The organism is Aestuariimicrobium soli (assembly GCF_051192575.1).
GTDB classification, from domain to species: Bacteria; Actinomycetota; Actinomycetes; order Propionibacteriales; family Propionibacteriaceae; genus Aestuariimicrobium; species Aestuariimicrobium soli.
This window is the reverse complement of record NZ_JBPJSQ010000006.1, coordinates 511,570-596,071: the sequence shown is the minus strand read 5'-3', so window position 1 is coordinate 596,071 and position 84,502 is coordinate 511,570. Positions and strand designations below refer to the sequence as shown.

Here is an 84,502-nt window from a genome sequence, read left to right as displayed (position 1 = left end):
TCCTGGGTGGTCTCAATCGGTCAGTGCAACGGTGAGTAGTTGTTGCAGTTTCTCACGTGGGGTGAGGGCGTTGAGAGTTTCGCGGGGTCGGTCGTTGAGGAGGTTCTGGACGTGGAGGATCTCGGCGTCGGTGATCTGGGCGAAGTCGGTGGGTTTTGGCCAGAAGTCGCGGATCAGGCCGTTGGTGTTCTCGTTGCTGCCTCGTTGCCACGGGCTGTGGGGGTCGCAGAAGTAGACCTGGGTGTGGGTGGCGAGGCTGAACGTGGGGTGCTCGGCCATCTCGGATCCTTGGTCCCAGGTGAGTGACTTCATCTGCATCTGCGCTGGCAGGGTGGCGGCCATGGCGATCAACGCGTCGACAACGGTGGTGCTGTCGTGTTGGTCGGGCAGCCGATGGAGCAGGACGAACCGTGAGGCGCGTTCGACCAAGGTGATGATGGCGGTCTGGTTGCGTGCTCCGAGGACCAAGTCACCCTCCCAGTGGCCCGGGATCGCTCGATCGGCTGCCTCGGCCGGTCGTGTGGAGATGTGATGACCCTGCAGCCATGGTCGTCCCGTCCGGGGCGGTAGCTTCGAGTGGGGGATGCGGTGGGTCCGTCCGGATCGCAGTGCCTTGTCGATCCTCAGTTCCTCGCGCAGGGAACCCCTGCCCTGGACGTAGAGGGCCTGGTAGATCGTCTCGTGGCTCACGGAACCATCTTTGCCATGCTGCGCCGCCAGACGGATCGACACCTGCCGGGGCGACCAGTGAGAGTTCAACCCCTCGACGACCCGTTGCCGCAGCACGGGATCGTCCAACCTTGACCGTTTCGGACGTCCCCGACGGCCCGCGGCCGCGGTCTCGGCAGCCTCAGCCCGATACCCGGTCGGTGTCGAGTTGCGGGCGATCTCTCGGCTGACCGTCGACGCCGACACCCCCAGCTGGCCGGCGATGCGCCGTAACGACCACCGCTGGACCAACCCGACATGGATCAACGTCCGATCCGCCAACGACAACCGGGCCCCGTGTGACGGCGCCGGGTGCGGCAGCACCGGCCGTACAACCTCGACCTCAACAACCAGACCGCCATGACGACCACGCTTCAGATCCATGCCAGCAGCATGCAACCAACCAGCAGCCGTCCCCGCGCTCACACCCACCTGATCCGCGGCCCTCTGCGCCGAGTACCCCGACGCCGCCAACCACAGCACCCACTCCCGCATCCACCCCGGGTAACCCGGATTCCCACGACGCATGCAACACCTCCGAACAACGTGTTGCACTGACACCCTGACTCCACCCTGGGGGTCGCACTCTTTGGTGAGAGTTTGCGGGTGTGGTGGACGATCCTCAGCCGGGCTCGGGGGCCACGAAGGCATTGAGCACCGCCGTGATCACCGCGGCCAAACCCTCGGCGGAGGGCTCTCGTCCCTCACTCATCTGGTCGAGCATGTGGGCATTGGCGGCCCCCTCGAGCACCTGCGTCACCGTGCCGGCGTCGACCGTGAGCCGCAGCTGGTGACCCGCCAGGGCGGCGGTGATCATCTCGGCCTTCGCGACCTGTCCGGCGCGGCGGGCGCGGGTGAAGGCCTCGCGCACGCCCGGCTCCCGCACGGCATAGGCCTGCAGTTCGGCCATCAACATCACCAGCCAGGGCGTGATCACGCCCGAGGCCACGAACTCGACGATCGCCTGCCGGATCACTTCGGTGACGTCGCACGAGGTGTTGGCCTCGGCCTGGTCGATCACCTGCCGGGCGATGGCGTTGATGCGCTCGGTGTGGTGGTCGAGCAGGGCGATCAGCAGATCGTCCTTGGAGTCGAAGTTGGAGTAGAACGCCCCGCGGGTGAAGCCGGCCTCGTCGCAGATGTCCTCGACCGTGGCCGCGCCGACTCCCTTGCGCACGATCACGTCACCGGCCCCCTCGAGCAGTCGAGAGCGCGTGGCGGCGCGGCGTGCGGTGATGGTCATGGGCGGTGACTCTACCCCAGCGGCCTCCGGTTTGGATACGCGCGTGTATTGAATACACTTCTGCATCGGGGCGGCGTCGCGTCGCCCCTGATCTGCACCGGTCGACCACGACCGCACACCCTCAGGAGGCCCCGTGTCGACCGTGCTCTACGACCTCGCACGCTGGTGCTTCCGTCATCGCCGGCGGGTGCTGGTGCTCTGGCTGGCGGCCCTGGTGCTGCTCGGCGGGCTCGCCGCCCTGGTCGCCAAGCCCTACAACGACGACTTCAACATTCCGGGCGCCCCTTCGCAGGAGGCCCTCACCCAGCTGAAGGCCACCTTCCCCCAGGCCGCCTCGCTCACCGCCACCGCCATCGTGGTCGTGCCCGTGGGCTCGTCCGTCAACGACCCCGAGATCAAGGCCGCCGTCGAGAAGATCGCGAAGGGCTACGAGGCCAACCCCAAGATCGACTCGGTGACCACGCCCTACAACGAGCTGGTCACCGGGCTGATCAGCAAGGACGAGCGCGCCGGTCTGCTGCAGCTGAACCTCAAGGGGTCGATCGACGAGGTCACCGACGCGGAGCGCGCCGACCTGCAGAACCTCACCACCAAGCTGCAGGCCGACCTGCCCGCCGGGTCGCAACTGAGTCTGGGTGGTGAGGCCTTCTCGATCGAGGTGCCCGCGCTCAGCGTCGTCGAGGCCGTCGGTGTGGTGGTGGCCATGGTGGTGCTGCTGGTCACGCTCGGGTCGCTCGTGGCCGCCGGGTTGCCGCTGCTCACCGCGCTGCTCGGGGTCGGCTTCGGCATGCTGATGATCACGCTGGCGACGGCGCTGGCATCGATCAACTCGACCACCCCGATGCTGGCCGTGATGCTCGGGCTGGCGGTCGGCATCGACTACGCGCTGTTCATCGTCAGTCGTCACCGCGACCAGTTGCGGGGGGCGCCGGCGCACGAGGGGGACGATCCCCGGCCGGGCATGGACGTGGAGGAGTCGGTGGCCCGCTCGGTGGCGACCGCCGGCTCGGCCGTGGTGTTCGCCGGCCTGACTGTGGTGATCGCGCTGGTCGGGCTGGCCATCGCCAACATTCCCTTCCTCACCGTGATGGGTGCCTTCGCCGCCGTGACCGTGGTGTTCGGGGTGTTGATCGCGCTCACCCTGCTGCCGGCCCTGCTCGGCTTCGCCGGGGAACGGCTTCGTCCGAAGGCGGCCAAGCCTCGCAAGAACGCCAAGGCGGCGGCGAAGCCCGGCCGCGAGGGTGGCATCTTCGGCTGGTGGGTGCGCGTCGTCACCAAGGTTCCGGTGCTCACGGTCGTGCTCGTCGTGGTCGGCCTCGGAGCCCTCAGCTACCCCGCCACGAACCTGTGGCACGCGCTGCCCAACCCCGGTCAGCACGCCCCGAGCCAGCCCGACCGGGTCACCTACGACCTGATCAGCGACCACTTCGGCCCCGGTGCCAACGGCCCGCTGATCATCACCGTCGACCTGCTGCCCACCACCGATCCGCTGAAGGTGATGGCCGACATCAAGGCCGACGTCGAGGCGATGCCCGGGGTGTCGTCCGTGCCGATCGCCACCCCCAACCAGAACGCCGACACCGGGTTCGTCCAAGTGGTGCCCACCACCGGGCCGGACGACCCCCGCACCGGCGACCTGGTGAACGCGATCCGGGCGCACCACGACGAGTGGAAGGCCGACCAGGGGGTCGAGACCAATGTGACCGGCTCCACCGCCATCCAGCTCGACATCGCCGACCGCCTCGGCAAGGCGCTGCTGCCGTTCGGGGTGTTCGTGGTCGGGCTGTCGTTGGTGCTGTTGACCATGGTCTTCCGGTCGATCGCGGTGCCGCTGAAGGCCACCATCGGGTACGCCCTGTCGGTCGGGGCCGCGTTCGGCGCCACCACCCTGGTGTTCAACGAGGGCATCGGACGACAGCTGATCAACCTCGACAAGCCGGGGCCCGTGATCAGCTTCCTGCCGATCATCGTGATGGGCATCCTGTTCGGGTTGGCGATGGACTACGAGGTCTTCCTCGTCAGCCGCATGCGTGAGGACCACGTGCACGGCACCCCCGCCCGCGAGGCCGTGCACAGCGGCTTCATCGCCTCGGGCAAGGTGGTCTCGGCCGCCGCCGTGATCATGTTCGCCGTGTTCGCGTTCTTCGTGCCCGAGGGCATGGGGCCGATCAAGCAGATCGGGTTCGCGCTGGCGGTCGGCGTGGCCGTGGACGCCTTCCTGGTGCGCATGACGCTCGTGCCCGCCGTGTTGGCACTGCTCGGTGAGAAGGCCTGGTGGTTGCCGGGTTGGCTCGACCGGCTGCTGCCCAGCTTCGACGTCGAGGGCGAGGCGCTGAGCCGACAGGTGGCCCTCACGGACTGGCCGACCCCGCCGCGCGCCGACGGCACCCGCGACGAGGTGCTGCACGTCGAGGGCTTCGGTGTCGACCAGTTGGTCGACCCGGTCGACGCCCGGCTGCTGCCCGGTCAGGTGGGGATCGTGGTGGGCCCGCCGCGCTCGCGGTCGGCGCTGTTGCTGGCCCTGGCCGGTCGACTGCCCGCAGATGTCGGACGAGGCCGGGTCGCCGGTGAGCTGCTGCCCGATCAGGCGGGCAAGGTGCGCCGCAGCGTGCGCTGGATCGACGCCCTGAACGGCGAGGTGCGGCCGGCGCTGGAACGCGTCGAGGAGCGCCTGGTCGTGATCGACGGCGTCGACTCCCTGACCAAGGATGCCGACCTGGCGGCCGTCCGGGACCTGATGGCGCGGGCCCGCGAGACCGGTGAGTTCGGGGTGGTGCTGGGGGTCGCCGACTCCGAGCAGGCCCGGCACTGGCCGGCCGACGGGGTGGTGGAGGTCACCGTTCCGCACCCCCGCGACGACCAACCGGACGATGACGAGCCCTTCAGCGACGAGCCCTTCATTGACGAGCCCTTCATTGACGAGCCCATCAGCGACGAGCGACCCAGCGACCAGCACCTTCAGCAAGGAGAACTGCGATGACCAACCGATCCGCGCTGGCAAGCCAGCAGTGGTGGAAGATCGCGGCCGCGGCGCTCGTGCCGCTGCTGGTGGCCGCCGCCTTCCTGGCCGGCTCGTGGCACTCCGGGTCGCGCACCGGCAACGTGCACGCCGCCATCGTCAACAACGACCAGGCCGTCACCCTGGACGGGCAGATCGTCCCTCTCGGACGACAACTGGCCGCCGCCATGGCCGACCGCAAGGGCGACAACGTCACCTGGACGCTGACCGACACCGCCGGCGCCGAGAAGGGACTGGCCTCAGGCGAGTTCGCCGCCGTGGTGACCATTCCGAAGAACTTCTCGGCGGCCGCCACGGGGTTCTCGAAGAACGGTGACTCGGGCGAGCAGGCCACCATCGACGTGCGGACGAGCCCCTCGGCCGGAGTCACCGACGCCGCCGTGGCCCAGCAGATCGCCGGCATCGCCGCCGACACCCTGAACAAGCAGCTGACCAGCACCTACCTCGACAAGGTCTATGTCGGCTTCAACCAGATGGGCACCCAGTTCGTGACCCTGGCCGAGGGTGCGGAGCAACTGCACACCGGCGCATCGTCGCTGGCCGGCGGCACCAAGCAGGCCTCCGACGGAGTGGTGAAGCTCGACCAGGGGGTGCAGCAGCTCAACACCGGCGCGCAGCAGTTGGCCGCCGGGGTGGCTCCCCTCAAGCAGGGCGGCGCGCAGGTCGTGCAGGGTGGCGGGCAGCTGACCACCGGTGGATCACAGCTCGCGGCCGGGGGGCCCCAGCTGGCCACGGGTGCGTCCGACCTTGCCACGGGCGCCTCGCAGCTGTCTGCGGGCGTCGCCAAGCTCGATGAGGGCGCGCAGTCGCTGGCCACCGGCGTGCAGCAGTACACCGACGGCACCGGCAAGCTCGTCGACGGCGTCAGCCAGCTCTCGGGCGGGTTGACGCAGCTGCAGCAGGGACTGGCGGCAGGCGGGTCGTCCGATCTGACCGCGCAACTGACCCCGCTGAAGACCGGCGCCGACGAGCTGGCGACCGGGGCGCAGCAGCTGTCGCAGGGGGTGCAGGCCTACCAGGGGGCGCTCGGCGGGCTGAAGGAGCAGCCGGCCCCGGTGCCGGCGACGATTCCCGGCAGCGACCAGGTGCTCGCCCAGTGCCAGGCACAGGGTGGCACGGCCGAGAGCTGCGCGCCGGTGGTGGCTGCCTACGAACAGGGGTTCGCCGCGGGCATGACCGGCGGCTGGCAGGCGGGACTCACCGCCGCCGAGCAGGGACTGACGGGCGGGGGAGACCCGTCGCAGTCGCTCGTCGCGGGGGCGGCGGGCGTGGCCCAGGGGGCGGGCGAACTGTCGTCCGGGGTCGACCAACTGACGACGCAGCTGCCGGCCGAGCTGGCCGCGCAGCAGTCGGAACTCACCACCGCCGTCGACCAGCTGGCCGGGGGTGCGCAGCGGATGGCTGCGCAGGGGAGCCAGCTGAAGACGGGCGGAACCGAGCTGGCCGGAGGGGCCAGCCAGCTCGCCTCGGGGACGAAGCAGACGGCTTCGGGGGCGGCGCAGCTGTCGTCGGGTGCCGGGCAGCTGGCGACCGGGGTGAAGCAGTACACCGACGGCGTCAGCCAGTACACGGGCGGGGTCGGGCAGTACGTCACCGGGGTGAACACCTACGTGGCCGGCGTCGACCAGTTCGCGGACGGCACGGGTCAGGTGGCCGGCGGCATCGACCAGCTGGCCGACAACACCCCCGAGCTGGCCTCGGGCATGACCAAGCTGTCGGCCGGCGCGACCCAACTCGACGACGGGCTCAAGAAGTTCTCCGACGGGCTGGCGCAGGGGCAGTCGAAGGTGCCCAGTTACTCCGAGCAGCAGCGCGAGAACCTGTCCACGGTCGCCACGCGTCCGGTGCAGAACCCCGCGGACGAACCCGTCGGTGCGGCCGTGGTGCCGCTCACCATCGCGGTGACGGCGATCGGGCTGTGGCTCGGCGCGCTGGTGCTGAACTGGGTGCGTGCGGCGGTGCCGACCGGGGTGCTGGGATCGACCCGGTCGAACGCCTCCCTTCTCGCCCGGACGCTCGCTCCCGGGCTGGCGTTCGTGGCGGTCGAGGCGCTGGTGCTCGGGGTTGTCGGGGCGTCGGTGATGAAGCTGTCGTTCGGTGGCGGGCTGCGCTGGACGGCGCTCGTGGCCCTGGTGGCCCTGGCGTTCGTGCTGGTCAACCACGCCCTGGCGGCCTGGCTGGGCACGCTCGGACGGGTGCTGTCGATCGTGGCGGTGACCGCAGCGGCGGCGGTGTCGGTGACCGCGGCGGTGCCGGGGGTGTTCACGTGGGTGCACCAGGTGACCCCGCTCGCACCTGCGCTGACAGGGCTGCGGAACGTGGTCGCCGGGGAGTCGCCGGTGGGTTCCGTCGGGGCCCTGATCGCCCGGTCGCTGGTGGCGCTGGTGCTGGGTTACCTCGCGGTCGCGCGCAAGCGGTCGCTGTCGGTGAAGGAGTACCTCGGGCTGCATCCGGCGGCGGCCTGAGCCGCGGGGTGACCGCCCGGGGGTTCTGTGGCGCCGTCGGTGTGCGAAACGCGCACCCGAACGGGGGTTCGTGGCCCAGCTGGGGAACGAACCCCGTTTCGGGTGCGCATTTCACACACTTTTCGCGGCGCCCCCGCGCAGGTGACGCCCCGCCCCGCGCAGGTGAGGTTGATGAACCCGCTCAGGTGACGTCGATGAACCCCCGGGCACCGCGCTCGGCGTCGACGAAGGCGTGGCTCACGAAGGTGTAGCGCCCCGGTTCGGTGAAGACGCACTCCACGAACCCACCCTGGGCCGCAGCCAGGTCGAGCGCCTGCGCACCCCCGCCCCCCGAGGTCTGCGGACGCAGCAGGAACGCGCCCTCCTTGTAGACGGTGTCGAACTGGGCGCCCACCACGTGAAAACTCACCCCGCGGTTCGGCCCCGCCGCCAGCACCCAGAGCCGCACCCGCTGCCCGACCCTGGCCGTCAACGGCCGGTGCACGTACTGGTTCGCATGCCCGTTCCACAGCATCAGACTCGGTCGCTCCGCCGCGATCCGGTCGGTGTCGAGGTCGCGAATGCCCTCGGCATCGGGCCTCGTGAGATAGGTCTCGCTCGCCACCAGCAGGTACTCGCGATCGACGGCCACGAGGTCGTCCGGGGGCACGACGACCGCCCCGAACATGCCCGCGGCCAGGTGCAGACTCATCGGCATGGTCGAGCAGTGATAGAGCCAGATGCCGTGGCGCCGCAGCAGGAACCGGTAGTCCAGTTCGGCCCCCGGCGGGATGGTGCGCATCACCTGGTCGGGCGAGATGTCGCCGGCATGGAAGTCGATCGAGTGCCCCATCGTGCCGTGGTTCACCAGCCGCGCGCGGATCTCGTCACCGAGGGCTCCGACGATCGTGGGGCCCATGATTCGTCCGTCGTAGGTCATCGCGCGCACCCGCACCCCCACCTGGGTCGACGAGGGGGCGACCTCGACGACCGGCTCGGTGGCCGTGAGCGTGACCGGGTGCACGTGGCCGTTCGGACGAGCCGGTAGCCGCGGGTCGCGCGGGGTGAAGGCGGCCCCTGGCGGCAGGGTCAGGTCGAACGTCTCGTCGGAGCCGGGCGCCGTGGCTGCGGGTGAGACGGTCGAGCCCGCCACCCGCATGTGGAACACCATGCCCATCGCCTTGTGTCCGGCCACGGTGCACCACCCCTCGACGTCGCCGGCGCCCCCCAGCGTCTCGAGGGTGCCGGACTTCCCGGGAGCGAGTCGACCGGTGGTCTCGCCCGTGGCCAGCGCGAGGTCGTGCACGGTGGTGTCGTCGTGGTTGGTGAGCCGGATCACCAGCCGGTCGCCCGGACGAACGGTGGCCTCGTCCGGCTGGAAGCGCATGCCCATCGCCATCACGTCGACGGTGACGGTGTGACCGGTGGGGGTGACGGCGCCGGTGACGCGGGTGGTCAGGGCCGGGATGACCACCGTGGCGGCGACCGCACCCAGCCCGACGACCGCCTCGACGAGGTCGCGGCGGGCGAGATCTCCGGACGAGGTGCCCGTGGCCGGGTCGCGGTCGTGGGCCTCGGCGCGGGCGGGCGGGCCCTCGGCGGCGAGATGGGCGCGGGCGCGGCGGTGGGCGCGGATGGCCCCGGCCAACAGGGGCACGAACAGGGCGAGCCCGAGCACGGTGAGCGCGGCGGCCGCCAGTCGGGTGGTGCCGCCGGCCGGTGAGGTCAGCCAGACCACCAGGCCCGCGTTGGTGAGCGCCCAGCGCAGGGCGCCCAGGCGGTGGCTGGCGGCCAGGGTGGCGCGCACCACCGCCGGTCCGCCGCCCATCACGGTGGGCATCAGGTGGCTCATGGCGCCGAGCAGCAGCTGGGCTCCGAAGCCGACCACCAGTACCAGGGTGATGCGCTGCAGATCGAGGGTCGACGGCGCCCCAGCGGAGGCGATCGCGAGGGTGAGGTCGGCGGTCAGCAACCAGCAGAAGGCCGATCCCAGGGAGTATCCGGCGTAGTCGCGGGGTGGTTTGCGGAGGGCGGCCCTCGCCAGTGGGGGAGCCACGACCAGCAGGCCGGCCAGGTGCACCACCACCCCCAGGGTGGCCAGCCACGGGTGCACGAACGAGCCGCCCGCGACCAGCAGCACGCCCGCACAGATCAGCCGCAGTGACACCCGGGCTGCCCGCTCGGTGCCCTCGTCCATCGGGGTGCGGAGCACGGTCGGCCACAGCGTGACCAGCGTGGCGACCGCCGTGGTGGTCACGAAGCCGAGCACGTTCAGGGCCAGGTGGGCCAGCAGGGTGCGTCCGGCCCAGGGCTCGGGCAAGCCGAACGCCATCGTCGCTCCGGCGGCGGTGCCGAGCACCATGAACCCGCACGCGAGGGCGTACCAGCGCACCACCATCGTGAACCGGGCGGGCAGGGCCCGGCGCACCTGCCGGACGAGCCCCAAGCCGTGGTCGGCGACGGCCCCCGCGACGGCGACGGCTCCCACTGCGGTGACCAGCGGTGCGGCCGGGCCCAGCGGGGTGGCCAGCATGCCCACCATCACCACGACGATGCCCGCGTTGAGCACGGCCAGGCGCGCGAGCTGGCGCCCTCGTCCGTCGTCGGACACCCGTTGGCGCAGCAGGGCCTCGGCGAAGTGCTGGCCCCAGACGAGGATCGAGTTGGTGACCAGCCCGAGCGTGACCAGATGCACCAACAGCCAGCGCAGGTCGAGGAACCGGTCGACCACCAGCGCGATCAGCGCGACCCCCAGCCAGACGCTGACCGGACGACCCGCCCGCCGGTGCCAACTGCGGCGGTCGGTGGGGCCGTCGCGATGGTCAGACGTGAGCGGGAGAGTTGGCACTGCTCAAGTGTAGAAACACCCCGACCCCGGTGGTGATCCGGGGTCGGGGTTGGGGGGTGGGTCGAGGTTGGGTCCGGAGTGTCCGGCTCAGGCGGTGAACCCGGGCACTCCGTCGAGCACCGTGAACCGTGCCCCGTCGAACACGGGGGAGTCATGGGTGGAGACCTTGTCGACCACCCGCACCGTGTAGTCGGTGCGCTCGGGGGTCACCGTGACCAGGTCGTAGCCGCAGTGCAGGTCGGCCCACTTCAGCGTCGGGTTCATCGTCCGCCTGATCTGGCGGGCCTCGTTCGAGGCCGGGTTGAAGTCCTGCGCACTGGTGATCGACGGGCTGGTGATGTCGGTGCCGATGACGCGCGAGTCGGGGTCGAGCGAGTCGGAGATCACGTCGGAGACATAGGAGCAGTGCACGTCGCCGCCGAGGCAGCCGAAGTTGCGAATGCGGCCCTGGTCGAGCCCGGTGGTGACCGCGTCGAACATGCGCTGCTGCGAGGCCTGGTACCCGTCCCAGGTGCCCGGGCTGAACATGGTCGGTTTCTCGGGGGACGAGGCGGTGTTCAGGCGGGCGAACAGGATCTGCTGGGCGATGAAGTTCCACCGCGCCGGCTCCGCCCCGAAGCCCTGCATGAACCACTTCTCCTGCTCGTCGCCGAGCACCGTGCGCGCGGGATTGCGGCGCTCGCCCTCGTCCGTGGCGGCCGATGCCGCCAACTGTGGGTCGCGGTCCTGCCGGGTGTCGAGCACGTCGAACTGGGCCAGGCTGCCCCAGCGCAGGCGGCGGTAGAGGCGGGCGTCGGCACCGACCGGCCGCTGGGGCCAGTCCAGGGGCGAGTTCTCCCAGTAGGCGCGGTAGGCGGCGGCGCGCCGCAGCAAGTCGTCGGGCAGGTTCGACTCGTAGTCATTCGCCACTTCATGGTCGTCCCAGGTCATCACCCACGGCATCGCGTGGTGGGCGCGCTGCAGGTCGGGGTCGAGCTTGTAGAGGGCGTAGCGCAGTCGGTACTGGTCGAGGGTCTCGGTGGTGGGAATCACCTCGGCGGGCAGGTCGGTGGGCAGCGCGCGACCGACGGCCAACTGCTGCACGGGGTACTCGTAGATGTAGTCGCCCAGGAACATCATCAGGTCGGGGTCCTGATCGACGACATCGGCCATCGTCTGGAACCAGCCGGCGCGGTAGTTCATGCACGAGGCGAAGGCGAAGGTCAGGTTCGACTCGACGCCGGGGGCGGGGGCGGTTCGCGTGCGGGCGACGGGGCTGACGTGCTCGCCCGTGCGGAAGCGATACCAGTAGTGGCGACCCGGTTGCAGGCCGGTGACCCGCACGTGCGCGGAGTGGCCCACCTCGGGCCCGGTCCAGAGCTGCCCGGTGGCGATCCGTCGTTGGAACCGTTCGTCGGAGGCCACCTCCCAGAGCAGGTGGTAGCGGGCGGTCTGGTCGAGTCCGGCGTCGATGGCGAGGGGTTCGGGGGCCAGGCGCGTCCACAGCAACACCGAGTCGTGGGTGGGGTCGCCCGACGCGACGCCGAGGGTGAAGGGATCCTTGGTGATCGGCCCGGTGGCGGCGCGTGCCGCGGTGCCGGTGCCCAGCGCGAAGGCCAGGCCAGCCGCGCCACCACCGGCGGCGGCCAGGAAGCGACGGCGCGACGTGAGCGAGGCGCGGGAGAAGAGCAGGGACGAATGCTTGGTACTGGGGGGCATGGCTGGCAATCTACGTCGTTCGCGCGGACGACGAGAGGTGTTTTCCCAAATGTCAAATACTGTTGCGCACAACGCAATGTTGCGTTCGAGCTCGGACGATGGCGATTCACGGCAGCGGGTGCATAGGCTGCGCACATGCATCACCCCCAGGGCGACGATCACCCCACCGTGAACGACGGTCAGGTGCTCGCCCTGGCGCGCGGCCTGGAGATTCTCGAGATCCTGGTCAGGGCCGATCGTCCGGTGTCGGGCGCGGAACTGGCCCGACGCACCGGGCTGCATCCCAGCTCGATCACCCGTCTGGCGCGCACCCTGATCGCGATGGGTTACGTCGCCAAGGATGCCGAGGGACTGCGCCCTGACTACGGGGTTCTTGACCTCACCCAGTCGGCACGTGGGCTTCCCGGGATCGCGCGGGTGCAGCCGCTGCTCGAGCAGGTGGCGCACCGTCACCCGGGCTGGTTCGTGAACCTGTGCCTGCTGCGCAACGGCCACCTCACCTACCTGGTGCGCTGCCTGGCGGGGCACTCGACCACCGTCTCGCTGGGCTTCCCGCTGCACAAGTCGTCGGCGGCGATGAGGCTGCTGGTCGACGAGGACGAAGCGGTCGCCCTGGAATGGCTGCAGCAGTCACGCCGGCGCCATGGCTGGTCGGGTGGCGCTGGCCTGCCGGCGGACGAGGCCGCGGCGCTCGCCTGGGCCAGGCGCCAGGTGCGCGACGACGTGCTGGTGATCGACGGCTGGTCGGGTCACTCGCTCTCCGCCGCGATACCCGTGAGTGACCCGAACGGGCACGCGATGGCGCTCGCGGTGGCCTCGTCCAGGTCGGATGCCACGCCCGACCGCATGCGCGCGGCGCTCGCCGAGACCCGCCGCGAGGTGGAGGTGGCCCTGCGTCGTCCGCGTCGCTGACCCACTTTCGATGACCCAGGCTCGTTGACTCAGTTTCGCTGGCTCAGGGTCGCCGACTCAGGCGAACAGCAGTTGCACCAGCACCCCGGCCAGGACGGCGGCGACCGTGACGAGGGCCGCCTTCATGGGGGTCGATGACCGGCGGGCGGCGGCTCGTCCGACCATGAACGGCACCAGGCACAGCACCAACGCCAGCACGAGCAGCACCGCGCCGCTGGTCGGGTCGGGGTCGACGTCGCCGAACAGCAGGTCGGACGAGGCCCCCGTCACCTCCCGCGAGCGGGTGAACAGCCAGATGACGGCCGGTGACAGGGCGGCGGCGCTGGCGAGGGTGGCCAGCAGCGGGACGACGCGGACGACCGGTTCGGACGGGGCGCCGTCGAGCCCGATGGAGGTCCCGGGGAGGCCGCGGTGGTCGAGCGTCGTGGTCATGAGTCGATCCCACAGGGCGGGCCGGGTGCGGCGCCAGCGTGACGACCCCCATCGAGCCCTCGGGTGGGTGGGGTTCATCCCTGAGTCGCAGCGGACGGGGTCGGGGAGCGACCTTGGTCGGGGTGGGGGGCTGGGCTGGGTCTGGAGGGCTGGGCCGGCCGGAGTCACCGCCACAACCCGCACGCGGGCTCGCTCGACCCCCCTTGTTGGGCCTCGGACGAAGCCCGCGTGCGGTTGTGGCGCTCATCGGCGGTTGACCGGTTCGCGGGCCCGACCCCGGGCGGGGTGCGGGCTGGGTAGCGTCATGTTCATGACCTCCCCCGCGCCGTCCGCCCCCGCCGCCCCCGACGCTCACCAGCCCGGCTCCCAGCAGCTGGACTCTCGCTACCACGAGCGCTTCGCCCGCTCCCAGTGGTGGCGCGACGCCCGCTTCGGCATGTTCATCCACTGGGGCGCCTACGCCGTGCCGGCCCGCGGTGAGTGGGTGAAGTCGATCGAGCGGCTCACCGACGACGACTACGAGTCGTTCATCGACTCCTTCGTACCGCACGACGTCGACTTCGGGGCCTGGGCCGACCTCGCCAAGGAGGCCGGCATGGAGTACGCGGTGCTCACCGCCAAGCACCACGACGGCTACGCGCTGTTCGACTCCGCGGTGAGCGACTACACCACCGCCAAGCGCGGCCCGAAGCGAGACCTCGTGCGCGAGTACCTGGAGGCCTTCCGCTCCCGCGGCATCAAGGTGGGCCTCTACTTCTCGGTGATCGACTGGCACCACCCCGACTTCCCGCACTTCGGCGACCGCCAGCACCCGCAGCGCGACGACGAGGCCTACCGCGACCACCGGCCCGACCTCGAGAGCTACCGCGCGTTCATGCACGCCCAGATCCGCGAACTGTGCACCAATTACGGCCAACTCGACGTGATGTGGTTCGACTTCAGCTACCCGGGCATGGCCGGCGAGCAGTGGGGCGCCGAGGAACTGGTGGCCATGGTGCGCGAGCTGCAGCCCGGCATCATTCTCGACAACCGGCTCGAGGTCTCCGGCGAGGGCAAGGGGACGATCGTCACCGACCAGCCCTCGAGCTTCGCCGGCGACTTCGTCTCGCCCGAGCAGATCGTTCCGCCGGCCGGCATGACCTGCGACGACGGCACCCTCGTGCCCTGGGAGAGCTGCCTCACCCTCAACAACAACTGGGGCGTGCACTCCGACGACCACGACTGGAAGACCGCCACCACGGTGGTGCGCCAGCTCGTCGAGTGCACCGCCAAGAATGGCAACCTGCTGCTCAACGTCGGGCCGGACGCCGACGGGGTGATCCCGGAGGAATCACAGCGCATCCTGCGTGAGGTGGGCGCCTGGCTGGCCGTCAACGAGGCCTCGGTGAAGGGGTGCGGATCGTCCGACCTGGCGAAGCCCGACTGGGGTTGGTACACGCGCAACCTGACCGACGGACGAATCTTCGCGCATGTCTTCGAGCAGCCGGTGGGGCCGGTGGCGCTGCCCGGGATCGCGCCCGCCGAGGTGGCCGGGGTGCGGGTGCTGGCCACCGGTGACGTGCGGGCGTTGTCGCAGTCGTGGACGACCCACACCTATCCCGATGTGACCTTCGTGTCGCTCCGCGAGCCCGAGCACTTCACGTTCCCGCTGCCCGATGCGAAGGACACCGTGCTCGAGGTGACGCTGAACGACTGAGTGGTCTCGACACTGTCGAGGCCACGGCTGCGACCGCCAGCCCGCCCTACTGCCGGGCTGATCACCGTGAGCGAACACGGTCCGCGAACCGGCCGCTGACTACCCACAACGGGTGCGCGCGCCCTCTGAAAGCCCATGTATGCAAACGCTAGCCTAGCTTTCTGACAAGCGATGTTGCCGAAACTTGCCAACTTCTGGCATACTTGGTGTCAGGTTCACAGCAAGGCTGCTCGTCTCGAGCGGTCATTGCCGCACCCGGGACGAGAGAGCGGCTGATCGTCTCAAGAGGGGAACCTGACATGTTCGACGTGAACGCCGCCCACACTCTCGCTCGCTGGCAGCACCAGGAGAACCAGCTGCGCCAGCAGCACACCACCGAGCGGCCCTGGGGTATGCCCGGCCGCACTTCCACCGACCTCGAGTTCGAGGACCTTGATCGCTGGGCCCGCCAGGCCTCCGAGAAGACCAGCGGCGTCCGCCGCGGAGTCTCGGGAGCACGCGTGCGCTCGCATCGTCGAGGCCAGGGCTCGCTCCACGCGGTGATCGCGCAGCTCAAGCAGCGCGCCGCCGCCCACTGACCACCTGAAGACAGAAGGAAACTGACATGACTCCCATGTTCGCCACCACCCTTGCCAACTCCGAGGCCCGCACCGAGTCGCTGCAGCAGCGCATCCTCACCGAGGACCTCAACCTCGGCTTCGACGAGACCCAGCGCGGCATCCCGGCCGCGACCTTCCTGCCCGCCGACCAGGTCTCCGCCTTCGACTGGAGCATGATCGCCGGCCTGTTCACCCGCCGTCAGGTGCGTCACGCCTGAGTCGCAACCCGCGGCCGTCGTCGGCTCCCCAGAGGAGCTGGCGGCGGCCGTTTGCTGTTTCGGGACGAGGGCCGGTGTCGTCCCAGCCCTCATACAGTGACGAGCGTGACGACACCCGTGGCCAAAGCCGGACGAGAGCCCCTCGCCCCCGAGCTGTGGGTGCTGATCGGCTCGGCCTTCCTGATCGCGATCGGCTTCGGCATCGTCGCGCCCGTGCTGCCGCAGTTCGCGCAGTCCTTCGATGTGGGCATCGCGGCCGCCTCGGCGATCGTGAGCGTGTTCGCGTTCGTCCGCTTGGCCTTCGCCCCCGCCGGAGGGTGGCTGATCAACCGCTTCGGCGAACGCCGCACCTACCTGGCGGGGCTGATCGTGGTGGTCGTCTCGAGCCTGCTGTGCGGGTTCGCCACCACCTATCCGACGCTGCTGGTGGTGCGCGGGCTGGGCGGCATCGGCTCGGTGATGTTCACGGTCTCGTCGATGGGCCTGCTGGTGCGACTCGCGCCGCCGGCGCAGCGCGGCCGCACCTCGTCGCTGTACGGCTCGTCCTTCCTGCTCGGCAACATCGCCGGACCCATCGTCGGGTCGGCGCTGTCGGGGCTCGGGTTGCGGGCGCCCTTCTTCATCTACGGCGGACTCGTGCTGGCCGCGTTCGTGGTGGTGGTCGCGTTCATGCGGCGCGACCCCGCGGGTGTGGCCACCACCGATCAGCGACCCCGCATGACCCTGGCGGAGGCCCTCGCGACTCCCGGCTACCGGTCGCTGCTGCTCACCGGTGCCGCGAACGGCTGGGCCAACTTCGGGGTCAGGATCGCGCTGCTGCCCCTGATGGCCGCCGCCGTTCCCCGCATCGGAGTGGCCGCCGCGGGCATCGCCCTCACCCTGTTCGCCGCCGGCAACGCCGTCGCGCAGCAGGTCACCGGGCGCATGGCCGATCGGGTCGGACGAGTGCCCCTGCTCGTCTTCGGCCTGCTCTTCTCGGGGCTGGTCACGGTGTTCTTCGGGTGGGCGCCGACGCTGTGGGTGTTCCTGGCGTTGTCGGTGGTCGCGGGGGTGGGTGCGGCCTTCATCGTGCCCTCGAGTCAGGCGCTGCTGGCCGACATCATCGGCAACGAGCGCAGCGGAGGGCAGGCCCTGTCGACGTTCTCGATGGCCACCGATCTGGGGTCGATCGCGGGCACGCTGCTGGCCGGGATCATCGCCGAGCGGTTCGGCTTCGGGTGGGCCTTCGTGAGCACGGCGGCGATTCTGGTGGTGGCGGCGGTGCCGTGGTTGCTGCAGCGAGGGGGAGTCCGCTCCGCCTCGGGGGTGGTCCCCTCGACGGCGACCGACTCCTGACCCTGGCCGGTCCCGACCCTCGCCGATCCATAACGGTGTCGCCGTGCGCGAAGTGGCCACCCCTTGGCAACATCTCGCACGGTGACACCGTTATGGATCGGGTTGCCCGGTTGACCCCCACGCCCGGGTGACGCCGAAGCCCGCACGACCGGCAGTTGGAACGATCCAAATCCCCGCTCGTTCTGGGTAGCGTGGTCGGTGCCACCTATTTGGAGGAGACATCGGTGTCCACCCCTCAGCCTGCCCCCACCCCGCCGCTCGCCCCCGCCGTGCCGCTGGCGGCGCGGGGCGGGCTTCGTCCGCTCGATCTGCGCAGCGTCCGCCTCGACCCGGCCGGACTGCTCGGGGCCCGGCAGCAGCTCAACGGAAGCGCGACGATTCCGCACCTGATCGCCGAACTGGAGCGCACCGGGGCCATCGACAACTTCCGCCGCCTCGCGGGAACCAAGGACGTGCCCTATCGGGGGCTGCTGTTCAGCGACTCCGACGTGTACAAGTCGATCGAGGCCATCGCCTGGGAGATCGGACGCACCGGCGCAGGCGAGTTCGACGCCTGGCTCGACGAGGTGATCGGCCTGATGGCGGCCGTGCAGCAGCCCGATGGCTACCTCAACACCTGGATCCAGGGGCTGCACCCCGACAAGAAGCTGCAGGTGCTCGAGTGGAACCACGAGCTCTACATGCTGGGGCACTGGGTCCAGGCCGGGATCGCGCTCGACCGGGCCACCGGACGACGCGACCTGCTCACCCTGGCGGAGGCGTTCGTGGCGCTGGTCTGGCAGACCTTCGGGCCCGGCGGCGAGCGCGACGGCGTGTGCGGCCACGAGGAGATCGAGACCGCTCTGGTCGAGCTGTACCGCCACACCGGCGAGCCGCGGCACCTCACGCTGGCGCAGCATTTCATCGACCAGCGCGGCAGGGGCATCCTCGATGGCGGCGGCATGGGTCAGCGCTACTTCCAGGACCACGCCCCGGTGCGCGAGGCCCTCGACCCGACCGGCCATGCCGTCCGCCAGCTGTACCTCAACGCCGGGGTCACCGATGTGCTGCTCGAGACCGGTGAGCAGGCCCTCGCCGACGCGATGCGCGAGCAGTGGGAGCGTGCCCACGAACGCAAGATGTACATCACGGGAGCGTTCGGGTCGAGGCACCGCGACGAGGCCTTCGGCAACGACTACGAGCTGCCGTCCGACCGCGCCTACGCCGAGACCTGCGCGAGCATCGCCGACCTGCAGTGGACCTGGCGGATGATGCTCGCCAGCTCGACCACTCCCGATCCCCGTCACGCCGACGTCATCGAGCGGGAACTGCACAACGCCATGCCCGCCTCACTGGACGACTCCGGCACCCGCTTCTTCTACTCCAACCCCGTGCAGCGCCGCCCCGACCGGTTCTCCGAGGGCAGCGCGCCCGCCGAGCGCGTCAGCTGGTACGAGTGCCCGTGCTGCCCGCCCAACATCGCCCGACTGATGGCCCAGCTCTCGTCCTATGTCGCCGCCGAGGGTGACGGCACGCTCGAGCTCTTTCAGTTCGCGGCGTGCGAGATCCACGTGCCCGCGGGGCTCGGCTCGGGCGTGCTGCGCGTCGAGACCGACTACCCGCGCACGGGGATCGTCCGCCTCGTGGTTGATGGCGAGCTCACCGGCGCGGTCGGCGTCAGGGTGCCCGGGTGGGTGACGCGTGGGGTCGTCCGCAGTGGTGGCGATGAGCGCGAACTGACCGCGGACGAGCGCGCCGCCGGCCGGGTCGAACTGGCCGCCGACCAGGTGCACGGCGCCGAGATCGAGTTCGACCTGACGCCGCGTTGGACGGCCTCGCACCCGCGGGTGGACGCCACTCGCGGCTGTGTCGCCCTCGAGCGCGGACCCATCGTCTACTGCGTCGAGCAGGTCGACGTGCCCGAGGCCGAGGTGGACGACCTGCGGATCACGGTGTCGTCCCTTGTCAGCGAGGAGGACGAGGTCGCCGGGATCGCCCCCGCCCTGGTGGTGCGGGCGGCGGTGCACGCCGACCGCGGGCCCCTGCTTCGTCCGGCGTCAGATGTGGGGGAGACCGAGACTGATGAGGGCGATCGCCAGATCGACGTCAGGTTGGTCCCCTTTGCGAGCTGGGGCAACCGTGGTCCGGGGGCGATGCGCATCTGGCTGCCGCTCGCCTGAGTCAGCCGAGCTGAGTGAGGCGACTCGACGAACCAAAACTCGGTTCCAGTCGGCCTTTCGAGGGGCTTGCGGGCCCTCTCGGGGCGACTGGAACCGAGTTCTGGTTCGCTATCAGTCGGCACTCAGCGGTTGATCATGCCCTGCTGCAGTGGGGCGTAGCGCACCGAGTCGACCTGGAACTGCTTCGAGGTCTCGTCGAGGCGGGCCAGATCGTCCGAGTCGAGCTGCACGGAGGCCGCCGTGGAGTTCTCGGTGGCGCGCTCGGGCTTGCTGGTGCCGGGGATCGGGGCGGCGTAGTCCCGGGTGGTGATGATCCAGGCCAGCGCGACCTGTCCCGGGGTGCAGCCGTGCTTGTCGGCGATCGCCGACACGAGGTCGACCAGACCCTGGTGGCGGGCCATCACGTCGCCCTGGAAACGGGGGAACATGGAGCGCCGGCGCTCGTCCACCTGATCGGGGCTCTGCAGCTTGCCGGTCAGGAAACCCTTGCCGAGCGGGCTGAACGGCACGAAGCCGATGCCCAGTTCTTCGAGCGCGGGCAGGATCTCGTTCTCGGGCTCGCGCCACCACAGGGAGTACTCCGACTGCAGGGCGGTGACCGGCTGTACGGCGTGCGCGCGGCGGATGATCTCGACACCCACCTCTGACAAGCCGAAATGGGCCACCTTGCCGGCCTCGATGAGCTCCTTGACGGCACCGGCCGACTCCTCGATCGGCACCTCGGGGTCGAGGCGGTGCTGGTAGAGCAGGTCGATCTGCTCGATGCCGAGGCGCTGCAGCGATCCGTCGACGACCTGCTTGATGTGGTCGGGTTTGGAGTTGAGCCCCTCCAGACCGTTGTTGACGTTGAAGCCGTACTTGGTGGCGATCTTCACCTGGTCGCGCACCGGGGCGAGTACCTCGCCGACCAGCTTCTCGTTCTCGTGGGCGCCGTAGACCTCGGCGGTGTCGAAGAAGGTGACGCCGGCGTCGAGGGCGGCGGGAATGACGGTTCTGGCCTGGTCGAGGCTGGTCAGGCTCATGCAGCCGAAGCCGATGGCAGAGACCTCGAGGGTGGAACGGCCGAGCAGTCGCTGTTGCATGGTTCTCCCTGGTTGTCCTGGGTTGATGGGTGGTCGTGGAACCTGTCGTCCACGCTAGGCGCCCGGTGTGGGGGGTGACAGTCACTGGCGGTACCCCTCGGGTGCTGAGGGTGGTCGCGGGCCACAACCTGTTGCCACGCGACCGCGGCGGGCGCAGACTGACCCCATGGGACGACGCACGCGCGCGGGAGCCGACGACGGGGAGCGCGATTTTGCGCCAGAACCCGCACGCCGGCTGCTCGCGAGGCCCAACAAGGGGGGTGGAGCGAGCCCGCGTGCGGGTTCTGGCGGTGATGAGGCGGCCGAGGGCGAGGCGCCGCTGGCCCCGGGCACCCGTCGGCGCCTCGTGGTCGGCACCCTGGCCGCGGTCCTGGTGCTGGTGGCAGCCCTCACGCTGCCCTCGTTGGTCGGACGATCGACCCGCGACGACAGCGCCCCCGACCCCAACCGGCCGACGGCCTCGACCCTGCCCACCGTTCTGCCAACCGCCGACTGGACCCGCAGGGTCGGCACCGGCGATCCCTTCGACGCCGGCCCGCTCGTCGTGACCAGCGGCGACACTGTGGTCGTGCGGGTGCAGTTGCTCGAACAGGTCCGCGACGGGCTGGGCATCGTGGCCTGCGTGAGCCCCCGCGGTGGGCAGACGGGAACCGTCGGTGACTCCAGCTTCCCGCCGGGATGCTCGGGCTACCCGGCACCCGCGCTCACCTGGGAACAGGTCGAGGGCGCCGACGTCGCGGTGCACAGTTCGGCCACGGCAGGCGGCGTCCGCTGGACCGACGAGGTGGCCCTGGTCGCGGTGTTCGCCGACGACACCCTGCGAGTCGAGGCGGTCTTCGCTGATCCCACCGACGCGCCCTGGCCCGAGACGGGTCAGGTCGGCAACGGCCTCAACTTCGACGCCCTCTGCGTGCCCTCCCACCAGCGGGTCACCAAGGGTTCCCTGGTCGCGGCCCAGCATGCGGCCGAATCCCTGCCTGACTACCAGTTCCTGTTCGTGGCCGACTCGACGCTCAACGTGGTCGTCACTCAGGACGTCGTCCGGGCCAGGGAGGTGATCGAGCAGCAGTTCACCGGCCCGCTGTGTGTGGGTCAGGGGCAGGGGTTGCCGGCGCCGCGCCTTCAGCAGGCCGAGCGTGCGGTGACCCGGCTCGACGGGGTGGTCGACGCCATGATCGTGCCCGAGAACCAGGGGGCGGCGCTCGAGGTCACCGTGATCGCCCTCACGCCCGACCTGCACGGACGCATCGTGGCCGCGGTCGGCGCCGACGTGTCGCAGTGGCTGATCATCCGGGCCGACCTGCAGCCGGTCGGCTGAGCGCCGGCCACGTCAGTCGAGCACGAGCTCGACCCGCCCACCCCGCTCGGGTGCATGGTCGGCGAAGACCTGCAGCACCAGGTCGAAGTAGGTGGGCCCGGTGCCGGCCTCGAGCTCGGCCAGCCGTTCCTCGATGACGCCTCGGTTGAACCCCGGACGAGCCAGCTTCTCCCGGTACCAGTCACGCGTGTCCTCGAACCCCAGGGCCGCACGGCTGGTCGCGTGCTCGTGCCAGACCACCCGCAGCGTTTCGTCCGGATGGGCGGCCATCAGGCCGATGCCTCCGTGGAGCAGGTCGTTGAGGGCGTCGAGACTGGGCCCGAGCTGCCACGATTCCTCCGCCATGAACTGGGCGTTGACTTCGGCATACAGACCGGCGAGGTCGGTGATCCGGGAACCCTCGAGGGTGACGGTGATCACGCGACCGGCACGCTCACGACGTGGTCGTCGCCGTCGCGAGGTGTGCCTCGTCCGTCGGTGTTGTTGGTGAGCACCCACAGCGCTCCGTCGGGTGCCACGGCGACGTCGCGCAGGCGGCCCCGATCGGTGAGCTGCTCGGACGAGGAACCGGTTTCTGACAAGGGCACTCGCCGCAACCGCTCGCCCTTGAGGTTGGCGATCCAGATGGCGTCGCCGGCGATGGCGATGCCGCTGGGGCTGGCGTCGTCCGGGGACCACTGCTGCACCGGGTCGATGAAGCCCTCGCGACCGGCCTTGCCCTCGATGGTCGGCCAGCCGTAGTTGCCGCCGGGGCGGATGACGTTGAGTTCGTCCCAGGTGTTCTGCCCGAACTCCGCGGCATACATGGTGCCGTCGGGAGCCCAGGCGAGGCCCTGCGGGTTGCGGTGGCCGTAACTCCACACGAGCGTGCCGAACGGGTTGCCGGCGGGCACCGCGCCGTCGGGGCTCAGGCGCAGGATCTTGCCAGCGAGCGAGCCGCGGTCCTGGGCGTTCGGACGATCGCCGGCATCGCCCGTGGTGGCGTAGAGCATGCCGTCGGGCCCGAACGAGATCCGGCCGCCGTTGTGGGTGAACCCCTTCGGGATGCCCGTCAGGATGGCGGTGGGGGAGCCGAGAGCGAGCGAGCCGGGCTCGCCGGTCAGCGGCAGTCGGACGATGCGGTTGTCGCTGGCCGTCGTGAGGTAGGCGTAGAGCTGTGCATCGCGGACGGCAAGGCCCAACAGTCCTCCCTCGCCCTCGTGGACGACCCCGGCGATGGTGCCGATCGCGCGGGTGGTGCCGTCGCTGGCCAACTCGAGAATGCGCCCGGAGTCTCGCTCGCTGATGAGCGCCGTCTGGCCGTGGAAGACGATCGACCAGGGTGCCTGCAGGTTCTGGGTGACCACCGAAGGCGTGGTCGACGTGGGCTGGCTGGTGGTGGGCGTCCCGCTGCCGGTGGGGGTCGTGGGAGTGGGTCCGATGGACGTGCTCGGGGGCGGGGTGGAGATGTCGCCGGGGCGGGGGGCCGAAGTCGAGACGGGTTCCGTGGGTGCCGGCTCGTTCGTGCAGGCCGCGAGTCCGGCGGTGCTGGCGAGCAGACCGGCGAGGGCGAGGGTGCGAAGTCGGGTCACGGGGCCTCCTGTGCTTGGCACGAGCCTACGTGGCGGACCGTGCACCCAGGGACTGTGCACCCAGGGGCTGGCAGGCTAGCCGCATGCCCCCGCAGCAGCTGATCGTCCGCTCCGTCTACCCGCCGCTCCGCCGCCGGTTCCGGTTGCTGACGACCGTGCATGCCTCGATGGCGGCCATCTGCCTTGCGGCGATGCTCGCGATCCTGATGCTCGCGCCCAAGGTGGTGCACGCGGCCGCCTGGGTGTTCGTGTTGCTGCTCGTCAACTCCGTGTTCCAGCTGGCCTACTACTGCTGGTACTGGGGTGCGCGGCTGGCCATCGGACGACCCCTGGTGGTCGATGACACCGGTCTGGAGTTCCAGTCGACCGCGGGTCAGATCAGGCTGCCGTGGCCGGCGGTCGACCGCGTCGAGAGGGTCACCACGATCTTCGGGCAGCAGGTGATGAAGGTGCACATCCGTCCAGGCGCCACCCCGGGTCAGGGCGGCGTCGAGGCGGAGGCGAGGATCTGGCGGAAGCTGGTCAAGAGCGGGGTGCAACTCGGATCCGTCGGCATCGAGCCAGGCCTCGACGTGGTGCTGGCGGCCATCGCCCACCACTCCCGCGGCCAGGTGCGCCTCGGCTGACGCCCCCTCCTCGCCCACTCGAGCCCCGGCCGCCGCGGCGAAAAGTGTGGGAAATGAGCACCTGAAACGGGGTTCGTTCCCCAGCTGAGCGGCGAACCCGCGTTCGGGTGCGCGATTCACACACCCGTTGCGTCGCACCGGTCAGCGACCCGGCTCAGCCCAGGCGGACGAGCACCTTCCCCGAGGCCTCCGAATCACCGGCCACCGCGAAGGCGCGCTCCACCTCGTGCAGCCCGAAGGTGTGGGTGATCACGCCCCGGATCCCCGGGGTGCCCGCCAGCAGGGCCACCGCCGCGTCGATCTCGTCGGCGAACCGGAAGCTCGTGTGCACCGTGACCTCCTTCGAGATGAGCCGCGACAGCTCGAGCGGTTGGGGCCCGGCGGCGATCATGCCGACCTGTACCACCGTGCCGCCCCGACGCACCGCCCGCCAGGCACTGTTCACCCCGGCGGCCGCTCCCGAACACTCGAAGACCACGTCGAAAGCGCCCTCGGGCAGGTCGTCGACCCCGACCGGCACCAGACGATCGGCGCCCAGATCACCCGCCCGCCGAAGAGCCCCGCTCGCCAGGTCGGACGCCGCCACCGTCGCCACCCCACTCGCGCGCAGGGCGGCGATCTGCAGCAGCCCGATCGGTCCGCAGCCGATGACCAGGGCGTTCGCCCCTTCCACCGCAGGGCGCCCTGCCTGCCCCACCGCGTGCAGCGCCACCGCCAGCGGTTCGGCCAGGGCCGCGCGGTCGAGCGGCAGCTCGTCCGGCAGCACGCGCACCATGGCGCGTTCCACCACCAGGAACTCGGCCATCGCGCCCTGCGTGTGCGGCCGGGTCGCCGCGCTGCCGAGGTAACTGCCGCCCGGCCACAGGTGTGGTCGCCGCTCGATTCCGACAACCGGCTCGCCGAAGCGGGCGGGATGCACGGTCACCGGGGTCCCTTCCGCCAGCGCCCCGGTGGTGTCGAGGTCGACGACGCCTGCCAGCTCGTGCCCGGGAATGAGGGGTTCGCGCACCACGAAATCTCCGTTGGCACCGTGCTGGAAGTAGTGCAGGTCCGACCCGCAGATGCCGACGTGGCTGATCCGCAGGCGCAGCTGGTGCTCGTCCGGTTCGGGGGTGGGCAGGTCGTCGACGCGCAGGTCGCCGGCCCCCCAGATGCGAACGGCCTTCATGCGTGCTCCTCGACGGCGTGGGTGGCGGCCGCCGCGATGCCCGCGCGAGTGATCACCTCGACCAGCTCGGCGACCCGGCTGACGAAGGCATCGTGGTCGACCAGACCGGGCAGCACCGCGCCGACCACTCCGCGGACGCGCTCGAGCCCGCTCAGACCGCGGGTGAGTTCGACCAACCTCGCGCGGAGGGGTTCGTCCATCTGGTCGGCCACGGGCCCGGGCGCGAACCCCTCGGGCGGGGCGATGCAGCAGATCCAGGCGGCGGTGGTGAGGGCCGCCAGGTGCGGAACCTCGTCACGGGCGAGCGCGCCGAGGGCGGGTCGGGGAAGGCGTTGCGGCAGTTTGGACGACCCGTCGCTGCCCACCCGGGCGATGCGGTCGCCGAGGGTGGTGTTCTGCCAGCGGCGGTGCAGCTGCGCCACCCAGGCGTCGACGTCGAACCCGGTGGGGGCGGTGAGCACGGGCCGGCATTCGCGCTCGATGGCGGCGTGCACGGCGGCCTTGACCCAGTCGAGCGCCCACGCCTCGGGAATCGTCACCGCGCCCGCCAGCGCCCCGGTGTAGCTGATCAGGGAGTGCATGCCGTTCAGCACCAGCAGTTTGAGGTCTTCGAAGCGGTCGACCTCGGACGAGAACACCGCCCCTGCCGCCTCCCAGTGCGGACGCCCGGCGGGGAAGGAGTCCTCGAGCACCCACATCGAGAAGCGCTCGGCCGGCACCGGCACGCGATCGTCCACCCCCAGCAGCTCGGCGACTCTGGCGCGCGTGCGGTCGGTGGTGCCGGGCACGATGCGGTCGACCATCGTGTTCGGGAACGTGGTGTGCGCGACGACCTCATCGATGACGGACGACGCCACCCCCGAGCGTTCGAGCCAGCCGATCACGGCCGCGCGGGTGGTGGTGCCGTTCGACGAGACGTTGTCGCAGCTGACCACGGCCAGGGGTGCCTGGCTGGCGGCGCGGCGGGCGAGCCCCTGGGCGAGCAGTCCGATCATGCAGGTGGGATCCGACTGCGGATCGGCGAGGTAGCCCGACTCGGTGATGGTCAGGCTGACGACCCGGTGACGCGGGTCGGCGATGCGGGCGATCACGGCCTCGGGGTCGAGGGCCGCGACCAGGGCCTCGCGGTGCACGTCGACCACGTCGGCCCGCTCGTCCTCGGGGTCGAGGGTGAGCACCGAGTAGAGGTGGTCCTGCTCCGCCAGCGCCCGCGCGACGGTCGGCGATCGGTGCGCCACGCCCACGATGCCCCAGTCGTCGTCACCGGCTCCGGCGAGCGCCAGTGCGGTGGCCACGGCCTGGTGGGCGCGATGGAACTGCCCGAGCCCCAGATGGACGATCCCGGTGCCGGCCCCGGCGGAGGCGCCGAGCAGGGCCGAGCTGGGCAGGGCGGATCGTCCGAGTCGATCGGGAGCGTGCGGCTGCATGCTTCATTGTCGAGGGTGGCGGCGGCTCACTTCCACCCGCCCAGACGCGCAGCGAGGGCGTCCCCGACCGGGGTCGGCAGGGCGGCGCCGAGCGCCATCATCGCCGCCGCCTGGGCGCCGGCGGCGTAGCGGGCGCGGGGGCGACGATCGGTGAGGGCGCGCTCCACGTAGCGGGCCACCAGGTCGGGGTCGACCGCCCGCGGTGCGAGGGTGCGAATCATGCGCTGCAACCCCGCCAGATGGGGCTCGTAGAGCAGTCGGTGCTCGGGCTGCAGCTCCGCCTCCATCTGGTCGAGCTGCTGCGGAACCCCTTGCCAGGTCTCGGTGTTGGTCGGCCCGGGCTCGATCACGCTGACCTTGATCTGCCACGGACGAAGCTCCACCCGCAGCACGTCGGCCATGCCCTCGAGGGCGCATTTGGACGAGCAGTAGGCCCCCTCGAGGGCGACCGGGGTGCGCCCGCCGGTCGACGAGACGAAGACGATGCGCCCACGCGAGCGGCGCAGTCTCGGCAGCACCGCCTGGGTGACCGCCAACTGCCCGACGACGTTGACCTCGAACGAGCGCCGCAGGTCGTCGACGGTGACGCCCTCGAGCGGCCCCAGCACGCCGATGGCCGCGTTGTTGACGACGGCGTCGAGGCGTTCGGGCAGCCGGTCGTCGAGGGCGGCGAGGTGGTCGGGGTTGGTGATGTCGAGGTCGATGGGGGTGATGCGGGGGTGCTGCTCGGCCAGGTGGGCGGCCTGCGTGGCCTCACGGGCTCCGGCGTACACGTCCCACCCGGCGCGGGCCAAGCGCAGGGCGGTGGCCGCGCCGATGCCGCGTCGGGAGCCGGTGATGAGTGCGGTGGGCATGATGCTCCTTCTCGCGGGCACTGGCCGCTGACAGTGGTGACACACTACGCCCGTAGTGTTCGCCTGTCACTACTTCTATAGTGAGCGCATGCCCAGCCAGCGCGAACGAGCCCTCGACGCCGCCATCGACCTGCTGGGCACGCGCGGCCTCAAGGCGCTCACCCATCGCGGCGTCGACCGGCGTGCCGACCTGCCCCCGGGCAGCACCTCGAACTACTTCCGCACCCGCGATGCCCTGCTCGTCGGCGCCTCCGAGCGCATCGTCGAGCGCGAGGTGCAGGGGTTCGGCGCCGTGGAAGTCACCTCGGCCGAGGCCCTCATCGACCTGATCGTGCGGCTGATCGACCTGACCACCCGCACCAACCGGACGATGACCGCCGCGAGGCTCGTCCTTTTCTTGGAATCTAGCCATCACGAGGGGTTGCGGACGACCCTGTGGCGCGGCCGTGAGCAGATGGCCGCCATGCTCGAGCCGCAGGTGGCCGGGCTCGGTGCGCGTGACCCGCGGACGACCACCGTGGCGCTGATGGCCTGCGCGGAAGGGGTGATTCTGCATCGCATCGCCCGCCACGACGATGAGGAGGTGCGCCCGTTGATCGAGGCGGTCGTCCGCGGTGCCCTCGGATCGACGGTGCCTTCGCATGAACAGGGGACTGGCTAGGCTCGGCACTGACAGCCGGACCGTCGAGGGAGTCGCCATGACCGCCATCACCATCACCGTGCGGGGCGAGTTCGTCGCCCACCGCCAGCCCGAGCGCGCCACCGTGTCGGTGTCGGTCGCCCTCGAGGGTTCCGATCCGTCGTCGGTCTTCCGCGGGGTGGCCGCCTCGGGTGAACGCCTGCTGGCCAGCATCCGGGCCCTGCACAACCCCACGGCGGGGCCCGTGACCTGGTTCTCGACCGGACGAGTGCGCACCTGGGCGAACCGGCCGTGGAACAAGGACGGCAAGCAGTTGGCGCTCGTGCACCACGCGGGCCAGAAGGTCAGCGCGAAGTTCTCCGACTTCGATGCCCTGAGCGCGTGGCTCGCGCAGGCGGTCGAGATCAAGGGGGTGACCGTCGATGACATCGACTGGGCGCTCACCGAGAAGGCCAGGCTCGAGCTCGTGCGCGAGGTGCGGGCGCAGGCGGTGCGACAGGCCCGTGACAAGGCGCAGGAGTACGCCGATGCCCTCGAGCTCGGGTCGGTGAGGGTGGTGCAGATTGCTGATTCGGGCATGCTCGACCAGGGGCTGCAACCGCAGATGGCGCAGGCGATGGCGTATTCGCGGGGTGCCGCGGGCGGGGGAGGCTCGAACCTGCAGCTGGTGCCCGAGGACGTCTCGGTGGAGGCGTCGGTCGATGCGCGCTTCCAGATCGGCGACTGACTCGCTCTTTCGCGCATAACACCCGCGTGTGCTCAGAACTCCACGGTCTCCGGTGGAGTTCTGAGCACAGGCGGAGCTCCACGTGCGGACCTGTCGCCCTCGCCCACACCCGAGCTCCTTCGCTGGTCAGGTGCACCTGGATGGCCCGGCCGTCGCCGGGGCAGGTGATCCGCCTCACCAGGCCGCGGGCCTCGAGTCGTCCGATGGCCTTCGACACCCTCGGAGCCGGGGCCCGCAACGCGGACGCCAACTCTCCCCGACCGCAGCGAACGGCCCGGGGCCGTGCGCAGCATGCCGAGCAGGCCGTACTCGAAGTTTCAGGTGCACTCGGGAGCCCCAAGGAGAATTGTCACGACCATCGCGTACTGGATCGTCGCCGGAATCGCCGCCTTTGCCTTCCTCGGCGCCGGCTTCATGAAGGCCACCACCCCCAAGCAGAAGCTCGCCGAGAAGGGGATGGGCTGGACCGAGAACTTCTCGCCGCTGGCCGTGAAGCTGATCGGCATCGCCGAGATCCTGGGCGCCATCGGCCTGATCGTGCCCCGGCTGGTGAACATCGCGCCCGTGCTCGGCCCGATCGCCGCCGTGGCGCTCGCGGTGACCATGGTCGGCGCGATCGTCGTCCACGCCCGCCGCAAGGAAGCCGCGACCCCCGCCATCGTGCTGCTGGTGCTGTCGATCGCGGCCGCGGTATTGGGATTCGCCACCCTCTGAGGCCCCAGCTGTGGCGGTCATGGCCCGATCACCAGCGCGGAGCCTGCACCCCCGGCCCATTCCCCAGCAGCCCGAGCCCCGAGAGCGCCGCGCCAACCGCCGTCGCCCGGTCACCCAGAGAGGTCCGCACCAGCCGCATCGGCTCCCGCGACAATGCCTCGACCCGCACCCGAACCTCCGCCAGGAAGTCGTCCCCCAGCGCCAGGGGGTAGCCGCCGAGGGTGAGCACCTCGGGTGCCTCCAGAGTGGTGAACACGGCCACGATGCCGGCGAGATCGTCGGCCAGCCGCTCGAGCAGTGAAACGGCCCAGGGTTCACCGGCCCCGGCCGCGCGGCCGACCGCGGCGGCGATGGTGTTCATGTGATCCGGCCCAGCGGGGGCACCAAGACCCTGCTCGGTGGCGGCCCGCTCGACTACGGCGAACCCGATCATGGCGTCGATGCAGCCGCCACGACCGCAGTGGCACGGGCGACTCGGGTCACCCAGCGGCACGTGCCCGGGGCTGCCGCGGTCGGCGTCGAGGGTGTCGTCGACGTGCAATCCGCGCGTGAGCGCCATGCCGAGACCGACGCCGATCTGCAGGTGCATCAGTCGGCTGGTGCCCGCGGTTTCCGGTTGGCGCGCGTTGGCCAGCGCCGCGGACGAAGCGATGTTGTGCACCACCGCTGGCAGTTCGAGCCGCTGTTCCAGCAGGTCGGCGACGGGAACGTCATGCCAGTCGACATGGTGCGATCCGACCACGATGCGCCCCAGCCGCACCTTCGCGGGCATGGCGACCCCCACCCCGGCGATCTGGCCACCGGTGGCGGCCTGCACCTCGTGCACGGCATCGACGATCTGGGTCACGGCTTCGTCCGGGGTGGGTCGCTTCAAGGCGGCTGACAAGCGGCGATGCACGACGTTTCCGCCGCGACCGACCCCGACCACCTCGGTGCGGTCGACGCGGCAGTCGACGCCCACGCCCACCCAGGACGACCCCAGGGCTAGCATGCGGCGGGGTCGTCCGGGGCCGCGGGTGGCGGGCGCGTCGTCGCTCTCTTCGACCAGACCGCGGTCGACCAGGCCGACGACCAGCCGCGAGACTGCCATCTGACTCAGCCCGAGGCGCTGTGCCAACTCGGTGCGTGAGAGCGAACTCTCCTGCAGGGCGCGCAGCACCAGCCGCTCGTTGGCCGCGCGCATCACGGGGCCGGACAGGCCTCGGCGTCGCTCCTCGCTCACCAGCTTCCTCGCTCCCGAACGCTCACGTTCGCTCAATTCGCTCAATTCCGCAGTGTGGACCCTTGACAGGTCACGTCCCGGAACAGCGAATATCTAACACCGCGTGAAAATTATCGCACCCAGTCAGAGTTTGGAGTCACCATGACCCGCATCACCGTCTCCCGTCGTCACCTGCTGACCGGCGCCACCGCTGTCGCCGCCACCTCGGCCCTCGCCGCTTGCACCAGCCCCGCGGGCAACACCGCCGCCACCAGCGGCACCAAGAAGCTGAGCCTGCTGCTGCTCGGCCCCACCGACGCCATGGCCAGCTACTTCACCAAGACCGCCCTGCCCGCCTTCACCAAGGCCTCGGGCTACGCCGTCGAGATGCAGACCAGCGACTGGGGCTCCGCCTTCCAGAAGATCACCACCGGCGCCGCGTCGAACTCCCTGCCCGACGTCTTCGTGATCGGCGGCATCTGGACCGCACCCCTGGCCGCCAAGAACGCGCTGCTCGACATCACCGACCGCCTCAACGGTTGGGACCAGAAGGACCAGTTCTTCGAGGGCATGGTCACCGACTGCGAGTACGACGGCAAGCTCTACGCCGTGCCCGCCGGCGCCGACGTGCGCTCGGGCATCTACCGCAAGGACCTGCTCGACGCCGCCGGGGTCAGCGCCCTGCCGACCACGTGGGACGAGTTCCGTGCTGCCGCCCAGAAGATCAAGGACCATGGCGGCGTCCGTTCCCCGATCTACTGGGGCCTCGACAAGAGCATCGGCGTGCAGCAGGCCTTCGCGCAGCTCTTCCTGCAGGCTGGCGGCGAGTACTTCAACGCCGACGGCAAGGCCACCTTCAACTCCGAGGCGGGCAAGAAAGCGCTGACGTTCATGGCCAGCACCTTCGCCGACGGCCTCAGCGACATCAACATGGTTTCGTCCGGCAACGGCCCGTCGTTCCTCGCCCAGGGTGCCAGCGCCATGACCTTCTCGGGCGCGGCCACCATTCAGAACGCCCGTGACAACGCCAAGGACGTCGTCGACAAGATCGTCGTCGGCCCCGCCCTCAAGCCCGATGCGGCCGGCAATGCCACCTCGGTGTCCTGGGTCAACAAGCTCGCCATCGCCCGCACCACCAAGGACGCCGACGGCGCCTGGAAGCTGCTCACCCACCTGACCAGCAAGGACCAGCTGAACGAGATCGACAACCTGTGGGGAACCCTGCCCCCGCGCAAGGACCTCGCCGACGCCAGCTGGCTGACCGGCGAGCTGAAGACCGTGATGGCCTCGGCCGACAACACCACCTCGCAGCCGCGCAGCCCCAAGATGATGCAGCTCGGCCCCGCCGTGAAGGACCTGCTCGAGCCGGCCCTGCGCGGATCGGCCACGGTCGAGGACACTCTGAAGGCCATCGACGCGAAGCTCGACTCGCTCTCATGACGGCGACCCTTCTCGCGACCCGTCAGCGGGTGAACCACCCCGACCTCGAACGCAGCCAGCGTCGGGCGGGGCGGCTGCTGCTCGCCCCGGGCATGCTGCTGCTGCTCATCACCACGGTCATCCCGCTGGTGATGGCGGCGGTGCTGTCGTTCACCAAGTACGACCTGCTGTCGGCACCCACCTTCGTCGGGTTCGACAACTACCGCGCCCTGTTCGGTGATCCCGATTTCGTGAAGTCGATCGGCAACACGTTCTACTTCGCCGTCGGGCAGGTCGTGCTCGGCCTGGTGGTGGCGTTCATGGTCGCCATGCTGTTCAACCGGCCGCTGGTCGGCGGGGCGGTCATGCGCACGGTGATCTACCTGCCGCAGGCGATGTCGTACGTGGTGGTCGCGCTGCTGTGGTCGTTCCTCTACGACCCCTATCTCGGCCCCATCAACGCCGCGCTGCGGGGGATGGGCATCGACACGGTCAACTTCCTCACCCAGCCCGGGCTGGCGATGCCGTCGATCATGCTGATGTCGATGTGGCGCAACCTCGGCTACTTCATGATCATCCTGCTGGCCGGCCTCAAGGCCGTTCCCGAGGAACTGATCGAGGCCTCCCACGTTGACGGCGCCAGCTGGTGGTACCGCCTCAAGGACGTGATCATTCCGCAGATGCGCAACCCGCTGTTCTTCGTGGCGGTCACGTGGTTCATGGGTGGTCTGCAGATGTTCACCCAGTCGTACGTGATGACCCAGGGTGGGCCGCTGCAGCAGACCCGCACGGTGGTCTTCCACATGTACGAGGCGGCCTTCCTGAGCCTCAACATCGGCCAGGCCTCGGCCGTGGGGGTGCTGATGTTCCTCTTCGTGGTGGTCGTCGCCCTGCCCCTGCGCATCGCCCAGGAACTGCGTTCCACCAGGAGGACGAATGCCTGACATCCAGACCCCAGCCCGTCATCGCCCCGGCGTGGCCCGCAAGCACGCCGGCATGGCGTTCTCGCACGTCATCGCGTTGGTGCTGGTGGCGCTCTACCTGATGCCGATGCTCTACATCGTGATGGTCGCGCTCACCCCCACCGGTGAGTCGACCACGTCGGTGCCGAGTCGTCTCGAATTCGGCAACTTCGGACGAGCCCTGGCGTCGTCCGACTTCGGGTTGTTCTTCGTGAACTCGGCGCTGATCACGATCGTGTCGGCGCTGTCGCAGATCGTGCTGAGTTGCATGGCGGGGTATGCGCTAGCCAAGACGCCGCTGCCGGAATCGAAGACGCTGCTGATGTTCCTGGTGTCGCTGCTGGTGCTGCCGGGCGAGGTCGTGATGATCCCGCTGTTCGTGATGGTCACCCGCACCCCGCTGCTGAATGGCAACGACCTGTTCGGGCAGGGCGGCCAGGGCATGCTCGACAGCTATTTCGCGCTGATGCTGCCGCACCTGGTGTCGGCGCTGGCGATCTTCCTGATGCGGCAGTTCTACGCCGATCTGCCCGACGAGATCGGGCAGGCCGCCCGCGTCGACGGCGCCTCGGAGTTCCGCATCTTCGCCCGCATCTACACGCCCCTCACCCTGCCCGCCGTGGCCGTGGTGACCGTCCTGGCCTTCCAGTCGGCGTGGAATGACTTCCTGTGGCCGCTGATCATCGTGCGGTCGAGTCAGATGCGCACGCTGCAATTGGGGCTGACGATCTTCTACCAGGAGAACAGCACCCAGTGGAACCTGTTGATGGCCGCGATTCTGATGATGAGCATTCCGGTGGCAATCATCTTCCTGGTCGGGCAGCGCTGGTTCACGAGTGGCATCACCGCCGGTAGCGTCAAGTGATGCGCAACTTCGTCATCATCCAGACCGATGACCAGGGCCCGTGGGCCATGCCCCATCGCATGCCCGAACTGGTCATGCCCCACCTGGCGACGCTGCTCGAGGAGTCGCTCGAGCTCGAGCAGTTCCACTGCGCCTCGCCGGTGTGTTCGCCGGCGCGGGCATCGCTGCTGACCGGGCGCACGCCGTCGGCCCACGGGGTGCACGACTGGCTCGTCGGGGGCCGCAACCCGCAGGCTCGTCCGGACCACTACCTCGACGGGCAACCCACCACGCCCGAGGTGCTGGCCCGGGCGGGGTACCAGTGCGCGATGGTCGGCAAGTGGCACGTGGGCGACTCGCGCCAGCCCGCGCCGGGGTTCGAGCACTGGTGGGCCCACCGCTACGGCGGCGGGGCCTACAAGAATGCGCCGATCTGGGCGGCCGACGGCAGCGAGGCGACCGAGCCCCGGTACCTGACCGACGCCATCACCGAGGAGGCCCTGGGGTATTTGGCCGAGCGCGACCGGGAGCGTCCGTTCTACCTGCAGGTCAACTACACCGCCCCGCACACCCCGTGGGGGGCCGACCAGCACCTCGCCGACGACCTGGCGCTCTATGCCGACTGCACGTTCGACTCAGTGCCCCGCGAGGACCGCCACGAGTGGGCCAAGAACCGGGACGACTTCGACGCCGACTTCGCCGATCCGCTGCCGGCGCTGCGGGGTTACTGCGCCTCGCTCACGGCCGTGGACCGCGGTCTCGGCCGGATTCGGGCGGCGCTCGCGGAGCAGGGCGTGGCCGGCGAGACCGTGGTCGTCTACCTCTCCGACAACGGGTTCGCCTGCGGCCACGGCGGCATCTGGGGCAAGGGCAACGGCACCTGGCCGCTCAACTTCTTCGACTCGTCGGTGCGGGTGCCGTGCGTGGCGCACGTGCCCGGCGGACGAACCGGTCGTTCCGCCGCGCTGCTGTCGGCCACCGGGCTGCACCCGACGCTGTGCGAACTGGCCGGCGTCACCCCGGACGAGGACCGGTGGGCGGCCGCGGAATCGTTCGCCGACGTGCTGCTGGGGGAGCGCGAGTCGGGCGAGGAGGTCGTGGTGGTGCACTCGGAGTACGGCGGCGGGCGGATGATCACCGACGGGCGCTGGAAGTACGTGGCTCGTGCGGATGGCTCGGCCGAGCTGTACGACCGCGAGCACGACCCCGGGGAGCGGGTGAACCTGGCGGGCGTGCCGGCAAGTGCCCCGGTCGAGGAGCGATGGCGAGTGCGGCTGGAGGAGTGGTTCGCCGAGCACGAGCGTGCTGGGGCCTCGGGCTGGGACCGTCCGGTGTCGGGGTATGGGCAGGTGCACCCGGTGTGGCGGGGGCGGTCGGGTCTCGACAGCTATGTGCAGCCGTCGGAGCGGTTGGTCGGGCGGACGCCTGGCGCGTGATCACGCCCGACCGATCCAAACCGGTGCTGTCAGGGACGATCTTGTCTTTTTTGACGAGATCTTCCGTGAGGGCACCGGTTTGGATCGCTCACGCACGTCGCCTGCGCCACAGACTGGTGATTCCCCAGCGCCCGGAGACTTTCGGGGCCATGACCATGCCAGCCGACAGCAGCAGCATCACCGGGTACTGCGCGATCAGCAGGTCACCCGACCAGTAGGTGGCGAGCAGGGCGATCGAGGCGAGCGCCGCCGCCAGCGGCAGCACCCCGAGAATCAGCGCCAACCCCAGCGCGACCTCGACGGCGGGCATCGCGAAGCCCAGCGGCACCCGCAGCGGACTCATCACCGCGTGCGCCAGCCACTCGAAGTAGCCGGGAATGCGCTCGTTGGTCTCGGACCCGCTGACCAGGAAGCCGATGTCGGCGGCGCCGAAGTGGGCGCGATACTTGGTGATCCCCTCCAGCACCCACAACACCCCTAAGGTCAGGCGGGCGGCCACCGCCGCCACGCCCGCCACCCGCGCAAGGGCCGGAACCCGCGCCATCCGCGCGAGGCCCGGCGCCCGCGTCATCGGAGAGTCGCTCATGACCCGAGCGTCGCCGCGCCGAAGACCGCCTTGGCCTTGTCGCAGTGAACGACCACGTTGGTGTAGCCCGAGACGTCGACCCCCGACAGGGTGAACGACTGTTCGGCCTTGTCAAAGGCCACCTTGTCGATCCGCATGCCCTGCTCGACCGCGGCCTCGTCCGTACCCTTGGTGAGGTACAGGTGCAGGTCGGGGCCTTCGTCCGACGAGAAACCGGTGAGCTTCACCATCGACCCCTCGATGGTCACCATGCCGGCGACCTTCTTGCCGTTGAGGCCCTCGAACGATCCGGACACCATCGCGGCCGACGACTCCATCGGCATGCTCGACGTCGACTCCATCGGCATCGACGACGTCGACTCCATGGGCATGCTCGAGGAGTTCATCGGCATCGACGACGAGCCGCTCATCGAGTCGCCGCCACACGCGGCCAGCGAGAACGACAGCGCGAGGCCGGCCAGGCCCACCGAGGCCAGCTTGAGGAGTTTCGTGTTCTTCATGGGAGACACCTTTCGCAGGAGGCGGACGACCCGAGTGGCCGCCACCTGCACCATCAAACGGGGGCCGGGGTGATCGTCCGCTGGTTCTTTCAGGGCTGTAAGAACCGCGGCCCGGACGAGCGGCGGCCCGTAGCCTGAACGGCATGGAGATCAGTCCGCGGGTGATGTTCGTGGAGGACGACGCCACCGTGCGCACCGTCGTCTGCGACTACCTGCGCGCCCAGGGGTGGGCGGTCGAGCCGTACAGCGACGGCTCCGACGCGGCCCGCGCGCTGGACGAGCGGCTGCCCGATCTGCTCGTCGTCGACCGGATGCTGCCGGGGGTCTCCGGGGACGAGCTGTGCCGGCAGGTGCGGCGGTCGTCCGACATACCGGTGATCATGCTGACCGCGCTGGGGCACGTCGACCAGCGGATCGCGGGGCTGCAGCGCGGCGCCGACGACTACCTGACCAAACCGTTCTCGATGAAGGAACTGCACCTGCGCATGCAGGCCCAGCTGCGGCGGCATTCGCCGTCGAGCCCAGGTGTTCCCTTTGTGGTGGGCGACTTTCGCATCGACCCGGCGCACCGGCGGGCGTGGCGCGGGGGTGCCGAGATCGCGCTGAGTGCCCGGGAGTACGAGCTGCTGCTGCACCTGGTGCAGCATCCGGGGCGGGTGGTGTCTCGCGACGACCTGCTCGGCGAGGTCTGGGGGTGGGACTTCGGCGATCCGACCACCGTGACCGTGCACGTGCGCCGGCTGCGCGAGAAGATCGAGCCCGAGCCGCGCCACCCCATCTACCTGCGCACCCAGTGGGGGGCCGGATACCGGTTCACGCCCCACGGGAAGGAGTGAGCCGTGCTCGGACTCGCCGACATCGCCCTGATCGTCGCCACCACGGCGGCCTGCACGGCGGTCGTGATGGCGCTCGCGGTCGCCGCTCTGCGGTGGAACCGGCGGGGCCCGGTGTCGTCCCAGTTCGCCATCGTGGTGACCGCGACCGTGGCGGCCATCGTGTCGTCGGTGCTCGCGGTGATGCTCGAGATGTTCATCTCGGTGCACGACCTGACGGTGCTGGTGTGGGTGATCGGGATCGCGACGGTGATCAGTCTGGCGGTGTCCGCGGTGCTGGTGCGTCGCGCCGTGGGCCGTTCGATCGGACGACTGGTCGCCTCGGCCCGCAGCCTCGGTGACGGTGCGGTGCTCGAGGCCGCGGCGCCGCAGGAGGCGGGGTGGCGGGAGTTCGCCGACCTGCACGCCCAACTCGCCCACGCGTCGGTGCAACTGGCCAAGGCTCGGGACGAGATCGCCGCCCTCGACGCCGCCCGGCGGCAGTTCTTCGCGTGGATCTCGCACGACCTGCGCACTCCGCTGGCGGGCATCCGGGCGGTCAGCGAGGCCTTGGACGAGGGCTACGCGGCCGATCCGTCGGCCTATGTGCGCACGCTGCGCACGCGCGTGGACACGCTGACGGGCATGGTCGACGACCTGTTCGCGCTGTCGACCCTGCAGAGCGGGTCGGTGGAACTGCACCGCGAGATCGTGCCCCTGCTCGACGTGGTCAGCGATGCGGTGGCCGACCTGTCCGAGGCGGCGAGGGCGCGCGACGTCAGCATCGTGCACCGCGACGTCGAGGGACGCATGATCTGGGGTGATCCGCGCGAACTCACCCGGGCCATCGGCAACGTGCTGGCCAACGGCATCAGGTACGCGCCGGTCGGCACCGAGATCCTGGTGTCGGCGCACCACCGCGAGGCCGACGACCACCTGATCATCAGCATTCTCGACCACGGACCCGGCGTGGCCAGCGAAGACCTCGGGCACCTGTTCGACGTGGGCTGGCGCGCCGGCGACGCGCGGACGACCGACGCCCAGTCGGCGGTCGGGCCTGGTGCGGGGTTGGGGCTGGCGATCGTGCGCGGCATCGTGGAGGCGCACGGGGGAGATGTGGGGGCGCAACGGGTGGAGGAGGGTTTCGAGCTCACGATCGCGCTGCCGTCGTCGCCTGCGATCGCGTAGGTCACCCCATTTCCGTCGGTCGAGTAGGCCGCCCGCGGCTCCCGTTTCCGTCGGTCGAGTAGGCCGCCTGCGGCCGTGTCGAGACCACGGGCAGCCGCCGGTGGGTGATCTCGACACGGCGCTCGTTCCTCGCGCCTACTCGATCAGCGAGGATTGAGTTCCGTCGGTCGAGTAGGCCGCCTGCGGCCGTGCCGAGACCACGGCCGTCACCCGACGACGCAAACCCGACTGCTCGTCGCCGTTTCACCCACCTGAGGGACCCTCAACGGGGACGATCAGGCGAATCTGCGTCACACCTCAGATGCCGAAGTCGTCATGGGTGGCAACCCGCGCCAGCTCGACCCTGCCCGTGGGGAGAGTCCAGTAGTGAATGCGGCGCGCCGAGGGTGTCTTCACCTGCAGGCTCGCCCGCCACGCCACCGCCTTGTCGCTCCGCACGATGGGCGGGTCGTCGCCTCCGGTGCCGGTCCGCAGTTGATGGACTTCTCGTCCGGGCATGGAGGGGGCCATTCCGAGCAGGATCTCGACGACCACGTCGGCCACCTTCTCGGTGCTGATGCCCTCCAGACTTGCCAGCGAATCCAGGAAGTCCGCCCCGATGGCGTAGTCCGGCAACTCGCGCTCGGCCTGCTCCGACGGGTGAATGCGGGTGGCCCATCGCGTGGTGACCAGATGCCGGAAGCCCTGCTCGGGGTCGGCAAATTGCGGTCCATCGGTCGCGGCGGGTGTGGCCTTCTTGGACGATGCCTTCCGCAGTTGTGAACGCAACCCGCGGGCCGTGTGCTCGGCTGCATTGGCGCGCCGCTCCGTATGGTCAAGGAGCGCCCGCAACTGCTCGCGCTCCTGGGCGGCCCCCTGTCGTTCCTCCAGGAGCTCGTCCCGGATGGTCGTGATCGCCCGCACCTCGGCCTTCAGGGTGTCGATCGTGCGGAGCAACTCCTGCGTTCCGGCCGTGCCAGCAGTGGTCGGCGGCTTCGCCTCGTCACCCGGACCGGGCCGGGAGACCTTCCGTCCGAAGATCGCGGGGCTCGGACGAACCGCGGCCTTGGTTGAGGAGTCGACCGCTGCAGCGGCGGCGGGCGGAGTGGGCATCGGCGCCATCGGGGGTGCAGCGGCTGGGAGGGGGAGCGGGGGCTCGTCCGGTTCGAAAGGCACGGTGGTGGCGGGTTTGTCCTCGAGCCAGGGAGGTCCGCCGGGCAGCAGGGATGGTGCCTCGAGAACGGGTTCGTCGTCATCGACGTCGAGCAGGACGAGGCGCCAGTCGGGCGAGGTCGAGACCACGCGGGCGGCGATGACTTCGCCGAGGGACATCAGGGTGCGCAGGTCGTCGTGCGGGTTGGTGGTGATGTCTTCGCGGGGCACGCGGACCGCCGCGGCGGGTGTCGAGGTCTTGGGGTAGAGGACCAGCTCGGCCGTGTCGGCGTCCACGGTGGCGACTTGGGTGAGCACGATCGTTCCGGGCCTGTAGACCGACAGGGCGTCGTCGCTTGAGCGCAGGTGGGCCGACACGTCGAGGCGGCCGGTCGTGGGGTCGAGGAGGCCGGCGATCGGCTGGTCCTTATGGACGAGACGATCGATGGGGACCCCCTCGACCGTGAGCTCCTCGGCGATGCTGGCGATCGTCGACCCGATCTTGACGATCGCGCGTCCGGCGGTGGTGCCTTGGACGATGCCTTCGACCGGCCTCGCCCCGGGGTTGGCGGCGGACTCGGTGAGGCCGGCTGCCGCGGCCATCTTCAGGGCGTCGGAGGTCAGCGACTCGGTGGCACGTTTGCCATCGGTCGCGCCGAAGGCGAACCGCAGCGGTGAGATGGACAGATCGCTCGCCCAGTCGTGGCCGACGGGGTAGACGCGGCCGGCTCCGCCGTAGACCTGAGTGCCCTCCGCCATGTTCTCCGAGAAGCCCCACGTCACAGGGCCGGTCGGCAGCACGTAGATGTCGGCGAGTGCACCGGTCTCGTCGGCGATGGCCTGGGGGTCGATCCAGGGCTCGGTTCTGCCGGCCGGGGTGGTGACGACCACGATCGGACGAGTGCGGGTGTCGCCGTTGAGCAGCTCAGCGAGGGCGGCGGCGGCCTCGCGGGTGTCGACGGTGTGGATGTCCACCATGAAGCCACTCTAGGGAGTGAAGGTCAGTGGGGGTCGGGCTCGACGGCGATGCCCATTGTTGTCGACAGGCAGCAGATCATTGTGGAGGTGTCGCGGTTGCCCGTAGAGCTGCCATCTCGGCCGAGCCCGCGAAGCCCAGAGGGATGCGGTACTCGCTCGTCTTCGACTCCTCGAACCTCGCTCGCCCGCCGAAGGCCTCCTTCAGCTTGCTCGCCATCGAGTCAGTGGCTTGGGCGACGTGGGAGCACGCGAACCCCAAGTTCGCGGGATTGATGTCGTCGGCCCAGATGTCTGATTCGATCAGAACTTGCCTCCCCACATGGAAGGCCCGCGCGAAACGTCGCTCCGAGTTGATCGCGTTCAACTCCGCCAGCATCCCGGGTGAGGAATCGACGTCCGCGAGGGCCACGCTGAACACTTGGATCCACGCGTCGTCAGAGCCCACTACCCGAACGTAGAACTGGGCTCCTCCGAAAATGACAGGGAGGTCTCCATCCTCGTCATGTTCGGGTCTGGCACCCGTGACCCGCTCGAGTAGGTCACGAACATTCGAGGTGGCAACATCCGCGCGCATCTGAACTCCTGGTCCTTGGTTGCTGTGACCTCCGAAGCACGCTAGCACCAGAACCTTCGCGTTGCCGTGAGAAGAGGCGAGCGATCTGGCGGTGCTCGCAGCCCATGCCCACGCCGCAATTCGTGGGCCATATGGTTGACTGAAGGCCGCCCAGGGTTGATGCATGAGGAAGCGTCAGTGGTGATGAAGGGGGAGGGTCGGTGGCTGGAGTGCTGACGCATCTGATCGAGCTGCTGCACAAGCTGGACGCAGTCGAACCGCGTACCTTGAAGAGTGCTGCTCAGCTGCTCAGGGAGACTGCGGCCGAGCGGGGTGATTCCCGGACGAGCGATTACCTGATCACACTGGCTGAACTCTCCGACCACCTCGTGGGGCCAGAGGAGGGCGCGCCCTGGAGCTCCAACGATCCCAGTGCGGAGACAGTAGCCGCGGCCGGGCCGCCGACCCAACCCGCCGAGGATCCTGCCGAGGGCACCCACACGCCACCGGCAGTGCCCGTGAAGGCGACGAAGGGCCCGTCGGAGCCCTCGCCTGTCACCGACGGGGCAGCCGTTCCTCATACAACGGAGTCTGCGAAGCGAGGGCTTGTTTCGGGCGTGTCCGTGGGTCGATTGATTGAGAGGGAAATTCAATCGATCACTACAGATGGCGTGCTTGTCTACCATGGAGTCAGCAACAATCCCCAACTTCTGGAGCGGATCGACCGGATGTTTGATGACGTGCCCTTCTGGGTCTCAACATCGAAGAACGCCGCGCTCCACGCACCCCTCCCAGAATCGCCAGGCGTGTGGCGATGGCTCTCTGAACAGGGCTTGTGGCTGAGCACCCCGGAGGCGAGCGAGGGTTCTGCAGTCCTGGCCGTTCGAAGATTGAGAACACCTGCAGATATTGAGAAGTTCGTTGATCAGCTCCTGGGCAAGTTGGGGATAGGCAGCGCTGAGTGCCGTGTTTCACGACTGGAGTGTGCGCCGAGGGTTGTTGATGAGCGCAAACTCTTGAGATTCATCAACAGCCTTGATCACCGCAGGGAAGCGGCCATGAAGTCAACTTGCAGGAGGTGTGGAGAGCCGCTGTCTGACCCCCACAACACGCCGTCCGGGATCGGGTCAGAGTGCCGCGAGAGCCTCAGTAGCGATTTTGTGTGGCTTTGTGAGCACCCGGGCTCGCCAAGGCATGTGGGCCTAGGGGCGATGAATCCCGAGACCTGGGCAAGGACTCTGCTAGGCAGTCTCCCGTTTCCAACCCCGCCTCTCACGGAGATATCCAAGGCTCCCTTCTCTCATGCCGCGGTAGCGCAGTCGTCTGCGCCACCGCAGCCGCCGCAGCGACCGCTTGGGAACCCGCCGAAGCCTGCTCCGCCGCTTGGGCGTGAGTCGACGAAGCGGGCCGAGACGCCCGTTCGTCCCATGCCCCAGGTCAGAGTGCCGCGGCCAGCGTTGGTGAACCAGAAGGCTCTGGATGAGGCTCGCTTCACCTTCTCAAGAGACATGGAGATCACTCTCACCAACCACACCGTTGACTCCGTTGTCATCATGACGAGGACTGGCCAGAGGCTCTGTCGTCTTGACAAGGTCTATGACCAGAACCCCATTTGGATCAGTAGGTTGGTTCTGGCCCCAGAGGCCGCCACTCTCAACGGCTGGAAGATTCTTCCATCGGGAGGTCTACCCCTCGAGGTTCCCGGCGGACACACCCGGTACCCGGTGATCGCCATCCGGCCGATGGACAGCATAGTCTCGGCTTGTGTCGCGGCTTCGAAGTACCTCGCATTGCTACCCCATGATCCCGCCGAGCTGGAAATCACCACTGTTCACTGTTCCCACGATGTTGCCGAAGAGCGTCAGCTGCTTGCCAAGCGGTTCAAGCGCAGCATGCAACGCATCGGCACAGGCCCCGTGCTCGGTACCTGTGTCAAATGCGGACGTCAGCTGACCGACCCACAGAGTGCCAAAATTGGCATTGGCCCGGATTGTCTGGAGGACATGAGCTTCGAGTTCGCGTCGGCGGCAAAGATTCAGAACGCTCATCGTTCCCCCTCATTTCGGGCTCACAAGCCAGCCAAGTGGGCGAAGATGATCAGGGGGATCTATTCCACGACGGGCTGATGAGGCGACGGGCTACCGAGCCGCCACCAGGTCTTGGCCTCCTGCTCCAGTTCGAACCCGGTCTGATCGAACCGCTACATTGGGAGTCCTCCCTCGTCGAACGTGGCCAGATCAGTGGCCTCGATCTCCAACCGCACGGTCACGCTCGTCCCGCGCTGCGTGCGCAGGTGCGGGAGAATCTGGTCCGCGGTCGTCTTGCACTTCATGGCCTGGTCCGAGTTGAGTCGACAGGAGGCTCCCGACGCCGCACCCAACGGCGGGCCCAATCGACGATCGTGTAGTCACGATCGCGTCAGTGGTATCCCCGTGGATGCCCGGGGTGCTCGAGCTGACAAGTTTGTAGGGGGTCGGGAGGTTTTTCTTCGTCCACCCTCGCCACGGCAGCCGCTGTTCTACGCTGTCCACATCCGTGGAAAGCGATCAGTGATGCATGTGCCCAGCCACCCCGTTCGTGCCGATGCAGTGAACCTTCACAGCGTCGGCTGTGGTCTGAGCCCCTCCGGGAGGGTTATTTGTGGTTCACAATGGCCGACCCCACTGCTGGTCCTGTCATGACGGTGTCTGAGGCAGGTTGGGTCGACACTGGCACGTTCAAGCCCAACCGAGGGACGTTCCCCATCCAGGTCGAGCGGCATTTGAACAGCTTCGTCGCGGCACACCTTCCCGGCGTGACTACCGTCACCACGGGCACGAGATACTACGCCTTGCATGGCCTGCTGGCCCACATCGCTGAGGAGGAGAGCCTCGAACCAGAGAGCGCTCGGCATCTGTTGCGGCGTAGCGAGGCGCTGCTCGCATGCGTGACGCGGGTCCATCACCATGACGGGCGTTTCTCGCCTGCGCCACACGGTATTGACGCGATCATGGGTGGCGCCAGGACCGACAACGGGTTCGATCTCGCACGCGCCGCGGAGGTGTATTCCCGCAGCCAGTGGGCCTACGCCAACACTTATCGCGGTCCAGAGCAGGCCCTCAAGATTCTTGGGACCAAGGGGTTCGCCACGGGACCTAGCTTCGATCTTGATCGAGCCGCGAGCGTCCTGGCCCCGCTCGTCTCCGCTGCCCGGGCTACTGAAGAGGTTACGGAGGCCGATCTTCAACGCCTCTCTGCGGCTTGCCTCTGCACCACCGCAGATTCCCCAGATGGTGCCTGGCTGGCCGAGCTGCTGTCGGGGGACCGGACGGAGCACGCCAGCCGTCTGACCATGGGGCAACTCTTGTGGCAGTTCGGTCGACTGGCCACACGCGCGATGGAGGCCAACAACGTCACCGGCGCGACCGACCTGAGTGACCTCATCATGTTCGACCAGAGCGTTCGAACCGATCCTGAGCTGGCGCGCATGGTGGCGCCAGCCCGCTGGCGTGGCGGCCTGTTGCGTCGGGAGTCAGTGTTTGCCTGGCGCCTGATCTGGCGGTACGTCAACCAACTGGTGGGTGGAAGCCGGGCTGTTTCCGAGCTTGTGGACGCGTTCGCCGATGAACTGCCGTCCGTTGACGTTCAGGACTTCAAGGCGGCGCTCCCAGCACGGCTCTGGGAGGACGGCAGTCCTCGCCCAGCGGAGAGGGAGCTGGACCACCTGTCACCTTTGGAGCGGTGGATGGCGCGCCTGTTCTTGGGGGCCGATCGGCTCAGCGACCTTCACGAGGAGGAGCTACGAGGTTTCTGTGGACGACAGGAGGATCGAGGCGGCATCTGGGAGGAGCTCAGCCCGGGGTGGGTGGCGGACAGAATCGAGCGGTCTGCGAATCGGACGATGCGTGATCTGGGGCGAGACTTCGCCATGGCCTTGATCAACCGGTCCCAGCGGGTTGCTCTGTACAAGTCCGGGTTCAACTCGAAGACAGGGGTCTTCACCTTCCCGGCCCGCCTGCACGTGCGGGACGGCATCGCTGTGCAGATCTTCTCCGAGACTGCTACGGATCCAGCCACGAGGATCCCTCAGTATCTGTCCTTGGCTCGACAGGCGGGAATGTTCAGTGTGGACGCGACCGGGCGTTATGCTCCGGGACCGAATGGAGGCCTCCTTGTCTGAATACGCACTCCCTCGTGTGCCCAGTCTGCTGGCGGCCATCTTCGAGGAGATGGGGGTCAATGATCGTCAGGCCAAAGAGGCGCTCTTCCTCACCTTCAATGTTGACCTCGGGTATTTCGAAGATCGACTCCTCGGGCCGGTGCGCTCGGCCGGTGCCGCGGTGACGGTCGTCGCGGACGCCGCGAACTTCGCCCCTGACCCTCGCAGCGTCCGGTCGGCTGGGCGCAGCTACGCCCTGGGTCTGGCTGCGACGCCGCGATCGTTCCATCCGAAGCTGACAGTGTTGGTCGGCCCCGAGCGGGCACTGGTGGGTATTGGCTCGGGGAACCTGACGATCGGGGGGTGGCACGCGAACGACGAGGTGCTCACGGTGATTCGAGCGAGTCGTCAGGGCGGTGCTCCCACAATCCTCCATGGGGTCGTGAGATTCCTACGAGTCATGGCGACCAGGGTGACCATGGGGTCCGTGGCGGCTGACGGGGTAACGAGAACGGCAGACCAGCTGGCCGCACTGTTGGACGGCGCGGATCCCCTCGAGACAGGGCACGTCTTGGTCGACAGCCTCACAGGCCCTATAGCTGAGCAACTCCCGGCCGACGAACTCGATGCCCTTGAGGTGAGTGCGCCCTTCCACGACCTCGGGGCACGAGCCTTGGGGAGCCTGATCACTCGGTATCAGGTCGCCGATGTGACGGTACTCGCCCAACAGGGGTGGGCGGAGATGGATCCCGAGTCGATGCGGCAGGTTGCTGAGCAGGCATCCTGCAGCCTCTCCTTTGTCGAGCCGGCTTCGGGCACGATGCCGGAGAGTCGCTACCGCCACGGCAAGGTCGTCACAGGCCTGCGGCATGGCAGCCCTCGGTGGACCATGGTGGGTAGCCCCAACCTCTCGGCGGCTGCGCTGCTGCGCGGCTTTCCACACGGTAACGTCGAGTTGGCAGTGGTGCATCGCGAGGGGACTTCACTGCTACCTCGTCCAACATCTCCGGTGCGGGACGTTGCCGCTCTCAAGCACATGATCGTGGGCCAGAGAACGGAGGTCGACGAATCGGGGCAGACAGCGGGAACCCCAGTGTTGCTGGAGGTACGGACCATTCCCCAGGGAGTCGAGGTCACGCTGTCATCCAAGGCGGTGGTGGATCTCACGGTGGAGGTCAGCCGATACGGAAACCCCCCCGACTGGTTTGACGACCTTGGCGTCCTGCCGGCAGGTCGCTCGTCGATGGTGTTCGACGTGCAGGTCGAGCCGGGCAGCCGAGTAAGAATCGGCCAGCAATACCAGTTCGTGGCGTCGGTGAAGCAGGTCCTGACCCGGATCCGCCGCAGTGTGGGCTCAGTGCCGAACGCTGACGTTTCAGTCAGTGAGATGTTCGCCGACCCTGAGGCAGCCAAGGCGTGGTACTCGGGACTTGTGGCCCTCATTCATTCACACAGCGCTGCCGGCCTACCTGGGGTGGTTGCCTCGGGCTCGACTTCGGAAGAACGCGTGTCAGAAGCCTGGCGCTCGCTCGACGATCCGGACACGTGGAACGATTACTGCATTGACGCTCTGGAACGGCTTGGCTTGCCAATCTTCGAGTGCGCCGCGACGTCGTCGCAGACTGACAGGGCGGGTCTCCCATTGCCCAACGGCGCGCCTGCGTGGGAGGACACGTTTGAGGATGTGGACGAGGTCTTCGAGGAAGACCAGACGGCTGAGGAGGTCGACAACCTCGAGGAGGTCGAACAGACATCAGTCTCGGGCTCTGCGGGCTCGCACGCGACTGTCAATGGACTGAAGTTCCTCAAGAACCTTGTCCAGCTGATGCCTCGGTTGGGGCCGATCGAAAGGGTCGCCGCCTGTCAGGTCATGATCTCCGGCACGGCGGCGAATTGGTGGGGAGAAGGCGAAGCGACGCCCTGGTTCGACCTACTGGCAGAAGCACTGAAGTCGATGGGGGGGCAGGAGTGGCCCCACGCTATGGCGGCACGAGCCGCCTCGGTCGCTGCTGTTGCAATGTACAGGCTGCGAGAAGGAGTGGCCGACGATGAGCGAGACAAGAATGCTCTCGTCTTCCATGAGCTGGCAGACCGTGTCGAGGAACTGTTGATGAACGCGACTCCTGCATTGATCTCGGAGAACCTGGTGAGTCTCCGCGGAACGACGATCGTGACGCCAGACGCTGGCGACGTCATCCAAGAGCTGTCGCTCTTCAGGAACTCGACTCCGAGGAAGGCCTTGGAGCGAGTCCTTCGGAACGTGATGAGTGAGGCTCGAATCGAGTGGCTGGGAGATGATCGGTTGCACCTGATGGTGGCGAGGGGTAAACCGCTCCTAGCTGCGACCAGGGCGATCGGGCACGCGGGAGATCTACCGCGTGTTGCGATCCTGGTTTCCTCGCCATCGAGGGGGTGGGCGATCGTTGCGAAGGTCTCTGGCAGGCGGATCGAGGTCGAGGGGGGGATTGCTCCGACGGTCTTCCGCACCTACGACACGACGCAGCCCGGCGGGCGCAGAATCAGCACGCCGCCGTTCCGGGCGCCTAGCCAAATTGACCTTCAGGTACTGGGCGAGTGCCGGATCGATGCGAGTCACCTCACCGGAGTCGTTGGCCTCCAGGGTTTGAGTGCGGCGGGTCTGTCAGTGAGGTGACCAGGCTGGGATCCGGCGGAGTGGGTGACGGCGCTGGCCCTAGGTCAACCCTTCTCAGTCGTCGGCGAGCCTCGCGTCCTGGGGCGAGCGACGGTGGGCGGGGAGCGAGCCGCAGCACCTACGCTGATGGCGTGAGCGTTTCAGTGTTGATCGAGTTGGCGACCCTCATGGTCGCAGTGGTTGGTGTGGTCGGCGGCCTGATCGGGCTGCAGGCGGCCAATCGCCAAAGGCGCCTGGACCTGGGCAACCTCTACCTCCAGCGGTACTGGGAGATCGACGACGATCTCCTCCGGCTCACGAAGGGGAGCCCTGAGCACAACCAGGCCCGGCATCGCTACCTCAGACTCTGTGAGGACGAGTTCGAGGCGGCGGCACGTAGCTGGCTGGATCCGGGTCAGTGGCATGCATGGCACTCATGGCTGGTCACCCCAGCCTCACGCGAGCTTGTGCGCCTTGACCTCGAGCAGTGCGACCCAGAGCGCCGGAGATTTGCGTTTCTGCTCCGCTGTCTGGACTCCCATCCCGGTCACGAGTGGCGGGAGTGTGGCGGGAGGACTCCACTCGTCGCTTGAAAGACGTGGTGTGACGACGGTTGACGCGGGGATAAGAGAGGTTCGTGTGCTCGTCTTCCTTACCTTGAGCCTCGGCTAGAGTTCCCAAGGAACGTTCACCGAGAGGGCGCCATGGACATCTTCCGTGTAAGAGATGAAGTCATCGACGACTATCGCTCCTTCACGACTGCTGCCGTCGACATCAAGGATGCGCGACTCAAGGCCCACTACGACGGCGAGCTCGACGCCGAGCGCCAGTGGCCCGAACCATGGATCTCACTCAACCCTGCCTTCGCCTCGGGTGGCCGCGTCGACGAACTCGTCGCCAGTGGCCTCCTCCATCCGGAGTGTGAGCGAATCTTCAGGGTCAAGGAGCACGCCACCGATCCGGGTCGAGCGCCGATCACCCTGCATCGGCACCAGCGCGAGGCGATTGAGGTGGCGGCCAACGGTGAGAGCTACGTGCTCACCACCGGAACCGGTTCCGGCAAGTCGCTGGCCTACATCGTTCCGATCGTCGACCACGTGCTTCATCAGCCCAAGACTCCGGGTGTCAAGGCGATCATTGTCTACCCCATGAACGCCCTTGCGAACTCCCAGCGGGGCGAGCTGGAGAAGTTCCTGGTAAACGGATACGGCGAGGGTCACGAGCCGGTCACCTTCGCCCGATACACGGGTCAGGAGAGTCTGGAGGAACGGGACCGGATTCTCGCCACTCCCCCCGACATCCTCCTCACCAACTACGTGATGCTCGAGCTCGTGCTCACGCGCCCCGAGGAGCGCGCTCGACTCGTGAAGGCTGCCAAGGGCCTCCAGTTCTTGGTGTTGGACGAGCTCCACACGTATCGCGGTCGCCAGGGTGCCGATGTGGCCATGCTTGTTCGTCGCGTTCGCGAGGCGTGCTCATCCCCCGACCTCCAGTGCATTGGTACCTCCGCCACGATGGCGAGCGGCGGGACGACCGACGATCAGAAGCAGACGGTCGCCCGGGTGGCGTCGCGAATCTTTGGCGCGCCGGTCACGGCCGAGCGGGTCATCGGGGAGACCCTGACGCCAGCGACGTCGTCCATGGGCGAGCTCGATCCTGATGCCTTGCGTGCGGCGGTCAATCGAGGGTTGCCAGACGACTACTCGACCGTCGCGGCCTCACCGCTGGCTGCTTGGGTGGAGTCGACCTTCGGGCTGGTCGTCGAGCAGGCCACCGGACGCCTCATCCGCCAGGCTCCCCGGCGCCTGCGCGAGCAGGCGGCTCCCGCCCTTTCGGAACTCACAGGTCTGCCCATGCAGACGTGCGAGGCTGCGATTCGTCGGCTGCTGCTCCATGGGTCCAAGATCCGAAACCCCGAAACTGGCCGGCCTCTGTTCGCGTTCCGACTCCATCAGTTCCTGTCGAAGGGCGACACGCTGCACGTCTCGCTCGAGTCCGAGCAGGATCGCTACATCACGTCGAAGTATCAGGTGGCGGTTCCACGGTCGCCCGAGAAGCTGCTCTACCCTCTCGCCTTCTGTCGTGAATGCGGGCAGGAATACGCCGTCGTGCGGGCCGTCACGCGTCAGGGTGACACCACGTACGAACCACGAGCCTCCCGGGATCCCGAACCGACCGAGGCGACCGAGGGGTACCTCTACATCTCCTCCAGCCTGCCCTGGCCGGTCGACCCGGTCGCCGATGGGCGTCTGCCCGACTCGTGGATCGGCCCGGACAACCAGACGCTGCCCAACAAGTCTCGCCACCTGCCCCAGCGGGTACTCGTCGACACCTCGGGCCGCAAGGTCGACGTGGGCGGAACCGCGGCCGCCTTTGTGCCGGCACCGTTCACGTTCTGCTTGTCGTGCATGGTCACCTACGAACAGACCCGTGGTCGCGACTTCGCCAAGCTCACCACCCTCGACAACGAAGGTCGCAGCTCTGCCGTTTCAGTGCTCTCGACGAGCATCGTGCGCGCCCTGCGCGAGGTGCCACAGAGCGAGCTGGCTCCCGAAGCACGCAAGTTGCTCACGTTCGTCGACAATCGACAGGACGCCAGCCTGCAGGCCGGCCACCTCAACGACTTCGTCCAGGTGGCCCAGCTGCGATCGGCGCTCCATTCGGCCATGACCGCGTCCGCTGAACCCCTGACCCACGCCAGCGTGGCTGACCGCGTGGTCGAAGCGCTCGCCGTGCCCTTCCGCGACTACTCGGATGCACCCGACGCTGTGTATGCCGCCAAGAAGCGAATTGAGCGGACCTTCCGTGATCTGGTCGAGTACCGGCTGTATCTCGATCTTCAGCGCGGGTGGCGCATCACGATGCCCAATCTCGAGCAGACGGGCCTGTTGCGCATCGACTACGAGTCACTGGGCGACATTGCTGCCGACCAAGAACTCTGGTCGGGTGCAGCAGAGGCACTGCGCGATGCCAGGTCGACCCACCGCGAGGAGCTGTGCCGCATTGTCCTGGACGAGTTCCGCAAGGTGCTCGCCATCGACGTCGACTGCCTGACCGAGACGGGGTTCGGGGCGCTCAAGCGCCAGTCGGATCAGTCCTTGGCGGGAGTGTGGGCCATCGCTCGCAGCGAAGAGGCCGCGCACACGGGCGTCGTCTACCCGTTCGCGAGCCAGCCAGGCCGGGGCCGCAATGACCTGCACATGACGGGCCGCTCGGCGATGGGTCAGTACCTGCGTCGGCCCAACCAGTTCCCCGGCTACCCCGCATCTGTCAGCATTGACGTGGCTCAGTCGATGATCGTCGACATCCTGCGCATTCTCGAGAGGGCCGGGTTGCTGGTCGAGGTGTCACCCGACAATGTCAGGCGTGGCTACCGACTGCGTGCGTCGGCCATCCTGTGGTCCGCGGGTGACGGGAGGAGCGCCGCTCCTGACCCACTGCGCAAGACCGTCGATGCGGACTCGGGCGGACGAGTCAACACGTTCTTCCGCGACCTCTATCAGGACGTCGCCCAGGAGCTCCACGGCTTGCGGGCGCGCGAACACACGGCGCAGGTGAGTCCGGCCGATCGCGAACTCAGGGAGCGTGACTTCCGCCGGGGGACCCTCCCCCTGCTCTACTGCTCTCCCACGATGGAGTTGGGCGTCGACATCTCGAGCCTCAATGCCGTGGGGTTGCGCAACGTGCCTCCGACACCGGCCAACTACGCTCAGCGCTCGGGTCGCGCCGGTCGCTCGGGTCAGCCAGCCCTGGTGCTGACCTACTGCGCCACCGGCAACTCTCACGACCAGTACTACTTCCGCCGCTCCGAGGCCATGGTGGCTGGCTCAGTCGCTGCCCCTCGACTTGACCTCGCGAACGAGGCGCTCCTGCGCAGCCATGTTCAGGCCGTCTGGTTGGCCGAGACGGGTGAGAAGCTCGGTTCACGCATGGACGAGTTGCTCGACGTGGCCGGCGACCATCCCACGCTGGCCATGCACCCCGACAAGAAGCGAGCCTTCGGCGACCCTGATGCGGTTCGCCGGGCCATCCGTCACGCCAAGGTCATCGTGGCACCCATGCTCGACGAGCTTCGAGCCACCGCGTGGTGGCACGAGAACTGGATCGAAGATGTGATCGGGGCCGCACCCCGCACCCTCGACGAGGCCTGTGGACGCTGGCGGAATCTGTATCGCGCGGCCCTTCAAGACCGCGAGACACAGCACCGCATCGCTGGCGAGAGCAAGCTGTCGTCGTCCGCCGTCAGCGCAGCCGCCGCACGTCGAAGGGAAGCAGAGAACCAGCTGAGGCTCTTGCGCAACCAAGACGACTCCAGTGGTCACTCGGACTTCTATCCCTATCGCTATTTTGCCTCCGAGGGTTTCCTGCCTGGGTACAGCTTCCCCAGACTTCCCTTGGCGGCCTACATTCCCGCAGTTCGCGGTGGCTATGCCGACCGTGATGGTGGCGACTACATTCAGCGCCCGCGATTCCTTGCCATTGCCGAATTTGGGCCGGGGGCGCTCATCTATCACGAGGGCGCACGCTATGAAGTCACGCGTGTGCAGGTTCCGCTGACCCAGTCGGGTCAGCCCGGTGTCGACACCGCGGAGGCGCGACGTTGCGAGTCGTGCGGCTACCACCACGACCGCCACCCCGGGCTCGATGTGTGCGAGAACTGTGGCGAAGAGTTGGGAGCGACGACCTACGGTCTCATGCAACTCACCACTGTTTACACCCGTCGCCGGGAGCGCATCTCGTCCGACGAGGAGGAACGTCGCCGTGCCGGCTTCGAACTGCAGACTTCGTACCGGTTCAGCCAGCACGGGTCGCGTTCCGGGAAGCTCACCGCCGACGTCCTCGACGGAACGACCGCCCTGGCAGACCTGGCCTATGGTGACTCGGCCGAGGTGCGGGTCACCAACCGAGGCAGGCGTCGCCGCAAGGATCCCAATGAGTTGGGGTTCAACCTCGATCCCACCAGGGGTCAGTGGGTGACGAGCTCGGCCCAGGAGGCTGAGGGGGTCGGTGCCGACCCCGACGCGGCAGGCGCGATCCGGGTCATTCCTTATGTACGCGACAATCGCAACATCTTGGTGGTGCGTCTCGCCGACATTGTTTCGAAGGAAGTGTCAGTCACACTGCGCTACGCCTTGGAGCGTGGCATCGAGGCCGCCTTCCAGTTGGAGGACTCCGAACTGGCCAGTGAGGCTCTGCCGGACGACCAGAACCGCGGCCGCATGCTCTTCACCGAGTCGGCGGAGGGGGGCGCGGGCGTGCTTCGCCGCCTTCAGGCCGAGCCGGATGCCGTCGCGATCGCGGCCCGCACCGCGCTCGAGATCGCGCACTTCGACCCCGACACGGGTGCCGACACCAGTCGTCCCGAGGATGGGCAGGAGCGTTGCGAGCGAGGCTGCTACGACTGCCTGCTCTCCTACGGGAACCAGACCGAGCACGCCTTCATCGACCGACACCTTGTGCGCGACCTGCTGCTTCGGCTCGCTCGCAGCAACACGAGTTGCTCGTCGTCCGAGCTGCCGCGTGGCGACCATGCGCAGCGCCTGCTGGAGGCCTGCGACAGCGACCTTGAGCGAGACTGGCTTCGATTGATCCTGCAGCAGGACTTCCGCTTGCCCGACGAGGCCCAGTCGATGGTTGAGTCGGCCCGCTGTCGCCCCGATTTCCTCTACCGTGAGGCGGGGGTCGCTGTCTTCATCGACGGGCCCACTCACGACAGGCACGACATCGACGACGATGACCGAATGGTCGAGGAGCGCCTGCTGGATGCCGGGTACACCTATGTGCGGTTCCGGCACGACGACGACTGGGTGGCCCTCCTGCGGGAGCGTTCCGACATCTTCGGGGAAGGACGACGCGCGTGACGACGTATGCCGTGGGGAGCCTGGTGGCCGCCCGGGGGCGCGAGTGGGTCGTGCTCCCTGACAGTTCGGACGAGTTCCTCGTCCTGCGACCGCTAGGAGGTTCGGACGACGACATCGCCGGTGTTCTGCCGGCCATCGAGCAGGTTCGGCCCGCCTCGTTCCCGCCGCCCACGGCGAACGATCTGGGCGATCACCAGAGCGCGGCCCTGCTGCGTAGCGCTCTGCGGATCGGCTTCCGTTCGAGTGCTGGACCCATCCGATCGTTGGCGTCCATCGCCGTCGAGCCACGCATCTACCAGCTCGTACCCCTGCTGATGGCGCTTCGCCAAGAGACGGTTCGCCTGCTGATTGCCGACGACGTCGGTATCGGCAAGACGGTCGAGGCGTCGCTCATCGCCACGGAACTACTCACCATCGGTGAGGCCCGAGGGCTGGCTGTGCTCTGCAGCCCGGCGCTCGCAGAGCAATGGGCCACTGAGCTCCGCACCAAATTCGGGCTGGAGGCCGAGCTGGTGCTCTCGAGCACCGTGAAACGACTCGAGCGTCAGCGCGTGGGTTCTGAGTCGATCTTCGAGCGTTTCCCGATCACGGTGGTCTCCACCGACTTCATCAAGTCAGATCGTCGTCGCAGTGAGTTCCTGCGCACCTGCCCCGACCTCGTGATCGTGGACGAAGCGCACACCTGTGTCGCCGACGGCTCAATGGGCGGTCGCTCTCGCACCCAGCGATACGACCTTGTCAGGGCACTGGCCGAGGACGCCTCCCGTCACCTTCTGCTGGTCACCGCGACACCCCACTCCGGCAATGACGAGGCCTTCCGCAACCTCATTGGTCTGCTCGACCCGGCCCTTCATGACCTCGACCTTGACGAACCCAAGGGGCGAGAGCTGCTCGCGCGGCACTTCGTGCAGCGTCGCCGGGCCGACATTCGCGTCTATCTCGACGAGGAGACACCCTTCCCTTCCGACCGTGAGTCGAAGGAGGTGCCCTACACGCTTTCCCCTGCCTACCGAGACCTGATTGATGATGTGATCTCGTACGCTCGCGACACCGTGGGAAACGCCACCGGGTCGCGCGAGCAGCGGATCAGCTGGTGGTCGGCCCTGGCCTTGCTGCGCGCTCTGGCATCGTCTCCGCGCGCAGCGGCCCAGACCCTGGCGACCCGGTCGGCAGCAGTCGGCGCCGAGACCGCCGCCGAAGCAGACGCCCTCGGTCGCTCGGCGGTGCTCGACCGGGCGGACGACGAAACCTTGGAGTCCGTCGACATCGCTCCTGGGGCGGACAGCTCCGAAGGCGAGAGTGGCTCGACGCGCAGGCGTTTGCGTGACTTCCTGAAGCGGGCGCAGGAGCTCGAGAACAAGGGCGACAAGAAGCTCGATGCGATCACCGCTCAGGTGAAGGGCCTGTTGGCCGACTCGTACGCTCCCATCATCTTCTGTCGCTTCATTGACACGGCCGAATACGTGGCCGAACACCTGGCGAAAAAGCTCGGGAAGGGCACCACCGTGACGTGCGTCACGGGCAACCTCCCACCATCCGAGCGGGTCGCCCGGATCGCCGAGTTGGCCGAGGCCGACGGCCCGGTCGTCCTGGTGGCCACGGACTGTCTCTCCGAGGGCGTCAACTTGCAGGACCAGTTTCAGGCAGTGGTGCACTACGACCTCGCGTGGAACCCCACCAGGCACGAGCAGCGAGAAGGCCGTGTCGATCGCTTTGGCCAAATGCGCGACGTCGTGCGGGCAGTGACGCTGTACGGCCAGGACAACCGGATTGACGGGATCGTGCTGGACGTGTTGCTGCGCAAACATGTGGCGATCCGCCAGGCCACGGGTGTCTCCGTCGCGGTGCCCGACAACAGCGAGGCCGTCCTTGAGGCGCTGATGGAAGGTCTGATCCTGCGGGGGGGTGACGCCCGTCAGGACATGCTCGATCTGGAGTACTCCACGAAGGCTGGCGACCTCGAGAAGGAGTGGACGTCTGCAGCCGAGCGCGAGAAGGCTTCTCGCACCAAGTTCGCGCAACGCGCCATTCACCCCGACGAGGTGGCGACGGAGGTCGAGGCCATTCGTGCCAACCTGGGCACGCACGCCGAGGTGCGCGCGTTCGCCGAGCAGTCGCTGCGAGCCTTGAAGTCTCCCATCACGTCGCACTCGCGAGGGTTCTCCGCGAACACCAGCGGGCTCCCGCTCGGCCTGGTCGATGCCTTGCCGCCCGTCGGGAGTCGGCTCACCTTCGTGGACGACTTCCCGGTCGCCCCGGGCGAGAGCGTGCTGCAGCGTACGGACAGCGCCGTCGAGGCCCTGGCCACGTACGTCTTGGAGTCTGCGCTCGACTCGCAGCTTCCGAGCGAGGGACGACCGGCTCGTCGGTGTGCCGTGGTGCGCAGCTCGAGCGTTGACACCCGGACGACGCTGCTGGTGGTTCGCTTCCGTTTCCATGTGGTCATGCCCTCGCGTAGTGGCGAGCGGACAGCCGTGGTGGAGGATGCTGCCACGTTGGCGTTCACGGCGGCGAACGGCGAACTCCAGTGGCTCGACGCCGACAGCGTCGATGATCTGTTGCGAGCCAAGCCGTCGGGCAACGTGTCGTCGCCCGAGCAGTACCTGTCGTCGGCCCTGGCACAACTTCACCGCGTCAGCACTCATCTCGATGAGCGTGGGCGCGCCCTGGCCGACGAGATCGAGGCGGCGCATCGTCGGGTGCGATCCGCGTCTGGAGCGCCGCTGAGGGGTCTGAGCGTGCGCGCCGAATCACCGGCAGACGTGCTCGGTGTCTATGTCTTCGTCCCCGTCCCGAAGGGCTGAGTGGTCATGGCAAGCGAGGCATTTGTGGGTGTGCGCGTCGCCGGGGGACTGTTCCCGGCCGATGCCCTGTCGAAGGTTGCCGGCGGGGTCATGCCCGGGCAGGGTTCCGCCGACTACCATCTGGCGCCCGGTGAGACCGTGCGTGAGGCCGCGAACCGGGCCTGGGCCTACCTGACCGGCGTCTGGGCCACCTATCGCCAGGCGGCCTCGGCGCTCGCCGAGTCTGACCGCGGCACCACCCTGACCCGCGAACGGTGGCTGCTCATCGTGCTGCGCGAGCTGGGCTATGGGCGAGTGCCCGGCAGTCCCGCGGGCGGTCTGGGTGCCGGCGACAAGCCCGCCCCGGTCAGTCACCTGTGGGAGCAGGTGCCCGTGCACCTGCTTGGTCACCGCATCGAGCTCGACCGACGCAGCCAAGGCGTGGCCGGAGCCGCGTCGTCATCGCCCCAGTCGATGGTTCAGGAGTTGCTGAACAGATCGGACGACTACCTGTGGGCCGTACTGTCCAACGGGCTGACCTTGCGTCTGCTCCGTGACTCGACCTCGCTGGTCGGGGCCGCATACCTCGAGTTCGACCTCGAGGCGATCTTCGACGGAGACCTCTTCGCCGACTTCCTGGTGATGTTCAGTGCCTGCCACCAGTCCCGACTCGAGGTGCGCGACCCCGAGAAGGGCATGGCGAGTTGTTGGCTCGAGGAATGGCGCACGACGTCGCTGGAGTCGGGGTCGCGTGCCCTGAACCAACTTCGCGACGGGGTCGTCGAAGCCATCACGACGCTGGGAACCGGCTTCCTGGCTCATCCCCAGAATGCGCACCTACGAGATCAGCTCGCCGAGGGCGGCCTCGCCATCGAAGACGTCAACCACGGACTGCTCCGGGTCGTCTACCGTCTGCTGTTCACCTTTGTGGCCGAGGATCGCGGCCTCTTGCTCGATCCGAGTGCCGACCCGGTGGCGGTCGGACGCTTTCACGAGTACTTCTCCACCGAGAGGCTGCGCCGCACGGCTCGTCGTCGACGGGGCACGCGCCACGCTGACCAGTGGCGCGCCCTGACTCTCGTCTGGGAGGGTCTGGGGTCAGTCGACGGGCGCCCCGAGCTGGGCCTCGTGGGTATTGGCGGCCTCTTCGAGCCGAGTGCCTTCGATCTGTTCAATGACCAGGCCTTGACCAACGAGTCGCTGCTGCGAGCCGTCCGTCACCTCAGCCTGATCGAGGAGCCCGAGTCCAAGCAGAAACGCCTTGTCGACTACCGCAACCTGGGGGCCGAGGAGTTGGGTTCCATCTATGAGGCCCTGCTCGAGTACGTGCCGTCGTGGGATGCGGGGCGCCGGCAGTTCGCACTGCTGTCCGCGGCGGGCAACGACCGCAAGTCATCGGGCTCGTACTACACGCCCACCTCGCTCATCGACTGCCTGCTCGACTCGGCTCTCGACCCGGTGCTCGACCGGGCCGAGTCCCAGGCCGACCCCGTGGAGGCCTTGCTATCGGTCACTGTCTGTGACCCCGCGTGTGGGTCGGGTCACTTCTTGGTGGCCGCCGCCAGACGGATCGCCAAGCGAGTGGCCGCCCACCGCACCGGTGATCCCGAGCCCCCACCCGAGCGAGTGCGCGAGGCGCTCGCCGACGTTGTGAGTCGCTGCATCTACGGCGTCGACCTCAACCCCCTGGCGGCCGAGTTGGCCAAGGTGTCGCTCTGGCTCGAGACGCTCGACCCCGGTCGTCCGCTCGCCTTCCTCGATGCCCAGATCAAGGTGGGCAACTCGCTCATGGGTGCCACTCCCGCGCTGGTCGCGCAGGGTGTTCCGGATGAAGCCTTCGCCGCCCTCGAGGGTGACGACAAGCGGGTGGTGACCGCGATCAAGAAGCAGAACAAGAGGGAACGGTCGGGGCAGGACGAGCTGTTTGAGGGGTCGCCGACTCCCGCCGGCGACGCACAGTATGGCCGTGAGTTCGATGAGTTCGTGCGCGCCGGACGAGCCACGTCGCTGCGGGAGGCCCAGTCTCGGGCCGAGCAACTGAAGCGGTTGACGGACGACCCCCGACTCACGCAGGAGCGCTTCATCGCTGACGCGTGGTGTGCGGCGTTCGTCTGGCCGAAGGGACAGGGGGATGCGCCGGCCGTGACGGATGCCCGACTTCGCGGCCTTCGGCAACGCGATCCACTTCCGCAGGAGACCGTCGCGACGGTGCAGTCGCTGGCCTCGGAGTACCAGTTCTTCCACTGGCACCTGGAGTTCCCGCACCTGTTCCACCCGAACGGTGAGATTGACGGCCGCAGCTGGTCGGGCGGGTTCGACGTCGTGCTCGGGAATCCGCCATGGGAGCAGACGGAGATCGAGACCGCAGAGTACGTGTCAGCGCTCCTTCCGCAACAGGCAGTGCACGGTGACCCCCGAGTTCGTGATCGACTCTACATGCAACTGGTTGGCCAGGATGCCACGCTCGAAGCGCGCGTGAATCGTGCCCGTCGAGAAATGCAGGGGATAAATCACTTTGCCAGAGCCTCTGGTAGATTCCCACTTACGGCCAGAGGTCGGGTAAATCTTTACCACCTGTTTGCTGAACTCTTCGACCACCTTCTTTTTGGTGGACTTGCCGGTGTCATCCTCCCGTCGGGAATCTTGACGGATCTCAATTCTGCTCCGCTGTGTTCGGCGTGGATTGAGTCGGAGCGACTTGGGACGGCGTTTGACTTCGTCAACTCGGACAAACTTTTCAAGTCCGTGGAGAAGCCCGTGCGGTTTGCGCTCCTGACGATTGCTGGTACGAATGGAGTCTTTCCGGTTATTGAGACGACTGTGCTTGCCGTTCGTCCTTCGGAGATTCGGAGCCGCACGGTGATGACTCCATCCTGGCTGCCCAGGCTAGTGAATCCCGAGACGGGATCCTTGCCCCTACTCAGGCATTCAATGGACATCGAGATAATTGAACGAGTCTATTCCGCCTGCACCGTATTCGGAGACTTGCCCTTGGAAACAAGGCAAGGTTTCATCAATCTCACTGCAGACAAGTCAAAGCTGGTCAGAATGGAAGACTTGATGCAGATGTTCGACGGCCACTGGGATGGGCGCAGGTTCGTGGTCGAGGGGGGTGAAGCCTTCTCTCCGGTCCTCGAAGCGAAGTTGTTCACATCCTTCGACGTCCGCAGTCGCTCCTTCCGTGAGATTCCGAGTAGTGTTCGGTTCAATCGTCGTGCAAGTCCCAACATGTCCGCTCTGGATGCGAGAAGAGATCCAGGCGATGGCATTCCACGCTACTGGATCAATGAGACTGTGACTGCTTCCGAGTGGACACCCAGGAGGGGCTGGTGCCTAGTTGGCAAGGAAATTACCGATAGTAAAACTAGTAGTAGGGCCAGCGTCTTCACAGTAGCTCCAAGAATGGGAATCGCCTATACTTGTCAAATGGTGTTCTCGGAGACTATGACCGATCGAGACCTCCTAGCGACTCTATCTTTGCTGAATTCTCTGGCCTTCGACTATTTTGCGCGGCAGAAGATCAGCGGAACACACCTCACGGCTAGCATCCTGCGTCAGCTCCCATTGCCAAGCGAGGCGGTTCTGACGCTAGCTCCGAATGGTCTCGATGGTGCAACCTGGTCCGAATGGCTAGCCTCCTGTGCTTGGGGGTTGTCGAACACTAGCACGGAGTTGGATAATGCCGTAGGGGGCTCGCTGGGTCGCGTACAACCTGTCATTGACCCCGAGCGAAGGTGGGAAATATCCCGTGAGATCGACGCCGCAGCAATGGTATTGTATGGCTTCGGTCGAGATGAGGTCGAATGGGTGCTTGACTCGTTCGATCTTCTTCGGGCGCAAGAGGTCCGCGCTTGCGGGCAATTTCGCACCAAGAATCGAGTCATGGAACTGTTCGATGCAATTCATTGCGAGGAATTCGTGCCAACCATTCGTTGCTTGAAATGAGCCACTGCGTATGTTGTGGCCGCACACACAACTGATCGTGCTGTCATATTTCGGAATCTGCACCTGATAAACTCTGGAGAAGAAGATGGCTGATGGGATACAGGCATGGGTCGTCCGAGCGGGTCGTGACGGCGAGGCTGAGGCCTCTAACCTTGCCCTTGGCCGCGCCACCATCGCCTGGTCCGACGTGCCCGACCTGTCGTCCCTGACCTCACGTGATCAGGTTCGCCTGCTGGTCGACCGGCTCTACCCCGATGGCTCTGCCCAGAGCCACGCCAACAGCGCGGGGCAACTGTGGGCGTTCCGGTCGTCCATTGCTGAGGGCGACCTAGTGATCATGCCGCTCAAGACCCAGCGGGGCCTGCTGGCCATCGGTCGGGTGGTCGGTTCCTACGGCTACGACCCGGCGGCGCCGGAGCACGCCAGACACTTCATTCCGGTGCAGTGGAACCTCGACCGAGTCGAGCGCAGTGCGCTCCGAAGCGATCTCGAGGCCATGGTTAATGGCGCCATGACGGTGTTCTCCGTCACCCGGAACGACGCCGTAGCCCGTTTGCTCCGGGTCGCGGAGGGCGGCGTCGACCCTGGTTGGGGATCGTCCGATGATGGCACCGAGCCCGTCCGCCGCTGGTTGCTCGATCACGCTCTGCTACAGGTGCTCGATGAGACGGGACCCCTGCTTCGGTCCGCGGCTCTGGAGCGAGTGGCCGAGCGTCTCGATGGTCAACTGACCCCCTACGAGCTCGCCACCATCAAAGAAGGCGACGAGACGCCGAGGTGGGCGACCACCCTGACCTGGAGCACCACCGACCTCGCAGCCGCTGGCTGGATCATCAAGAGCCGCGAGGGATGGCAGATCACCGACAGCGGCCGGGAAGCCCTGCTCTCCCATCCGGGTGGCGTGGGACTCGATGCCGATGCGTCGAAGGCTTACCGCGACCGGAAGAAGCAAGGCAAGGCCGGTCAGGGATCCCGCTATCTCGCGATACTCGAGGCCTCCCTCGAACTGCTCGAGGCAGGCCAATGGACGACCTACGGGGAGCTCGCAAGCGTGGCCGGGACCAACGCCCAGACCGTCGGGAATGTCATGCGGCAGGCAGGGATCGAGGGCGCGCATCGCGTGCTGTCCGCCAATGGGCGTCCATCCCCTTCGTTCTCGTGGCTTGATGGCCGCACGGATGACCTCCGGGACGTCCTCGAGTCGGAAGGCCTGCGCTTCGAGTCCGACGGCACGGCGAGCGAGGCCCAGCACCTTCGCACCGAAGACTTCCGGGCCTTCTTGGAAGACAAGGGAGTGCTCGCGGGCGCGGCCAAACGCGCGTGGCTGGTGCGGGGCTCGTCCGTTGACGGGCACGACCTTGTGCCCCAGTGGCGTGCGGAAGGATTCTGCTCCCTGCGGGCTGCGAAGCTGCGGGCGGTCGAAGCCGGCATTGAGCGCAGCGACCTCAAGGCGATCGTCGACGAGGACTATTCCCAAGCCTCCTACGCCGCCAAAGCCGCCAAGCTCGACGAGTTCCACGCGTTCCTCTCGCGCATGCAGCTCGACGATGTCGTCGTGACCACCAGCCAGGGTCAGCTATACGTGGGTCGCCTGACCGGTGAGGTCGACCAACGCACCTCGACGGGTGGCCTGACGAACCTGCGCCGTACGGTCGAGTGGGCTCCCGAGGGGTACGACTACGGCGAGGTGGCAGCCGAGATCAAGGCGCGCCTCAAGATTCAGTACGACGTCGTCGAGATGACCCAGCAGCTCGACCTGCTCGAGAAGATGCTCGACCAAGCCGAGTCCGTCGATGTCGAGACCGAGGAACCGCCGGCTCCCGTGACGCGCGAACCCCTCGTTCTTCCCGATGCCACGGATGAGTTGGCCGAGCAGTTGCATGTCGATCGCGCCTGGTTGCAGGAGTGCATCGAGCTGCTCCGCGATCGTCCGCAAATGATCTTCTACGGCCCTCCCGGAACCGGCAAGACCTTCATTGGGCAGGCCCTCGCCCGCCACCTCGCCGGCGACAACACGCGACTGGTGCAGTTCCATCCGGCGTACTCGTACGAGGACTTCTTCGAGGGCTATCGGCCGGTCAGCAGTGGCGGGTTCGAGCTGAAACCGGGTCCGCTTCGCAAGGCGGTCGAGGCGGCCCGCGAGAACCCCAGCGTGCCCTACGTGCTGGTCATCGACGAGATCAACCGAGGCAATCTGGCCAAGATCTTCGGCGAGCTGTACTTCCTGCTCGAGTACCGGGACGAGAACGTCGACCTGCTCTACGCCCAGGATGACGCTTCGGGTTTCACGCTGCCCGAGAACCTGTTCGTGATCGGCACCATGAACACCGCCGACCGGTCGATCGCCCTCGTGGACGCGGCAATGCGACGCCGGTTCGCCTTCGTGGCGCTGCATCCGTCGGAGGCACCGACGCGCGACGTGCTGCGGCGGTGGCTGCAGGCGTCGGGGCGCGACGTGTCCGTGGCCGACCTGTTGGACGAACTGAACGCCCTCATCGAAGACCCGGACTTCAAGGTCGGTCCGTCGTACTTCATGCGGTCGGCGGTGCACCAGGCGGGTGGGCTCGAGCGCACGTGGCGGACGGCGATCCTGCCGTTGCTGGAGGAGCACCACTTCGGCGACGGCACGGACGTGGCTGCCAGGTATCGGTTGGACGACCTTCGGCGCAGGGCTGCTGCTCGTACTGCTGATGCTGCGGTTGATCCTCGTGCTGATCATGCTGCCGGGGTCGACGGGTCGGAGGCGAGCACCGGTGACGAGCCCACTGATCCTGCGTGAGGGAGACACGCCCCAACTCGTGCAATTGCCCCGGGCGGTGGCCGACGCTCTCGCGGGCGCGGGGGTCGTCCAACTGACCAGAACCGACCGGGACGATTGGTGGTTGGCCACGCCCGGCACGCAGGTCGGGGTGGTCTCGGTCGGCGGGCTGCAGGTGGTGATCGAACCCAAGGTCGACCTCAATCGGCTGGTGTTCCTGCTCGGGTACGCGCGGCGTCCGGACTTCTGGCGGGACGACCGGGTGGTGCTGGACGATGACGTCGACCTGCCGCATGCATTGGCGGAGGCATTCGTCCGTCTGGCGCGGATCGCGCTGGGGCAGGGACTGCTCAAGGGGTACGTCACCGTGGACGAGTCGTCGCCCGTCTTGCGGGGGCGTGTGCGCGAGGCCGATCAGATCCGGCGGAGGTGGGGGCGGAATGTGCCGCTCGAGGTGCGCTATGACGAGTACACCGTCGACATCGCCGAGAACCAGCTGCTGTTGGCTGCGGTCGGTGCGCTGCTGCGGATGCCCGTGGGTGCGCACCTGAGGTCGCGGCTGCAGCACCTGCGGCTCCAGCTGGCAGACGTGACGGCGCCGCCACGGGGGAGTGCGTTGCCCACGTGGACTCCCTCGCGGCTCAACGCCCGTTACGTGCCGGCGTTGCAGATTGCCGAGTTGATCCTGGCCGGGCGGTCGTTCGATCAGCGCTCCGGCGACCTGATGGTGTCGGGGTATCTGCTCAACATGGCGACGTTGTTCGAGGACTTTGTCACGACCGCGCTGTCTGAGGCGATGCGCCGGTTCGGTGGAGTCTCGCTGACGCAGTTCCGGACCTACCTGGACGAGGGTCGTCTCGTGCCGATCAGACCCGACTTCGTGTGGTCGGTGGCGGGTCGGCCGCGGTTGGTGCTGGATGCCAAGTACAAGGCCGAGAAGCCGAGCGGTTTTCCGCAGGCCGACCTGTACCAGATGCTCGCCTACTGCACGGTGCTGGGGCTGCCTGCGGGGCATCTGGTCTACGCGAAGGGGTTCGAGGACGAGCGGACCCACGTGGTGGTGGGGAGTGGGGTCAGGGTGGTGGCGCACACGCTTGACCTCGAGGAGAGCCCAGACGAGTTGCTGGCGGCGGTGGGGTCGCTGGCGGCGGAGGTGGTTCGAAGGGATGACCGGTGACGCATTCGCACGAAAAGTGAGTGCGATCATCGATGATGAACACATGACTGCCAACCTTCCCGGTTGGGGTCGTGATCGAGGGGATGGAAGTGAACATGGCCGATGCTGCGCAGGTTCGCCGCGAGTACATGGTGACCAAGGACGATGGCTCGGAATGGGCGCTCCAGTTCACGAATCGCGGGGTCCGGTGGACCCCCGCGGAGCGTGATGCGCCTGAAACACCGCAACCAGACCGCCCGCCGGTTGCGCCCCAGTTCCCCTTCGGACCGGTGCAGACCATCGCGGCGGTTGCCGATGCCGCTGGCCATCTCTCCATGGCATGGGAGACCCGACAGGCACGCCTTCGTGAGGAAGCGGCCCATGAGGAGTCTCGACGAACCCAGTGGCTGTCCGAGATGATCGGACGGTGGGGCGAGGTTCACGCGCAGAGTGACCGTCTCGACCTGATGGTCAGCGAGTACCTGGCGCGCGAGGCCACCAGCATGATGGAGGCGATTGTCGCGAACAAGCGCATCGCACTCCCGCAGTCAATGCTCTACGACCTCGTCAGCATCCAAGAGGTACATCGTTCGTACCGACGCACGATGCTGGCCCAGTTCACGGCCTTGGAGTCTTCAGAGTTGGACCTGCGGGGCAGCTTCGAGCGAGTCCTTCCCGGTCATCGACTGAACCTCGACTTTGTCAGGGCGATTGCCGCCGACCCCGAGCAGGAATGGGTTCAGAGGGTCTCGGAGCGGTCGGCAGCTGACTTCGACTCAGACTTTGCCCCGCAGTTCCGCGACCCGGCGGCCTTCCAGAAGAGGCTCATCATCACGACCGACGTGGCTGTCCCCGGGGCTCCCTTGAGGCAGGACCGGTTTGCCGACCGCTTCCTGACGCTGTTCAGGGTGACCCTGCCCAATCTTCTGCCCACGGACTACAAGGCGGAAGCGACCGAGAAGCGGGATCTGTACCGCGAGCTCGCGTTGTTCCCAGCGGAAGTGGCGAGGTCGAAGGCTCTGACGGCTGCCTGGCTGGCAACGGACCAGGTGATCGCCGCCGCGCATGGAACGTCCGGCGTGGACGTGAGTGTCCATGACGGACGACTGCAACTCTCCCTTGGTCGAGGCGCGTCCGTCGCCGCGATCACTCAGTGACTGTTGGGAGTGACGACCTGACGTTCGCCAAGGCGGCCACTCGCTGCACATGGATGGAGCGTCACGAAGCGCGGAACACCGTGTGATAGTGCCATGCCAGGGCTTCTCGATCTGGCTTGTTCGACACGTCGGGAGGCTCAGTCACCCGAAAACCTTCGGCCTCGCGCTGGTAGAACTCCACGCCGTTCCACCCCCGTTGTCGAAGTTGGGGTGACACTCGCAGCCTGAGGTCGGGGTCGATACTCAGGTAGCCCCCGTCGTACAGCCGATGGACGTCAGTGCGCAGGAGGAGCCCGTTGGAGACGGCATGCGCGCCGCCGCTGGCGAACGGCCGGATGTGTGCCGCCTCCAGACTGGGGAAGGTGGCGCTCCCGGTGATCGCGCACCTGTGGCGATAGGCGGTCGCGACTGCGAGCTTGAACATGCACTGCCCCGTACGAGGTGTGACAAGGCGCGGAACTCCGTGGCGAGGGCCGTTCCATTCGATGGAGACTTGGCGCAGATCCGAATCCCAGCCGTAGTCGATGCGAGCGTGGGCTTGGAGGGTGGCGAAGGCCTGCTGCACGTACTCGGAGTCGGGATCCGGGTTCACGCCGGTCAGGTCGTAGCCTCTACCGGAAACAATGTTGGTCGCCCAGTGCGGCGGCTGGGGCAACTCGGCTCCCATCTCGGCGAAGAACACGTTGCGCAGAATGATGCAGCCGATGGTCGGGTCGCCCTCGGAGAAGTCCAGGCCGCGGTTGGTGCCGCGGTACGCCCGCGCCCGCGAGAGTAGTTCTCGCTCACTGGACACCCCGTTCCCTTGGCCCCAGATGGCCCAGGCCTCGCTCACCCGCAGTTCGACGTACTGATCGAAGAAGCCTCCTCCGACCAACGAGTACCCTGGGGCGGCCGTTGGAGGGAACTTGCGGGGGTCCTTGGTCTTGAACAGGAAGGGCTCGCCAGGTTTGAGAACCTTGAAGTTGTGCGGCGAGGGCTGCCAGAAGTTCGCCTCGGTCAAGTCGCTGTGATCGCGCAGGAAGCCGGCCCAGTTGTTGTCCGTCACCCCCACGAAGATCTTCATGGTCGGAGCTTAGGTGTTGCGCTCCACAATTACCTCGTCCGCCCTCGCATGGCATGATCGCCCCATGAGGACTCGACCGCGAGAGGGCTGCCTACCGTAGCCCCAGCTCGTCCTTCGTCGAGGGATCGCGGGCTGGGGCTTGATCCTCGGAGGCCCTCATGTCTCGTACCGATGCTCACGCTCCCCTCCATGTCCGTCCTGCCCGTGGCGACCTTGTTCGCGTCGCAGCCCACGACCACACCAATGGCGTGTGTGATCTGCCCGATCCTCTCGCCAGGCGGATGTGGACGCCTGGCTCCTGTCGGTGGGAGTGGCTTCCCGATGGCCGCGGATTGTGTTCCTGTGGAACGTGCCACCAGGACGGGCCCCGGCATGACAATCGCGTCGGACGGCAGCAGATGCGGCGTGACCTGGTGGCTGCGGCACGTGTCTGGAATGCCGGCGACAGGGAGGGCGTGGATGACGAGCTCGGGAATGGACGCCTTCCCTTCAGCTACTGACATGATGCCGAAGGCGGCACAGTTCGATCATTGATGGCAGGAGGATGAGCGTGGACCAACAAACCACCCGCGACCTCATCTCCCGCACCGAGCACCTGATCGACCTCGCCCAGACGGTCGTCCGTCAGTGGAGGCGCATCAGGGACTCCGAGCGCGCCAAGGACGCCCTGCTCATCCGCCGCCAGCCGATCGGGCCGGCAACCCAGCCACACTGGCGCATCCTGCCCCTGACCAGCGCCGATGATGCACTCGTCAACGAGATCGCCGGCGCCGAAGCCCTGCCCGAAGCGTCCGCGCAACTGCGACGGACGGTCGACCAACTCACCGATCCACGCATGGGCCATCAGGTGAAGGCAGCCAAGGCCACCGTGGGTCTGCGCCGGTTCTTCGCCAGCGGAGCACGCAAGTCCGCGGGCGCCGAGGCGGCCACGTGGCTGCAGCAATGGCACGTGGGCCTGGCCCAGCACGACTGCACGTCCGAACTCGAACAGTTGGCCAGCTGGCGACCGCCGACCGTCGATGCCGGCGCCATCCTCGCCCCGCAGGTCGGGTTCGCGGCCGACCTCGGGGACGGCGCCACCCTCTACACCGCACCCCAACTACAGCTGGTCACCGCCGCCGCCCAGACCCTCGAACGGCTCCTCGCCGACGAACGCCAGGTGCGCGAGACCGTCGCCCGCGCAGCCAAGCAGGTGCAGCGAGACGAGGCCACCTCCCTGGTCGCCCAGCTTCCCGTCGATCGGCTGAAGGATGCCACCAGCGGGCATTTGCGCCTCAACGCCCTCAAGCGGGCCGGCTTCTACACGGTCGACCAGGTGTTGGCCGCCGGCCAGCGGGTGTTGGCGCTGCCGGGCATGGGCCCGACCACCGGAACGCGCACGGTCGCCGCCGCCCAGGCGCTCTGGCAGGCGACGCTCGACGATGCCCGTCTGCGGCTCGATCCGCACCACCCCACCCCTGCCGGCACCACCCTGTTGCAGGCCCTCGGACGATGGGAGGAGGTGCGCACCGCCGTTCCCGCAAGCGCGGATGACGAGACGCGCGCCGTGGCGGAACAGCTGCTGGCCGCCTCGAGGCAGCAGGCGAGGTGGGCTGTGGTCGTCCCGCAGGCTCGTCCGATCGCCGACTTCGAGGCTGCGCTGACGCGGCTGTCGTCCTACGCGGGTGGCGTGTGGGCGGCCCCGCAGCGGACGAAACGGGCCGCAACCGACCCGTGGGACGACTTTCGGGCTCGTCCGGCCGACTACTACGCGATGCTCTCGCAGCTGGGGTTGATGGCCGAGCAGGAGTCGGCGCGCACGGGCGATCTGCCGGCCGAGATCGTGGACGAGATCCGCAACCTGCGCCTCGACACCACGCACCTGACCGCCTCGCTGCGCGGGTACCAGTCGTTCGCGGCGCGGTTCGCGTTGGTGCAACGGCGGGTGATCATCGGCGACGAGATGGGGCTGGGCAAGACCGTGGAGGCGTTGGCGGCCTGCGCACACCTGTATGCCCAAGGGGCGCAGCATTTTCTGGTGGTCTGTCCGGCGGCAGTGGTGACCAACTGGGTGCGCGAGGTCAGTGCCAAGTCGAACCTGCCCGCCAGACGGTTGCACGGTTCGTCTCGGGACGCCGAACTGCGCCGCTGGATTCGCCAGGGCGGGGTCGCCGTGACGACCTATGAGAGCCTCAGTTGGCTCGAGCGGGAGGGCATTCCCGCCGGAGCCGAACCGGTGTGCCTGGTCGTCGACGAGGCGCACTACATCAAGAACCCGGCGGCGGTGCGCACGAGCAAGACGCGCGAGCTGATTCGACGGTCCGGGCACGTCATTCTACTCACCGGAACGCCGCTGGAGAACCGCATCGATGAGTTCCGCAATCTCGTGGGGTATGTGCGCCCCGACCTGGTGGTCAACGCCTCGGAGCTGGCGCCCGTGCAGTTTCGCCGCGAGGTCGCGCCGGCGTACCTGAGACGCAACCAGGAGGACGTGCTCTCTGAGTTGCCCGAACTGGTCGAGGTCGACGAGTGGATGCCCTTGTCACCCGCGGACGAGGAGCACTACCGCAGGGCCGTCGAGGCCGGGAACTTCATGGCGATGAGGCAGGCGGCGATGCGCGCCGGGGCGGAATCCGAGAAGCTGCAGCGCCTGCTCGACATCGTCGAGGAGGCCGAGGACAACGACCGGCGCGTGCTGGTGTTCTCGAACTTCCTGTCGGTGCTGGACGCGGTGGTCGGCATTCTGCCCGGCCGAGTGTTCGGTCCGCTGACCGGGTCGGTTTCACCGGACGAACGCCAGCGCATGGTCGACGAGTTCTCACAGGCTCCGCATGGCGCGGTCTTGGTGGCGCAGATTGTGGCCGGCGGCGTCGGGCTGAACATCCAGGCCGCGTCGGTGGTGGTGATCTGTGAGCCGCAGCTCAAGCCGACGACGGAGTGGCAGGCCATTGCGCGGGCGCGCCGCATGGGGCAACTGGAGTCGGTGCAGGTGCATCGGCTGCTGTCGGAAGATGCCGTGGACGAGCGCATCACCGACATCTTGGAGCGCAAGTCTGGGTTGTTCTCGCAGTTCGCGCGGATCTCGGACACGGCGGGGAGTGCCCCGGAAGCATTCGACATCTCGGATGCCCAGCTGGCTCGTGAGATCGTGGCGGCTGAGCGGGCGAGGTTGATCGGCAGCTCTGCCCAGTCGGGGTGGTCGGGGGCTTAGCGTCGCTCCCGAGTCGGGGTCCATGGGGCGGTGAGTGCGCTCGCGCAGGATCGTGTCGACGGCAGCGCGGTCGTCCGGGTGGGTGACTGTCGCGAGGAACTCGGCCTCGTTGCTCTGGGGGTAGTTCCGCAGCCGGACGACGATGGCCTCGCTGAGGTTCACCGCTCTCCGACCTCGGGTCGTGGTCGTTCGCTGCGGCTCGCGATCCTCTCGCGAAGCGTCTTGCTTTGTCGGAGCTTGAGCAGCGCGTGCTCGAGGGCGTCCGATTCGCTGGTGAAGGTGCGGACGGTGGAATCGAGGGGCCAGGCGCGCTCGCTCAGGATGCTGACCCTCCAGCGAGGTGGCTGGCCGTTCGCCTCGTCGACCTCGAGGGCGACCGCGTCCGGTCGACGGGTGCCGCCAGGCAGCACCGGGAGGTCGAGCTGTTCGGCCCGGACGATCGCCAGGAACTCGTCGATGGTCATGTCAGGAGGGTAGTCGGCCGCTGGCGAGGGGATGACCGGCTCAGGCGGGTGGTTTGACGAGGACGGTTTCGAGTTCGCCGATGTCGAGGTGGGTGGTGGAGGTGTTGGTGGTGGTGATGGTTCCGGTTTGTCCGACGGCGGTCCAGGTGATGGTCCAGGTGCTGGTGGCGGTGAGGGTGTAGTCGCCTTGGGTGCGGTAGGTGTGTCCGCAGTTGGGGGAGGTGGGGAGGTCGGTGGTGTAGGTGGGGCGTTGGGGGAGGGTGTGGCAGGTGAGGGTGGTGCCGTCTCCGGTGGTGATGGTGACGTGGTTGCGGACGGCGTTGAGGGTGATGGTGATGCCTTGGCTGGTGACGGTGGTGGTGAGGTGGGTGGGGGTGGTGGATTGGAGCCAGATGGGGAAGTTCACCGGGATCATGTTCCACTGGTTGTTGGCGGGGTTGGGTCCGATGGTCAGGTCGGGTGTGGGGACGGTGAGGGCGAGGGCTGCTTGGCGGGCGACGGCGGGGACGTTGACGGTGGCGGCTTTGGGTTCGCAGGGGCGGTCTTTGTCGAAGGTGTCTGCGGCGGCTCCGACAGAGTCGCAGCTGGCAATGATGGCGATCAGTTCTTCCTCGGTGAGTTGTCGCTTCGACGTCTTGATCGCGTCATCAATCGCGGCCTCCGACTTGCTGTCCCCGGTGCACACGAACCGTGTGCTGACACGTCCGCCAAGGCCAGCCGCGGCCTCCGTCGCGTAGCAGCGTTCCGCACTCGCCTGCGTTGGGATGGCCAGCCAGGAGAGGCTGAGTGCGGCTACCGCTGCGAGACGGGCAGACTTCCTCAACATTTGTCGGCCAGCTCAGTCACGACGCCGAAGATGCGCAGTTGGCCATTGGAACTGCGCTTGAGAAAGAACTGGTCACGATAGACCGGACCTGGCATCCGCTTGCCTGTCTTGTCGATCACGGTGACCCTGTCGAACTTGCGGCAGGCACTGACTGCGGCCTGCCACCCGGGTTTGGCTTGCGACTGCGTCGGACGAATACCCGTCACCTCGGCGGCCTTCACGTTCTCAAACGTCAGGCCGTCCTTCTTCACATCCTTCAGGTATGTGAGGAGCTGCGTTCGGTAGGGATCCATGACGGTTGCCTCGAGCTCGGGGCTCAGCGTGGTCTGTGCTTGCGACTCAGCCTTGAGCGACTCATAGACGTAGATCCGCACCACCGCTTCGGCTTCCTTGAGGAGGGCGGGCGAGTTGGGGGGTTGGCTGCCGGTGGCGGTGGGGATGACCGTGCTGGGTGCCGACGGTAGGTCGGCAGGGGTCGATGCTGACGGGGTCGGCGTCGATGCCTTCGTGGTGGGTGTCGTCGAAGGGGTCGCAGTGGTTGGAACCACTGGGGTGACGCTCTCTCCGGCCGTGGATCCATCGCAGGCGGCGGCGCCCAGGAGCAGGGTTGCTCCGATGAGGGCTGCGCCGTAGGTCGTCCGCCTGGTCTGTGTCATGGGTGGCAGTCAAACAAACGAGGGGGCCATTGGGGCGCGGAATCTGAAACCTGTGGATAACTCTGGTGGGGCTGGGTGAGCGACCTGGCCCAGCCTTGCCAGCGCGGACCGATCCGTAACGGTGTCACGGTGCGAGTTCTTGCCATGGGGTGGCAAGAACTCGCAGGGTAACGCCGTTATGGATCGGTGCGGCGGGGGAGGGGCAGCTTCGTGGCCTCGAGATGGTCGCTTCGCTCCCTACTCGACCGACGAAGGCTGGTGCGGGTGGGCGTCGGGGTCGTGGTCTCGACACGTCGCTCGTTCCTCGCTCCCACTCGACCGACGACCGACGAGACCTCCCTAGTCCCCGTACACCCGGATCTTGCTCACATGCGCCCGGGCCGCACCATTCGTCCGGGCAACCCTCACCCGCACCGCGCGCGCGGACACCGGCTCGTCCAGTCGGTGCCGCACATGCCGACGTCGGTTGTCCCGCACCTGCGCCACGGCCCGCCACTCGTCCCCCACCAGCGCCTCCACGTCGTAATCACGCAGCAGCGTCGGCATCACCTCATCCGGCGTGATGTGGTGATGCAGGTTGATCAGGTCGGTGGCCAGGTCGTCGTCCAGCACCACCTGCACCTCACCCACGGTCACCGGGGCATCCCAGTCGAGCTGCAGGGTCGGTTCGTCGTCCACTTCGGACGAGCACCACATCTGGGGCCCGCCATAAGGACGCCCGTAGCCCCCGACGACGTTCTCCGCCGCATAGGCCGTCGTCCCGCCGGGAACGCGGAAGCAGAACGGCTTGAGTGAGCCGACCACCTTCCACTCGCGCCACTGCTCGCTCCACTCCTCGGTGGGGTCGAGCGTGCGGCGGGTGAACGCGATCACGCCGTTGACGGGGGCATCCCCGACCAGGGCCTGCGCGTCGCCGTCGACCAGCGTCACGGAGACGAAGAGGTTGCCGACCTGAGTCGCGGGGTCGGTGTCGGAGGTGGTCTCGACACGTCGCTCCTTCGTCGCTCCTACTCGACCAGCGGTGGGGGAGGTCGCTCCTACTCGACCTGCGGTGGCGGGAACAGACGAGAGGTCGAACCGCGCCCAACCCGCACCCGCACCCACCGTCGTCCGCACCGTTCCCAGCACGACCTCCGTCGGGGCCGTGTCCTGGGCCTTCTCCAACTCGTGCACCGTCAGCTCGAGGGTCGCGCCGGCCTCCGAGGTCACCCACAGCTCGAGCGCATCCACCCCCGAACCCTGCGGCAGCAGCAGCGCCACCCCGGTGCCCAGCGGCACCAGTCCCTCGGGGTCGCGGTTGTGATCGGGGTCCTCACCTTCGGCGGGCACCTCGTCCACCTGACCGACCTTCTCGGCGGCCTCATCGTCAGCGCCAGACTCACCCGAGCCACCACCCGAGGGCAGCGACTCCAACCGCGTCTCCACCGACGACGCCGTCACCCGCGCCACCCTGGCCAGATCCTCGCCATCGTCGTTGAGCACCCCGAAGACCGACGCATCGGTCCTTGTCAGCGCGTGCTTCATCAGCTCGAACCGCTCCGTCGCCAACTCTCGCGGGGAGAGCCCGTTCGCCACCGCCAGCGACGCCCCCAGCCCGGCCGCCTCACCCAGCACCGCACACGTCGCCATCACTCGCGTCGAGCCGAACGCCACGTGGCTGGCCGAGATGTTGCGCCCCGCGAACCACAGGTTCGGCACGTTGCGCGAGTACAGGCAGCGCAGCGGAATCGGGTAGTTGCCCAGCGGGTGCCAGTGCCGCGACGGCGCCTCCGGGGCGTAGATGCCGCCCGGCGGGTGCAGGTCGATCGACCAGCCGCCGAAAGCAACGGTGTCGGGGAACTCGGCTCGTCCGATGATGTCGTGCTGGGTGAGCACGTGGTCGCCCACGAAGCGGCGGTATTCGCGCTTGCCGGGCAGCGATCCGATCCACTCCAGGGTGCGATGCTCGACGTCGTCGTACAGCCCGGAGTTCTTGATGTGGTCCCAGATGCCGTAGACCACGGCCTGCAGTTCGTCGCGGATCAGCTCGTTGTCGTCGACGACGTCGCGGTCGCCACCCCACTCGATCCACCAGTAGTCGCAGCCATTCATGGTGCTGCGGATCGTCCGGCGGTTCTTCTCGGGAATGTCGGTGATGTCGATCGCCCAGTCGGGCTTCACGAACTTCGACGGCGCCCCACGATCCTTCGTGTAGAACAGAATCGTCGAGCCCAGCGTCTTGGAGTCGGGCTCGTCGGGCGCCCAGTCCTCGTTGTACACCGAGCGCGCCTCGCGCCCGGTCGAGAACTCCGCACCCGCGAGCGCGCCCACCAGCCCGTCGCCGGTCGCGTCGACGAACGCCGACGCGCGCACCGTCACCACGGTCTCCGAGCCCATCTGCCACCCGCGCACCGAGCTGACCCCCGACTCGTCCGCGGTGATCTCGCGCACGTCGGTGTTGAGCCACAGATCGATGTTGGGTTCACGGCGGACGACCTCGCCCACGACGAGATCCCAGTAATAGGGGTTGCCCTCGGGGTTGGTGAACTGGTTCTCGACGAACAGTTCACCCATGATTCCGGTCTCGCGCGCCCACTGGTGCACGCCGTGCGCGGTCGCGCCGCACACCCACACGCGCACCTCGGACGAAGAGTTGCCACCCAGCACCCCGCGGTTCTGCAGCAGCACCACTTTGGAGCCGTTCCGGGCGGCCGCGACCGCGGCGCACACCCCCGCGAGCCCTCCGCCGATCACCGCGACATCGCAGTCGATCTCGACCTGACGCATCAGACAACCCTCACCCTCGCAGGCCCGCATGGACCATCGAATCAACGAACTGGCGCTGGAAGACCAGGAACACCAGGAACACCGGCAGCACGGACGACACGGAGGCCGCCATCGCGAGACCGGCAGAAAGGCCGCCGTCGGCGTCGACGAATTGCGTCAACCCCAGGGGCAGCGTGTAGTGCTTGTCGGTCGACAGCATGATCAGCGGCGACTCGTAGTTGTTCCACGAGCCCACGAACTGGATGATCGCCAGCGCCGCGAGGATCGGCCTCGCCAACGGCAGGTAGACGCTCCAGAACACGCGCCATTCGCCGGCACCGTCGATGCGGGCCGCCTCGCCGAGCTCCGACGGCACCCCGACGAAGAACTGCCGCAGCAGGAACGTGCCGAAGACCGTGAAGATGCCCGGCAGGATCAGCGCCCACAGCGTGTTGTAGAGCCCCAGCTGACGGAACAGCATGAACCGGGGGATCAGCAGCAACTGGAACGGAATGATGGTGGTCGCCAGGTAGATCAGGAACGCCTTGTCGCGCCCCTTGAACGACAGCCGAGCGAACGCGTAGCCGGCCATTGAGGCGGTGAGCACGTCGCCGACGACACTGACCGCGGCCACGATGGTCGAGTTGAGGAAGTAGCGGGCGATCGACTTCGACCCCGTCCACACCTCGACGTAGTTCGACCACTGCGGGTCCTTCGGAATCCACTGCACCGGAATCTGGAAGACCTCCAGATTGGTCTTCAGCGAACTCGACACCATCCACGCGAACGGCACCAGGAACAGCAGCCCCAGCGCCCACAGCAGCGCACTGAACACGTAGCGCCGCACCCGCGCCGCCGGACGATTGCGCCGGGGCGTGTGCCAGACCACGTCATCGTTCCGAGCCACGGACGACTCGGGCATCACCTTGGACGAGACACTCACGACGCCATCCCCTTGTCACGCTGGAACCGCCAGAAGGAGCCGGCCAGCACGGCCACGCCGACGAAGCTCAACAGGCCGATGGCGGCCGCATAGCCGAAGCGGTAGAACTGGAAGCCGTTCTGGTACATCAGGTACGGCAGGGTCGTCGATGCCGCCCCCGGCCCGCCCTGGGTGAGGAACGCGATCAACCCGAACCCCTGCGACTGCCCGATCAGCGCGTTGATCAGCAGGAACGTGATCGTGGGCATCAGCGCGGGCACAGTGATCGTCCAGAATCGGCGCCACGCATTGGCGCCGTCGAGCTGGGCGGCCTCGTACAACTCGCTCGGCACCGACTGCAGCGCGGCCACCAGGATCAACGCCTGGAACCCGACCCCACCCCACACGTGAATGATGATCAGCGCGGGAATCACCGTCGACTGCGAGGTCAACCACGCCGGCGGTTCCGACCAGCCCAGCGCCTGCAGGGCGACATTCACCAGGCCGCTGGTCGGGTGCAGCATCAGCAACCACACGAACCCGACGGCGATCTGGTTGGCGATGGTGGGCATGAAGAACACCAGCCGCAGCGGACCTCGTCCGACCACGTCGGAGTTCAGCGCCAACGCCAGCAGCAACCCCAGGATGAGGGTGAGCGGCACGCTCACCCCGCCGTAATAGAGGGTGCGGCCGACGGCGCTCCAGAACTGCTGGCTCGAGAGCAGGTCGGTGAAGTTCTCCAACCCTACGGGCTTGATGCCGCCCAGCCCCGAGACCACGTTCCACGAGGTGAACGCGATCCCGATGGCGAACAGCACCGGCACGGCGGTGAAGCCGATGTAGCCGAGCAGGTTGGGCATCAGGAAGTACCACCCCGCCCGGGTGGAGACCCCACCCGGGCCGAGGTGCGACCGCTGCCCGCGGGCGCCGCCCCGGCCACCCCGGCCGCGACGCCCGGTGGGCTCGGGCGTGAGGTCGGCGGGGGCGTCGTCCGCGATGGTGACGGGTGCCGTCATCGGCTCAGCTCGCCTTGCCGATGGCCGCGTCGGCCTGCTTGGCCAGCTCGTCGATGTAGGAGTCGACCGGACGAGTGCCCAGCAGCACCTCCTGCGAGAGCTGGGTCATGATCTGGGTGATCTGCGCGGCGGCGGCGAACTTGGTGTCGACGATGATCTTGTTCTTGCGCTCGAACAGCATCTTCTTGAAGCTGGCGACGTCGTAGATCTTCTCGGCATCGGCACCCAGCAGCTGCCCGAGCAGCGAGTCGGGGGTCTCGTCGCCGGCCAGGGAGGGCAGGCGCCCGCCCTTGGTCATGTACTTGGCTGCGTTCTTCATCCAGAACTCGATCAGCGCCCAGGCCAGATCGGGGTTCTTGCTCTTGGAGTTGACCGACAGGATGTCGCCGACGGCGCCGGTGTTCCAGCCGTCGTCGGAGGCCGACGGGCCGGGCTGGGGCAGCGCGATCGTCTTGAAGTCGTGCGGGAACTCCTTGAGGTTCGAGATGTAGCGCACCAGGAACAGCTGGCTGGTGATCATGCCGACGCGACCCTGCAGGAACGGCCCCTGCGTGTAGACCTGCAGCTTCTCGGCGAGGATCGTCTTCATGTCCATCGCCGAACCCTCGTTCGACATGTCGAGGTTGCGCTGGATCTCCTGCCGGAAGGCCTCGTTGCGGAAGTTGGACGACTTGCCGTCGGCCGCGTAGTAGGCGTCGGGCCCCAGCGTGGCGCGGGCCGAGGGCGGAGCGTTGAACGAGCCCTTGACGTTGCCTTGGCTGAGCTTCTTGGCGACGTCGCGGTACTCGTCGAAGGACCACGACTCGGGCGGGGTGATGCCGGCCTTCTCGAACATGTCGAGGTTGGCGAGCACCGTGGTGGGGCTGGTCTGCGCGGGAATGCCGTAGACCTTGCCGTCGTGGGTGAAGTTCTGCACCGGGTCGGCGTTGGCGGCGTAGGGGGCGAACTCCTTCACCCCGGCGATCTTGTCGCTCAGGTCGGCCGCCAGCCCGGCGCCGACGCGCTGCGCCAGCAGGGGCATGGAGTAGGTGGTGAACACGTCGATGTCGCTGCCACCCTGCAGGCCCGTGTCGAGCTTCAGGTTGCCCTGGTCGTCGTTCACGAAGCGGGTGTACGTGACGGTCGTGCCAGGGTTGGCCTTCATGAACGCGTCCACCAGTTCCTGGGGGCCGTTCTCGGGCGGCACGCCACCCCACACGTTGATGGAGCCCGACAGCTTGCCGTCCGTCGAGGCGGGCGTCTCATCGGACGAGCACGCCGCCAGCGCGGTGGCGGCCGCGGTGGCCCCGATGCCCGCGAGCAGGGTGCGGCGGGAGAGGGTCGTCAGCTTGGCGGGATCGGGCAGGACGGGATTGGTGGTGATCATCGTTGACCTTTCGGGGTGGTGGTGAGCAGTGCCTCGACGCGACGGCGGGCATCGTGGAGCAGGAAGGCCAGCTCGGTGGGAGTGGCGTGGGGTCGGTCGCCTGAGATGGCGAGAACGGTCGGGTGGACTTCGCCGGAGTTGATCGGAATCGCCCCCGACACGGAGTTCTCGTGCCAGCCGTCGAGCACGAGCACGTCATGTTCGACATGGGCGGTGGCCCAGCCGAGCACCTCGTCCTCGGTGGCGGGAACGGCCTCGTTGGTGCGGTTCCAGCCCCACCGGCGGCGGGACTCGCGCAGGGCGGTGATGGCCTCGTCGCGCGGCAGGTCGACGAGGGCGCGCAGGGCCGCGGACGAGACGTGCAGCGGGAAGCCCCACGCGGTGACGGCGTGCTGGCCGGCACGGGCGCGGCACAGGTAGGTGATCTCGCCGCGGAAGAGCATGGCGAGGTTCACCTGGTAGCCAGGGTGCTCGTCGGCGATCAGCTCGATGGTGCGCTGCAGGCGCACGACCAGCGGAAACTTGGTGACCGACTGGGCAAGGCTGAGCACGCCGTAGTCGGGGAGAAATCCGTGGGTGGTCTTGCGCACGTAGCCGGCGGTGGTGAGGGTCTGCAGCACCCGGGAGGCCGAGCTCTGGTGCATGTCGGTGCGGCGGGCGAGTTCGGTGGCGGTGACGGGGCCGTCGGCCTCGGTGAGCACGCGCAGGATCTCCATGCCCTTGGCCAGGGACTGCACCTGAGGGTCCTGGGTTGCTGGGGAGGTCTGGGTTGCTGGGGCTGATTCGGTTGCTGGGGCTGCCTGGTCTATCCGGTTTGCCCGTTGCCCCCGCCCAGCCCGTGGGGGGGTGTCGTGATCGGCCACTCCGCCGCTCCTTCTCTGTGCGCTGCTCTGCGCGTGATCTGGAATCTAGTATGCGGAGGGCGCATGGGCAAGAGGTTGCCGTGCAGAATCTAGGAACTCTTGTCAGGGGTATGCCCGGAACGGCGCATGCCGAGCGGCTCCGAGCGGGGGAGCGGGGTGGCGCTGGCGCCGGGGCGCGGCGAAAAGTGTGGGAAATGCGCGTCTGAAACGGGGTTCGTTCCCCACACGGGCGACGAACGGCGTTTCGGGCGCGCATTTCCCACGCCGGACGGCCGAACCGACCGAGCCAGCCCAACTCAGACGCAGCGGCCCACACCCTCAGGCGATCAGCACCCTCTGCCGGGGCGACCCCACCGAGCGCCCCGATTCGACCTGCTGCCATGCCTCGTCCAGCCGGTCGACCGCCTGCCGTAGCTGCTCGGCGGGCCTGATCCAGGGAATGCGCACGTAGGAACTCAGCCCGCCGTCCACCGAGAACAGCGGACCCGGCGACACCAGCACGCCGCGGCGTTCGCTCTCGTCCACCAGGTCGAGGGCCACCGGGCGCGGCAGTCGGCACCACAGCGCGAGGCCGCCGCCCGGCACGCGGAACTCCCAGTCGGGCAGGCGTTCGGTGAGGGCCGAGACCAGGGCCCCGCGTTGCTCGTGGAGTCGCTCCCGGTGGGCCTCGGTGATGGCCGCTCGCAGGTCGGGGTCGCGCAGAATCTCGAGCAGCACCAGTTGTTCGAGCACCGGTGCGCCCAGGTCGAGGCTGACCCGCGCCGACATCATCGCGTCGAAGCTGTCGCGGTCGGGAACCCGAATCCAGCCCAGCCGCAGCCCGCCCCAGACCGACTTGCTCGCGGACCCCACCGTCAGCGCGGTCGGCGAGAAGGCCGCGAACGGCGCCGGCATCGGTTGGCCGTCGAGGGCGAGCGCCTGATGGGCCTCGTCCACCACCGCCGTGGTGCGGTGGCGCGCGAGCAGACCCGCGTAGTCGGAGCGCTGGCGCTCGTCCATCAGCAGGCCGGTGGGGTTCTGGAAGTCGGGGATCAGGTAGGCGAGGCGCGGCGTGTCGCGGCGCAGGCGGGAGGCGACGACGTCGAGGTCCCAGTGGTCGGGGTCGACCTCGGCGGCGACCAGCCGGGCGCCGCGCAGCCCCAGCGCCTGGGTGGCGTTCGGGTAGACGGGGGCCTCGACCAGCACCCGCTCGCCGGCGCGGGTGAGCGCGTGGGCGACGATGGCGGTGGCCGCCAGGGCTCCCGGGGTGACCATGATCTGTTCGGGACGAGTGGCCAGTCCCCGCTCGTTGTAGGTGTCGGCGATGGCGGCCTGCAGATCGGGCAGACCGGCGGGGTAGTAGCCCTGGGCCGACAGGTAGGGCGGCAGGGCTGCGGCGGCGCGCTGGTAGGCCTCGGCGAGCCCCGGGGGTGCCGAGGTGGCCGCGCAGGTGAGGTCGATCAGGTCGTCCGCCAGCACGGCGCGGGGCGTGAGCGCACGGTCGAGCAGGCGGGCGCGGCCGCCCGGAATGCGGGTGTAGTGACCCGACCCCTGGCGCGCCGTCGCGAAGCCGGAATCGCGCAGGTGCGCGTAGGCGCGGGTGATGGTGGTGCGGCTCAGTCCGAGGGCGTCCGCGAGCTCGCGTTCGCCGGGCAGCCGGGTCGACGGGGCGATGCGGCCCTCGCCGATCAGCAGTTCGATGCCCCGCGCGACGCCGCGATAGGCGGGGTTGCGTTCGAAGTCTCCGAGCAGATCGGCCACCCGGTGGGCACTGATGAGGGGTCCCATGCAGTCCAGTGTTGCGCAATTGGCTCTTTCGGGGAAGGCCAATCTGGTCGCACTCTTGAGGGGTGACCAAGACCGAGCTCGCCCACCTGACCCCGCTGGAGCAACTGCGCGCCCCCCGATTGGCCCGCCGACTGGTGCAGCTGATGATCGGGCTGGCGCTCTACGGCTTCTCGATGGCGATGATGATCCGCGGCTCGCTGGGGCTCGACCCCTGGGACGTGCTGCATTCCGGGCTCGCGGCGCAACTGCCCTTGTCATTCGGCACGGTGGTGATCATCGTCGGCGCCCTGGTGCTGCTCGGGTGGATTCCCCTGCGCCAGATTCCGGGGCTCGGCACGGTCGCGAACGTGGTGGTGATCGGGCTCGCCACCGACGCCTCGCTCGCGGTGTTGGTCGAGCCCTCCGGGTGGGTCGGACGAGGGCTGATGCTCGCCGGCGGCGTCGTGCTGAACGGACTCGCCGGGGCCCTGTACATCGGGTCGCAGCTCGGCCCCGGGCCCCGCGATGGGCTGATGACCGGACTGGTGCGGCGCACCGGACGATCGGTCCGGCTCGTCCGAACGTCACTGGAGGTGGCCGTGTTGGCGCTCGGGTGGGTGCTCGGTGGGGCGGTCGGCGTGGGGACGGTCGTGTACGCGCTGGCGATCGGTCCGTTGGTGCACGCGATGCTGCCGTGGGCGACGGTCGACGTGAGCGTCGACCGAGGTGGCAGGGAGGCTGCGACCGCTGCTTGTGCGGGTCAGCCCTCGTAAACCTCCTTGGCGAGGCGGAACGCCGCCCACGCCTTGGGCCACCCGGCGTAGAAGGCCGCGTGGGTGAGCACCTCGGCCAACTCGTCGCCGGTGACCCCATTGGCCTTCGCGCGCTGGATGTGATGCTTGAGGGACGAATCGAGCACACCACTGGCCATCAGGGCCGTGACGGTGACGATGCTGCGATCGCGGGCCGACAACTGCTCCTCGCGCGCCCAGACCTGCCCGAAGAGCACGTCGTCGTTGAGCGTCGCGAAGGTGGGCGCGAACTCGCCGAGAACGTCGCGGCCGGCGGTGACCTTGTCTGCCATGGTTTCTCCTCCTGATCAGGGCTTCCCTGAACGCTCGCTCCCCTGAATTCTCGCAGGGGATCGTCCGCTGAGGGAGGTAGGGCGAGGACCCCCCTGCGCTGGGTGCGGGTCAGGAGGTGACGACGCCGAACAGCAGGCCGATGCCGTAGGTCGCGGCCATCGTCACCGACCCCATCACCACGTTGCGGACGACCGCCCGCGCGACCGGGGCCTGGCCGAGCGTGGCGCTGATCCAGCCGGTGAGGAACAGCCCGATCACGACGGCCACGGCGGTGTTCACGATGGCGTTGCCCCACGGCAGCAGCACCATCAGGAACGGAATCAGCGCTCCCACGGTGAAGGCCACGAACGACGAGAACGCCGCCAACCACGGGCTGGTCAGCTCCTCGGGGTCGATGCCCAGTTCGACCTCGGCGTGCGCGGCCAGGGCGTCGTGGGCGGTGAGTTCCTCGGCGACCTGCTGGGCCAACTGCTCCGACAGGCCGCGCTCGCGATACATGCCGGCGAGCTCCGCCAGTTCCTCGTCGGGCATCTCACGCAGCTCGCGGATCTCCTTGGCGATGAGCGCCTGCTCGGTGTCCCGCTGGGTCGACACCGACACGTACTCGCCGCCGGCCATCGAGAACGCACCCGCAACCAGGGCGGCCAGGCCAGCGGTCGCGATGGCCGTGGTGTTGTGGGGGGCGGCGGCCGCGACGCCGACCACGACGCCGGCCACCGAGACGATGCCGTCGTTGGCGCCCAGCACGCCGGCCCGGAGCCAGTTCAGCCGCTGACCCACCGACCCGGTGTCGTGCGGTTCGTGCAGGTGATGGATGGCTGCGTCGACCTCGGCGCGCTCGCGGGAGTGCGCCTGCTTGGGACCTTGGGTGGACGAAGTCTGCGGCTCGGTCATGGTGTCAGCTTCGCACGGGTGGTGGTGAGGTCGGGATGGTGGGTGCCGGTCTGAACTGTCGCTGTGGAAGGGGCAACCGTGGACGAGTCAGCCTGCAGGTGGTGCATCCCGGGCACAAAATGCAGGTCCAGGTGGCCCCATCGGCTGCGAATGGTGCGTGAGTGCAGGAAATGTAGGTGAGCCGGCGGGCGGGTCGGCCCGGTTCAGTGAGACTGGGGGAGTGGATGACGACGGGCCCCCGACCGCCGAGGCGCTGATGCGCTCCCGATTCGCCGCCTTCAAGGCGGGTGACGCGGAGTGGCTGCTGGCCTCGTGGCACCCGTCGACTCGTCCGGACTCCCTCGATCTGACCGACAACCCCACGTGGCGCGGACTGCAGATCATCGACACTGTGGCGGGCGGGGCGGACGACAGCGGCGGCATCGTGGAGTTCCGCGCGACCTACCTGGTGCCGGGGTCGCCTGACATTGGGGTGCAACACGAGCGGTCGCGGTTCGTCCGGGAGGGTGGGCGTTGGTTCTACGTGGTCGAGGAACCGGCCACGTGACCAGAAGACGGTCTGACCGCGAGACGACAAGGCTGATCGCTTGGAGCCATGAACTGCGTCGCGTTCACTCACGCCTCCGCGAGGCCTTGCGCGTCACGCGCGAGGCCGTGCATGCCGGAGAAGCAGCAACGAGCCCAGCCCGTGACCTGCTGCTGTACTGCCACGGATTCTGCACCGCGCTCGATGCCCACCATCGAGGGGAAGACCGCTCGCTGTTCCCCGCCATCGAGGCCGCTCATCCGCACCTCGCGCCCGTCCTACGCTCGCTCGAACGCGACCACTCCATGATCGACTACCTGCTCAACGAGCTGGCCGTGGCGGTGGACCGCGCCGCCCCTGCCGACGAGCTCGATCGTCACCTCGAGGGCATCGGCGCACTGATGGAGAACCACTTCAGATACGAGGAACGGCAACTCCTCACCGTGCTGGAGACGCTTGAGCTGGAGGCCGCCGTCGAGAAGACCCTGGGGCCACTATGACGACGGCCACTATGACGACGAAAGGGCGACGATCCGGCTCGCTGAGCCCTTCGTCGCCCTGACACCAGCACCGGTGTCGACTGTTCCAGTACCTCTGAGAACTGGTGGAGCTAAGGGGACTCGAACCCCTAACCCCCTGCTTGCAAAGCAGGTGCGCTACCAATTGCGCCATAGCCCCTCATCCGGCCCTGCAGCAGCTGCCGACGGACCGACCGCCGAGTCTACCCGCCATCGACAGCGTGCCGCCACTCCCACCCGCACCGCCGCCTTGGGACGATGGGCCCCACCCGTCCCCTCCCCAACCGCAAGTCCCCAGCCATCAGGTCACAGGAGTCGCGATGCCCGCCAAGACCGACCTCAAGCGCACCCTTCCCGACTACACCGCGCCAGCCAGCGACTTCGAGATGGTCACCGTGCCGCCGCGTCGGTACCTCGCCGTCACCGGCTCGGGCGATCCCAACGTCGCACCCGAGTACGCCGACGCCCTCGCCACCCTCTACCCCGCGGCCTACGCCCTCAAGTTCGCGAGCAAGGCGGCGGGCCGCGACTACGTGGTGCCACCCCTGGAGGCCCTGTGGTGGGCCGACGACCTGAGCGTGTTCACCACTGCCCGCGACAAGTCCGCCTGGCAGTGGACCGTGCTGAACCTGGTGCCGGACTGGCTCTCGTCCGACCTTGTCAGCGACGTGCTCGAGCACGTTCGCACCACCAAGCGACCTCCCCTGATGGACCGGCTGCGTCTCGAACCAATCGATGAGGGGCTCTGCGTGCAGACCCTGCATCTCGGCCCCTTCGACGACGAGGCCCCCGTGCTCGACCGCCTGCACCACGAGTTCGTCCCCGCCCACGACCTGCGCCTGACCGGACGCCACCACGAGATCTACTTCTCCGATCCCCGCCGGGTCGCGCCCGAGAAACTTCGGACGATCCTTCGCCAGCCCGTCCTCCGCATCGGAGGGGCCGGAACAAATCCAGCCCCTCAAGACGTTTGAAGGTTGAACTACTTCTGAGAGGACCCCTCATGACCACCACCCCGCTGCGCATCGCCGTCGCAGGCGCTACCGGCTACCTCGGCACCCACCTCGTGGACGAGGCCACCGCCCGCGGCCACCACGTGACCAGCCTCAGCCGGTCGACCGGCGCCGACCTGACCGATCGCGCC

At 68.1% G+C, this 84,502-nt stretch carries 63 protein-coding genes, 1 tRNA gene and 1 pseudogene (1 of these 65 cut by a window edge); 35 read left to right on the top strand and 30 right to left on the bottom strand.

Going from position 1 to position 84,502, the window contains the following annotated elements:
* Window positions 1-12 precede the first annotated feature (12 nt).
* Together ACSDQ9_RS09380 and ACSDQ9_RS09375 are read right to left on the bottom strand one after the other, a co-directional pair.
* Window positions 13-1,092 (bottom strand): IS30 family transposase, encoded by a 1,080-nt coding sequence (locus tag ACSDQ9_RS09380; protein WP_435143774.1) that lies wholly within the window; start codon window positions 1,090-1,092, stop codon window positions 13-15.
* A 238-nt stretch (window positions 1,093-1,330) separates the two neighbouring features.
* Window positions 1,331-1,951, bottom strand: coding sequence for a TetR/AcrR family transcriptional regulator (locus ACSDQ9_RS09375; protein ID WP_435146324.1), 621 nt, complete (start codon window positions 1,949-1,951; stop codon window positions 1,331-1,333).
* 133 nt (window positions 1,952-2,084) lie between these two features.
* On the opposite strand from ACSDQ9_RS09375, the gene ACSDQ9_RS09370 reads away from it, so the two are divergent.
* Both ACSDQ9_RS09370 and ACSDQ9_RS09365 read left to right on the top strand, forming a co-directional pair.
* Complete coding sequence (locus ACSDQ9_RS09370; RefSeq protein ID WP_435146322.1) at window positions 2,085-4,931, top strand: MMPL family transporter; 2,847 nt, start codon at window positions 2,085-2,087, stop codon at window positions 4,929-4,931.
* The gene (locus ACSDQ9_RS09365; RefSeq protein ID WP_435146320.1) at window positions 4,928-7,435 is read left to right on the top strand and encodes a YhgE/Pip domain-containing protein; all 2,508 of its coding nucleotides are present in this window, start codon (window positions 4,928-4,930) and stop codon (window positions 7,433-7,435) included. Before ACSDQ9_RS09370 ends, ACSDQ9_RS09365 begins: the two co-directional genes overlap by 4 nt.
* A gap of 181 nt (window positions 7,436-7,616) precedes the next feature.
* Here ACSDQ9_RS09365 and ACSDQ9_RS09360 read toward each other — a convergent pair whose 3' ends face one another.
* Complete coding sequence (locus ACSDQ9_RS09360) at window positions 7,617-10,262, bottom strand: multicopper oxidase domain-containing protein (RefSeq protein ID WP_435146318.1); 2,646 nt, start codon at window positions 10,260-10,262, stop codon at window positions 7,617-7,619.
* An 87-nt stretch (window positions 10,263-10,349) separates the two neighbouring features.
* Complete coding sequence (locus tag ACSDQ9_RS09355) at window positions 10,350-11,960, bottom strand: alkaline phosphatase D family protein (RefSeq protein ID WP_435146316.1); 1,611 nt, start codon at window positions 11,958-11,960, stop codon at window positions 10,350-10,352.
* A gap of 135 nt (window positions 11,961-12,095) precedes the next feature.
* On the opposite strand from ACSDQ9_RS09355, the gene ACSDQ9_RS09350 reads away from it, so the two are divergent.
* On the top strand, window positions 12,096-12,872 hold the full coding sequence (locus tag ACSDQ9_RS09350) for a helix-turn-helix domain-containing protein (protein WP_435146314.1): 777 nt from the start codon (window positions 12,096-12,098) through the stop codon (window positions 12,870-12,872).
* Between the two features lie 57 nt (window positions 12,873-12,929).
* Here ACSDQ9_RS09350 and ACSDQ9_RS09345 read toward each other — a convergent pair whose 3' ends face one another.
* Window positions 12,930-13,304 carry a hypothetical protein gene (locus ACSDQ9_RS09345; protein WP_435146312.1) on the bottom strand — a complete coding sequence of 125 codons (375 nt, stop codon included), beginning with the start codon at window positions 13,302-13,304 and terminating at the stop codon, window positions 12,930-12,932.
* A gap of 310 nt (window positions 13,305-13,614) precedes the next feature.
* Between ACSDQ9_RS09345 and ACSDQ9_RS09340 the strand changes: the two genes are divergently transcribed.
* From ACSDQ9_RS09340 to ACSDQ9_RS09320, 5 genes are all read left to right on the top strand, one after another.
* Window positions 13,615-15,000 carry an alpha-L-fucosidase gene (locus ACSDQ9_RS09340; protein ID WP_435146310.1) on the top strand — a complete coding sequence of 462 codons (1,386 nt, stop codon included), beginning with the start codon at window positions 13,615-13,617 and terminating at the stop codon, window positions 14,998-15,000.
* Window positions 15,001-15,299: 299 nt separating this feature from the next.
* Window positions 15,300-15,578, top strand: coding sequence for a hypothetical protein (locus ACSDQ9_RS09335; protein WP_435146308.1), 279 nt, complete (start codon window positions 15,300-15,302; stop codon window positions 15,576-15,578).
* A gap of 26 nt (window positions 15,579-15,604) precedes the next feature.
* A complete protein-coding gene (locus ACSDQ9_RS09330) occupies window positions 15,605-15,817 on the top strand; it encodes a hypothetical protein (RefSeq protein WP_435146307.1) in 213 nt (70 codons plus the stop codon).
* Between the two features lie 105 nt (window positions 15,818-15,922).
* Window positions 15,923-17,152 carry an MFS transporter gene (locus ACSDQ9_RS09325; RefSeq protein WP_435146305.1) on the top strand — a complete coding sequence of 410 codons (1,230 nt, stop codon included), beginning with the start codon at window positions 15,923-15,925 and terminating at the stop codon, window positions 17,150-17,152.
* A gap of 224 nt (window positions 17,153-17,376) precedes the next feature.
* A complete protein-coding gene (locus tag ACSDQ9_RS09320) occupies window positions 17,377-19,311 on the top strand; it encodes a glycoside hydrolase family 127 protein (RefSeq protein ID WP_435146303.1) in 1,935 nt (644 codons plus the stop codon).
* Window positions 19,312-19,433: 122 nt separating this feature from the next.
* On the opposite strand, the gene ACSDQ9_RS09315 is transcribed toward ACSDQ9_RS09320, so the two are convergent.
* Window positions 19,434-20,393 (bottom strand): aldo/keto reductase, encoded by a 960-nt coding sequence (locus ACSDQ9_RS09315; RefSeq protein WP_435146301.1) that lies wholly within the window; start codon window positions 20,391-20,393, stop codon window positions 19,434-19,436.
* A 166-nt stretch (window positions 20,394-20,559) separates the two neighbouring features.
* Here ACSDQ9_RS09315 and ACSDQ9_RS09310 point away from each other — a divergent pair, with 166 nt between their 5' ends.
* Complete coding sequence (locus tag ACSDQ9_RS09310) at window positions 20,560-21,711, top strand: hypothetical protein (RefSeq protein WP_435146299.1); 1,152 nt, start codon at window positions 20,560-20,562, stop codon at window positions 21,709-21,711.
* A gap of 12 nt (window positions 21,712-21,723) precedes the next feature.
* On the opposite strand, the gene ACSDQ9_RS09305 is transcribed toward ACSDQ9_RS09310, so the two are convergent.
* Both ACSDQ9_RS09305 and ACSDQ9_RS09300 read right to left on the bottom strand, forming a co-directional pair.
* Complete coding sequence (locus tag ACSDQ9_RS09305) at window positions 21,724-22,131, bottom strand: barstar family protein (protein ID WP_435146297.1); 408 nt, start codon at window positions 22,129-22,131, stop codon at window positions 21,724-21,726.
* A complete protein-coding gene (locus tag ACSDQ9_RS09300; protein WP_435146295.1) occupies window positions 22,128-23,282 on the bottom strand; it encodes a PQQ-dependent sugar dehydrogenase in 1,155 nt (384 codons plus the stop codon). Before ACSDQ9_RS09300 ends, ACSDQ9_RS09305 begins: the two co-directional genes overlap by 4 nt.
* Window positions 23,283-23,365: 83 nt before the next feature.
* Here ACSDQ9_RS09300 and ACSDQ9_RS09295 point away from each other — a divergent pair, with 83 nt between their 5' ends.
* A complete protein-coding gene (locus ACSDQ9_RS09295; protein ID WP_435146293.1) occupies window positions 23,366-23,908 on the top strand; it encodes a hypothetical protein in 543 nt (180 codons plus the stop codon).
* Window positions 23,909-24,062: 154 nt separating this feature from the next.
* Here the strand turns inward: ACSDQ9_RS09295 and ACSDQ9_RS09290 are convergent, their stop codons facing one another.
* From ACSDQ9_RS09290 to ACSDQ9_RS09280, 3 genes are read right to left on the bottom strand one after another with little or no spacing between them, the layout of a single operon-like run.
* The gene (locus tag ACSDQ9_RS09290; protein WP_435146291.1) at window positions 24,063-25,076 is read right to left on the bottom strand and encodes a zinc-binding dehydrogenase; all 1,014 of its coding nucleotides are present in this window, start codon (window positions 25,074-25,076) and stop codon (window positions 24,063-24,065) included.
* Entirely contained in the window at window positions 25,073-26,503 is a 1,431-nt protein-coding gene (locus tag ACSDQ9_RS09285) for a mannitol dehydrogenase family protein (RefSeq protein WP_435146289.1), read from the bottom strand. The genes ACSDQ9_RS09290 and ACSDQ9_RS09285 overlap by 4 nt, the downstream gene beginning before the upstream one ends.
* Before the next feature lie 26 nt (window positions 26,504-26,529).
* Complete coding sequence (locus ACSDQ9_RS09280) at window positions 26,530-27,357, bottom strand: SDR family NAD(P)-dependent oxidoreductase (RefSeq protein WP_435146287.1); 828 nt, start codon at window positions 27,355-27,357, stop codon at window positions 26,530-26,532.
* Window positions 27,358-27,445: 88 nt separating this feature from the next.
* Here ACSDQ9_RS09280 and ACSDQ9_RS09275 point away from each other — a divergent pair, with 88 nt between their 5' ends.
* Window positions 27,446-28,018 (top strand): TetR/AcrR family transcriptional regulator, encoded by a 573-nt coding sequence (locus tag ACSDQ9_RS09275; protein ID WP_435146285.1) that lies wholly within the window; start codon window positions 27,446-27,448, stop codon window positions 28,016-28,018.
* Window positions 28,019-28,055: 37 nt separating this feature from the next.
* The gene (locus ACSDQ9_RS09270) at window positions 28,056-28,724 is read left to right on the top strand and encodes an SIMPL domain-containing protein (RefSeq protein ID WP_435146283.1); all 669 of its coding nucleotides are present in this window, start codon (window positions 28,056-28,058) and stop codon (window positions 28,722-28,724) included.
* Window positions 28,725-28,878: 154 nt separating this feature from the next.
* Here the strand turns inward: ACSDQ9_RS09270 and ACSDQ9_RS09265 are convergent.
* Window positions 28,879-28,974 (bottom strand): annotated as a pseudogene (locus ACSDQ9_RS09265) (hypothetical protein); the annotation flags it as partial.
* A gap of 71 nt (window positions 28,975-29,045) precedes the next feature.
* Here ACSDQ9_RS09265 and ACSDQ9_RS09260 point away from each other — a divergent pair.
* The gene (locus tag ACSDQ9_RS09260) at window positions 29,046-29,438 is read left to right on the top strand and encodes a DoxX family protein (RefSeq protein WP_435146281.1); all 393 of its coding nucleotides are present in this window, start codon (window positions 29,046-29,048) and stop codon (window positions 29,436-29,438) included.
* A gap of 28 nt (window positions 29,439-29,466) precedes the next feature.
* Here ACSDQ9_RS09260 and ACSDQ9_RS09255 read toward each other — a convergent pair whose 3' ends face one another.
* On the bottom strand, window positions 29,467-30,660 hold the full coding sequence (locus ACSDQ9_RS09255) for an ROK family protein (protein WP_435146279.1): 1,194 nt from the start codon (window positions 30,658-30,660) through the stop codon (window positions 29,467-29,469).
* Window positions 30,661-30,801: 141 nt separating this feature from the next.
* Here ACSDQ9_RS09255 and ACSDQ9_RS09250 point away from each other — a divergent pair, with 141 nt between their 5' ends.
* From ACSDQ9_RS09250 to ACSDQ9_RS09235, 4 genes are read left to right on the top strand one after another with little or no spacing between them, the layout of a single operon-like run.
* Entirely contained in the window at window positions 30,802-32,079 is a 1,278-nt protein-coding gene (locus ACSDQ9_RS09250) for an ABC transporter substrate-binding protein (RefSeq protein WP_435146277.1), read from the top strand.
* Window positions 32,076-33,002 (top strand): carbohydrate ABC transporter permease, encoded by a 927-nt coding sequence (locus ACSDQ9_RS09245; protein ID WP_435146275.1) that lies wholly within the window; start codon window positions 32,076-32,078, stop codon window positions 33,000-33,002. Before ACSDQ9_RS09250 ends, ACSDQ9_RS09245 begins: the two co-directional genes overlap by 4 nt.
* Window positions 32,995-33,885, top strand: coding sequence for a carbohydrate ABC transporter permease (locus ACSDQ9_RS09240; protein WP_435146273.1), 891 nt, complete (start codon window positions 32,995-32,997; stop codon window positions 33,883-33,885). Before ACSDQ9_RS09245 ends, ACSDQ9_RS09240 begins: the two co-directional genes overlap by 8 nt.
* A complete protein-coding gene (locus ACSDQ9_RS09235; RefSeq protein WP_435146271.1) occupies window positions 33,885-35,300 on the top strand; it encodes a sulfatase-like hydrolase/transferase in 1,416 nt (471 codons plus the stop codon). The genes ACSDQ9_RS09240 and ACSDQ9_RS09235 overlap by 1 nt, the downstream gene beginning before the upstream one ends.
* Window positions 35,301-35,388: 88 nt before the next feature.
* On the opposite strand, the gene ACSDQ9_RS09230 is transcribed toward ACSDQ9_RS09235, so the two are convergent.
* Both ACSDQ9_RS09230 and ACSDQ9_RS09225 read right to left on the bottom strand, forming a co-directional pair.
* Complete coding sequence (locus ACSDQ9_RS09230; protein ID WP_435146270.1) at window positions 35,389-35,886, bottom strand: hypothetical protein; 498 nt, start codon at window positions 35,884-35,886, stop codon at window positions 35,389-35,391.
* Entirely contained in the window at window positions 35,883-36,386 is a 504-nt protein-coding gene (locus tag ACSDQ9_RS09225) for a DM13 domain-containing protein (protein WP_435146268.1), read from the bottom strand. The genes ACSDQ9_RS09230 and ACSDQ9_RS09225 overlap by 4 nt, the downstream gene beginning before the upstream one ends.
* A 143-nt stretch (window positions 36,387-36,529) precedes the next feature.
* On the opposite strand from ACSDQ9_RS09225, the gene ACSDQ9_RS09220 reads away from it, so the two are divergent.
* Together ACSDQ9_RS09220 and ACSDQ9_RS09215 are read left to right on the top strand one after the other, a co-directional pair.
* Window positions 36,530-37,222: a response regulator transcription factor gene (locus ACSDQ9_RS09220; protein WP_435146266.1), complete on the top strand. Its 693-nt coding sequence runs from the start codon at window positions 36,530-36,532 to the stop codon at window positions 37,220-37,222.
* Window positions 37,223-37,225: 3 nt separating this feature from the next.
* A complete protein-coding gene (locus ACSDQ9_RS09215; RefSeq protein WP_435146264.1) occupies window positions 37,226-38,386 on the top strand; it encodes a sensor histidine kinase in 1,161 nt (386 codons plus the stop codon).
* A gap of 297 nt (window positions 38,387-38,683) precedes the next feature.
* On the opposite strand, the gene ACSDQ9_RS09210 is transcribed toward ACSDQ9_RS09215, so the two are convergent.
* On the bottom strand, window positions 38,684-40,495 hold the full coding sequence (locus ACSDQ9_RS09210; RefSeq protein ID WP_435146262.1) for a hypothetical protein: 1,812 nt from the start codon (window positions 40,493-40,495) through the stop codon (window positions 38,684-38,686).
* A 76-nt stretch (window positions 40,496-40,571) separates the two neighbouring features.
* Entirely contained in the window at window positions 40,572-41,069 is a 498-nt protein-coding gene (locus tag ACSDQ9_RS09205) for a T3SS (YopN, CesT) and YbjN peptide-binding chaperone 1 (protein ID WP_435146260.1), read from the bottom strand.
* Between the two features lie 200 nt (window positions 41,070-41,269).
* Between ACSDQ9_RS09205 and ACSDQ9_RS09200 the strand changes: the two genes are divergently transcribed.
* From ACSDQ9_RS09200 to ACSDQ9_RS09155, 10 genes are all read left to right on the top strand, one after another.
* Entirely contained in the window at window positions 41,270-43,174 is a 1,905-nt protein-coding gene (locus ACSDQ9_RS09200) for a DUF6011 domain-containing protein (RefSeq protein ID WP_435146257.1), read from the top strand.
* 524 nt (window positions 43,175-43,698) lie between these two features.
* Window positions 43,699-45,207, top strand: coding sequence for a hypothetical protein (locus ACSDQ9_RS09195; RefSeq protein WP_435146255.1), 1,509 nt, complete (start codon window positions 43,699-43,701; stop codon window positions 45,205-45,207).
* 16 nt (window positions 45,208-45,223) lie between these two features.
* On the top strand, window positions 45,224-47,839 hold the full coding sequence (locus ACSDQ9_RS09190; protein WP_435146253.1) for a hypothetical protein: 2,616 nt from the start codon (window positions 45,224-45,226) through the stop codon (window positions 47,837-47,839).
* A 131-nt stretch (window positions 47,840-47,970) separates the two neighbouring features.
* Window positions 47,971-48,411 (top strand): hypothetical protein, encoded by a 441-nt coding sequence (locus ACSDQ9_RS09185; RefSeq protein ID WP_435146251.1) that lies wholly within the window; start codon window positions 47,971-47,973, stop codon window positions 48,409-48,411.
* A gap of 111 nt (window positions 48,412-48,522) precedes the next feature.
* Window positions 48,523-53,679, top strand: coding sequence for a DEAD/DEAH box helicase (locus ACSDQ9_RS09180; RefSeq protein WP_435146250.1), 5,157 nt, complete (start codon window positions 48,523-48,525; stop codon window positions 53,677-53,679).
* Entirely contained in the window at window positions 53,676-56,483 is a 2,808-nt protein-coding gene (locus ACSDQ9_RS09175; RefSeq protein ID WP_435146248.1) for a helicase-related protein, read from the top strand. The genes ACSDQ9_RS09180 and ACSDQ9_RS09175 overlap by 4 nt, the downstream gene beginning before the upstream one ends.
* A gap of 6 nt (window positions 56,484-56,489) precedes the next feature.
* A complete protein-coding gene (locus ACSDQ9_RS09170) occupies window positions 56,490-60,407 on the top strand; it encodes an Eco57I restriction-modification methylase domain-containing protein (protein ID WP_435146246.1) in 3,918 nt (1,305 codons plus the stop codon).
* 85 nt (window positions 60,408-60,492) lie between these two features.
* On the top strand, window positions 60,493-63,186 hold the full coding sequence (locus ACSDQ9_RS09165; RefSeq protein ID WP_435146244.1) for an AAA family ATPase: 2,694 nt from the start codon (window positions 60,493-60,495) through the stop codon (window positions 63,184-63,186).
* Entirely contained in the window at window positions 63,161-64,342 is a 1,182-nt protein-coding gene (locus tag ACSDQ9_RS09160; RefSeq protein ID WP_435146242.1) for an McrC family protein, read from the top strand. Before ACSDQ9_RS09165 ends, ACSDQ9_RS09160 begins: the two co-directional genes overlap by 26 nt.
* Before the next feature lie 71 nt (window positions 64,343-64,413).
* Complete coding sequence (locus ACSDQ9_RS09155) at window positions 64,414-65,478, top strand: hypothetical protein (protein ID WP_435146240.1); 1,065 nt, start codon at window positions 64,414-64,416, stop codon at window positions 65,476-65,478.
* Between the two features lie 61 nt (window positions 65,479-65,539).
* Here the strand turns inward: ACSDQ9_RS09155 and ACSDQ9_RS09150 are convergent, their stop codons facing one another.
* Window positions 65,540-66,541, bottom strand: coding sequence for an HNH endonuclease (locus ACSDQ9_RS09150; protein ID WP_435146238.1), 1,002 nt, complete (start codon window positions 66,539-66,541; stop codon window positions 65,540-65,542).
* Between the two features lie 550 nt (window positions 66,542-67,091).
* Here ACSDQ9_RS09150 and ACSDQ9_RS09145 point away from each other — a divergent pair.
* On the top strand, window positions 67,092-69,731 hold the full coding sequence (locus ACSDQ9_RS09145; RefSeq protein WP_435146236.1) for a DEAD/DEAH box helicase: 2,640 nt from the start codon (window positions 67,092-67,094) through the stop codon (window positions 69,729-69,731).
* A gap of 158 nt (window positions 69,732-69,889) precedes the next feature.
* On the opposite strand, the gene ACSDQ9_RS09140 is transcribed toward ACSDQ9_RS09145, so the two are convergent.
* From ACSDQ9_RS09140 to yczR, 9 genes are all read right to left on the bottom strand, one after another.
* Window positions 69,890-70,195 carry a hypothetical protein gene (locus ACSDQ9_RS09140; protein ID WP_435146234.1) on the bottom strand — a complete coding sequence of 102 codons (306 nt, stop codon included), beginning with the start codon at window positions 70,193-70,195 and terminating at the stop codon, window positions 69,890-69,892.
* A gap of 40 nt (window positions 70,196-70,235) precedes the next feature.
* Window positions 70,236-70,880, bottom strand: a complete 645-nt coding sequence (locus ACSDQ9_RS09135; RefSeq protein ID WP_435146231.1) for a hypothetical protein — start codon at window positions 70,878-70,880, stop codon at window positions 70,236-70,238.
* 134 nt (window positions 70,881-71,014) lie between these two features.
* Entirely contained in the window at window positions 71,015-71,677 is a 663-nt protein-coding gene (locus ACSDQ9_RS09130; RefSeq protein WP_435146229.1) for a hypothetical protein, read from the bottom strand.
* 339 nt (window positions 71,678-72,016) lie between these two features.
* Window positions 72,017-74,443, bottom strand: a complete 2,427-nt coding sequence (locus ACSDQ9_RS09125; RefSeq protein WP_435146227.1) for an FAD-dependent oxidoreductase — start codon at window positions 74,441-74,443, stop codon at window positions 72,017-72,019.
* 10 nt (window positions 74,444-74,453) lie between these two features.
* A complete protein-coding gene (locus ACSDQ9_RS09120) occupies window positions 74,454-75,365 on the bottom strand; it encodes a carbohydrate ABC transporter permease (protein ID WP_435146225.1) in 912 nt (303 codons plus the stop codon).
* Window positions 75,362-76,360, bottom strand: coding sequence for a carbohydrate ABC transporter permease (locus ACSDQ9_RS09115; protein WP_435146223.1), 999 nt, complete (start codon window positions 76,358-76,360; stop codon window positions 75,362-75,364). The genes ACSDQ9_RS09120 and ACSDQ9_RS09115 overlap by 4 nt, the downstream gene beginning before the upstream one ends.
* A 4-nt stretch (window positions 76,361-76,364) precedes the next feature.
* Entirely contained in the window at window positions 76,365-77,726 is a 1,362-nt protein-coding gene (locus ACSDQ9_RS09110; protein ID WP_435146221.1) for an ABC transporter substrate-binding protein, read from the bottom strand.
* Complete coding sequence (locus ACSDQ9_RS09105; RefSeq protein ID WP_435146219.1) at window positions 77,723-78,463, bottom strand: helix-turn-helix domain-containing protein; 741 nt, start codon at window positions 78,461-78,463, stop codon at window positions 77,723-77,725. The genes ACSDQ9_RS09110 and ACSDQ9_RS09105 overlap by 4 nt, the downstream gene beginning before the upstream one ends.
* A 444-nt stretch (window positions 78,464-78,907) precedes the next feature.
* Window positions 78,908-80,356 (bottom strand): MocR-like transcription factor YczR, encoded by a 1,449-nt coding sequence (gene yczR, locus ACSDQ9_RS09100; RefSeq protein ID WP_435146217.1) that lies wholly within the window; start codon window positions 80,354-80,356, stop codon window positions 78,908-78,910.
* A gap of 62 nt (window positions 80,357-80,418) precedes the next feature.
* Between yczR and yczE the strand changes: the two genes are divergently transcribed.
* Window positions 80,419-81,108, top strand: a complete 690-nt coding sequence (yczE, locus tag ACSDQ9_RS09095; RefSeq protein ID WP_435146215.1) for a membrane protein YczE — start codon at window positions 80,419-80,421, stop codon at window positions 81,106-81,108.
* Here yczE and ACSDQ9_RS09090 read toward each other — a convergent pair.
* Both ACSDQ9_RS09090 and ACSDQ9_RS09085 read right to left on the bottom strand, forming a co-directional pair.
* Window positions 81,096-81,419: a carboxymuconolactone decarboxylase family protein gene (locus tag ACSDQ9_RS09090; RefSeq protein ID WP_435146214.1), complete on the bottom strand. Its 324-nt coding sequence runs from the start codon at window positions 81,417-81,419 to the stop codon at window positions 81,096-81,098. The two genes, yczE and ACSDQ9_RS09090, sit on opposite strands and share 13 nt — an antisense overlap.
* Window positions 81,420-81,528: 109 nt before the next feature.
* Entirely contained in the window at window positions 81,529-82,314 is a 786-nt protein-coding gene (locus ACSDQ9_RS09085; protein WP_435146212.1) for a VIT1/CCC1 transporter family protein, read from the bottom strand.
* Between the two features lie 220 nt (window positions 82,315-82,534).
* On the opposite strand from ACSDQ9_RS09085, the gene ACSDQ9_RS09080 reads away from it, so the two are divergent.
* Entirely contained in the window at window positions 82,535-82,861 is a 327-nt protein-coding gene (locus ACSDQ9_RS09080) for a YchJ family protein (RefSeq protein WP_435146211.1), read from the top strand.
* Complete coding sequence (locus tag ACSDQ9_RS09075) at window positions 82,858-83,340, top strand: hemerythrin domain-containing protein (RefSeq protein ID WP_435146209.1); 483 nt, start codon at window positions 82,858-82,860, stop codon at window positions 83,338-83,340. The genes ACSDQ9_RS09080 and ACSDQ9_RS09075 overlap by 4 nt, the downstream gene beginning before the upstream one ends.
* Before the next feature lie 102 nt (window positions 83,341-83,442).
* On the opposite strand, the gene ACSDQ9_RS09070 is transcribed toward ACSDQ9_RS09075, so the two are convergent.
* Window positions 83,443-83,518 (bottom strand) — tRNA-Ala (locus ACSDQ9_RS09070).
* Between the two features lie 160 nt (window positions 83,519-83,678).
* Between ACSDQ9_RS09070 and ACSDQ9_RS09065 the strand changes: the two genes are divergently transcribed.
* On the top strand, window positions 83,679-84,332 hold the full coding sequence (locus ACSDQ9_RS09065; protein ID WP_435146207.1) for a GyrI-like domain-containing protein: 654 nt from the start codon (window positions 83,679-83,681) through the stop codon (window positions 84,330-84,332).
* 29 nt (window positions 84,333-84,361) lie between these two features.
* Window positions 84,362-84,502, top strand: the 5' end (the start) of a protein-coding gene (locus ACSDQ9_RS09060) for an NAD(P)-dependent oxidoreductase (RefSeq protein ID WP_435146205.1). 483 nt of this gene lie beyond the right edge of the window; only the first 141 of its 624 coding nucleotides appear in the window; the start codon lies at window positions 84,362-84,364; the stop codon falls past the right edge of the window.

Coding starts and splice junctions, on each gene's coding strand:
- ACSDQ9_RS09380 (WP_435143774.1), bottom strand. CDS start 1,092: ATGGATCTGAAGCGTGGTCGTCATGGCGGTCTGGTTGTTGAGGTCGAG.
- ACSDQ9_RS09375 (WP_435146324.1), bottom strand. CDS start 1,951: ATGACCATCACCGCACGCCGCGCCGCCACGCGCTCTCGACTGCTCGAG.
- ACSDQ9_RS09365 (WP_435146320.1), top strand. CDS start 4,928: ATGACCAACCGATCCGCGCTGGCAAGCCAGCAGTGGTGGAAGATCGCG.
- ACSDQ9_RS09355 (WP_435146316.1), bottom strand. CDS start 11,960: ATGCCCCCCAGTACCAAGCATTCGTCCCTGCTCTTCTCCCGCGCCTCG.
- ACSDQ9_RS09350 (WP_435146314.1), top strand. CDS start 12,096: ATGCATCACCCCCAGGGCGACGATCACCCCACCGTGAACGACGGTCAG.
- ACSDQ9_RS09345 (WP_435146312.1), bottom strand. CDS start 13,304: ATGACCACGACGCTCGACCACCGCGGCCTCCCCGGGACCTCCATCGGG.
- ACSDQ9_RS09340 (WP_435146310.1), top strand. CDS start 13,615: ATGACCTCCCCCGCGCCGTCCGCCCCCGCCGCCCCCGACGCTCACCAG.
- ACSDQ9_RS09335 (WP_435146308.1), top strand. CDS start 15,300: ATGTTCGACGTGAACGCCGCCCACACTCTCGCTCGCTGGCAGCACCAG.
- ACSDQ9_RS09330 (WP_435146307.1), top strand. CDS start 15,605: ATGACTCCCATGTTCGCCACCACCCTTGCCAACTCCGAGGCCCGCACC.
- ACSDQ9_RS09315 (WP_435146301.1), bottom strand. CDS start 20,393: ATGCAACAGCGACTGCTCGGCCGTTCCACCCTCGAGGTCTCTGCCATC.
- ACSDQ9_RS09310 (WP_435146299.1), top strand. CDS start 20,560: ATGGGACGACGCACGCGCGCGGGAGCCGACGACGGGGAGCGCGATTTT.
- ACSDQ9_RS09295 (WP_435146293.1), top strand. CDS start 23,366: ATGCCCCCGCAGCAGCTGATCGTCCGCTCCGTCTACCCGCCGCTCCGC.
- ACSDQ9_RS09290 (WP_435146291.1), bottom strand. CDS start 25,076: ATGAAGGCCGTTCGCATCTGGGGGGCCGGCGACCTGCGCGTCGACGAC.
- ACSDQ9_RS09285 (WP_435146289.1), bottom strand. CDS start 26,503: ATGCAGCCGCACGCTCCCGATCGACTCGGACGATCCGCCCTGCCCAGC.
- ACSDQ9_RS09280 (WP_435146287.1), bottom strand. CDS start 27,357: ATGCCCACCGCACTCATCACCGGCTCCCGACGCGGCATCGGCGCGGCC.
- ACSDQ9_RS09275 (WP_435146285.1), top strand. CDS start 27,446: ATGCCCAGCCAGCGCGAACGAGCCCTCGACGCCGCCATCGACCTGCTG.
- ACSDQ9_RS09270 (WP_435146283.1), top strand. CDS start 28,056: ATGACCGCCATCACCATCACCGTGCGGGGCGAGTTCGTCGCCCACCGC.
- ACSDQ9_RS09250 (WP_435146277.1), top strand. CDS start 30,802: ATGACCCGCATCACCGTCTCCCGTCGTCACCTGCTGACCGGCGCCACC.
- ACSDQ9_RS09245 (WP_435146275.1), top strand. CDS start 32,076: ATGACGGCGACCCTTCTCGCGACCCGTCAGCGGGTGAACCACCCCGAC.
- ACSDQ9_RS09240 (WP_435146273.1), top strand. CDS start 32,995: ATGCCTGACATCCAGACCCCAGCCCGTCATCGCCCCGGCGTGGCCCGC.
- ACSDQ9_RS09235 (WP_435146271.1), top strand. CDS start 33,885: ATGCGCAACTTCGTCATCATCCAGACCGATGACCAGGGCCCGTGGGCC.
- ACSDQ9_RS09230 (WP_435146270.1), bottom strand. CDS start 35,886: ATGAGCGACTCTCCGATGACGCGGGCGCCGGGCCTCGCGCGGATGGCG.
- ACSDQ9_RS09225 (WP_435146268.1), bottom strand. CDS start 36,386: ATGAAGAACACGAAACTCCTCAAGCTGGCCTCGGTGGGCCTGGCCGGC.
- ACSDQ9_RS09220 (WP_435146266.1), top strand. CDS start 36,530: ATGGAGATCAGTCCGCGGGTGATGTTCGTGGAGGACGACGCCACCGTG.
- ACSDQ9_RS09210 (WP_435146262.1), bottom strand. CDS start 40,495: ATGGTGGACATCCACACCGTCGACACCCGCGAGGCCGCCGCCGCCCTC.
- ACSDQ9_RS09205 (WP_435146260.1), bottom strand. CDS start 41,069: ATGCGCGCGGATGTTGCCACCTCGAATGTTCGTGACCTACTCGAGCGG.
- ACSDQ9_RS09195 (WP_435146255.1), top strand. CDS start 43,699: ATGGCCGACCCCACTGCTGGTCCTGTCATGACGGTGTCTGAGGCAGGT.
- ACSDQ9_RS09180 (WP_435146250.1), top strand. CDS start 48,523: ATGGACATCTTCCGTGTAAGAGATGAAGTCATCGACGACTATCGCTCC.
- ACSDQ9_RS09170 (WP_435146246.1), top strand. CDS start 56,490: ATGGCAAGCGAGGCATTTGTGGGTGTGCGCGTCGCCGGGGGACTGTTC.
- ACSDQ9_RS09165 (WP_435146244.1), top strand. CDS start 60,493: ATGGCTGATGGGATACAGGCATGGGTCGTCCGAGCGGGTCGTGACGGC.
- ACSDQ9_RS09150 (WP_435146238.1), bottom strand. CDS start 66,541: ATGAAGATCTTCGTGGGGGTGACGGACAACAACTGGGCCGGCTTCCTG.
- ACSDQ9_RS09140 (WP_435146234.1), bottom strand. CDS start 70,195: ATGACCATCGACGAGTTCCTGGCGATCGTCCGGGCCGAACAGCTCGAC.
- ACSDQ9_RS09130 (WP_435146229.1), bottom strand. CDS start 71,677: ATGACACAGACCAGGCGGACGACCTACGGCGCAGCCCTCATCGGAGCA.
- ACSDQ9_RS09125 (WP_435146227.1), bottom strand. CDS start 74,443: ATGCGTCAGGTCGAGATCGACTGCGATGTCGCGGTGATCGGCGGAGGG.
- ACSDQ9_RS09115 (WP_435146223.1), bottom strand. CDS start 76,360: ATGACGGCACCCGTCACCATCGCGGACGACGCCCCCGCCGACCTCACG.
- ACSDQ9_RS09110 (WP_435146221.1), bottom strand. CDS start 77,726: ATGATCACCACCAATCCCGTCCTGCCCGATCCCGCCAAGCTGACGACC.
- yczR (WP_435146217.1), bottom strand. CDS start 80,356: ATGGGACCCCTCATCAGTGCCCACCGGGTGGCCGATCTGCTCGGAGAC.
- ACSDQ9_RS09090 (WP_435146214.1), bottom strand. CDS start 81,419: ATGGCAGACAAGGTCACCGCCGGCCGCGACGTTCTCGGCGAGTTCGCG.
- ACSDQ9_RS09085 (WP_435146212.1), bottom strand. CDS start 82,314: ATGACCGAGCCGCAGACTTCGTCCACCCAAGGTCCCAAGCAGGCGCAC.
- ACSDQ9_RS09065 (WP_435146207.1), top strand. CDS start 83,679: ATGCCCGCCAAGACCGACCTCAAGCGCACCCTTCCCGACTACACCGCG.